This window comes from Bradyrhizobium sp. 44 (genome assembly GCF_023073095.1).
Taxonomy (GTDB): domain Bacteria; phylum Pseudomonadota; class Alphaproteobacteria; order Rhizobiales; family Xanthobacteraceae; genus Bradyrhizobium.
On sequence record NZ_JADPIY010000008.1, the window covers coordinates 457,764 to 570,349 of the forward strand.

At 64.5% G+C, this 112,586-nt stretch carries 105 protein-coding genes, 1 tRNA gene, 1 other RNA gene and 1 pseudogene (2 of these 108 cut by a window edge); 46 read left to right on the forward strand and 62 right to left on the reverse strand.

Going from position 1 to position 112,586, the window contains the following annotated elements:
- Window positions 1-713 carry the 5' portion of a peptidoglycan-binding protein gene (locus IVB41_RS04120; protein WP_247426989.1) on the reverse strand. The gene continues 676 nt to the left of window position 1, outside the view, so the window shows 713 of its 1,389 coding nt (coding positions 1-713); it begins with the start codon at window positions 711-713; its stop codon lies beyond the left edge, outside the window.
- Between the two features lie 251 nt (window positions 714-964).
- Between IVB41_RS04120 and IVB41_RS04125 the strand changes: the two genes are divergently transcribed.
- On the forward strand, window positions 965-1,339 hold the full coding sequence (locus tag IVB41_RS04125; protein WP_247426992.1) for a hypothetical protein: 375 nt from the start codon (window positions 965-967) through the stop codon (window positions 1,337-1,339).
- Between the two features lie 165 nt (window positions 1,340-1,504).
- Window positions 1,505-1,825, forward strand: coding sequence for a glycine zipper domain-containing protein (locus tag IVB41_RS04130; protein WP_247426996.1), 321 nt, complete (start codon window positions 1,505-1,507; stop codon window positions 1,823-1,825).
- On the opposite strand, the gene radC is transcribed toward IVB41_RS04130, so the two are convergent.
- From radC to IVB41_RS04145, 3 genes are all read right to left on the reverse strand, one after another.
- Window positions 1,822-2,535 carry a DNA repair protein RadC gene (gene radC / locus IVB41_RS04135; protein ID WP_247427001.1) on the reverse strand — a complete coding sequence of 238 codons (714 nt, stop codon included), beginning with the start codon at window positions 2,533-2,535 and terminating at the stop codon, window positions 1,822-1,824. The genes IVB41_RS04130 and radC overlap by 4 nt on opposite strands.
- 99 nt (window positions 2,536-2,634) lie before the next feature.
- On the reverse strand, window positions 2,635-3,453 hold the full coding sequence (gene map / locus IVB41_RS04140; protein ID WP_247427005.1) for a type I methionyl aminopeptidase: 819 nt from the start codon (window positions 3,451-3,453) through the stop codon (window positions 2,635-2,637).
- 128 nt (window positions 3,454-3,581) lie between these two features.
- The gene (locus IVB41_RS04145; protein WP_247427010.1) at window positions 3,582-4,892 is read right to left on the reverse strand and encodes a mechanosensitive ion channel family protein; all 1,311 of its coding nucleotides are present in this window, start codon (window positions 4,890-4,892) and stop codon (window positions 3,582-3,584) included.
- Between the two features lie 217 nt (window positions 4,893-5,109).
- On the opposite strand from IVB41_RS04145, the gene IVB41_RS04150 reads away from it, so the two are divergent.
- Complete coding sequence (locus IVB41_RS04150) at window positions 5,110-6,903, forward strand: potassium/proton antiporter (RefSeq protein WP_247427013.1); 1,794 nt, start codon at window positions 5,110-5,112, stop codon at window positions 6,901-6,903.
- Window positions 6,904-7,070: 167 nt separating this feature from the next.
- On the opposite strand, the gene IVB41_RS04155 is transcribed toward IVB41_RS04150, so the two are convergent.
- From IVB41_RS04155 to IVB41_RS04175, 5 genes are read right to left on the reverse strand one after another with little or no spacing between them, the layout of a single operon-like run.
- Complete coding sequence (locus tag IVB41_RS04155; protein ID WP_247427016.1) at window positions 7,071-7,982, reverse strand: polysaccharide deacetylase family protein; 912 nt, start codon at window positions 7,980-7,982, stop codon at window positions 7,071-7,073.
- A 3-nt stretch (window positions 7,983-7,985) separates the two neighbouring features.
- A complete protein-coding gene (locus IVB41_RS04160; RefSeq protein WP_027565849.1) occupies window positions 7,986-8,783 on the reverse strand; it encodes an ABC transporter permease in 798 nt (265 codons plus the stop codon).
- Complete coding sequence (locus tag IVB41_RS04165; RefSeq protein WP_247427019.1) at window positions 8,783-9,646, reverse strand: ABC transporter permease; 864 nt, start codon at window positions 9,644-9,646, stop codon at window positions 8,783-8,785. The genes IVB41_RS04160 and IVB41_RS04165 overlap by 1 nt, the downstream gene beginning before the upstream one ends.
- Window positions 9,643-10,722, reverse strand: coding sequence for an ABC transporter ATP-binding protein (locus IVB41_RS04170; RefSeq protein ID WP_027565847.1), 1,080 nt, complete (start codon window positions 10,720-10,722; stop codon window positions 9,643-9,645). The genes IVB41_RS04165 and IVB41_RS04170 overlap by 4 nt, the downstream gene beginning before the upstream one ends.
- The gene (locus IVB41_RS04175; protein ID WP_247357641.1) at window positions 10,719-11,753 is read right to left on the reverse strand and encodes an extracellular solute-binding protein; all 1,035 of its coding nucleotides are present in this window, start codon (window positions 11,751-11,753) and stop codon (window positions 10,719-10,721) included. Before IVB41_RS04175 ends, IVB41_RS04170 begins: the two co-directional genes overlap by 4 nt.
- A gap of 207 nt (window positions 11,754-11,960) precedes the next feature.
- Between IVB41_RS04175 and IVB41_RS04180 the strand changes: the two genes are divergently transcribed.
- Window positions 11,961-12,728, forward strand: coding sequence for a GntR family transcriptional regulator (locus tag IVB41_RS04180; protein WP_247427022.1), 768 nt, complete (start codon window positions 11,961-11,963; stop codon window positions 12,726-12,728).
- 180 nt (window positions 12,729-12,908) lie between these two features.
- Here the strand turns inward: IVB41_RS04180 and modC are convergent, their stop codons facing one another.
- The 4 genes from modC to mepA form a co-directional block, all read right to left on the reverse strand.
- On the reverse strand, window positions 12,909-13,571 hold the full coding sequence (modC, locus tag IVB41_RS04185; RefSeq protein WP_027565845.1) for a molybdenum ABC transporter ATP-binding protein: 663 nt from the start codon (window positions 13,569-13,571) through the stop codon (window positions 12,909-12,911).
- 2 nt (window positions 13,572-13,573) lie between these two features.
- Window positions 13,574-14,269: a molybdate ABC transporter permease subunit gene (gene modB, locus IVB41_RS04190; protein ID WP_027565844.1), complete on the reverse strand. Its 696-nt coding sequence runs from the start codon at window positions 14,267-14,269 to the stop codon at window positions 13,574-13,576.
- Between the two features lie 11 nt (window positions 14,270-14,280).
- A complete protein-coding gene (modA, locus tag IVB41_RS04195; protein ID WP_247427025.1) occupies window positions 14,281-15,063 on the reverse strand; it encodes a molybdate ABC transporter substrate-binding protein in 783 nt (260 codons plus the stop codon).
- A 256-nt stretch (window positions 15,064-15,319) separates the two neighbouring features.
- Entirely contained in the window at window positions 15,320-16,264 is a 945-nt protein-coding gene (gene mepA / locus IVB41_RS04200) for a penicillin-insensitive murein endopeptidase (protein WP_247427029.1), read from the reverse strand.
- Window positions 16,265-16,733: 469 nt separating this feature from the next.
- On the opposite strand from mepA, the pseudogene IVB41_RS04205 reads away from it, so the two are divergent.
- Window positions 16,734-18,895 (forward strand): annotated as a pseudogene (locus IVB41_RS04205) (EAL domain-containing protein).
- A 45-nt stretch (window positions 18,896-18,940) separates the two neighbouring features.
- On the opposite strand, the gene IVB41_RS04210 reads toward IVB41_RS04205, so the two are convergent.
- On the reverse strand, window positions 18,941-19,684 hold the full coding sequence (locus tag IVB41_RS04210) for a hypothetical protein (protein WP_247427032.1): 744 nt from the start codon (window positions 19,682-19,684) through the stop codon (window positions 18,941-18,943).
- 207 nt (window positions 19,685-19,891) lie between these two features.
- The gene (locus IVB41_RS04215) at window positions 19,892-21,046 is read right to left on the reverse strand and encodes an acyl-CoA dehydrogenase family protein (protein WP_247427035.1); all 1,155 of its coding nucleotides are present in this window, start codon (window positions 21,044-21,046) and stop codon (window positions 19,892-19,894) included.
- Between the two features lie 262 nt (window positions 21,047-21,308).
- Here IVB41_RS04215 and IVB41_RS04220 point away from each other — a divergent pair, with 262 nt between their 5' ends.
- On the forward strand, window positions 21,309-22,709 hold the full coding sequence (locus tag IVB41_RS04220; RefSeq protein WP_247428988.1) for a TAXI family TRAP transporter solute-binding subunit: 1,401 nt from the start codon (window positions 21,309-21,311) through the stop codon (window positions 22,707-22,709).
- A 47-nt stretch (window positions 22,710-22,756) separates the two neighbouring features.
- Here the strand turns inward: IVB41_RS04220 and IVB41_RS04225 are convergent, their stop codons facing one another.
- Together IVB41_RS04225 and IVB41_RS04230 are read right to left on the reverse strand one after the other, a co-directional pair.
- Window positions 22,757-23,218 carry a GNAT family N-acetyltransferase gene (locus tag IVB41_RS04225; RefSeq protein ID WP_247285395.1) on the reverse strand — a complete coding sequence of 154 codons (462 nt, stop codon included), beginning with the start codon at window positions 23,216-23,218 and terminating at the stop codon, window positions 22,757-22,759.
- Window positions 23,219-23,302: 84 nt separating this feature from the next.
- Window positions 23,303-23,764, reverse strand: coding sequence for a hypothetical protein (locus IVB41_RS04230; RefSeq protein WP_247427040.1), 462 nt, complete (start codon window positions 23,762-23,764; stop codon window positions 23,303-23,305).
- Between IVB41_RS04230 and IVB41_RS04235 the strand changes: the two genes are divergently transcribed.
- Both IVB41_RS04235 and IVB41_RS04240 read left to right on the forward strand, forming a co-directional pair.
- Window positions 23,763-23,936, forward strand: a complete 174-nt coding sequence (locus tag IVB41_RS04235) for a hypothetical protein (RefSeq protein ID WP_167552273.1) — start codon at window positions 23,763-23,765, stop codon at window positions 23,934-23,936. The genes IVB41_RS04230 and IVB41_RS04235 overlap by 2 nt on opposite strands.
- A gap of 14 nt (window positions 23,937-23,950) precedes the next feature.
- Window positions 23,951-24,160: a hypothetical protein gene (locus IVB41_RS04240; RefSeq protein WP_027565835.1), complete on the forward strand. Its 210-nt coding sequence runs from the start codon at window positions 23,951-23,953 to the stop codon at window positions 24,158-24,160.
- Window positions 24,161-24,180: 20 nt separating this feature from the next.
- On the opposite strand, the gene IVB41_RS04245 is transcribed toward IVB41_RS04240, so the two are convergent.
- Window positions 24,181-24,519 (reverse strand): response regulator, encoded by a 339-nt coding sequence (locus IVB41_RS04245; RefSeq protein WP_027565834.1) that lies wholly within the window; start codon window positions 24,517-24,519, stop codon window positions 24,181-24,183.
- Between the two features lie 167 nt (window positions 24,520-24,686).
- Between IVB41_RS04245 and IVB41_RS04250 the strand changes: the two genes are divergently transcribed.
- Window positions 24,687-25,460, forward strand: coding sequence for an SDR family NAD(P)-dependent oxidoreductase (locus IVB41_RS04250; protein WP_247427043.1), 774 nt, complete (start codon window positions 24,687-24,689; stop codon window positions 25,458-25,460).
- A 199-nt stretch (window positions 25,461-25,659) separates the two neighbouring features.
- Here IVB41_RS04250 and IVB41_RS04255 read toward each other — a convergent pair whose 3' ends face one another.
- Both IVB41_RS04255 and lepA read right to left on the reverse strand, forming a co-directional pair.
- Complete coding sequence (locus IVB41_RS04255; protein ID WP_027565832.1) at window positions 25,660-25,953, reverse strand: hypothetical protein; 294 nt, start codon at window positions 25,951-25,953, stop codon at window positions 25,660-25,662.
- Window positions 25,954-26,171: 218 nt separating this feature from the next.
- Entirely contained in the window at window positions 26,172-27,983 is a 1,812-nt protein-coding gene (gene lepA, locus IVB41_RS04260; RefSeq protein WP_018460061.1) for a translation elongation factor 4, read from the reverse strand.
- A gap of 126 nt (window positions 27,984-28,109) precedes the next feature.
- Here lepA and IVB41_RS04265 point away from each other — a divergent pair, with 126 nt between their 5' ends.
- Window positions 28,110-29,735 carry a glycosyltransferase family 39 protein gene (locus tag IVB41_RS04265; protein WP_247428991.1) on the forward strand — a complete coding sequence of 542 codons (1,626 nt, stop codon included), beginning with the start codon at window positions 28,110-28,112 and terminating at the stop codon, window positions 29,733-29,735.
- 15 nt (window positions 29,736-29,750) lie between these two features.
- Here the strand turns inward: IVB41_RS04265 and IVB41_RS04270 are convergent, their stop codons facing one another.
- From IVB41_RS04270 to IVB41_RS04290, 5 genes are all read right to left on the reverse strand, one after another.
- Entirely contained in the window at window positions 29,751-30,068 is a 318-nt protein-coding gene (locus IVB41_RS04270; protein ID WP_018460059.1) for an HPr family phosphocarrier protein, read from the reverse strand.
- Window positions 30,065-30,466 carry a PTS sugar transporter subunit IIA gene (locus IVB41_RS04275; RefSeq protein ID WP_007597752.1) on the reverse strand — a complete coding sequence of 134 codons (402 nt, stop codon included), beginning with the start codon at window positions 30,464-30,466 and terminating at the stop codon, window positions 30,065-30,067. Before IVB41_RS04275 ends, IVB41_RS04270 begins: the two co-directional genes overlap by 4 nt.
- A 133-nt stretch (window positions 30,467-30,599) precedes the next feature.
- A complete protein-coding gene (locus IVB41_RS04280; RefSeq protein WP_247427046.1) occupies window positions 30,600-31,124 on the reverse strand; it encodes an HPr kinase/phosphorylase in 525 nt (174 codons plus the stop codon).
- Window positions 31,121-32,926, reverse strand: coding sequence for a sensor histidine kinase (locus IVB41_RS04285; protein WP_247285400.1), 1,806 nt, complete (start codon window positions 32,924-32,926; stop codon window positions 31,121-31,123). The genes IVB41_RS04280 and IVB41_RS04285 overlap by 4 nt, the downstream gene beginning before the upstream one ends.
- A gap of 116 nt (window positions 32,927-33,042) precedes the next feature.
- Window positions 33,043-33,744 carry a response regulator transcription factor gene (locus tag IVB41_RS04290; RefSeq protein ID WP_007597749.1) on the reverse strand — a complete coding sequence of 234 codons (702 nt, stop codon included), beginning with the start codon at window positions 33,742-33,744 and terminating at the stop codon, window positions 33,043-33,045.
- A 241-nt stretch (window positions 33,745-33,985) separates the two neighbouring features.
- Here IVB41_RS04290 and IVB41_RS04295 point away from each other — a divergent pair, with 241 nt between their 5' ends.
- The 3 genes from IVB41_RS04295 to IVB41_RS04305 all read left to right on the forward strand — a co-directional run bounded on the left by IVB41_RS04295 (window position 33,986) and on the right by IVB41_RS04305 (window position 39,309).
- The gene (locus IVB41_RS04295; RefSeq protein WP_247427049.1) at window positions 33,986-34,735 is read left to right on the forward strand and encodes a HugZ family protein; all 750 of its coding nucleotides are present in this window, start codon (window positions 33,986-33,988) and stop codon (window positions 34,733-34,735) included.
- Between the two features lie 63 nt (window positions 34,736-34,798).
- Complete coding sequence (locus tag IVB41_RS04300) at window positions 34,799-37,393, forward strand: CHAT domain-containing tetratricopeptide repeat protein (RefSeq protein ID WP_247427052.1); 2,595 nt, start codon at window positions 34,799-34,801, stop codon at window positions 37,391-37,393.
- 299 nt (window positions 37,394-37,692) lie between these two features.
- Window positions 37,693-39,309, forward strand: coding sequence for a phosphoenolpyruvate carboxykinase (locus IVB41_RS04305; protein ID WP_247427054.1), 1,617 nt, complete (start codon window positions 37,693-37,695; stop codon window positions 39,307-39,309).
- Between the two features lie 165 nt (window positions 39,310-39,474).
- Here IVB41_RS04305 and IVB41_RS04310 read toward each other — a convergent pair whose 3' ends face one another.
- Both IVB41_RS04310 and IVB41_RS04315 read right to left on the reverse strand, forming a co-directional pair.
- Entirely contained in the window at window positions 39,475-40,290 is an 816-nt protein-coding gene (locus tag IVB41_RS04310) for an acyl-CoA thioesterase II (protein ID WP_247427057.1), read from the reverse strand.
- A 94-nt stretch (window positions 40,291-40,384) separates the two neighbouring features.
- On the reverse strand, window positions 40,385-42,901 hold the full coding sequence (locus tag IVB41_RS04315; RefSeq protein WP_247285407.1) for a glycogen/starch/alpha-glucan phosphorylase: 2,517 nt from the start codon (window positions 42,899-42,901) through the stop codon (window positions 40,385-40,387).
- Window positions 42,902-43,131: 230 nt separating this feature from the next.
- On the opposite strand from IVB41_RS04315, the gene IVB41_RS04320 reads away from it, so the two are divergent.
- The 3 genes from IVB41_RS04320 (at window position 43,132) to IVB41_RS04330 (ending at window position 44,190) form a co-directional block, all read left to right on the forward strand.
- Window positions 43,132-43,362, forward strand: a complete 231-nt coding sequence (locus tag IVB41_RS04320; RefSeq protein ID WP_247427060.1) for a hypothetical protein — start codon at window positions 43,132-43,134, stop codon at window positions 43,360-43,362.
- Between the two features lie 7 nt (window positions 43,363-43,369).
- Window positions 43,370-43,669 (forward strand): hypothetical protein, encoded by a 300-nt coding sequence (locus tag IVB41_RS04325; protein ID WP_247427082.1) that lies wholly within the window; start codon window positions 43,370-43,372, stop codon window positions 43,667-43,669.
- 89 nt (window positions 43,670-43,758) lie between these two features.
- Window positions 43,759-44,190: a hypothetical protein gene (locus IVB41_RS04330; RefSeq protein WP_247427085.1), complete on the forward strand. Its 432-nt coding sequence runs from the start codon at window positions 43,759-43,761 to the stop codon at window positions 44,188-44,190.
- A 153-nt stretch (window positions 44,191-44,343) separates the two neighbouring features.
- Here the strand turns inward: IVB41_RS04330 and IVB41_RS04335 are convergent, their stop codons facing one another.
- The gene (locus IVB41_RS04335; RefSeq protein WP_247285411.1) at window positions 44,344-45,147 is read right to left on the reverse strand and encodes a DUF2865 domain-containing protein; all 804 of its coding nucleotides are present in this window, start codon (window positions 45,145-45,147) and stop codon (window positions 44,344-44,346) included.
- A gap of 238 nt (window positions 45,148-45,385) precedes the next feature.
- Complete coding sequence (gene pyrE / locus IVB41_RS04340; RefSeq protein WP_247427090.1) at window positions 45,386-45,949, reverse strand: orotate phosphoribosyltransferase; 564 nt, start codon at window positions 45,947-45,949, stop codon at window positions 45,386-45,388.
- 174 nt (window positions 45,950-46,123) lie between these two features.
- Here pyrE and IVB41_RS04345 point away from each other — a divergent pair, with 174 nt between their 5' ends.
- Entirely contained in the window at window positions 46,124-46,750 is a 627-nt protein-coding gene (locus IVB41_RS04345; RefSeq protein ID WP_247428994.1) for a glutathione S-transferase family protein, read from the forward strand.
- Between the two features lie 46 nt (window positions 46,751-46,796).
- On the opposite strand, the gene IVB41_RS04350 is transcribed toward IVB41_RS04345, so the two are convergent.
- The 3 genes from IVB41_RS04350 to IVB41_RS04360 form a co-directional block, all read right to left on the reverse strand.
- The gene (locus IVB41_RS04350; protein ID WP_247427109.1) at window positions 46,797-47,432 is read right to left on the reverse strand and encodes a LysE family translocator; all 636 of its coding nucleotides are present in this window, start codon (window positions 47,430-47,432) and stop codon (window positions 46,797-46,799) included.
- 169 nt (window positions 47,433-47,601) lie between these two features.
- Window positions 47,602-50,682 (reverse strand): DNA polymerase I, encoded by a 3,081-nt coding sequence (gene polA / locus IVB41_RS04355; RefSeq protein WP_247427113.1) that lies wholly within the window; start codon window positions 50,680-50,682, stop codon window positions 47,602-47,604.
- Between the two features lie 209 nt (window positions 50,683-50,891).
- The gene (locus IVB41_RS04360; RefSeq protein ID WP_247427116.1) at window positions 50,892-51,959 is read right to left on the reverse strand and encodes an acyltransferase family protein; all 1,068 of its coding nucleotides are present in this window, start codon (window positions 51,957-51,959) and stop codon (window positions 50,892-50,894) included.
- 193 nt (window positions 51,960-52,152) lie between these two features.
- On the opposite strand from IVB41_RS04360, the gene IVB41_RS04365 reads away from it, so the two are divergent.
- The 4 genes from IVB41_RS04365 to IVB41_RS04380 all read left to right on the forward strand — a co-directional run bounded on the left by IVB41_RS04365 (window position 52,153) and on the right by IVB41_RS04380 (window position 58,394).
- Complete coding sequence (locus IVB41_RS04365; RefSeq protein ID WP_247427119.1) at window positions 52,153-53,469, forward strand: UDP-glucose/GDP-mannose dehydrogenase family protein; 1,317 nt, start codon at window positions 52,153-52,155, stop codon at window positions 53,467-53,469.
- 123 nt (window positions 53,470-53,592) lie between these two features.
- On the forward strand, window positions 53,593-56,070 hold the full coding sequence (gene hrpB, locus IVB41_RS04370) for an ATP-dependent helicase HrpB (RefSeq protein ID WP_247427137.1): 2,478 nt from the start codon (window positions 53,593-53,595) through the stop codon (window positions 56,068-56,070).
- 125 nt (window positions 56,071-56,195) lie between these two features.
- A complete protein-coding gene (locus IVB41_RS04375) occupies window positions 56,196-56,705 on the forward strand; it encodes a TIGR02281 family clan AA aspartic protease (RefSeq protein WP_247357668.1) in 510 nt (169 codons plus the stop codon).
- Between the two features lie 189 nt (window positions 56,706-56,894).
- Window positions 56,895-58,394 carry a phosphomannomutase/phosphoglucomutase gene (locus tag IVB41_RS04380; protein ID WP_247427140.1) on the forward strand — a complete coding sequence of 500 codons (1,500 nt, stop codon included), beginning with the start codon at window positions 56,895-56,897 and terminating at the stop codon, window positions 58,392-58,394.
- Window positions 58,395-58,537: 143 nt separating this feature from the next.
- On the opposite strand, the gene IVB41_RS04385 is transcribed toward IVB41_RS04380, so the two are convergent.
- The 9 genes from IVB41_RS04385 to IVB41_RS04425 all read right to left on the reverse strand — a co-directional run bounded on the left by IVB41_RS04385 (window position 58,538) and on the right by IVB41_RS04425 (window position 66,016).
- Complete coding sequence (locus tag IVB41_RS04385; protein ID WP_027565810.1) at window positions 58,538-59,047, reverse strand: Lrp/AsnC family transcriptional regulator; 510 nt, start codon at window positions 59,045-59,047, stop codon at window positions 58,538-58,540.
- Window positions 59,048-59,114: 67 nt separating this feature from the next.
- Window positions 59,115-60,068, reverse strand: a complete 954-nt coding sequence (locus IVB41_RS04390) for a sugar kinase (protein ID WP_247427144.1) — start codon at window positions 60,066-60,068, stop codon at window positions 59,115-59,117.
- 6 nt (window positions 60,069-60,074) lie between these two features.
- Window positions 60,075-61,013 carry an NAD(+) diphosphatase gene (gene nudC / locus IVB41_RS04395; RefSeq protein WP_027565808.1) on the reverse strand — a complete coding sequence of 313 codons (939 nt, stop codon included), beginning with the start codon at window positions 61,011-61,013 and terminating at the stop codon, window positions 60,075-60,077.
- A gap of 11 nt (window positions 61,014-61,024) precedes the next feature.
- Window positions 61,025-61,444 carry an HIT domain-containing protein gene (locus tag IVB41_RS04400; protein ID WP_027565807.1) on the reverse strand — a complete coding sequence of 140 codons (420 nt, stop codon included), beginning with the start codon at window positions 61,442-61,444 and terminating at the stop codon, window positions 61,025-61,027.
- 253 nt (window positions 61,445-61,697) lie between these two features.
- On the reverse strand, window positions 61,698-62,825 hold the full coding sequence (locus IVB41_RS04405; RefSeq protein WP_027565806.1) for a muconate cycloisomerase family protein: 1,128 nt from the start codon (window positions 62,823-62,825) through the stop codon (window positions 61,698-61,700).
- The gene (locus IVB41_RS04410; RefSeq protein ID WP_247427147.1) at window positions 62,822-63,577 is read right to left on the reverse strand and encodes an SDR family NAD(P)-dependent oxidoreductase; all 756 of its coding nucleotides are present in this window, start codon (window positions 63,575-63,577) and stop codon (window positions 62,822-62,824) included. The genes IVB41_RS04405 and IVB41_RS04410 overlap by 4 nt, the downstream gene beginning before the upstream one ends.
- Entirely contained in the window at window positions 63,577-64,371 is a 795-nt protein-coding gene (locus IVB41_RS04415; protein ID WP_276576668.1) for an amino acid ABC transporter ATP-binding protein, read from the reverse strand. Before IVB41_RS04415 ends, IVB41_RS04410 begins: the two co-directional genes overlap by 1 nt.
- On the reverse strand, window positions 64,368-65,030 hold the full coding sequence (locus IVB41_RS04420) for an amino acid ABC transporter permease (RefSeq protein WP_247285426.1): 663 nt from the start codon (window positions 65,028-65,030) through the stop codon (window positions 64,368-64,370). The genes IVB41_RS04415 and IVB41_RS04420 overlap by 4 nt, the downstream gene beginning before the upstream one ends.
- A 140-nt stretch (window positions 65,031-65,170) precedes the next feature.
- Complete coding sequence (locus IVB41_RS04425; protein WP_247427150.1) at window positions 65,171-66,016, reverse strand: transporter substrate-binding domain-containing protein; 846 nt, start codon at window positions 66,014-66,016, stop codon at window positions 65,171-65,173.
- A 193-nt stretch (window positions 66,017-66,209) separates the two neighbouring features.
- Between IVB41_RS04425 and ffs the strand changes: the two genes are divergently transcribed.
- The 5 genes from ffs (at window position 66,210) to IVB41_RS04450 (ending at window position 69,642) form a co-directional block, all read left to right on the forward strand.
- An RNA gene (gene ffs / locus IVB41_RS04430) (signal recognition particle sRNA small type) lies at window positions 66,210-66,306 on the forward strand.
- Between the two features lie 95 nt (window positions 66,307-66,401).
- Window positions 66,402-68,219 (forward strand): DNA polymerase III subunit gamma/tau, encoded by a 1,818-nt coding sequence (locus IVB41_RS04435; protein WP_247427154.1) that lies wholly within the window; start codon window positions 66,402-66,404, stop codon window positions 68,217-68,219.
- A 25-nt stretch (window positions 68,220-68,244) separates the two neighbouring features.
- Entirely contained in the window at window positions 68,245-68,574 is a 330-nt protein-coding gene (locus IVB41_RS04440) for a YbaB/EbfC family nucleoid-associated protein (RefSeq protein ID WP_007597704.1), read from the forward strand.
- 1 nt (window position 68,575) lies between these two features.
- A complete protein-coding gene (gene recR / locus IVB41_RS04445) occupies window positions 68,576-69,178 on the forward strand; it encodes a recombination mediator RecR (RefSeq protein WP_007604678.1) in 603 nt (200 codons plus the stop codon).
- Window positions 69,179-69,204: 26 nt separating this feature from the next.
- Window positions 69,205-69,642, forward strand: a complete 438-nt coding sequence (locus IVB41_RS04450) for a hypothetical protein (RefSeq protein WP_027565800.1) — start codon at window positions 69,205-69,207, stop codon at window positions 69,640-69,642.
- 129 nt (window positions 69,643-69,771) lie between these two features.
- On the opposite strand, the gene IVB41_RS04455 is transcribed toward IVB41_RS04450, so the two are convergent.
- Window positions 69,772-71,136, reverse strand: coding sequence for an AmpG family muropeptide MFS transporter (locus IVB41_RS04455; protein ID WP_247407228.1), 1,365 nt, complete (start codon window positions 71,134-71,136; stop codon window positions 69,772-69,774).
- A gap of 142 nt (window positions 71,137-71,278) precedes the next feature.
- Window positions 71,279-72,478 (reverse strand): DNA recombination protein RmuC, encoded by a 1,200-nt coding sequence (locus tag IVB41_RS04460; RefSeq protein WP_247357676.1) that lies wholly within the window; start codon window positions 72,476-72,478, stop codon window positions 71,279-71,281.
- 171 nt (window positions 72,479-72,649) lie between these two features.
- Here IVB41_RS04460 and def point away from each other — a divergent pair, with 171 nt between their 5' ends.
- The 3 genes from def to truA all read left to right on the forward strand — a co-directional run bounded on the left by def (window position 72,650) and on the right by truA (window position 75,090).
- Entirely contained in the window at window positions 72,650-73,174 is a 525-nt protein-coding gene (gene def, locus IVB41_RS04465; RefSeq protein ID WP_027565796.1) for a peptide deformylase, read from the forward strand.
- 134 nt (window positions 73,175-73,308) lie between these two features.
- Window positions 73,309-74,232, forward strand: coding sequence for a methionyl-tRNA formyltransferase (gene fmt, locus IVB41_RS04470; protein WP_247427158.1), 924 nt, complete (start codon window positions 73,309-73,311; stop codon window positions 74,230-74,232).
- Between the two features lie 120 nt (window positions 74,233-74,352).
- A complete protein-coding gene (gene truA, locus IVB41_RS04475) occupies window positions 74,353-75,090 on the forward strand; it encodes a tRNA pseudouridine(38-40) synthase TruA (RefSeq protein ID WP_247429001.1) in 738 nt (245 codons plus the stop codon).
- 164 nt (window positions 75,091-75,254) lie between these two features.
- Here the strand turns inward: truA and dapE are convergent, their stop codons facing one another.
- From dapE to rpmH, 11 genes are all read right to left on the reverse strand, one after another.
- The gene (gene dapE / locus IVB41_RS04480; RefSeq protein ID WP_247427161.1) at window positions 75,255-76,433 is read right to left on the reverse strand and encodes a succinyl-diaminopimelate desuccinylase; all 1,179 of its coding nucleotides are present in this window, start codon (window positions 76,431-76,433) and stop codon (window positions 75,255-75,257) included.
- Entirely contained in the window at window positions 76,430-77,083 is a 654-nt protein-coding gene (locus tag IVB41_RS04485) for a DUF805 domain-containing protein (protein WP_247427165.1), read from the reverse strand. Before IVB41_RS04485 ends, dapE begins: the two co-directional genes overlap by 4 nt.
- 233 nt (window positions 77,084-77,316) lie before the next feature.
- Window positions 77,317-78,162, reverse strand: a complete 846-nt coding sequence (dapD, locus tag IVB41_RS04490) for a 2,3,4,5-tetrahydropyridine-2,6-dicarboxylate N-succinyltransferase (RefSeq protein ID WP_247407202.1) — start codon at window positions 78,160-78,162, stop codon at window positions 77,317-77,319.
- Between the two features lie 181 nt (window positions 78,163-78,343).
- Window positions 78,344-79,069 carry a pyrimidine 5'-nucleotidase gene (locus IVB41_RS04495; protein WP_247427170.1) on the reverse strand — a complete coding sequence of 242 codons (726 nt, stop codon included), beginning with the start codon at window positions 79,067-79,069 and terminating at the stop codon, window positions 78,344-78,346.
- 193 nt (window positions 79,070-79,262) lie between these two features.
- Window positions 79,263-80,249 (reverse strand): DUF1036 domain-containing protein, encoded by a 987-nt coding sequence (locus tag IVB41_RS04500; protein WP_247429004.1) that lies wholly within the window; start codon window positions 80,247-80,249, stop codon window positions 79,263-79,265.
- A gap of 185 nt (window positions 80,250-80,434) precedes the next feature.
- Window positions 80,435-81,322: an acetylglutamate kinase gene (argB, locus tag IVB41_RS04505; RefSeq protein WP_007597683.1), complete on the reverse strand. Its 888-nt coding sequence runs from the start codon at window positions 81,320-81,322 to the stop codon at window positions 80,435-80,437.
- Window positions 81,323-81,404: 82 nt separating this feature from the next.
- Window positions 81,405-81,776: a DUF423 domain-containing protein gene (locus IVB41_RS04510; RefSeq protein WP_247429022.1), complete on the reverse strand. Its 372-nt coding sequence runs from the start codon at window positions 81,774-81,776 to the stop codon at window positions 81,405-81,407.
- Window positions 81,776-82,429: a ribosome biogenesis GTP-binding protein YihA/YsxC gene (gene yihA, locus IVB41_RS04515; protein WP_027565787.1), complete on the reverse strand. Its 654-nt coding sequence runs from the start codon at window positions 82,427-82,429 to the stop codon at window positions 81,776-81,778. Before yihA ends, IVB41_RS04510 begins: the two co-directional genes overlap by 1 nt.
- A gap of 112 nt (window positions 82,430-82,541) precedes the next feature.
- Complete coding sequence (yidC, locus tag IVB41_RS04520; RefSeq protein WP_247429025.1) at window positions 82,542-84,416, reverse strand: membrane protein insertase YidC; 1,875 nt, start codon at window positions 84,414-84,416, stop codon at window positions 82,542-82,544.
- A 13-nt stretch (window positions 84,417-84,429) separates the two neighbouring features.
- Window positions 84,430-84,858 carry a ribonuclease P protein component gene (rnpA, locus tag IVB41_RS04525; RefSeq protein WP_027565785.1) on the reverse strand — a complete coding sequence of 143 codons (429 nt, stop codon included), beginning with the start codon at window positions 84,856-84,858 and terminating at the stop codon, window positions 84,430-84,432.
- Between the two features lie 27 nt (window positions 84,859-84,885).
- Entirely contained in the window at window positions 84,886-85,020 is a 135-nt protein-coding gene (gene rpmH / locus IVB41_RS04530; protein ID WP_008542748.1) for a 50S ribosomal protein L34, read from the reverse strand.
- A 383-nt stretch (window positions 85,021-85,403) separates the two neighbouring features.
- On the opposite strand from rpmH, the gene IVB41_RS04535 reads away from it, so the two are divergent.
- Together IVB41_RS04535 and IVB41_RS04540 are read left to right on the forward strand one after the other, a co-directional pair.
- On the forward strand, window positions 85,404-86,903 hold the full coding sequence (locus IVB41_RS04535; protein WP_027565784.1) for an ATP-binding protein: 1,500 nt from the start codon (window positions 85,404-85,406) through the stop codon (window positions 86,901-86,903).
- Between the two features lie 161 nt (window positions 86,904-87,064).
- Window positions 87,065-87,141 (forward strand) — tRNA-Arg (locus IVB41_RS04540).
- Between the two features lie 52 nt (window positions 87,142-87,193).
- On the opposite strand, the gene IVB41_RS04545 is transcribed toward IVB41_RS04540, so the two are convergent.
- A complete protein-coding gene (locus IVB41_RS04545; protein ID WP_247427173.1) occupies window positions 87,194-87,415 on the reverse strand; it encodes a hypothetical protein in 222 nt (73 codons plus the stop codon).
- A gap of 343 nt (window positions 87,416-87,758) precedes the next feature.
- Window positions 87,759-87,983 (reverse strand): hypothetical protein, encoded by a 225-nt coding sequence (locus IVB41_RS04550; RefSeq protein WP_245287725.1) that lies wholly within the window; start codon window positions 87,981-87,983, stop codon window positions 87,759-87,761.
- Between the two features lie 228 nt (window positions 87,984-88,211).
- Here IVB41_RS04550 and IVB41_RS04555 point away from each other — a divergent pair, with 228 nt between their 5' ends.
- The 5 genes from IVB41_RS04555 (at window position 88,212) to IVB41_RS04575 (ending at window position 94,287) form a co-directional block, all read left to right on the forward strand.
- Window positions 88,212-88,697, forward strand: coding sequence for a hypothetical protein (locus tag IVB41_RS04555; protein WP_007597670.1), 486 nt, complete (start codon window positions 88,212-88,214; stop codon window positions 88,695-88,697).
- A gap of 196 nt (window positions 88,698-88,893) precedes the next feature.
- Window positions 88,894-89,052 (forward strand): hypothetical protein, encoded by a 159-nt coding sequence (locus IVB41_RS04560; RefSeq protein WP_197031098.1) that lies wholly within the window; start codon window positions 88,894-88,896, stop codon window positions 89,050-89,052.
- Window positions 89,053-89,321: 269 nt separating this feature from the next.
- Window positions 89,322-91,475 carry a GumC family protein gene (locus tag IVB41_RS04565; protein WP_027565782.1) on the forward strand — a complete coding sequence of 718 codons (2,154 nt, stop codon included), beginning with the start codon at window positions 89,322-89,324 and terminating at the stop codon, window positions 91,473-91,475.
- A 2-nt stretch (window positions 91,476-91,477) separates the two neighbouring features.
- Window positions 91,478-92,641, forward strand: coding sequence for a glycoside hydrolase family 5 protein (locus tag IVB41_RS04570; protein ID WP_027565781.1), 1,164 nt, complete (start codon window positions 91,478-91,480; stop codon window positions 92,639-92,641).
- Window positions 92,642-92,718: 77 nt separating this feature from the next.
- Complete coding sequence (locus IVB41_RS04575) at window positions 92,719-94,287, forward strand: hypothetical protein (protein WP_247407185.1); 1,569 nt, start codon at window positions 92,719-92,721, stop codon at window positions 94,285-94,287.
- Between the two features lie 45 nt (window positions 94,288-94,332).
- Here the strand turns inward: IVB41_RS04575 and IVB41_RS04580 are convergent, their stop codons facing one another.
- Complete coding sequence (locus IVB41_RS04580; RefSeq protein ID WP_247427176.1) at window positions 94,333-95,355, reverse strand: LLM class flavin-dependent oxidoreductase; 1,023 nt, start codon at window positions 95,353-95,355, stop codon at window positions 94,333-94,335.
- Window positions 95,356-95,764: 409 nt separating this feature from the next.
- Window positions 95,765-96,463, reverse strand: a complete 699-nt coding sequence (locus tag IVB41_RS04585) for an outer membrane protein (protein ID WP_247285619.1) — start codon at window positions 96,461-96,463, stop codon at window positions 95,765-95,767.
- Between the two features lie 356 nt (window positions 96,464-96,819).
- Here IVB41_RS04585 and IVB41_RS04590 point away from each other — a divergent pair, with 356 nt between their 5' ends.
- The 3 genes from IVB41_RS04590 to IVB41_RS04600 all read left to right on the forward strand — a co-directional run bounded on the left by IVB41_RS04590 (window position 96,820) and on the right by IVB41_RS04600 (window position 99,542).
- Window positions 96,820-96,993 (forward strand): AAA family ATPase, encoded by a 174-nt coding sequence (locus IVB41_RS04590; RefSeq protein ID WP_247427179.1) that lies wholly within the window; start codon window positions 96,820-96,822, stop codon window positions 96,991-96,993.
- Window positions 96,994-97,670: 677 nt separating this feature from the next.
- Entirely contained in the window at window positions 97,671-98,927 is a 1,257-nt protein-coding gene (locus tag IVB41_RS04595) for a serine hydrolase (RefSeq protein ID WP_247427182.1), read from the forward strand.
- A 207-nt stretch (window positions 98,928-99,134) separates the two neighbouring features.
- Window positions 99,135-99,542: a hypothetical protein gene (locus IVB41_RS04600; protein ID WP_247427185.1), complete on the forward strand. Its 408-nt coding sequence runs from the start codon at window positions 99,135-99,137 to the stop codon at window positions 99,540-99,542.
- Between the two features lie 505 nt (window positions 99,543-100,047).
- Here IVB41_RS04600 and IVB41_RS04605 read toward each other — a convergent pair.
- A complete protein-coding gene (locus IVB41_RS04605; protein ID WP_247427188.1) occupies window positions 100,048-102,069 on the reverse strand; it encodes a YgiQ family radical SAM protein in 2,022 nt (673 codons plus the stop codon).
- A 193-nt stretch (window positions 102,070-102,262) separates the two neighbouring features.
- Between IVB41_RS04605 and IVB41_RS04610 the strand changes: the two genes are divergently transcribed.
- Together IVB41_RS04610 and IVB41_RS04615 are read left to right on the forward strand one after the other, a co-directional pair.
- Window positions 102,263-102,448 carry a hypothetical protein gene (locus tag IVB41_RS04610; protein ID WP_035961037.1) on the forward strand — a complete coding sequence of 62 codons (186 nt, stop codon included), beginning with the start codon at window positions 102,263-102,265 and terminating at the stop codon, window positions 102,446-102,448.
- A gap of 153 nt (window positions 102,449-102,601) precedes the next feature.
- Window positions 102,602-102,766 carry a hypothetical protein gene (locus tag IVB41_RS04615; protein WP_197031097.1) on the forward strand — a complete coding sequence of 55 codons (165 nt, stop codon included), beginning with the start codon at window positions 102,602-102,604 and terminating at the stop codon, window positions 102,764-102,766.
- 6 nt (window positions 102,767-102,772) lie between these two features.
- Here the strand turns inward: IVB41_RS04615 and IVB41_RS04620 are convergent, their stop codons facing one another.
- Both IVB41_RS04620 and IVB41_RS04625 read right to left on the reverse strand, forming a co-directional pair.
- Entirely contained in the window at window positions 102,773-103,438 is a 666-nt protein-coding gene (locus IVB41_RS04620; protein WP_247427191.1) for a GntR family transcriptional regulator, read from the reverse strand.
- A gap of 8 nt (window positions 103,439-103,446) precedes the next feature.
- Window positions 103,447-104,859 carry an FAD-binding oxidoreductase gene (locus IVB41_RS04625; protein WP_247427193.1) on the reverse strand — a complete coding sequence of 471 codons (1,413 nt, stop codon included), beginning with the start codon at window positions 104,857-104,859 and terminating at the stop codon, window positions 103,447-103,449.
- Between the two features lie 118 nt (window positions 104,860-104,977).
- Here IVB41_RS04625 and IVB41_RS04630 point away from each other — a divergent pair, with 118 nt between their 5' ends.
- The 3 genes from IVB41_RS04630 (at window position 104,978) to IVB41_RS04640 (ending at window position 109,650) form a co-directional block, all read left to right on the forward strand.
- Entirely contained in the window at window positions 104,978-105,862 is an 885-nt protein-coding gene (locus IVB41_RS04630; protein WP_247427196.1) for a dihydrodipicolinate synthase family protein, read from the forward strand.
- A gap of 206 nt (window positions 105,863-106,068) precedes the next feature.
- Window positions 106,069-108,393, forward strand: a complete 2,325-nt coding sequence (locus IVB41_RS04635; RefSeq protein ID WP_247427199.1) for a TonB-dependent siderophore receptor — start codon at window positions 106,069-106,071, stop codon at window positions 108,391-108,393.
- Window positions 108,394-108,456: 63 nt separating this feature from the next.
- On the forward strand, window positions 108,457-109,650 hold the full coding sequence (locus IVB41_RS04640) for a PepSY domain-containing protein (protein WP_247427203.1): 1,194 nt from the start codon (window positions 108,457-108,459) through the stop codon (window positions 109,648-109,650).
- Between the two features lie 56 nt (window positions 109,651-109,706).
- Here the strand turns inward: IVB41_RS04640 and IVB41_RS04645 are convergent, their stop codons facing one another.
- Window positions 109,707-110,375 carry a hypothetical protein gene (locus IVB41_RS04645; RefSeq protein WP_247427206.1) on the reverse strand — a complete coding sequence of 223 codons (669 nt, stop codon included), beginning with the start codon at window positions 110,373-110,375 and terminating at the stop codon, window positions 109,707-109,709.
- 185 nt (window positions 110,376-110,560) lie between these two features.
- On the opposite strand from IVB41_RS04645, the gene IVB41_RS04650 reads away from it, so the two are divergent.
- Both IVB41_RS04650 and serA read left to right on the forward strand, forming a co-directional pair.
- On the forward strand, window positions 110,561-111,793 hold the full coding sequence (locus IVB41_RS04650) for a rhodanese-like domain-containing protein (RefSeq protein WP_247427209.1): 1,233 nt from the start codon (window positions 110,561-110,563) through the stop codon (window positions 111,791-111,793).
- A 98-nt stretch (window positions 111,794-111,891) separates the two neighbouring features.
- A protein-coding gene (gene serA, locus IVB41_RS04655) for a phosphoglycerate dehydrogenase (protein WP_247357694.1) crosses the window boundary here: on the forward strand, window positions 111,892-112,586 show its 5' portion. The gene runs 550 nt beyond the window's last position; the window shows 695 of its 1,245 coding nt (coding positions 1-695); the start codon lies at window positions 111,892-111,894; its stop codon lies off the right edge, out of view.

Consider the following 112,586-nt stretch of genomic DNA (forward strand, 5'->3'; position numbering starts at 1 on the left):
CTGGTCTTCGGTCCGCTGACGCCGTCCTCGGCGAGCGGCGGATTGGCGCCGAGCTTGTTGAGCGCCTGCTGCATGAGAACTATCGTCGACGCCGCGTCGTCCTCCGGTTCGGCGCGGCTCGCGAATTGCGGGCTGCCGTCGAGGGTGATCGAGGAATCCAGCGACATCATTGCATGCAGGATCACCGCGGTGCCGAGCTGGGAATCGACGTGACCCGAATCGAACACATGATCGCGGACGAATTTGCCGGCTCTTGCCTCGGGCGGGCCATACAGCGTCGAACCGCCATAGAGATAGGGCGAATTGCAGCCCTTGGCGTGATAGCCGAAGCCGTTGAACCCTTCGAGCCGGAACAGAATCCGCGCGATCGCCCAATCGTGAGCGCCGACGAAATTCTCGATCCTGAAGGCGTCCACGGCGCCGTCCACGAACGTGGCAAACGGACCGCGCCCCTTCGGAACGAGCGTCGTCACGCGATGAAGCGTTTCGCCGTTGCCGAGATAAGTGTCGAAATCGAAATTGGACTCGCGGTAGTGGCAGAGGGCAGCGAAATACCAGGGGACGCCGGTCAACCGCTCGATCTGCTGATAGGTCGCCTTGCCGTTGATGGCCTTGCGTGCGACCGCGTTCGCGTCGGAGAGGCGTGCAGGCCGGATCTCGAGATTGGCCCAATTCTGCTCGTATTCGCTTTTCAAACTCTCGAATGAAATCATTTTCCGCTCCCGCAATGAATGGATTTTGCAACCGCGCGTCAGTCGAAATGAACCAGGTGCCGTGATCAGGCGTGAGACCAGCGTGATCTCCCGCAAGTCTGGCAGGCCGCCGGGGCGCCGCGTGTGAAGTGGGTTACAACCTCGCCGAGAAAATGAGCGGCAGGACCGGGATCAGGGCGGCAGCCCGCGAGGGAACCGAAAGGGCCGCTGCTCGGTTAGCGACGCGAGACAGTCCGGCAACGGAGCCCTGCATGACCACGCGCGTCCTCGCGATCGGCATCGAACCCGGCAACGCGGACTACAGTGCATTCCCGCAGCTCACGCCGGCGCTCGTGCGCGACTATATCGATGCGCAACTGCTGCGCTTGCGCGATCTCGGTTACGAAGTCACGAGCTGCCTGATCGATCTCGATGCCGCGGCGGAAGCCGCCGTCACGGCAGCGCTGCGCGAGGAGAATTTCGACTGCATCGTGATCGGCGCGGGCCTGCGCGAGCCGAAGGAGCGCCTGCTGCTGTTCGAGAAGGTGCTCAACCTCGTCCACCGCCTAGCGCCCGACGCCGCGATCTGCTTCAACACCACGCCGGCCGACACCGCCGAGGCCGTGCAGCGCTGGGTCGATGCTTGAGATGAATGGGGAAAGCCCGCGCTGCACACGGGGCGTGGCCTGAGTCGCCTTCGAGCCGAGCCTCCGACGCCATCGCGAGAAAGTGCCGGGTCCCGGCATGGTGATTTGTCTGGTCCGAATCCGGCTGCGGCGCTATGACTCCTCTGACCACAGGGGAGGGCGAGCATGCTTCGAGGTCTTCGCATTGGAAGTTTCGCTATCGCGGCATGTCTGGCGGTTGTGACGGCGATGCCGGCTCATGAGGCGGCAGCGCAGGACGCCATTGGCGGTGCCATCCTCGGCGGCGTCGGTGGAGCGATCGTGGGGGGCGCTATCGGCGGAGGCCGTGGCGCGGCCATCGGCGCTGTCGTCGGTGCCGGCACGGGCGCTGCGATCGCCTCCGAGGGCGAACGCCGCCGCTCCGGCTATTACGCCTATCAGCGCGGCTGCTACATGCAGCGCCGGGACGGCTCCTACGTCCCGGTCGATCCGCGCTATTGCTACTAGATCAGCCGCATCCCGCGCAAACTCGCATGCCCGCTCTTGCCGACGATGATGTGGTCGTGCACCGCAATCCCGAGCGGCTTCGCGATGTCGATGATCGCCTTGGTCATCTGGATGTCGGCCTGTGAAGGGGCGGGATCGCCTGAGGGGTGGTTGTGCACCAGGATCAGCGCCGTCGCGGACAATTCCAGCGCGCGCTTGATCACCTCGCGCGGATAGACCGGGGTGTGATCGACGGTGCCGGTCTGCTGCACCTCGTCGGCGATGAGTTGGTTGCGCTTGTCGAGGAACAGGAGGCGAAACTGCTCCTTCTCGGCGAACGCCATGCTGGTGCGGCAATAGTCGATCACCTCGTTCCAGGACGACAGCGCGTTGCGGCTGTTGACCCCGCCCTTGGCGACGCGATGCGCCGCCGCCGCGAGCAGCTTGAGCTGATGGATCGCGGATTCGCCGATGCCGTCCACCTCGCGCAGGCGCGCCACCGGCGCATGCACGACCTCGGCAAACGAGCCAAAAATCTTGATCAGCGACTTCGCCAGCGGCTTGGTGTCACGCCGCGGCAGCGCCGGAAACAGCGCCATCTCCAGCAGCTCGTAGTCGCTGAGCGAGTCCGCACCGGCGCTGTAGAAGCGCTCGCGCAGCCGTTCGCGATGACCGAGATAGTGCGGCGCTTCTTCGGGCTTGCTCTTGTCGTGGTCGGGCTTGGCGGGCATCGGCCGCCAGCATTGCCGCGGATAACCGTTTTTGCAACCGTCAATTGCGCCGGCAAATCCGGTTCACGTCAGCCGGCGACCCGAAGGTCGGCCGCGCCCTCACCCAATCTGCTTCTCGCCGTGCCGCTCCGACAGCGTGAAGATCTCGACGCCTGTCGCGGTGACGCCGACGGAGTGCTCGAACTGCGCCGATAGCGAGCGGTCGCGGGTCACGGCGGTCCAGCCGTCGGAGAGGATCTTCACATGCGGCTTTCCGAGATTGATCATCGGCTCGATTGTGAAGAACATGCCGGGCTTGAGCTGCACGCCCTCGCCGGGCCGGCCGATATGGATGATGTTCGGCTCGTCGTGGAACATGCGCCCGAGGCCATGGCCACAGAAATCGCGCACCACGCTCATGGCCTGCGGCTCGACGAAACTCTGGATGGCATGGCCGATGTCGCCGGTGGTGGCGCCGGGCTTCACCGCGGCGATGCCGCGCATCATCGCCTCATAGGTCACCTCGATCAGCCGCTCGGCCTTGCGCGCGATCGGGCCGACTGCATACATCCGGCTGGAATCGCCGTACCAGCCGTCGACGATGAAGGTGACGTCGATGTTGACGATGTCGCCCTCTTTCAGCGGACGGTCGCCGGGCATGCCGTGGCAGACCACGTGGTTGAGCGAGGTGCAGGTCGAATAGCGGTAGCCGCGATACATCAGCGTCGCCGGATAGGCATTGTTGCTGAAGGCGAAGTCGCGGACGAACTGGTCGATGCGGTCGGTCGGAACGCCGGGCCCGATGATGTCGGTGAGCTCGTCCAGGCACTTCGCCACCAGCGCTCCCGCCTTGCGCATGCCGGCAAAGGCGCTTGGTCCATGCAGCTTGATCTGCCCGGTCTTGCGGAGCGAGGTATCGGTAGCTTCGACGTAGCTCATGCGGATGCGGTCTTCTCGGCACGGGGCCGGTATCGAGGTGGGCGCAAGGGTCTGATTTAAGCCCCTAATTTAATGATCGCGAGCCTTCATGCAAGCCAAGCTTGGCGGGCATGCGCCCCAAAACCGGTTCAATTCGGGACTTCTACGGTGGTTTCCACCGGCAGCGCACCGCCGCGGATGCGGATTTCGCGGACGGGGTAGGGAACCCGGATGCCCTCGCGCTTGAAGGCGTCCCACAGCGCCAGCATCACGTCGCTCTTGACGTTGTCCATGCCGTCGGGGTCGGCGATCCAGAAGGTCAGCGAGAACTTCATCCCGGCTTCGGCGAACTCGGTCAGGATGGAATTCGGCGGCTTGCCCTTCTGCGCGCGCGGATGCGCGGCCGCGGTCTCGGCGGCGAGCTTGCAGACCAGCCGCGGGTCCGCGTCGTAATTGGTGCCGAAGGCGATTTTCACCAGCGTGTTCTTGTCGGTGTAGGTCCAGTTGACGACCTTTTGCGTCACCAGATCCTCGTTCGGCACAAGGAATTCGCGGCCATCGCCGGCGGCGACGGAAATATAGCGCGTCTTCATCGCGCTGATCCGCCCGGTGTTGTCGCCGATGGTGACGAGATCGCCCGGCTTCACCGATTTGTCGGCGAGCAGGATGATCCCCGAGATGAAATTGGCGACGATCTTCTGCAGGCCGATACCGATGCCGACACCGACCGCGCCTGAGAACACCGCGAGCGCCGAGAGATCGATGCCGACCGTGCCGAGCGCGATCACGATCGCGACCGCAAGCAGGCCGATGCGGATGATCTTGACCAGCAGCACCTGCACCGACGGCGTCAGATCGGTGGTCGAGTTGATCCGGCTCTCGGCGAAATTGCTGGCGATGTTGGTGAGCCAGAGGGCGATGAGCAGCAGCGCGCCGGCCTTGATCACCAGCAGCGGCGTCAGCCGCAGGCCGCCGAGCACGATGGCGAAGGAGTCGAGCAGGTCGACCGTCGCATCGAGTTGGCCGAGGATCGAGAGCGCCGCGACGAACCAGGCCGTGATCGACACCAGCTTGACGATGAAGGCGTTGCGCAGCACCGAGGTCAAGAGCCGGATCGCGAGCCAGGCCAGGCCCAGCTTGGCGGCGACCATCAGGAGATAGCTGCGGCTCGGCCAGGTCGCGTGGTACATCACCACGCGCGAGACGATCACGAGCAGGGTGAACACGGCCGTCGAGGCGCTGGAGACCATCACCCGGACGAAGTGCCGGAGCGGCAGCGGCCAGCGCATCGCCAGCGAGGTCATGTCGACCCGGCTGCGAACGGCGGCTTCCGCGGCATAGGCGATGCCGGCCGCGGCCAGAATGAGCCCGAATTGCAGGTAGAACCAGGGCGAGGAGATTTCGGCCCCGACGCTGCGCGCGGTGGTCTGCACGAACTCCATGAAGTCTTTGAGGTCCATGTCAATCGGTCTCGTCGGGGAGCAGGCGGGAGGCATTGATTCGAGCGCGCCGGAGAATCCCACAAAGGGCGCGGCCGGACCACCGATACACCGCCAAGTAAAGTGCGTTAAGGCCGCAAAATGCGGGCAGATTGCCGCGAGCGGGAGAAAATGGGTTGGCGTGGGAGTCTGCCGACGATAAGGATGCAATTCCAGCGATTTCGTACCCGGAAGGTGGATGGCTTCCCTCGACAGTGTCAGCCTCGCCATATTGCTCGGCGCCGTCCTGGTGTTGGCCGGGATCCTGTCAAGCCTGCTTGCGCTGCGCTTCGGCGCGCCCCTTCTGCTCGTCTTCCTCGCGATCGGCATGCTCGCGGGCGATTCCGGTCCCGGACAGCTGCAGTTCGACGACGTCCGAACCACCTATCTGGTCGGCTCGGTCGCGCTCGCCCTGATCCTGTTCGACGGCGGCTTGCGGACCCGCTTTGCCAGCATCCGCACCGTGCTCGCGCCTTCCATGGTGCTCGCGACCGTCGGCGTGCTGCTGACCGCGCTGATCACGGCGCCGTTCGCGAAATATGCGCTCGACCTCAACTGGACGGAGTCGCTGCTGGTCGGCGCCGTGGTGGCCTCGACTGACGCGGCCGCAGTGTTCCTGCTGGTGCATACACAGGGCCTGCGCCTGCGCCCGCGCGTCGGCGCGACGCTGGAGGTGGAATCCGGCACCAACGATCCCTTCGCGATCTTCCTGACCCTGATGCTGGTCGAGTACATCTCGCTGGGAACAGGCACGGCCGCGCATGTGCTGATGGAGTTCGCCCAGGAGGCCGTGCTGGGCGCCGTCGTGGGGGTGATCGGCGGGCGTCTGGTCGTCATCGCGCTCAACAAGGTCGCGCTGCCGCAGGGCCTCCACGCGCCGTTTGTCACCACCGCCGCGCTCGTCATCTTCGGCGGCTCGCAGATCATGCACGCCTCAGGCTTCCTCGCGGTCTATCTCGCCGGCATCATCATCGGCAACCGCCCGACGCGCGCGCATAATTCGGTGGTGGCCTTCCTGGACGCCGCGACCTGGCTGGCCCAGATCGTGATGTTCGTGCTGCTCGGCCTGCTGGTCTCGCCGAGCCGGCTTGGCGGCAGCGTGCTGCCGGCGGTGGGGGTCGCATTCGTCCTGATGCTGGTGGCGCGGCCGATCGCGGTGTTCGTGTGCCTGGCGCCGTTCCGCTTCAACTGGCGCGAAAAGATCTTTATCGCCTGGACCGGCCTACGCGGCGCGGTCGCGATCTTCCTGGCCTCGATCCCGATGCTGGTCGGGCTGTCGAAGGCCTATCTCTATTTCGACGTCGCCTTCGTCGTCGTCATCATCTCGCTCCTGCTGCAGGGCTGGACCCTGGGGCCGGCCGCGCGCAAGCTCCATGTTGCGCTCCCGCGCGCCGAACGCGGCCCGCGCCGTGTCGAACTGGATCTGCCTGGGCAGCTCGAGCAGCAGCTCGTCGGCTATCCGGTGCGGTCCAAGAGCCTGTATTTCCGCCGCGGCCTGATCCCGTCCTGGTCGAAGCCGACGCTCGTGATCCGCAAGGAGAACATTTTGACGCCGGCGGAAGCCGAGCCGATCGCGCCCGGCGATTACATCTATCTGCTGGCGCCGCCGGAAAAGGCCGAATCGCTCGACCGCTTCTTCGTCGACATGCAGCCGAGCTCGGCGCCGGACCCGCATCTGCTGGGCGACTTCATGGTCTCCGGCGAGCACACGCTCGCCGAGCTCGCGGAGATCTACGGCGTGGAGGCCGGCGAAGACGAGAGCAAGCTGACTTTGGCCGATTATTTCGACGTCCATCTCGACCGCGCACCGAAAGAGGGCGCCGAGCTTGTGTTGGATCCGATCGTGCTCGTGGCGCGCTCGATCTCCGGTGGGCGCGTCAACGTCGTCGGCCTGCGCCTGCCGGAAGACGAGGAAACGCCCGCGCCGTTGACCCGCAGGCAGGCCCTGCGGCGCAAGCTGGCGGAGCTGTGGACGTCGGTGGCGGGGGTTTAGGGCCCGCGAGAGTGAGAGCTGCCACCATACCCTCACTGTCATCGCCCGCGAAGGCGGGCGATCCAGTATTCCAGAGACAGTCGTGATAGAGCCGAGACGCCGCGGCGTACTGGACGCCCCGCCTGCGCGGGGCATGACACCTTCCGTGTGGCGAAGGCCGCCGCAGATCACACCCCCGCCGGCACCACCTGCATCCAATGCCGCGCGATCGCCGCGCGCGGCGCGATCCACGCGGCGCCGCTTCCGGTGATGTGTGCGAGGATCCGCTCCAGCGCACCGATGCGGCCGGGGCGGCCGATCATGCGCAAATGCAATCCGACTGACATCATCTTCGGCGCTGCCTCGCCCTCGCGCCTGAGCCATTCGAAGGCGTCAATGACATAGTCGGCGAAGTCGTCTCCGCTGAAACGCGCGGCGTTGTAATACTGCATGTCGTTGGTGTCGAAAGCGTAGGGCAGCACCAGATGCTGTTGGCCTGCAACCTCCCTGTAATAGGGCAGGTCGTCATTATAGGCGTCGCTGTCGTAGAGGAACCCGCCGTCCTCGACCAGCAGGCGCCGCGTGTTCGGTGAGGTCGCCGAGCGTGTGTGCCATCCGACCGGGCGCTGCCCGGTGGCGCGTTCGATCGTCGCCACCGTCTTCGCGATGACCTCGCGTTCGCTCGCTTCGTCCATGTCGGCGTGGCTCTGCCAGCGCCAGCCATGGGCCGAGACCTCGTGGCCGCGGGCAATGGCATCGCGCGCCAGCTCCGGCGAGCGTTCGACCGCGCGGCCACAGGAGCTTACCGTCGCCTTGACGCCGTAGGCGTCGAACAGGTCCATGATGCGCCACCATGCGGCGCGCGTGCCGTATTCGAAATGACTGTCGATGCAGGAATCCGGGCCGTCGAGCTTGTGGACCACTTCGTAGATCGCCTCGTTGTCCGCATCGCCATCCTTGACGGAAAACTCCGAACCCTCCTCGAAATTCACCACCAGCGACACCGCGACGCGCGCGCCGTTCGGCCAATGCGGATTGGGCGGCTTGCCGCGATAGCCGACGAAGTCGCGTTGTGAGACGGGTTGATTTATTTCGCTCATGGATCAGTCCGAGGTTCCGGCCATGCGATGCAGGCCGACGACGCGGTCGCTGACGAACAGCAGGATCACCGTGCCTAGGAGGATGAGGGTGGAGAGCGCAGCTAACGTCGGATCGGGCGCTTCCTCGATATATTGCAGCATGCGGATCGGCAGCGTCTTGGTGCGGACGTCGGCGAGGAAGATCGACACCGGATAATTGTCGAACGAGGCCAGGAACGAGAAGATCCCGGCGATCAGGAATGAGGGCGCCAAGGCCGGCACCATCACCCGCAGCACGCTGCCGGGATAGGTGCAGCCGAGCGTGCGCGCCGCCTCGATCAGCGTGAAGTCGAATCGCGAAAGACCCGCGATCATCGTGCGCGCGACGTAGGGCAGCGTGATGACGAGATGCGCGACCAGCAGGGTCGCCCAGGGCGCGGTGAACCCGACTGCGCGAAAGCCCTGCAGCAGCGCGATGCCGAGCACGAGGCCCGGCATCATCAGCGGCGACACCAGCGCGGTGGCGAAGATGTTTGCGCCCGGCAGCTTTCCGCGCGCGATCGCGATCGCGGCGAACGTGCCTGAGATCAGCGAGATTACGGTCGACAGCAGCGCGATCTGAAGCGACAGCAGCAGCGACGGCCAGAAGCCGTCGAGCCGGCCGATCTTGCCGTACCAGCGCGTCGATGCACCCGTGAGCGGCAGGTCGAACACCGGCGTCGGCGAGAAGCTTGCCGCCGCGATCACCAGCAGCGGCGCGATCAGGAACAAGGCCAGCGCGACGGCCATCATCCAGCAGACGGCGATTGCGGCGCGCGCCATCACTTCGGCTCCCGCGATAGTCGCGCGCTCAGCGTCACGACGGCAATCGCAATCGCCAGCAGCACGACGCCGGCGGCGGCGCCGAAGCCGGGCTCGCGCGCCAGCAGATAGGCTTTTGCAATGGCGGTCGCGAGCGTCGGATATTTCTCGCCGATCAGCAGCGTCGGCACCACATAGGCGGAAACCGAGAGCGAGAACACCAGCGCCACGCCGGCGATGATGCCGGGCAAGGTCAGCGGCAGGATGACGCGGACAAACGTCACGACCGGCGAGGCGCCGAGCGTGGCGGCGGCTTCGGCGTAGCGGGAATCGAGCTGGGCTACGATCGCGTAGATCGGCAGGATCATGAAGGGCAGGAAGATGTTGACGGCGCCGACGATCAGCGCGGTCTCGGTGAAAATCATGCGGATCGGATCTTCGATGATGCCGAGTGCCATCAGCGTCTCGTTGACGATGCCGTCGCTGCGCAACAGGATGGTCCAGGCGAACGCCTTGACGATGACACTGGCCGCCAGCGGCAGGAACAGCGTCGCCAGCAGCACGGAGCGCAAGGCGCCGCGGGCGCGCGCCAGCGCGAAGGCGGCGGGATAGCTGATCAGGAAGGCGATCAGCGTCGTCAGCAGCCCGAGCCGCAAGGAATTCCAGACCACGCCGAGATAATAGGGAGTGCCGAGCAGGCGCTTATAGTTCGCGAAGGTCAGTCCGTTGGCATCGACGATGCTGACGCCCAGCAGCAGCACCAGCGGCAGCGCGAACACCCCGGCGATGATGACGAAGGACGGCAGCACGAATCCGATCGCGGCGAGCCGCTCGCGATCGACCGAAGGCGCGGCCACTGGCGCCGGAAGGGCCGCCTCGGTCATGCCTGCGCCTCCATCGGAAATGCAAAGGTCTCGGTCACCGGCCAGCTCAGGCGGATCTCGTCATGCACGACAGGGATCGCGCCGTCGCGCCCGGAGAGCTCGGCGAGCAGGCTTTCACCGGCCCCGGCATCGACGTCGACCAGTGTGCGTGAGCCCTGGAACACCACGGAGCGGACCCGGCCGGCGGCCGTATTCGCTTCGCTTTGCTCGCCGATCCGCAACTGCTCGGGGCGTGCTGCGACGATGACAGGCGAACCCGCCTGGAAATTGCCGAGCGCCGACAAGCGGCCGACCCTGGTCTCGACCTCGACCTTGCCGTTGCCGGCCGCCAGCACCGTGCCGGCAATCCGCGTCGAGAGCCCAACAAAGTTGAGTGCGAACAGGCTTGCGGGCCGCAGATACAGCTCGCGCGGCTCGGCGAGCTGCTCGATGCGTCCCTTGTTCATGACCGCGACGCGGTCGGACATGGTCAGCGCCTCGTCCTGGTCGTGCGTCACGAAGATCGCGGTTGCCTTCACGTCCTGGAGCAGGCGGCGCAGCTCGACCTGCATCTCCTCGCGCAATTTCCGATCGAGCGCGGACAGCGCCTCGTCGAACAGCAGCACGTCAGGCTCGACCGCGATGGCGCGTGCCAGGGCCACGCGCTGCTGCTGGCCGCCGGACAGCGCCGAGATGCGCCGGCCGGCGAGGTGGCCGAGCTTGACCAGCGACAGCGCGCGCTCCACCGCGGCGTCGATCTCGCGCCTGGCCGCGCCGCGCACCTTGAGCCCGAATGCGATATTGCCGGCGACGGTGAGATGCGGAAACAGCGCATAGCTCTGGAACACCACGCCGACATTGCGCTTGTGCGGCGGCACGTGGGTAACGTCGCGCCCGGCGAGTTCGACCTTGCCGGTGTCGGGTTGCGCCAGGCCGGCAATGGCACGGAGCAGCGTGGTCTTGCCGCAGCCGGACGGGCCGAGCAGCGTCACCAGCTCGCCGCGGCGGATGGTCAGGTCGATGTGGTCGAGGACCGTCGTGGGTCCGTATGTCTTGGAGACGCCGCGAACGACGAGATGCGGGGCGGCTTCGCTCATGTCATCTCCTTGCTCCAGCGGTCGACCCAGGAGGCGCGGTTCTTGGCGACGAACGCCCAGTCCGGCGCGAACAGCGAGGCTGGGTCCGGGAAGCCCGCCGGCGTGGGCGTGCCCTTGTTGGTCGGGGCGACGAAGGCCTTGTCGGCGAGGATGATCTGCGCTTCCGGGCTGAGGAAGAAGTCGATCACGGCATCGGCGAGATCGCCGGCCGGTGCGCCGTTCACCTTCGCTATTCCCGACGGCATCGCAAAGCCGCCGTCCTGCGGCACGGCGAGATCGACCGGCGACCCTTCCGCCTTGCGGATCAGCGTGTAGGCCGAGAACTGGCCGCCGATCATCCACGCCTCGCCCTGCTCCATCAGATTGATGGCCTGCGGCGCGTTGGTGTAGACGTTCAAGAGGTTCGCCTTCAGCTCCTTCGCCTTCTTGAAGGCGGCGTCGATCTCGTACTGCGCCTCCTTGTAGGGCTTGCCGGTCTCGAGATGGGCGGCGGCGAGCAGCGTCCAGAAACCTTCGGTGTTCGACAGCGACGGCACGATCACCCTGGAGGCATATTTCGTATCCCAGAGGTCGGACCAATTGCCAGGCGCCGTCTTCATGCGTTTGGTCGAATAGGCGATGCCGGCCCAGGGCCGCTGATAGTTCGCCCATAGTCCGTCCTGATGCACCGCGCCGTCGACCAGCTTGCCGAGGTTGGCGATGGACGATGCCGACATTTTGGTGATCAGGCCGTCGCTGGCTGCCGGCAGCATCACCGGATCGTCCATGATGACGACGGAGATCTTCGGCGCGGCCTTGTCGGCCTGCATCTTCTGGAGATTGGTCAGCGAGTTTGTGCCCTCGTAGAGCACCTTGCAGTCGAGCTTCTTCTCCAGCACGGGAAACAAATCGGCATTGAAATATTTCGCGGCGCCCGCGGGGCCGCCGATGACGATCTCCCTGGGCGCGGCGCGCAGCCGCGCCGGAGCGGCGATGATCGCGGCCAAGGCCGCGCCGGAGGTCAAAACGCTGCGTCGGGAGGGGGTGTGCATGGGCATGTCCCGTTTGTTGTGCGTAAAGCTTGCAGCGGAGACGCAGCAAGCGCCATGCCAAATGTGCACATTTTCATAATTGCGATTTGTATCAGTCAGTTAGCTGGATGATGGTTTTGGCGCCTGCGCGGCGCCTGCATGCCGGCGCAGCAAATGTGCACATTTTTTGGAGGTGACGCTGCGCATCCTTTGGGCCTAGCTACCGCCATGACGACGCAGCGCGGGCGAGACGGCAAAGAAAGCGGCAAGAGAAGCGGCAAAGGGCTCGGCAAGGCCAATCCGGCGGAGGACGAGGCGGTCTATCAGGCCATCCTGCACGCGCTGCTGGAGGGCAAGCTGAAGGCCGGGGCGAAGCTGGCCGAGCCGCCGCTCGCCGAGATATTTGGCGTCTCGCGCGAGCGCATCCGCAAGGTGCTGCATCGGCTCGGCGCCGAGCGGCGGCTGGAGATGATCCCCAACCGCGGCGCTCGCGTGCCGCGCCCGACGCTCGACGACGTCCGCAGCGTCTACGAGGCGCATCGCGTGCTCGAGGCCGGCGTGCTGACGCAGCTCGTGCGTCATGTCGACGACGCCCTGATCGAGCGGCTGACGGCGCATCTCGCCGAGGAGCGCGCCGCGGCAACGCGCGGTGACCGCGCCGCGTCGGTGCGGCTGTCGGGCGCGTTCCACGTTCATCTGGTGGAGGCGCTCGGCAATGCAGAGCTCTCGCGCTTCCTCGCCGATCTGCTCAGCCGCTCCTCGGTGATGGTCTCGGTCTACGAACCCGCCACCGATTCGATCTGTGCGGTGGACGAGCACGGTGCCATCGTCGAAGCGCTGCGTGCCCGCGACGTCGCGCGTGCGATTGCGGTGTCGCGCGAGCATTTCCTGCATGTCGAGAGCCGCCTGCATCTGGATGACGATGCGGCGCCGGTGAGTGAGGATTTGAAGAGCGTGTTTGGCGCGGTGAAGCCGAAGCGGCGGAAGGCGCGTTAGCCCCACTGTCTCCCCAACGTCGTCCCGGCGAAGGCCGGGACCCATAACCACAGGAAGTTATTTGGCGAAGACCGCCTGCTATTCTTCGCCGGTACTCCCACTGCCGCCTACCGATAAAGCACGCGGTATGGGTCCCGGCCTTCGCCGGGACGACGGCGGTGGGTGCGACGGCCAGTATGGCTACGTCAGCACCTTCACCCCGCCGAACGACGTCACCCGGCCCTGCTTCAGCATCACGATCTGCGTCGCGAGCTGGCGCAACTCGGCGACGTCGTGGCTGACATAGACCATGGGGACATTAGCCTCGTCGCGCAGCCGCACCAGATAGGGCAGGATCTCCAGCTTGCGGCCCTCGTCGAGCGCGCCGAGGGGCTCGTCGAGCAGCAGCAGGCGCGGCCTTGACAGCAGCGCGCGGCCGAGCGCGACGCGCTGGCGCTCGCCGCCAGAAAGTTTTCCGGGGCGGCGGCCCTGCAGCGCGCCGATGTCGAGCAGCTCGATGACGCGCTTGTGCTGCGCCGGATCGGGCGCGAGGCCGTTCATCCGCCTGCCATAGTCGAGATTTTGAGCGACGTTGAGATGCGGAAACAGCCGCGCATCCTGGAACACATAGCCGATGCGGCGGCGCCAGGTCGGCACATGAATGCCGGCCGCGCTGTCGTCGACCGTCTCGCCGTCGATCACGATGGTGCCGCGGTCGGGCCGCAGCAGCCCCGCGATCATGTTGACCAGCGAGGTCTTGCCGGCTCCCGACGCTCCGAACAGGCCGATGACGCGGCCTTCGCTTTCGAAGGATGCGGACAGCGAGAATTCGCCGAGCTGCTTTTCGATGTCGACGCGCAGCATGGTCAATTCCCGTGCAAGCGCGCGGTGGCGCGGCGGGCGAACCATTCGGCCGCGATCAGCGCGCCGAGCGCCAGCACGATCGAGACGATCACGAGCCGTCCCGCGGCGGCGTCACCGTCCGGGGTCTGGATCAGCGAATAGATCGCGGACGAAATCGTCTGGGTCTCTCCGGGAATGTTGGAGACGAAGGTGATGGTGGCGCCGAATTCGCCGATCGCTTTCGCAAAGCCGAGCACCATGCCGGCGAGCACGCCGGGCAGCGCCAAGGGCAGCGTCACCGTGAAGAACACTTTGAAAGGAGTGGCGCCGAGCGTCTCGGCGGCCTGCTCGAGCCGGCGGTCGATCGCCTCGATCGACAACCGCATCGGGCGCACCAGCAGCGGAAACGCCATCAGGCCGCAGGCAAGCGCAGCACCGGTCCAGCGGAAGGCGAAGACGATGCCGAGAGTATCGGCCAGAAAACCGCCGACGAGGCCGCGGCGGCCGAAGGTCAGCAGCAGCAGATAACCGGTGACGACAGGCGGCAGCACCAGCGGCAGATGCACCAGCGCATCGAGCACCGACTTGCCCCAGAAATCACGCCGCGCGAGCAGCCACGCCAGCGCAATGCCGAACGGCGTTGCCACCAGGGTCGCGATGACGGCGACCCTGAGCGAGAGCAGGATCGCCGTCCATTCGGCGGGAGAGATGTCGAGCATCAAATCGCAAATCAAGTGGAGGGGCTGATCAGGAACTTGAAACCGTATTTTTCCAGAATGGTCTTGGCGGCGGTCGAGCGCAGGAAGGTGAGATAGTCGCTGGTCTCGCCCTTTGCTGTCGTGGTCGCCGCGACGGGATAGATGATCGCGGGATGCGAATCCGCCGGGAAGGTGCCGACGATCTTCACGCCGGGCTCGACCTTGGCATCGGTGGAATAGACGATGCCGAGATTGGCCTCGCCACGCGCGACCAGCGTCAGCGCGGCCCGCACGCTCTCGGCCATGGCGAATTTCGGCTCCGCAGCCTGCCAGGCTCCGAGGCTCGTCAGCGCCGCCTTGGCATACTTCCCAACCGGCACGGATTTGACGTCGCCGGTCGCGATCCTGCCGTCGCCGGCGAGCTTTGCGAGGTCAAAACCCTGCGCGATGGGCACGTTGTCGAGCCTGGAATCCTTCGGCGCGATCAGCACGATGCTGTTGCCGAGCAGATTGACCCGGGTCGGCTCGTTGATGGTCTTCTTGGAGATCGCATAGTCCATCCAGTCGGTGTCGGCGGAGACGAACACATCGGCCGGCGCGCCCTGCTCGATCTGCCTGGCGAGCACCGAGCTTGCGGCATAGCTGACGCTGAACTTGACGCCGGTCCTGGCGGTGTAGGCGGCGTCGACCTCGTCGAGCGCGTTCTTCATCGAGGCTGCCGCGAACACGGTGATGGTCTTGTCTTCGGCTCCAGCAGGCGAAAGGCTCGCGGCCAGAAGGAACATAGCCGAAAGCAGCACGGAAAGGCGGGACATCGGAAGCGCTCCATGCGCGCGTTCAGGGCACGCAAGGCGGCGCGCGCAAGACGGCGTTGGTTGAATTAGGCTTGCGACCGGCGGAAGCGCTGTTCCGGCAAGCCCGACGGACTTACGGTCCGGCAAGCGATCGCTGGGTCATCATAACAGGGTGGCCGAACAGGTCAAAGGCGACGGTTCGCATGGCGCCAACCAGGAATTCGTCATCCCGGCCTAGTGCGCAATTGCGCACTAGGCCGGGATGACCGCGGAGGCTTTACCGTTTCGCGTCGCCCGCGTGCAGCACGGCCTTGCACGCCGCCGGCATCTGCGCCAGCGTCATCGGCGGCTTCGGCTTCGGGGGCTCCGGTGGGGGTTTGGGGTGCAGCACGCCGTCGCTGAACCAATAGGCGAGATCGGAGGGCTTGCAGCCTTCGTCCTCGGATTGCGACGGCTGGCCCTCGCAGTCGCTCGCGCCTGCCGGACAGTGCATGCGGATGTGGAAGTGATAGTCGTGGCCCCACCACGGCCGGATCTTCGACAGCCAGGAACGGTCACCCTTGGCCTCGCGGCACAGCGCCTTCTTGATCGCGGCATTGACGAAGATGCGCTGCACCGCCGGCTCCTGCGCCGCGTCGCGCAGCACCAGCACATGGCCCGGCGTGAACACCTTCGGATCGATGTCGAGCCGGTCCGGGCGGACCATCATCACCGCCGACATGTCCTCGCGCTCCTCGCGCGAGAGCCGATGGTCAGGCATCGGCGTCAGCCAGATGTCGGCATCGAGGCCGATCTGGTGGCTGGCATGGCCGGACAGCGCCGGCCCGCCGCGCGGCTGGGCGATGTCGCCGACCAGGATGCCCGGCCATCCCGCGTCCTTGTGCGCCCTGGCGGCAAGCCGCTTGATCAGCGCGATCATCGCGGGGTGACCATAGCTGCGGTTGCGCGACAACCGCATCACCTGCCAATTGTCGCCGTTGAGCGGCATCTGCTCGGCGCCGCCGATGCAGCCCTTCACATAGGAGCCGATGACGTGCGCCGGTCCCTTCGACGGCAGCAGCTTGCGCGCGAACAGTTCCTTGGCGCCAATACTGGGATCGTTCGGATTGGCGAGCGGCGGCAGCGGCTTTGGGTTGACGCTGCCCTTGTCCTGGGCCAGCGCGTCGCTGGCGGCCAGGAGCGTCATGACGAGCAGGAGAGGGGCGAAGCGGCGGGGACTCATGTTGACATTCTTATAGCCCAACACCGCGTCAGGGTTAAGAAACAGTCCCTCGGCTGAAATATCGTCTCGAAGTCGTAGTTCCCGGTGCGTCGGCCGGCCGATTTTTAACAATGCGATAACCCTCTCATGCATTGACCAAAATTCGTGCGCAGGACGCGTACTCACCCCCTTCTGCATGCAAGCGCGCGCGATCCCGGAAATGATTCAAGGCAGCGCGCAATTTTGCGCCATCTCGTTCTCCGATGACGACAATGCGATGCGCCTGGAGCGCCCATCGGCACTGCCGCGCCTTGCAAACGGGCAATGGGGGCTGTTTTTTCGAGACTGCCAGACCGTGCGTCCCCTCGCCATGCCACCCAAGATTACCTTTCTTTCAGACACTTGCCCCAAGAGTTGCGGTCGCTGGGCGCGACTGGGACGAGTGAAGTTGAGTTTGGGGTTTCGAAAGCCAAAAAAGCGAAAGGGAAGCGTGCTTGGCAGGTCCGGCCTGCACCCGCGCAAGCCGCGCTTTGCGCGCGCCCCTCATCCTCCGTCCGAACGCGACGAAGGTCTGCGCGGCCGCGCCGAGGCCGCGATCGCGGAAGCGCGCAAATCCCATGAGCGCCTGCGCCAGGCCATCGAGATCCTGCCGCAAGGCATCGTGTTTCTCGATGCCGAGGGCCGCTATGTCCTCTGGAACAAGCAATACGCGGAAATCTACAGCAAGACCGCCGATCTGTTCGAGGAAGGCGCGCGCCTCGAGGATACGCTGCGCATCGGTGTCGCCCGCGGCGACTATCCAGAGGCTGCCGGCCACGAGGAAGAATGGATCGCCGAGCGGCTGCAAAGCTCTATCAGCCCGGCGCGCGCCACGAGCAGAAGCTGGCGGACGGCCGCGTCATCCTGATCGACGAGCGGCTGACCGACGACGGCGGCGTCGTCGGCCTGCGCGTCGACATCACCGAGTTGAAGCAGCGCGAGGCCTCGTTCCGCCTGCTGTTCGACGGCAATCCCGTCCCCATGATCGTTTGCGCACTCGACGACGAGCGCATCCTCGGCGTCAACGATGCCGCTGTCGCCCATTACGGCTACAGCCGCGCCGAGTTCGAGCTGCTGACGATCCGTTCCCTTCAGGCTTTCGACAGCGAGCCGCCCTGGACCCCCGATTCGGCCGGCGAGGAGCAGGCCGGACGCACCTGGAAGCACGTCAAGGCCGACGGCGCCCTGATCGACCTAGCGATCTATTCGCGCGAACTGACTTATGCCGAGCGGCCCGCGGTACTGCTCGCGTTGATGGACATCACCGAGCGCAAGCGCGCCGAGGCGAGGCTCGCCTTCATGGCCCAGCATGACGGGCTGACCGGTCTGCCAAACCGCAATCTGCTGCGCCAGCAGATCGACGAGATGCTGCTGCATACGAGGCGCAGCACCGACAAGGTCGCGCTGCTGATGCTGGGGCTCGACAATTTCAAGGCGGTCAACGACACGCTGGGACACGCGATCGGGGACAAGCTGCTGCGCGGTGTCGGCAAGCGGTTGCGTTCGACCTTGCGCGAGGAGGACGCGTTGGCGCGGCTGAACTCGGACGAGTTCGCAATCGTGCAGAGCGGCCTGACGCGTCCCGAGGATGCGGTGCTGCTGGCCAAGCGCCTGCTGGAAGCCATCGCCGATCCCTATCTGCTCGACGGCCATTCCGTGGTGATCGGCGCCTCCATCGGCATCGCGATGGCGCCGGGCGACGGCGACGATTCCGAAAAGCTGCTCAAGAGCGCCGACATGGCGCTGTCGCGCGCCAAGCTGGATGCGCGCGGCTCGTTCGCGTTCTTCGAGGCGGCGCTCGATGCGAAAGCGCAGACCCGCCGCAAGATCGAGGTCGAGCTGCGCGATGCCATCCAGAACGACGTGCTGCGGCCGTACTACCAGCCGCTGATCGACCTCCAGAGCGGCCGCATCACCGGCTTCGAGGCGCTGGTGCGCTGGCCGCATGCCGAGCGCGGCATGGTCTCGCCGGCCGAGTTCATTCCGGTCGCGGAAGAAACCGGGCTGATCAATCCGCTCGGCGGCCTGATGCTGCGCCGGGCCTGTCACGATGCCGCGACCTGGCCGGACGACGTCCGCGTCGCCGTCAACCTGTCGCCGCTCCAGTTCCGCAGCGGCAATCTGCTTTCGGTGGTGACGGATGCGCTGAAGCATTCCGGCCTGCCGCCGCGGCGGCTCGAGCTCGAGATCACGGAGACGCTGCTGCTGGAGAAAAGCGCCCAGGTGCTGGCGACGTTGCACGCGTTGCGCGCGCTCGGCGTGCGCATCTCGATGGACGATTTCGGCACCGGCTACTCCAGCCTGAGCTATCTGCGCAGCTTCCCGTTCGACAAGATCAAGATCGACCAGTCCTTCGTGCGCGATCTCGGCGCCAATCGCGAGGCCCAGGCGATCATTCGCTCCATCGTCAGCCTCGGCAAAGGCCTCGGCGTCACCATCACCGCCGAGGGCGTCGAGACCGAAGCCGAGCTGAGCTGTCTGCGCACTGAGGGCTGCGACGAAGGCCAGGGTTTTCTGTTCAGCAAGGCCCGGCCGAATATCGAGATTATCAGTCTGCTCGCCGCGCAACGGGGCATCGATGGTGCCGAGGAGGACGCCGCAATGGTGGCCTAGGCCGGGGGATGCCAGCTTGCATCTTGAGTTGGGCGCAGTTGAAATTCAGTGGCCGACAAGTGTTACGGCCTCGGCCGGAGCGGTTTCATGGGACCGCACGAATACGAAGCGGGATGCCGCGGGGATCTGAGCATCGGCGCTGCCATCCTGGCCGATGAGAATGAGTCCCGCTCCGCCATTGGCTACATTCAAGATAATGGGGGCGCCCTGCCAGGTCCTGATTGGCTCCATTCCGATGATAAGAAATTCGCCGATCGGCTGGTCGAAATATTGAAGCCTCAGTTGTGGTCCGACTTCTGCAGCCGCGAGGCCGAAACCCAAGCGTTTGGCGCGCGCATAGATGTCCGCCAGCAACGCAGTGTCGGTCCGAAAGCCCAGTTCGGCCGCCGACACCGCAAAAAGCTCCACGCTTGTTGTCGTGGCGCTGACGGTAAACGTCGGTCGCGCGAGAATTTCGCCGGCCGAGTTTCCGATGCCGCAGCCTGCCGCATCCAACGCGTTACTGAGGGCGAAGAAGTTTGCAAACGTCCCGATCCTGATCGTCTTCCACGCCGGGACATCGACGGCGGATCTGATTGGGATTTGCGGCCCGTCAGAGCGCGCTTGCTTGAGCTTCAGGTGGTTCCGCAGGACGTCTCGCGCCGAGCATTGAGCCACGGCCTCGCTCGCGAACAGGACAGTGCATGCGATGCAGAGGATGGCAACAATGAAAATGCTACGTTGGTGCCATCCCGGCGAATGATGCCGTATGGAATGGCAACTGACTTTCTTGCCAGCTGTTCGGCCCATAATGGACCTCTCTTGCGCAAAGGCAGCGCGCTAGAAACAATTCAGAATTATCACTTCCAAATGGTCGGCGCGGTCACAGCGGAAAAGCTGTTGTTTTTGTAGCTATAGAAATTGGTCCGGCAAGATCTGCAAAGGTTCAGCGGCGAAGACGCCGGATGGCGAACTTAATATGGGGCAGCGTGGGTGCACTGTCGCAACGGGTCCACGTCAGCGGTCTCCGGAAAGGATCATCTTACCGACGTCTTCGTAATGCGTATCGCGCGCCTGGATCTGCTGGGCGATGGCGTGCGTGTCGCGGAATCGGCGTTCGAACGGATTGCTGCGGAATACGGCCGTGGCGCCGGCCATGTGATAGGCGCTGTCGACCACCCTGGCCGACTGGTGAATGGTCCAGGTCGCGGCGAGGCGAACCGAGCTCCGATGCGCCGCGCTGAATTCGCCGGTCGCGCAGAGATCGCGCCACATCGCGCTTGCCGTCGCATAGAGATAGGCGCGTGCGGCCCGCAGGTCGCCCTCGGTGCGGCCGATCAGGCCCTGGACCGCCCCGTTGTCGCGCATGGCACTGGCCGCCAGCGACTGATGCTTGCCGCGCGCCAGCGCGATCGCGGCATCGAGCGTGGCGCGCGCCACGCCGAGCGACACCGCGGCAAAGCCGAGGCTGAAGGTCGAGCCGGTGCCGATCCTGTAGAGCGGCCCCTTCTCGCGTCGCGCGGACGGGACGTCACGAAACGCGGTGAAGCGCTCGGGGATGAAGAGGTCGGCGACTTCGTAGGAATCGGTGCCGGTGCCGGCGAGCCCGATCGCCTGCCAGACGTCGTGCAGCACGGCGCTCGCGACCGGAAACAGGATGGTGCGCACCTCCGCCGAGCCGTCGGCATTCTTGCGCGGCGTGCCGTCGGCGCCGACGATGCGGACATGTGCCCCGAGCCAGCTCGCCTGCCGCGAGCCCGAGGCAAAATCCCAGCGCGCCGTGACGCGATAACCGCCCTCGACGATGCGCGCCTCGTGCGCGATCGCGCCCCAGGCGAGGATGCCCGGCGCCGTGTTGAAGATCTCCTGCGCGGTGTCGTGGTCGAGCGAGGCCGCGATCATCGCGCAGACGCTGCATTGGCCGAGGCACCACGCGGTCGAGGCATCCGCCTTCGCGATCTCCTCCAGCATCTGCATGAAGGCTTCCGGCGGCGCTTCGCCGCCGCCAAGACTTTGCGGCAGCAGCGCGTGATAGAGCCCGTTCTCGATCAGCGCGCCGACGACGGCCGGTGTCAGCCGCCGCGTCCGCTCGATCTCGTCGGCTTCGCGCGCGATCAGCGGGGCGATGGCGCGGGCGCGTTCGCCCAGATCGACGCCGGAGGGAGCGTTCATTCGCGTTTCCTCGCCCATTCTGCCGTGAGCGGTCAATCGCGCGATGGTGATCTATTTGGCGAGGAGGATCAAGTGGTGCGGCCCGTCATTCCGGGAATCGCCAGGCGTGGAATGCGGAATCCAGAGCGAATGGTGCAAGATCGAAAGCTTACGCCGGCCACCGAGAAACCAGTGGCGCTTCTCGGACATTATCGTCTTCCAGAAGACCATGGTATGCTTCCAAAGCAGGCAGCGATTTTTGACCTCCAACCGGCAGCGCCAAATGTCCTCGTCTGAGCCCCCGATGATACGCAGTGACGCAGCCCGCCGAGGGCGGAGACAGACGAAGACCCTGCTGCTGATTTTGGCCGTCGGATTTCTCGTTTTCGGAGCCGCTGCGGGTACATTGTATTACGCGCTGCGGCCGATAACTCTCCGGATTGCCGTCGGACCGCCGGGAAGCAACGATCACAAGGTGATCGAGGCGATGACCGAGGCCTTTGCCAGTGAAAGCAGGACTGTAAAGCTGTCTCCGATCGTGACCGCCGGGGCGGCCGAAGCTCTCGCTCTGCTCGGTGCCGGCAAGGCCGACCTTGCGGTCGGTCGCGGCGATCTGGAAATGCCGGCAGACGCGCAAACAGTCGTCATCTTGCGCAAGAATTTCGTCGTGCTGTGGTCTTCTTCGGGAGTTGCGGGCAAGAGCTCCAAGCGGAAGCCGGCGCCGAAAATCAAGGAAGTCGCCGATCTCGCTGGGCGCAGGGTGGGAGTGATCGGCGCGACCCCGGCGAACGCCGCGTTGCTGAGAGTCATCCTGAGCGCCGCCGGTGTGGCGCCGGACAAGGTCACGGTCACTCAATTCGGCACCGGCCAGCTTGAGGAGCTGGCGCGCGACCCGAGCCTCGACGCATTCATGGCGGTCGGTCCGCTCGACAGCAAGATAACCGCCGACGCCGTTGCCGCGACCGCCCGGACGCGTGGCGAGCCGAAATTTCTCGCGATCGACGCATCGGAAGCCATCGCCTTGAAGCATCCGCGTTATGAATCGGAGGAAATTCCTCCAAGCATTTTCAATGCGAATCCCGCCTGGCCCGATGACAAGGTGGAGACTGTCAGTGTCAGTCATTTGATCGTCGCACGGAATGCCTTGTCCGAAACGACAGTGGCGGCGTTTTACCGCCAGCAATTCGCCCTCCGGCAGGCGATTGCGAGGCAGGTGCCTGGCGCTGCGCAAATCACCAAGCCGGACACCGAGAAAGAAGCCGAGCTGCCGGTACACCGGGGAGCGGCGGCCGTGATCGACGGCACTGAGCGCACCTTCCTCGACAGATACGGCGACTACTTCTGGTTGGCGCTCCTGCTTCTCTCCGGCATTGGTTCGGCCGGCGCCTGGCTGCGTCAATATCTCAATCGGGACGAAAGGGACGAGAACACCGGCCATCGCAACAGAATTCTGGCCCTGGTTTCCAGGGTGCGCACCGCGGAGTTCGACCACGAACTGCTTGCTATGCAGCAGGAGGTCGACGCCATCATCGAGGAAACGCTTGGCTGCTACGATGACGGCGCCATCGAGGAGGAGGAGCTGGCAGCCTTTGGCCTAGTGCTCGAACTGTTCGATCATGCCCTCAGCGAGAGGCGCGCAGCGTTGCAAACGGCTCCTTCGAACGTGCTCGCCGCGCGGCGGTAGCGATACGATAAGCCCGCTGGCCGCTGAATCCTGGAGAACAGCCAAACCTAGATCGGGTCCTTTAGCAGGCGCTCCATGATGATCGTGCGTTCGTCACCATGATAGCTGTCGTGCACTGCCTTGAACCCGAGCCGCGCGTAGAAAGTCTCGGCCGTGACGGAAGAAGGGACGGTCAGCGAAGCGACGTTTCGTGCGCGCGCCGTGCGCTCGATCTCGGCCATCAGCAACTTGCCGATGCCCCCGCACTGAACATCGGGAGCCACGAAGACCGTGCGGACCACGTTTCCGTCGAGGCTTGCTGTTCCAACTATGCGGCTGCGGATCGTGGCGACAAACACGGTGCGTTGTCCGATCAGCCGCCGCACGGCATCGGGACTGAAACTATGCGCGATCCTTTCGATGATCTCGTCCGCATAGTCCTTCGCGTTCGTTTCCCGCAGCGCCCGCAAGATGATAGCACTGATCCCATCGGCATCATTCGCGAGTGCGGGCCGGATTGTGCATTCCATGGGGCGCTCCAACCGTCGCTGTAGGTCCGCGGCCGTAAACAGCCAATGCCGTTCGGCCGTCCTGCCATGCCTCGCAACTGCAAGCTATTGCAGTCCCAGACCGCTGCAGTACCACGCCATATCTTCGTGTCTCCAGCCGCGCTTGACGCCTGACTCCTTGCATTCGTTGTAGGTCTTGAAGTTCGCTCCGTTTCGGCAGCCTGACGGGTAGCTCCCAAAGCCGCCACCCGAGGTGGAACATGCGACCGAGCTGGCCGCCGTGGTCGGGGCGGCCATCGCTTTGGGAGCTGCGTTCGCTGATGTGATCGACAGAATCATCAAGCCCCCCAGCGCAAAAAACGAAGCTTTCATTGCCTTCTCCTGATTGGCGGATGCCTGATACGATCTAAGGATGTGTTGTAGCAGCAAATGCAACCTGAATGAAAGAGCCCGCGCGGCAGGCGCTTTCTGGTTTTTTCCGTTCGACAGCAAACCGCGACTGCGTTGTTCCTCGAAAGGAACGGTCGGGAGCTCAAGGCGTTTGAGGTAGCGAAAGGACACTTCCATGACCGAAAAATTCGATCCGGCACCGCCGGACAAGAACGCGGAAGATCTCAAGCGTGGCATCCGACGCGACAAGGCCAAGGACGACGAGTTGGACAAGGGCTTGAAGGACAGTTTCCCGGCGTCGGACCCGGTGAGCAGCACCCAGGCGTCCAAGGCAACACCGGACGCATGAAGGAGGGATAGACTATGGGCCTCGCAGCCTATGATATTGTTGGCAGGGACGGTGCCTGGCACGTCGACCACGATGGCGAAGTCCGGAACACTTACCAGACCAAGGAAGCCGCTTTCGAGGCGGCCGTTGCGGCGGCATCGCTCGCCATGCGGCAGGGGCACTCCGTCCGGCTGACGGTGCCGGAGAGCGAGAACGCCGTCGGCGCAGAAAATTCGGGCGGATGACCTTCGAGGGCATTCTGATTCTACACGGCCGCCAGCAAATGGGCGGGCGCGAACGGCTTGTGCAAAAAGGTCGTGTTGGGCGGGAGGGGCGCCATCACCGTCCCGGACATCAGCACGATGTTGAGCCCGGGATGCGCACTGCGAGCGTACTCCGCGAGCTCGAGCCCGGTCATTCTCCCAGCGAGGTTGTGATCAGTGATGAGCGCCCGTAGCTCATTGCCAGTAGACGCCACGATTAGCTCCGCCGCTTCTGCGGTGGCACATTCGACGACTTCGAACCCTTCGTCCTTAAGAAGGTCGGATAGAACTTCGCGCTGGAGCGAGTCGTCCTCGACCAGCAGCATGACGAAATTCGACATGCGGTCATTCCCAACTTATCGGATGTTAATGCGCTTCTTCGAGGATTGTTCGGTTGTGATGTCTTCGTTCGGCGCTCCCGTTCGCCACGGCATGATCAGTCGAACATGTTGCATTCTCGTTGAGGTTTCGACGGAGGCGCCGAAGCGGGGATCGAACAGGAGTGGCCATGACAATCGTCTTCATCACGGGCAGCACGGACGGTTTGGGGCGCGCAGCTGCCCAGTCTCTCCTCGAACAGGGCCACCAAGTCGTCCTGCACGCGCGATCGGCGGAACGTGCGGCGGCAATCGCCGGGCTTGAATCGCATTCCGCACGGGTCGTGATCGGCGATCTCAAGAGCGTCGCCCAGACGAGGCACGTGGCAGACCAGGTCAACGCAATCGGACGAATGGACGCGGTCATCCACAACGCCGGGGTCTATACCGAGCGCAGCCGCGGCCCAACGCCCGAAGGCCACGCCACCACCCTGGCGGTCAACACGCTCGCGCCCTATTTGCTCACCGCCCTGATGAAACGCCCCGATCGGCTGGTGTATCTCAGCAGCGGACTCCATCGCGGCGGAGAGGGATCGTTGGGCGATCTCGACTGGGCGAGGCGAACCTGGGATCCAGCCAAGGCGTACGCGGAGAGCAAGCTGCACATGGTCGCACTGGCCTTTGCCCTGGCGCGGCGTTGGCCGCAGGTGCTGAGCAACGCCGTCGATCCCGGCTGGGTCCGCACCAAAATGGGCGGTGCCGGAGCGCCGGTCGGCGTGGCCACTGGACAACGGACGCAGACCTGGCTCGCGGTGAGCGATGATCCCGCCGCCCTGGTCAGCGGTCGTTACTGGCATGACCTCCGGCAACAAGAGCCGGCGCACGAAGCGACCGATCCCGATTTTCAGGAGAGACTTCTCGACAGGCTGGGCGAGTTGACGGGGGTGACGCTGCCTCCAGCGTAGAAGCAATTCGTCTGAAGCTCGTAGGATGGGTAGAGCGGAAGCGAAACCCATCAAACTTCTAGACTGCGTTCGTCGGCGATGGGTTTCGCAAGAGCTCAACCCATCCTACGAGCTGATCGGGCGTTGGTCCGAATGACCGGAATGTGCACCGATGCCTTGTCGATCCGGTGTTTCCTCCGAAGACCTCGCGTGAGGTCCGTCAGACGTCCGTCATCGGAAGCACTTCCAGCTTCGCTGCTGATTTTTCCAACAAGGAGGCCTGACCCGTCCGCCGAGGGTCATTCCGATAGTTTTGAAAGTCTGCATCGGATGCGAAGCTGACGATGTGCATCTCGATGGTGCCATCAGGATTTCGAAGCCGCCGCTGCAGACGTCCGTTGAACTCGGGCAAGAGCGGCAGAACCGCATCCTCGTAGGCTCGAAAGTCCGCGACCCCCTCTGCCGGTATTCTGGCCATGAGTACGAGCGTGATTGGGTTGGTTTGATGGGACATCGCCGCCTGTCGATCGCACCGTTGCCATGGTGCCATCATGCGCCTGTTTTGCCCGACGGGTCAAATCCGATTCGTAAAATCGAAAGTTCAAAAAAAGCCCAATGTCAACAACGTGCCGGCTACTGTGCGTGGGGTTGTTTTCGCGTTTTTTAATTGTCCGGCCCCAAAATACTTCGCCGGCCTGCCTAATCCTGCCCGAGATGGCCCGGGCGCTGGCCTCAGCTGTCCACCTTCAGCGCGGCGATGAAGGCTTCCTGCGGGATGTCGACCTTGCCGAACTGCCGCATCTTCTTCTTGCCTTCCTTCTGCTTCTCCAGAAGTTTGCGCTTACGAGTGATGTCGCCGCCGTAGCACTTTGCGGTGACGTCCTTGCGCAGCGCGCGCACCGTCTCGCGCGCGATCACCTTGCCGCCGATCGCTGCCTGGATCGGGATCTGGAACATGTGCGGCGGGATCAAATCCTTCATCTTCTCGACCATGGCGCGGCCGCGGCCTTCGGCGCGGGTGCGATGCACCAGCATCGAGAGTGCGTCGACCGGCTCGTTGTTGACGAGGATCTGCATCTTCACCAGATCGGCCGGCTTGTAGTCGGTGAGATGATAGTCGAACGAGGCATAGCCCTTGGAGACCGACTTCAAGCGGTCGTAGAAGTCGAACACGACCTCGTTGAGCGGCAGATCGTATTTCACCATGGCGCGGGAGCCGACATAGGTCAGCTCCTTCTGCGAGCCGCGGCGGTCCTGGCACAGCTTCAGCACGCTGCCGAGATATTCGTCGGGGGTGAGGATCGTGGCCTCGATCCAGGGCTCCTGGATCTCCGCAATCTTGACCACGTCCGGCATGTCGACAGGATTGTGAATCGAGATTTCCTGCCCGTCGGTCAGGCTCATCTTGTAGATCACGCTCGGCGCGGTCGCGATCAGGTTGAGATCGAATTCCCGCGACAGACGCTCCTGGATGATCTCCAGATGCAACAGCCCGAGGAAGCCGCAGCGGAAGCCGAAGCCGAGTGCGGCCGAGGTCTCCATCTCGTAGGAGAAGCTCGCATCGTTGAGGCGCAGCTTGCCCATCGCCGCGCGCAAGGTCTCGAAGTCATCGGCGTCGGCGGGGAACAGGCCGCAGAACACCACGGGTATGGCCGGCTTGAAGCCCGCCAACATCTCGGTGACAGGCTTCTTGTCGTCGGTGATGGTGTCGCCGACGCGGGTGTCGGCCACTTCCTTGATCGCGGCGGTGATGAAGCCGATCTCGCCCGGGCCGAGCTCGTCGACCTGCGTCATCTTCGGGGTGAAGAAGCCGACGCGCTCGATGTCATAGGCCGCGCCCGTGCCCATCATGCGGACCCGGCTGCCCTTCTTCATGACGCCGTCGACGACGCGGATCAGCACCACCACGCCGAGATAGACGTCGTACCAGCTGTCGACCAGCAACGCCTTCAGCGTCGCCTCGCGGTCGCCCTTCGGCGGCGGCAGGCGGGTGACGATCGCCTCCAGCACATCGGGCACGCCGAGGCCGGTCTTGGCCGAGATCATCACGGACTCGGAGGCGTCGATGCCGATGACGTCCTCGATCTGCTGCTTGACCTTCTCCGGCTCTGCGGCGGGAAGGTCGACCTTGTTCAGGACCGGAACGATCTCATGCCCCGCATCGAGCGCGTGGTAGACGTTGGCGAGCGTCTGTGCCTCCACGCCCTGACTGGCGTCGACCACCAGCAGGGAACCCTCGCAGGCCGCCAGCGACCGCGAGACTTCGTAGGCGAAGTCGACATGGCCGGGCGTGTCCATCAGGTTGAAGATGTAATCCTTGCCGTCCTTGGCGCGGTAGGCGAGGCGCACCGTCTGCGCCTTGATGGTGATGCCGCGCTCGCGCTCGATGTCCATGGAATCGAGCACCTGCTCCTTGCCCGCCATTTCCCGGTCGGTGAGGCCGCCGGTCATCTGGATCAGGCGGTCGGCCAGCGTCGATTTGCCATGGTCGATATGGGCGACGATGGAGAAATTGCGGATGTTGGAAATGGGGACGGTCGTCATGGGCGCGGGATACCACTCACACCCCCGTGCGGCAACCATATTGCTGTAATTTCAGGGCCTTTGTTCACGCCAAGCTGATTCCACGAAGGCCCGAAACGCGCTACGCAACGCCTGATGTCCAGGCCCATGTCCACGACCTCGATCCCGTCTGCCCGAGCCCGCGCGAAGACCCGGGTGAGCTATGCCCGCTTTCGGGCCTGGCTGGTTGCCAGCGCGACCCGCCCAGAGGCACGCCTGTGGCTGGTGATCCAGCTCGCGATCCTGCATGCGGTGCTCTGGACCTTCATCCTGATCAATCTGAAGGCAGCGCAGGACGTTCACATGGACGTCGCGGAAGCCTGGGGCTGGGGCCAGAAATTCCTCTGGGGCTATGGCAAGCACCCGCCGCTGTCGGGCTGGGTCGCCGGCCTCTGGTTCACAGTGTTCCCGCCGACGGACTGGGCGACCTATGCGCTCGCGATGGCGACCGTCAGCACCGGTATGGTGATCTGCTGGCTCATCGCGCTGCGCGTCGTGGATGCGCGGCGCGCGTTCCTGGTCGTGGTGATGGTCGCGCTCTACCCGATCTTCAATTTCAAGGGCTTCAAGTACAATCCCGACCTGCTCCAGCTCGTCACTTTGCCGCTCCTCGTGCTCGCGTATCTCAATGCGTTCGAGAAGCGGAGCTGGCAATCCGGAGTCCTGCTCGGCCTTGCCGGCGCGCTGGCGCTGATGACCAAATATTGGGTGCTGACCATGATCGGCGCCATCGGGCTTGCCGCGCTGATCCATCCGGAGCGAATGAGGTTCTTGTCGTCACCGGCGCCATGGGCTGCGATCGCGACGATGGTGGTGGCGATGATTCCGCACATCGTCTGGCTGGCGGACGCGCAGTTCGTGCCGCTGACCTATGCCGGCGATACCTACAGCCTCGAGGACAGCGGCCAGGTGCATCAGCTCGTGGCCGGCTATGTCCTGCATAATGTCGCGCTGCTGGCATTGCCGGTGGCGCTGGCCGCGCTGGCGATGGCGCTGGTGCCGCCTTGGTTCAGGTTGCTGCTGCGTGCGCCGTTGCGCATCGTCACGCGGGCCTGGGCCCGCGGCGCGAATGCGAGCGTGAACCTTTCGCAGGCGCGCAACGTCTGGCTCATTCAGATCATCGTCGCGGTCGGTCCCGCACTCGGCGCGCTGGCTTTCAGCATCTACATGAAGACCGATTGGGGCATCTCGCTGTTCTTCCTTGTGCCGCTCGCGCTGGTCGCGATCCCGGCGTTGCGGGTGCAGAGTGCTGCGCTGTTCAACATTGTCGCGATCTGGCTCGTGCTCAGCGTCGCTACGCTCGCTGCCTCGCCCTGGATCGCCGCGCGCGAGATGGCGGCCAATGCCGGCAATACGGCGACCTATGGCGCGCGCTCGGATCTCGCGCGCGAGCTGACGCAGGCCTGGCACGCGCGCTTCGCCTCGCGCTGGGCGGTCGTCGCCGGCACCATGGAGTCGATCCAGCCGATGGTGTTCTACAGCCCGGATCATCCGGCCGCGTTCACGCCGCTCGAAGCCTGGGGCTCCGGGTTGATTTCGCCCGATGACGTCAAGAGATACGGCTTCATCGGCGTGTTCGACCCGGCCGATGGCCGCCTGCCGGCGTTCGAGAAATGGGTGTCCGAAGTTGCGCCGAACGCCGAGCGCATCGTGATGACGACGCGCCGTTTCACCCACGGCAAGGCCGGTCCGTCGATGAGCTGGAACATCTACATCGCGCCGCCGGGGAAGTGATCGAGGCGACGCCGCCTAAATCCCTTCCTCGTTGAATTTGCTTTCAACGAGCTCGGTGATCGCCGCCAGCGCGGCTTCGGCATCATCGCCGGAAGCGGCGACCGTGATGGTGGTGCCGGGACCGGCGGCGAGCATCATCAGGCCCATGATCGAGGTGCCGCCGACGGTTTCGCCGCCGCGCGTCACCCAGACCTGCGCGCTGAAGCGCTCCACGGCCTGGACGAATTTGGCGGAGGCCCGCGCGTGCAGGCCGCGCTTGTTGATGATCAGGAGGTCCTTGGAGATCGCGCCCGCGGGCACGCCCGTCCCGGCTTGCGGCGCCTCGTCGCTCATTTGCCGGCGAGGACGCGGCTGGCGATGGTGACGTATTTGCGGCCGGCTTCCTGGGCCATCGCGATCGCGTCCGGGAGCGGACGCTCCTCGCGCACCTTGGCGAGCTTCACCAGCATGGGAAGGTTGATGCCCGCGAGCACTTCGACCTTCGGCCGGCTCATGCAGGATATTGCCAGGTTGGACGGCGTGCCGCCGAACATGTCGGTGAGGATCGCGACGCCGTCGCCGGAATCGACGCGGTTAACCGCCTCGATAATGTCGCTTCGACAGAGATCGGAATCATCTTCGGCGCCGATCGTGATCGCTTCGATTTGCTTTTGTGGGCCCATGACATGTTCAAGCGCTGCCTTGAATTCGTCGGCAAGGCGCCCGTGGGTCACAAGTACTAGACCAATCATCGGAAAACTCCTCGCGGGCGCTTTTGGTGCACCGCACGAACGCGCCACTTTGACCATCCAGAGCCCCTGCGCAAGAGGGGATGTTGCGTATCTCCCTGAATCTAGACGGATGGATAAGGGGAGCTGCGCCGGTCTATTCGGTCGCGAGTGTGCGGTTCATATGGTTACCATTTCCCTTCAAACAATCGGCTGAAGGGTTAACGGAAGATGAACTCTTGGTAGTGGTCAAGGCCGCGACAACCAGAGGAAGGGGCGAATAGTCGCGGCCGATCGGGATTCGCGGTATTTCGACACCTAAAATGGCTGTTTTCAGGGATTCGGCCGGCGGCAGCCGCTCCGCATCCGCGGCGTCCAGATCGACCACGAGGCCGACGGTCGCATGCTCCACAAAGTCGCAGCGCCGGATTCCGAGCCCCCGGATCTCGATCAGGCCGGCCAGGACCGGAGCGGGGCGGACCTCAATTTCGCGGCCGAGTGTCGCCAGATGGACACGGTCATCACCGACCAGAACGGCCCTTTCGAGCACGCCGCTACGTCCCGCCATAATTAAATCGAAGGCAAGGCGCGACTTGCCGGAGCCCGAGGGCCCGCGGATCAGCACCGCCAGATCTCCAACCTTGACCGCCGAGGCGTGAATGCTGGGGCCGCCGTCGCTCATAGCGCCGGCAGCCTCACCACGAAGCGCGCGCCGACAACACTAGGCGCTCCGTCCTCGTCCGCCGGGCCGGGACGGTTCTCCGCCCAGATGCGTCCGCCATGCGCGTCGACGATCTGCTTGGAGATCGACAGGCCGAGGCCGGAGTTCTGGCCAAAGCCCTGGTGAGGGCGGTCGGTGTAGAAGCGCTCGAAGATGCGCTCCAGCGCGTCATCGCGGATTCCGGGGCCGTCGTCGTCGACCACGATCTCGATCTCGCCGCGCACGCGGCGGCAGGTGAGGCGCACCTTGTTGCCGGGCTCGGAGAAGGACTGTGCGTTCGAGAGCAGGTTGGAGACGATCTGTCCGAGCCGCGAATCGTGGCCCGTCACGGCGAAATTGTCGGTCGGGCCGCGGCCCTCGAAACGCATTTCGACCGCGACGTCATGGCCGAGCTTGGTTTCATTGGCGACGGACACGAGCGTGGTCAGCAGGCGGCGCAGATCGACCGGGATCGCATCCTGGCGCTGCAGTTCGGCATCGAGACGGCTGGCGTCGGAGATGTCCGAGATCAGCCGGTCGAGCCGCTTGACGTCATGCTCGATCACCTCGAGCAGGCGCGCGCGGCTGTTCTCGTTGCGCGCCAGCGGCAACGTCTCGACCGCGGAGCGCAACGAAGTCAAGGGGTTCTTCAATTCGTGCGCGACGTCGGCGGCGAACATCTCGATCGCTTCGATGCGGCTGTACAGTGCACTGGTCATGTCGCGCAGCGCACCGGAGAGATGGCCAATCTCGTCGCGACGACGGGTGAAGTCGGGAATCTCGACCCGGGTCCTGATCCGGCGGCGGATCAGTTCGGCGCTGTCGGCGAGCCGGCGGACCGGACCTGCGATCGTGCTGGCGAGCAGCAGCGACAGCATGATCATCACCGCGGCGGCGACGCCGCCCACCTTGAGGATCGCGAGGCGCTCCGCGGTGACCATCTGGTCGATGTCGTCGCCCTGCGTCGACAGCATCAGCGCGCCGTGGATGGCGCGCGAGCGCAACACGGGGACCGCGACCGAGACGATCACCTCGCCGCGCGCATTGACCCGCACCATCGAGCGCTTCTGGCCCTGCAGCGCGTCGCCGACCTCCGCATAGCCATTGCCGTTCTCGGGGCCGAGCTCGCGATAGAGCGGCAGGTCGCCGCGATTGAGCCAGGTGCGGACCGCGACCATGCCGCGTTCGACCATGCCCGGCTTCTCGGCGGCGACCGACGGCAGGGGGAAGCGCACCACGGTATCGAGGCTGCGGCTGTCGACCAGCAGGCTGCCGTTCGGGTCGTAGATACGGGCGCGCGTCTTGGTCGGCGAGATCAGCGTGCGCAGCACCGGCGCCACGCGCTCCGGATTGATCGGGAAATCCAGCGGGGAATACTCGTCCGAGCCGCCATAGGTCTCGCCCGGCTTGAGGTCGAGCAACCGGTCGGGGTCGATGGTGATGGCGTTGGTCTGCACCGTCGCGGAGGCTGCGATCGCGCCGGCGATGATCTCCGCCTGCACCAGCAGGCTCTGCGCGCGCGCGTCGATCAGACCGGCGCGGAATTGCGACAGATAGAGGATGCTCGCCACCAGCGCGACGAGGCCGGCGAGGTTGAGCGAGACGATGCGGCGGGTCAGGCTCGAAAAGGACAGCGCGAAGAAGAACTGCCCGGCGCGCTTCAGCCAGTTCAGCGGACGCCAGCCCTGCACGGCCGGCTTGTCCTCGGCCAATTGATCCGGAGCGCCGTGGGCGGTGACGTCCTCGGCGTTCTGGTTCTCGTCAGGCTGCGTTCGGTCAAGCAATGCTCACGCCCGCGTTAGGACAGCTCGTGCGAAGGTCCCCGCATCCTAGAGCCATCCCGGTCCCGATGGAATCAGAACCGGCGATGCTCTCGGTCTTTCGTGGAGGCGCGCGCGCCTCAGGCTTCCTTGAAGCGGTAGCCGACGCCGTAGAGCGTCTCGATCATCTCGAACTCGTTGTCGACCACCTTGAACTTCTTGCGCAGCCGCTTGATGTGGCTGTCGATGGTGCGGTCGTCGACATAGACCTGGTCGTCATAGGCGGCGTCCATCAGCGCGTTGCGGCTCTTCACCACGCCGGGCCGGGTCGCGAGCGCCTGCAGGATCAGGAATTCGGTGACGGTCAGCGTCACCGGCTCGTTCTTCCAGGTGCAGGTGTGCCGTTCAGGATCCATGCGCAGCAGGCCGCGGTCGAGCGCCTTGGCGTCGTTCTCCTTCGGCGTGACGGTCGGGTCCTTCGGCGCCGAACGGCGCAGCACCGCCTTGACGCGCTCGACCAGCAGGCGCTGCGAGAACGGTTTGCGGATGAAGTCGTCGGCGCCCATCTTGAGGCCGAACAGCTCGTCGATCTCTTCGTCCTTGGAGGTCAGGAAGATCACGGGCAGGTCGGATTTCTGGCGCAGCCGGCGCAACGTCTCCATGCCGTCCATGCGAGGCATCTTGATGTCGAGGATGGCAAGATCGGGTTGGGTGGTGCGGAAACCGTCGAGCGCGGAGGCGCCATCGGTGTAGGTCATGATGCGGTAGCCTTCGGCCTCCAGCGCGATCGAGACGGATGTGAGAATGTTGCGGTCGTCGTCGACCAAAGCGATTGTGGGCATGAGCCTCTGCTTTCTGCTTTCCGTTTGGGTCGTGGCTTGAAACGGCGAGCAATCCACTGATGCGCCGCATACATGGGTGCCGATGTTGGCATTCGAACCTTGTCACCGAGCAATGCAAGCTAGGCTGAAGTGTGACCAAGTTCCACGAAACACGGCAGATTCGCCGCATCTCGACCCATAACCGGGCCCCGGTTTACCCGAAAAAAGGCCCTCCATGCAACCACCTGACCCGAGAAAGCCGATGCAACCGACCCCCGATTTCGACCCCGGAAGGCTCGCCAAATCGCTGCTGCGGCGGTCACGGCAGGGGGCCCTGGCGACATTGATGGCCGGCAGCGGCGATCCCTATTGCTCCCTGGTCAATCTGGCCAGCCATCCGGATGGCTCTCCGATCCTGCTGATCTCGGCATTGGCGGTGCACACCAGGAACATCCTGGCCGACAGCCGGGTGTCCCTGATGCTGGACGAGCGGGCGGCGGGCGATCCGCTGGAAGGCGCCCGGATCATGCTGTCCGGCCATGCCGAGTCGGCCGATACGGACAAGGATCTGCTCCGGCGACGGTATCTCAATGCTCATCCCTCAGCGGAAACCTTTGTTTCCTTTAAGGATTTCTCCTTCTTTCGGATTCGGCCCACGGGAACTCATCTGGTCGCCGGCTTCGGTCGGATCGTCGACTTCAAGCCGGAGCAATTCCTGACCGACCTCACGGGGGCCGAGGACTTGCTGGCGGCGGAGGAGGGCGCGGTGGAGCACATGAATGCCGACCACCGCGACGCCATGGGCCTCTATGCAACAAAACTGCTCGGTGCTGCCGCGGGCGACTGGCGCTGCACCGGCTGCGATCCGGAGGGCCTCGACATGCAGGACGGCCAGACCGTCTTGCGGCTGGACTTCCCGGAGCGCGTCGCTGATGGCACGGCGCTGCGCAAGATGCTGATTCGCCTCGCCGGCGAAGCGCGCACCAGGATGGACCAGAGCGCAACACATTGAACGCTGCTGCCCATCGCCGCGACCCAAGTTCGTTACCGGTCAGAAGGCGGCGGCGAGAGCGTCATGGCAGAATGGAATAAACTGACGCTGGTTGCGGGTTTGACGCTCGCGATCACTGCATCGCTTATCACGCCAAGCCTTGCCCAGAAAGGTCTCGCCGCGGAGAGCGCGCGGATCAACGCACTGATGAGCGCCGGCAGATATTCGGAAGCCCTGCCTGTGGCGCAAGGTATGGTCGCGAACCTGGAGAAGAGCGACACAGGTCGCGAACTCGCCGCCGCGCTGAACAACCTCGGCCAGATTCATGCCGGTCAGGGCCACGACGATCTGGCTGAGCCGCTCTACAAGCGCGCCATCATGCTGATGGAAAAGTCGCTCGGTCTCGAAACCCCGTTGATCGGAGCCGAACTGAGCAACCTCGCCGCGCTCTACCAGCGGCAGAGCCGCTTTGCCGAGGCCGAACCTCTATTCAAGCGCGCGCTCGCCGTTCGCGAGAAGGGATTGTCGCGCGAGCATCCCGATGTCGGCCAGTCGCTCAATAATCTCGCCACGCTCTATGTGAAGCAGCAGCACTATGCCGAAGCCGAGCCGCTGTTTCAGCGCGCGCTCACGATCTACCAGAAGGCCGGCGGACCCGAGCATCCGGCGGTGGCCACCGTCCTGAACAATCTCGGCCAGGTCTATCGCGATCTCAACCGCGATACGGACGCGGAAGCGCCGATCAAGCGCTCGCTCGCGATCCGGGAGAAGGTGCTCGGACCGGATCATCCCGACGTTGCCCGCTCGCTGAACAATCTCGCCGGCCTCTACGAGCACCAGCAACGCTACGGCGACGCCGAGCCGCTCTATCGCCGCGCGCTGCTCATCCGCGAAAATGCGCTTGGGCCCGATCATCCTGACGTCATGACCTCGACCAGCAATCTCGCTTATTTCCTCTACGTGGCCGGGCGCACCGCGGACGCATTGCCGTTCGCGGAAAAGACGCTTCGGAGCGATCGCGCCCAGCTGCGCGTCGTGTTGCCGGTCCTGTTTGCCGCGCGCCAACAGGATCTGCTGCCCGGCGACAAGGCGCTGGACGAGGCCCTCGCCGCGATCCAGCGCGGCACACAATCGTCCGCGGCGTCCGCCGTGAACAAGCTCGCGGTGCGGCTTGCCGCCGGCAGCGACCGCCTCGCCGAGCTGGTGCGCCGGGACCAGGATCTCGCGGCTGAGTCCGAGGCACTCGACAAGGCGATCGTCACGGCGGTGTCGAAGCAATCCGCGCAGCGCGATCTCGCAACCGAGCAGCGCAGCCGCGCGCGGATTGCAACGATTGCCAACGAGCGTACGGGCTTGCAGAAGACGCTCGCGGTCGAGTTTCCCGACTACGCGTCGCTCTCCAATCCTCTGCCGTTGACGGCAAAGGACATCCAGCTGCTGCTGTCGGCCGACGAGGCGATGGTGCTCTACTCCGTCGTCGACAAGCAGAGCTATGTCATCGCGATCACGCGCGAGGGCGTCGACTGGAAGGCTATTCCACTCGGCGCGGATGCGCTGACGCAGAAGGTGACGGCATTCCGCAAGGGACTCGACGTCGGCAAAGCGCGCGATGCCTCCGGCAAATCCGGATTGTTCGATCTCGCGCTCGCCAACGAACTCCATGTCGCGCTGCTCGGTCCGGTCGAGGCGTTGACAAAGGACAGGCGCAGCCTGCTGGTGGTACCGTCGGCTGCGCTGACCGCATTGCCCTTTCATCTGCTCGTCACCGAGAAGCCGCAGGCTGCGATCCCGGACACGCTCGAAGGCTATCGCGGCGCCGCCTGGCTGCTGCGGCGTCAGGCCGTCTCGGTGCTGCCGTCGGTTGTCAGTCTGAAATCGCTGCGCGCCTTCGCGCGTCGGGACCAAAGCGTGAAGCCGATGACCGGCTTCGGCGATCCCGTGTTCAGTCCTGCACTGGAAGCGCCCGCCGAGCGGCGCGCCGCGAACGGCAAGGTCGCCGCGCGCAGCATCGCGACCATTGCCTACAGCGATTTCTGGCGCGGTGCCGGCGTCGATCGCGCGCGGCTTGCGCAGGCGCTGCCGCAACTGCCCGACACCGCCGATGAGTTGAACGCGGTGGCCAGGGATGTCGGGGCTGCCGAGGCCGATATTCATCTCGGCCGCGACGCCAGCGAGACGACGCTCAAGCGTGCAGCGCTTGCTCAATACGGCATCATCTACTTTGCAACCCACGGCCTCGTTGCCGGCGACATCAAGGGACTGGGTGAGCCCTCGCTCGCACTCTCCATTCCCGATCAGCCCACGGAGTTCGACGACGGTCTGCTCACCGCAAGTGAAGTCGCTCAGCTCAAGCTCAATGCGGATTGGGTTGTGCTGTCGGCATGCAACACCATCGCGGGCGACAAGCCCGGCGCCGAGGCCCTGTCGGGACTGGCGCGCTCGTTCTTCTACGCCGGCGCGCGCGCGCTGCTGGTCTCGCACTGGGCCGTGGATTCGGAAGCTGCCACACGTCTGACCACGATGACTTTCGAGCTGCTCAAAAACGAACCAAAAATCGGCCGTGCCGAAGCCTTGCGCCGCGCAATGTTAACCTATGTTGACGACACCTCGTCACCGCGCAACGCCTATCCTGCGATGTGGGGGCCCTTCGCGCTCATCGGCGAAGGCGCGGTACGATAGGGTGGACTGCGGTTGTCCTTCAGTTGTCTTCGACATTGTGCGTCGCAATAACCTCAGGAAACGCCGAAACGCCGATTTGGTTGCGCGATCATTGTCGATTTTTTGATGCGCCTGCTCAGAGCTGACATGCGCGACGTTTGGCGCGGTCCTTGAATAAACCAAATCCTAAGGGATCAGCTTGGCAACGCCAGCGTTCATCAGTATTAGGTCGTTCCAACCGAGGCCGGACGGCCTGTAATCACGGTGACCGCGGCAGCGCCAAGCATGATCGCGCTGAGTGGGTTCTAGGAGGATTTTTCGTGCAAGAGACGGGCGTGCGCAACGGTGCCTTCGGCGCCGACAAATTCGGCTTAAAGAATCTCAAGCAGGTTCACTGGAACCTCGGTGCGCCGCAACTCTATCAATACTCGCTCTCCGCGGGCGAGGCGGTGCTGTCGGCCGATGGCGCGCTCTGCGCCGACACCGGCGAGTTCACCGGCCGCAGCCCCAAGGACAAGTTCACGGTGCGTGACGCCACCACCGACAAGAAGATGTGGTGGGCCGGCAACCAGTCGATCACCGCAGAACAGTTCGAGACGCTCTACCAGGACTTCCTCAAGCACGCCGAAGGCAAGTCGCTGTTCGCGCAGGACCTCTACGGCGGCGCCGATCCGGCTTATCGCATCAAGACCCGCGTCTTCACCGAGCTCGCCTGGCACTCGCTGTTCATCCGCACGCTGCTGATCCGCCCCGAGGCGGTCGAGCTCTCGGCGTTCGTGCCCGAGCTCACCATCATCGACATGCCGAGCTTCCGCGCCGATCCGAAGCGCCATGGCTGCAAGTCGGAGAACGTCGTCGCGATCGATTTCGCCCGCAAGATCGTGCTGATCGCCGGCTCCTACTACGCCGGCGAGATGAAGAAGTCGGTCTTCACCACGCTGAACTACTATCTGCCCGAGCGCGGCGTGATGCCGATGCATTGCTCGGCCAATGTCGGCGCCAAGGGTGATGCCGCGATCTTCTTCGGCCTGTCCGGCACCGGCAAGACCACGCTGTCAGCCGATCCGAACCGCACGCTGATCGGCGATGACGAGCACGGCTGGGGCCCGAACGGCGTCTTTAACTTCGAAGGCGGCTGCTACGCCAAGTGCATCAAGCTGTCGCAGGAAGCCGAGCCCGAGATTCATGCCGCCTCGACCCGCTTCGGCGCGGTGCTCGAGAATTGCGTGCTCGACGAAGACACCCGCGTGGTCGATTTCGACGACGGCTCCAAGACCGAGAACACGCGCTCGGCCTATCCGCTCGAATTCATCCCGAACGCCTCCCGCACCGGCCGCGCCCCGCAGCCGAAGAACGTGGTGATGCTCGCCGCCGACGCCTTTGGCGTGCTGCCGCCGATCGCCAAGCTCTCGCCGGCGCAGGCGATGTATCACTTCCTGTCGGGCTACACCGCCAAGGTCGCGGGCACCGAGCGCGGTCTCGGCAATGAGCCGCAGCCGGAATTCTCGACCTGCTTCGGTTCGCCCTTCCTGCCGCTCGATCCCTCGGTCTACGGCAACATGCTGCGCGACCTGATCGCCCAGCACAATGTCGACTGCTGGTTGGTCAACACCGGCTGGACCGGCGGCAAGTACGGCACCGGCTCGCGCATGCCGATCAAGGTGACGCGCGCGCTGCTGACCGCTGCGCTCGACGGCTCGCTTCGCAACGTCGAATTCCGCACCGACAAATATTTCGGCTTCGCGGTCCCGACCGCGCTGCCGGGCGTGCCTAGCGAGATCCTCAACCCGGTCAACACCTGGAAGGACAAGGACGAGTTCGACAAGACCGCCCGCGCGCTCGTCGGCATGTTCCAGAAGAACTTTGCCAAGTTCGAAGCCCAGGTCGACGCCGAGGTCCGCGCCGCTGCACCGGACGTGAAGCTCGCGGCGGAGTAAGCTTGCGTCGTTTGAAATTCGAAAGGGCGGCCGCGAGGCCGCCCTTTTGCTTTTTGAGATGTCTCTCCACCGTCATTGCGAGCGCAGCGAAGCAATCCAGAATCCCTCCGCGGAAACAGTCTGGATTGCTTCGCTGCGCTCGCAATGACGAACTTGCGGAAGCAGCTACACCTTGAAATAGGCGATCTGCGTGCTCGTCGCGAGCAGTCTTCCGTTCGGCGACCACAGCTCGGCGTTCTGGTCGGCGTAGCTCTTGTGCATGATCTTCGAATCGGCGGTCGCCAGCACGCGGGTGATGTCCTCGGCGGCGAGCTCTTCGCTGTCGGTGTGGAAATACGTCGTCAGCGACACCGTGCCGAACGGCACCAGCTCGCGCCGTGCGTGGAAGATGCGGCCGAAGAAAGCGTCCGACATCGACATCAGCGACGGCATGTCGAGCTTGCGCGGCTCGCGATCGCTGATCCAGAGCTTTGAGTAAGTGCTGGCGAGCTCGGGCTTGGGCGGGCCGATCCGCATCTCGCCCTCGACGAAGCGGAATTCGTACTGGTTGGCCCAGGACGCCGCGATCTTCGGGAACGGCATCGTCTCTTCGAACGGCTTTGCATCGGGACATTGCGCCACCCTGTGCTCCCAGGACGGCCGGCGTTCGGCGAATACGGCGGTGGCGAGCGTTGCGACCTCGCCGCCGCCTTGCGACAGTTCGACGCTCCAGTGCTGGCTGGAGCGATTGGCCTTCACCAGCCGCACGTCCAGATCGAACGGCCCCTTCGCGATCGGCGCGCAGTAATTGACGGTGAGCGCCAGCGGGTCGCCGGCACGTTCCGGATGCTCGATCAGCGCACGCAGGATAGTCGCGGCCGTAACGCCGCCGAACGGGCCGACAAAGGCCCAATAGTCGTCGCTGGTGTGCCCCTGCCAGCTGGAGTCACCGGCGGTGACGCGGGTGGCGTCGTCGAAAGGGTGCGGGAGCTTGGCGTGCATTGTTCGATCCGGCGTTCAATGACGGACGTCATATCACGTCCGCCGCCGGCTTGTGCAATTACCTCGTGAGTAACCGATTTCACGTCGCGGAAATTCAGCCCGCGACGTCGCGCAAGGTCGGCAGCAACGGCGTGGTCGGGTTGACCGGCACGTTCCAGATCTCCTCGGCGTATTCGCGAATGGTGCGGTCGGAGGAGAACCACGCCATGCGCGCGACATTGAGGATCGAGGCGCGGGTCCAGGCCGGCGCCACCTGCCAGCGCGCATCGACGCTGCGCTGCGCCTCGTAATAGGAATCGAAGTCGGCGCTGACCATGTAGTGGTCGAGATAGCGGAGCGCGTGCGCGATCGATTCGAAGCGGCCGGGATCGCCGGGCGAGAATTCGCCGGCGCCGATCGCGTTGATGGCGCGCTGGAGCTTCGGCGAATTGCGGATCACGTCGGAGGCGTCCAGCCCCTGCTTGCGCCGGATCATCACATCGCCGGCTTCCATGCCGAAGATCGCGATGTTCTCCGCGCCGACATGGTCGCGGATCTCGATGTTGGCGCCGTCGAGCGTGCCGATCGTGAGGGCGCCGTTCAGCGACAGTTTCATGTTGCCGGTGCCGGAGGCTTCCATGCCGGCCGTCGAGATCTGCTCGGACAGGTCGGCGGCGGGAATGATCACCTCGGCGAGGCTGACATTGTAGTCGGGCAGGAAGACGACCTTGAGCTTGCCGCCGATCGCGGGATCGTTGTTGACGACTTCCGCGACGTCGTTGATCAGCTTGATGATCAACTTGGCGTAGCGGTAGCTCGCCGCCGCCTTGCCCGCGAAGATCTTCACCCGCGGCACCCAGTTGCCGTTGGGATCGTCCTTGATCGCCTGGTACAGCGCGACGGTTTCGATGACGTTGAGAAGCTGGCGCTTGTATTCGTGGATGCGCTTGATCTGCACGTCGAACAGCGCGGTCGGATCGACCTTGATGCCGAGCCGCTCGCCGATCAGGCGCGCCAGCGCCGTCTTGTTGTGAAGCTTGACTGCGCGGAACCTCTTCTGGAATTCGACGTCGCTGGCGCGGGCCTCGATCAGGCTGAGCTGCGTCGGATCATCGAGCACGGCGTCGCCGCAGGTCTCGCGCAACAGATCGGTCAGCTTCGGGTTCGCCAGCATCAGCCAACGGCGGAAGGTGATGCCGTTGGTCTTGTTGGTGATGCGGCCGGGGTAGAGATGGTTGAGGTCGTGGAACACGGTCTCGCGCATCAGGTCCGAATGCATCGCGGAGACGCCGTTGATGCGGTGGGAGCCGACGAAGGCGAGCTGGCCCATGCGCACGCGCCGGCCACTCCGCTCGTCGATCAGAGAGACCGAGGCGCGGAAGTCGATGTCGCCGGGGGCGCGCGCCTCTGCGAGCGCAAGGTGCTGCACGTTGATGCGGTAGATGATCTCGAGATGCCGGGGCAACAGCCGTTCGAACAGCTCGACCGGCCAGGTCTCCAGCGCCTCGGGCAGCAGCGTGTGGTTGGTGTAGGACAGCGTGGCGACCGTGATCTTCCAGGCCTCGTCCCAGCGGAAATTGTGATCGTCGATCAGGATCCGCATCAGCTCGGTGACGGCCAGGCTCGGATGGGTGTCGTTGAGCTGCACCGCGACCTTGCTCGACAGGCTGCGGAGCTGGCCGTCGGACGCAAGGTGCCGCTTGATCAGGTCCTGCAGCGAAGCCGAGACAAAGAAATATTCCTGGCGCAGGCGCAACTCGCGGCCCGCCGGGCTCTCGTCGTTCGGGTAGAGGAATTTACAAATGGCTTCCGCGCGCGACTGCTCGGCGCTGGCGCTGACATAGTCGCCGGTGTTGAAGGCGTCGAGCTTCAACGGATCGGGCGAGCGCGCCGACCACAGCCGCAGCGCGTTGACGTGCTGGCCGCGCCAGCCGACGATCGGCGTGTCATAGGCCATCGCCTGCACGGTCTCGGACGGATGCCAGATCGCGCGATCGCGGCCCTTGTCTTCGACATGCTCGACACCGCCGCCGAAGCGAATGTCATAGATCACTTCGGGCCGCTGCAATTCCCAGGGGTTGCCGAAGCCGAGCCATTCGTCCGGATATTCCTGCTGCCAGCCCTGATTGATGATCTGACGGAACAGGCCGTAATCATAACGGATGCCGTAGCCGATCGCGGGGATCGACAGCGTCGCCATGCTTTCCATGAAGCAGGCGGCGAGACGGCCGAGGCCGCCATTGCCGAGCGCCGCGTCCGGCTCGCATTTGCGCAGCTCAGGCAAGGAAACGCCGAGATCGCCGAGCGCGACTTCGAATATCTTCAGCAGCCCCATATTGTTCAGCGCGTCGCTGAAGAGGCGGCCAATCAGGAATTCGAGCGAGAGATAATAGACGCGCTTGCGCCCCGCATCGTAGCTGTGTTTCTCGGCCGTGAGCCAGCGATGCACGATGCGGTCGCGCAGCGCCAGCGCGGCGGCCTGATACCAGTCGTGCTTGGTCGCCATGCCCGCATCCTTGCCGATGGCAAGGCGCAGCTTCGCCAGTATCGCACCCTTGATCTCAGCCAGCGCGAGTTCGTCGATGGGCTGGTTGGGGGCGGGAAAATTGGGCTGGAACGATGAATCTTGCAAAGTCGTCACTTCCTGGTCGCGAGAACACTACTGACCCTACGCATCTTGCCTCTGTACCGGAACCATTGCTGGTGCGACCGTGCACTGCGTTGGCGTAAAATTATGCAAGGAACGGGCCGATTTGGGAACCCGGACGCATACGGGGAAACGTGGATTTGGTGCTAGAATGGCGGCCAATTCAGCCATCAGTGTGGAGGAGGCGCCCCATGAACTCTCCGATGAAAGCTCTGATGAGACGGCTGATCGAAATCGCCGCCGCCACCTTCCTCGTCGTCTGCATCACCGCGTCCAGCGCCGCCTTCGCCGCCGGCAAGACGGGCCGCAGCGCCGACGGCCTAAGCTGCGCCGTCACTCTTCCGCAAAACGCCACGCCCGCCGCCCGCTGCGCCGCCATCAAGCGCCAATGCGGCGGCAAGTTTTATGCAAGCGCGTGCGGGGATAGGTTGATGTCGGCGATGTGAGGCTGGGTTGGCATCGCCGTTCCACGAAATCTGGGAAGTAATCAACGAAAGCGGTCAGGTGCTGCCCTCGCTTGTACTTGCCGGTCCTGACGGCGACGATATTCGGAAGCATCTGTACGATAAAGCGGCGAAGGTCGATCAAGCAGCTCCGCGATGCGTCCTTCGCTTCGAAGCACAAAGCCACGATGAGGCGATGCAGCTCTATTACCGCCACTATGGCTGGGGGCAGTACACTTCTGAATTTGTCGGTGATCGGAAGCCCTATCCTGATGAATGGGCACAACGGCAACGCCTCGGAACAAATTAAGAACACTTTAGCAAGTCTTTGATATATCATTGTGATTCGGCGCGTTGCCGACACAATATCTAGCGTCTGCCAGACTTCGCGAGGACTACATGTCCACCATTGCCTTCGATCAATTTGCCCTCACCAGGATCGCCGATTTCGCGCGCTCGCTGTCGCGGCTGCATCAGGCGGCGCGGCGCTACGCGGTCGACGACGACCAGTTCGACCGCGAGTTCAACGCGGTGTGCCAGTCGATCTGGGGCTACACCATCGACGATGTCAGCGACGATCTGTTCTCGGCCGAGGACCATCTGTTCTTGGACACGCTGGACGAAGCGCATGCGCGCATCTTCGCCGCCGAGCAGGGGTATGACCTCATCGACGATCAGGGCATGCTCACTGATTGGTGGGGTTTTTGCTGGATGATCCTGGCCGAGAAGCGCGGCCTGCTCACGGCAGACAACCGCGCCGCCGCGCGCGCGGCGATCGAGGAGAAATATCTGGCGGCGCCGAATGTGATCGGCGTGATCATCGGACGGTGATCCACCATCCTCCGTCATTGCGAGGAGCTCTTGCGACGAAGCAATCCAGAGTACCTCCTCGGAGGCAGACTGGATTGCTTCGCTTCCGCCTTCGCGCTTCGAGCTTCGGCGGACAAGTCGCTCGCAATGACGGCTTGGCTATAGACGACCGCGCTAATCCAGCCCCGCCCGCTTCGCCGGCTTCTGCGTCTTCGGCACCGTCACGTCGGGCAGCGTCTCGCGCACGATCTCCGCGGCGGGGCCATCCGCCGCCACCGTCTCGGCGCGCACCGGCGCCACCTTCATCTCGCCGAGCCGTGCGCGGACCTGCGCAGTGAGACCGGGATAAGAGGCGACCGGGGTGAAGTCCGCGGCCTGGTCGTTGCCGACGCGGATGCCGGTATAGGCGACGAGGCCGTCGCTGGTGGCGATCACGTCGCCGGGCTTGAGCGACGAGTCCAGCGCCAGATCGACCGGAGCGAGGCCGACCGGCTCGCGACCGTTGCAGGTGCAGTCGGCGCGCAGCGCCTTGCGATAGGCGAACGCATTCTCGCTATCGGCATAGCGCTCGCCGGTCTGCGACGCCGCGCCGTCGATCGAGGAGCCGAAATAGATCTTGGTCGCGCTTGCAGGACAGAAGGCCTGACACATCTGCGCGGGCGAGGTGAGGCCGCGCATCAGCGGAAAATATTTGCCGTCGCAGCTGCGCACGCAGAACGCCGGTCCCGAGCCGCCGGCCGCGGCCGCACGTGTCGGCGGCACGTATGGCGGGCTTGCGGCATTCTGCTGGCCGGTGAAGGGATCGGCGTAGGAGGTCGCCTGTTGCGGCACCTCACGCTGCGGCCGCTGCTGCTGCATTCCGCCGAAGAAGAAGTCGAAGAGGCCTTCGGCCGAAACGGGGGCCGGAGCCGCAAGCAGCGGTGCTGCCAATGTGGCGGCTGCGAGTATCGCGCGACGCCACCGGCGTGCATGGGACATGACTGTACGCAAACGCTTACTCCACCCGACGCTACCCAACCGGCCGGGACCATCAGGTCTCAGCACATGATTCACCATAAGGCGGGATGGTAAATGAGCGGTTGAGGGGAGCGGTGTCGCCGGACGAGGTGGACCTCGTCATGGCCGGGCTTGTCCCGGCCATCCACGATCTCTGGTGCGGCAAAGACGTGGATGCCCGGGTCAAGCCCGGGCACGACGGCGGAGAAAGTCTAGCCGCTCAAGCCTTCAAGAACTCCGACGCCTTGTACAGCGAGCGGAATGGCAGGTTGGCCGCGCCAAAGGTGTCGTCGGCGCCTTCCTCGCGGTCGACCATGGTCAGCACCAGCACCACTTCGGCGCCGGTCTCGCGTACCGCTTCCACCGCCTTCATCGCCGAGCCGCCGGTGGTGGTGACATCCTCGACGATCACGACGCGCTTGCCCTCCAGCGTTTCGCCCCTGGGCAGCCCCTCGATCGCGAGCTTCGCGCCATGCTCCTTCGGCTTCTTGCGCACGAAGAAGGCCGCGATGGGATGGCCCTTGATCCAGGATATCTGCGCCAGCGCGCCGGCCAGCGGCACCGCGCCCATCTCGAGCCCGCCGATGAAATCGAGCTGGTCGTCCTTCAGCGCCTCATAGGTCAGCTCGGCGAGCAGCGTCGCACCTTCCGGGTCAAGCATGGTCGGCTTGAGGTTGAAGTAGAAGTCGCTCTTGCGGCCCGACGCGAGCGTCACCTCGCCGCGGCCGAAAGAGCGCCGGCGGATGATCTCGAACAGGCGGGCGCGGGAGGCTGATTTAGACACGGCGGGCCCTCGGGAGCGTTTTTGGAGGTGGCGGAATTTATCCGCGACGGCCCCGACATTCCAGAGGGGGCTTCCCCCGTCAACAGGGATCGGCCATCCCGGGCCGCCGGTTGTGGGGGTGCAACCTTCTGGAGTAGGTGGATGCCGGATATCTCGGGCAAGGAAACGCGACAAATGACCGTCGAGCTGCACACCTGGAACACGCCGAACGGCCGCAAGATCTCGGTCGCGCTGGAGGAAATGGGGCTGCCCTACAAGGTGATCCCGGTGAATATCAGCAAGGGCGAGCAGATGGCCCCGGATTTCCTGAAGCTCTCACCCAACAACAAGATTCCCGCGATCCTCGACCCCGAGGGGCCGGACGGCAAGCCCGTCAGCATCTTCGAGTCGGGTGCGATCCTGCTGTATCTCGGCGAAAAGACCGGCAAATTCCTGCCGAAATCGCTTTCGGGCCGCATCCCCGTCTACGAATGGCTGATTTGGCAGATGGGCGGCTTCGGGCCGATGCCGGGTCAGGTGCACCATTTCATCGCGCTCGAGAACGAGCAGGAGCGCGCCTACGGCCTCAAGCGCTACATGGCGGAGACGCGACGGCTCTACGGCGTCCTCGACCGCCGGCTGGAGGCCCGCGATTTCGTCGCCGGCGAGCTTTCAGTTGCCGATTTTGCCATCCTGGGCTGGGCCTGGCGTCACCCTCGCCACAAGGTTGACCTGGCCGACTTCCCCCACGTCAAGCGCTGGTACGAGGCCCTGATGGCCCGTCCGGCGGTGAAGCGGGGCATGGAGGCGAAGCTGGATTGAGGGTGGCTCTTCTCCCTCTCCCCGTTCTTACGGGGAGAGGTGAAAATCACACCTTCCGCGCTTCGACCGCCATCCGCACCGCAAGCCCGGCCAGCACCGTGCCCATCAGCCAGCGCTGGACCAGCATCCAGCTTGGCCGGTTTGCGAGAAACAGCGCGATCGATCCTGCCGCGAGCGCGATCATGGCATTCACGCTGACGCTGATCGCGATCTGGATCGCGCCGAGCACCACCGACTGCGCCAGCACGCTGCCGGCGGCGGGGTCGATGAACTGCGGCAGCAGCGCGAGGTAAAGCATCGCGATCTTCGGGTTGAGCAGATTGGTGACAAACCCCATTGCGAACAGTTTGCGCGGGCTGTCGATCGCAAGCTGCTTGACCTGGAATGGCGAGCGACCGCCCGGCTTGACCGCCTGCCAGGCCAGCCACAGCAAATAGCCGGCGCCGGCAAAGCGCAACGCGTCATAGGCAAAGGGAACGGCGAGCAGCAGCGCCGTGATGCCGAATGCGGCGCACAGCATGTAGAACACGAAGCCGAGCGCCACGCCGCCGAGCGAGACGATGCCCGCAGCTGGCCCTTGCGTGATCGAACGTGAGATCAGGTAGATCATGTTCGGCCCGGGCGTGAGCACGAGGCCGAGGCAGACGAGAGCGAAGCCGAGCAGGGCGGAGGTGTGGGGCATGGCTGAACCGGTGCGGGAGACGGCACGATTTTAATGTGCGGGCGATCGCGCCGCCATCGCGCAATTGCTCGGAGGACAATTCAGCTTGTGCGTGTCCCTCCAGCGTCGTCCCGGCCTAGTGCGCAATTGCGCACGGGGGGCCGGGACGACACGAAGCGAAGACGTAGCTTCAATGCGCCTCGTCCCAATTGTTGGCTGCGCGTGCATCGACATGTAGCGGCACTGAGAGCAGCACGGCCGGGAACGGCGCGTCCTGCATCACGTGCTGCACGACGGGGAGCGTGGCCTCGACCTCCGCGTCCGGCACCTCGAAGATCAGTTCGTCATGTACCTGGAGCAGCATCTGCGCCGAGAGCTTCTTCTCGGCCAGTGCAGCCTCCATCCGCGTCATAGCGCGGCGGATGATGTCGGCGGCGGTGCCCTGGAGCCGGGCGTTGATCGCGGCGCGCTCGTTGAAGGCGCGCACCGAGGCGTTCGAAGCCTTGATGTCGGGATAGTACATCTTCCGTCCGAACAGCGTCGTGACATAGCCGTGGTTCCGGCAGAAGTCGCGCGTCTCGTCCATGTAGGCGCGGATGCCGGGGAAGCGCTCGAAGTATTTCTTGATGTAGGCGGAGGCCTCTTCGCGCGCGATGCCGAGCTGGTTGGCGAGGCCGAATGCCGAAATGCCGTAGATGATGCCGAAATTGATCGCCTTGGCGCGGCGCCTGATTTCGCTCGGCATGCCCTTGATCGGCACGCCGAACATTTCCGATGCCGTCATGGCGTGAATGTCGAGACCGTCGCGGAACGCCTGCTGCAGCACGGGAATGTCGGCGATCTCGGCGAGCAGCCGCAGCTCGATCTGCGAATAGTCGGCGGAGACCAATTTGTGCCCCGGCGTTGCGATGAAGGCGCGGCGGATTTTTCGGCCGTCCTCGGTGCGCACCGGAATGTTCTGCAGATTTGGCTCGTTCGACGACAGCCGGCCGGTCGTGGTCGCGGCCAGCGCGTAGGTCGTGTGGACGCGGTGGGTCTGGGCATTCACGTAGGTCGGCAGCGCGTCGGTGTAGGTCGATTTCAGTTTGGAGACCTGGCGCCACTCCAGGATCTTCTTCGGGAGGTCGTGGCCCTGCTCGGCGAGCTCGTCGAGCACCTGAGCGGTGGTCGACCACGCGCCGGTCTTGGTCTTGGTGCCGCCGGACAGTCCCATCTTGCCGAACAGGATGTCGCCGATCTGCTTCGGGCTGCCGACATTGACCGGCTCGCCCGCGATCTGCTGGATCTCGGCTTCGACGCGGGCCGCGGTCTGAGCGAAGTCGCCGGAGAGACGCGACAGCACCTGGCGGTCGATCGAGATGCCGCGCCGCTCCATGCGCGCGAGCACCGATACCAGGGGCCGTTCCAGCGTCTCGTAGACCGTCGTCATGTGCTCGGCGACAAGGCGCGGCTTCAGCACGCGCCAGACGCGCAAGGTGATATCGGCACCTTCCGCCGACAGCGCCGCGGCCTTGTCGATCGGCACCTGGTCGAACGTGATCTTGCCCTTGCCGCTGCCGAGCAGCTCGTTTTCCTTGAGCATGGCGTGGCCGAACCAGCGCTCGGACAGCTGCTCGATCGCGTGCGAGCCGCGACCGGCATCAAGCACGTAGGAGATCAGCTGCGCGTCGTCGGTGTTGCGCAGTGTGATGCCGTGCTGCGCCAGCATCACCGCGGTGAATTTGACGTCGAAGCCGATCTTGAGAATGCCTGGTGATTCCAGTACCGGCCGCAGCGCCTCTATCGCCTCGGCATGCTTGACCTGGTCGGGCGCGAGGCCCGCGTCGAACAGGCCGGCGCCGCCGCCGGACTGCTTGTGCGCCAGCGGCACGTAGCAGGCCTCGTTCGGCGCCAGCGCCAGCGCGATACCGCAGAGATCGGCCTGCATCGGATCGATCGAGTTTGCCCGGATCTCGACCGCGACATGGCCGGCATCATGGATGCGCGCGATGAACGCGTTCAGTTCCGGGGGCGTCTTGACGGCCTGGTACTTGCTGCGGTCGACCGGGAGCTTCCGCAAAGCCTCTTCGCGCGCGGCGGCGAGAGAGATCGGCGCGCCCTTCGGGCTCGCGGCCTTGTCCTCCTTGGTCGCCGATGCATTGCGCTGGCCCACTGGCACTTGCGCCGGCGCGCCGGTTCCCGGGGCCGGCACGACGTCCGAAGGCGGCAGCGGCGAGAAGACGCTGGCGCCGCTGGAATAGCCTGGATCGGCATCGACGTTGGCCGGATCGATCTGCGAGAACTCGGCGACGCGGCGCGTCAGCGTGGAAAATTCCATCGCCTTCAGGAACGCGATCAGCTTGCGCGCATCGGGCTCGTGGACGGCGAGATCGTCCAGCGGGACGTCGAGGTCGACCTTGTCGTCGAGCAATACGAGCTGCCGCGAGATGCGCGCCTTCTCGGCGTTCTCGATCAGCGCCTCGCGCCGCTTCGGCTGTTTGATTTCGGTGGCGCGGAACAGCAATTGCTCGAGATCGCCATATTCGACGATCAGCTGCGCCGCGGTCTTGATGCCGATGCCGGGTACGCCAGGAACGTTGTCGGTGGAATCGCCGGCCAGGGCCTGCACTTCCACCACCTTCTCCGGCGGCACGCCAAACTTCTCGATCACCTCGGGGATGCCGATGCGGCGGTCCTTCATGGTGTCGTACATGGTGACGCAATCGGTGACGAGCTGCATCAGGTCCTTGTCGGAGGACACGATCGTCGCGCTCGCGCCGCGCTCGCAGGCTTGCCGCACATAGGTCGCAATCAGATCGTCGGCCTCGAAGCCGACCTGTTCCAGGCAAGGCAGGTCGAAGGCGCGTACCGCTTCGCGGATCAGCGCGAATTGCGGGATCAAATCGTCCGGGGCCGGCTGCCGGTGTGCCTTGTACTCAGGATAGATCTTGTTGCGGAACGTGATTTCCGACTTGTCGAAGATGATCGCCAGATGCGTCGGCCGGTTGTCCTCCGGCATCTCGCGCAAAAGCTTCCACAGCATGTTGCAGAAGCCGAGCACGGCATTGACCTGCAAGCCGTCGGACTTGCGGTTCATCGGCGGCAGCGCATGGTAGGCGCGGAAGATGTAGCCGGAACCGTCGACCAGGAAGACATGGTCGCCCTTGCCGGCCGCCTTCGCGGCGACGGGCTTGGCAGCAGCTGTCGCGGCAGCGGGCTTGGTTTCGGCGGCCTTGGGCGCGGCAGCCTTGGTGTCAGCTTGGGCGGTGGTCTTCGGGGAGCTCTTGGGCATGGCCGCAATGTATGAATTTTTGCGGGATTTGACAGCCTCGGGAGGTGGATTTTTGGCTTGCTGGAGCCGCTATCCCCACTGTCATTTCCCGCATCCCCCGCTGTCATTCCCCGCGAAGGCGGGGAATCCAGTACGCTGCGACTTATCCGTATACGACTGCTGCGTCTGGAATACTGGATCCCCGCCTTCGCGGGGATGACAGCAGAGTATCACTCCGCCGCCTGCAATCGCGGCCCTGTTTTCTTCGGCGCGATCCAGAACGCATCAGGCCGCTCGAACAGGAAATTGCCGCCTAGGCGCAGTGCGATCTGCCAGACCGCGAGCGAGCCGATCACGCCGGCGATGGTCACGATCAACGACACCGCACCGATGTCGGGAATGATGCCCGTGCGCAAGAGCAGCGTTCGTGTCGCCGCCATCGGCAGGAAGAAGGCGAGATAGATCACGATCGAATGCTCGCCGCAGAAGCGGAAGACGTTCAGCCATTGCACGCGCGCGAGCAGCGTGCCCATCGTGATGATGGCGCAGGCGCCGGCGAAGCCGAGCGCGAGCGATACGATTTTCCATTCGCTGGCGCCGAGCATAACCAGACCGCCATTGACCAGCGTCCACGTCGCGAGCGCTGCCAGCGCCCACGCAGGATGATTGCGCGCGCGGTCCGACAGCGCGAACACGTAGGGCGCGAACAGATAACCCGAATAGAAATAGACGAAACGCGCGCAGAACTCGTCGATCGCGGTCCAGCCCGTTGCGACACGCGCCGTCTCCAGTGCGGCCGCGATGAGCCAGATCGCGGGCGGCGGGACTAGCCGTGTCAGTTTTGTGACGACGAAGAAGATAGGCAGAAGGTAGATGAACCACAGCGTGCCGAACGGCTCGACGAAGGATTCCAGATAGAGCAAGCCGGCGTCGCGCCAGCTCGTTTCCGCCGCGAATGCGGGGGCCTTGAAGCCGAACTGGATTGTCACCCAGACGACATAGAAATAGGCGAAATGCACCACCTTGCGGTCGAGATAGGTTCGCCAATCCCGGTCGATCACCAGTGGCAGGAACAGGCCCGAAATCAGGAAGAAATCCGGCATCCGGAACGGTTTTGCGAAGGCCACCAAAACATGCATGAAGCCGGTCTCACCGGCGGCGAGCTCGACCCCCAGCACCGAATGCATCATCACGACCATGACGATGCAGATGCCCTTGGCGTAATCGATCCAATCGACACGCGCAGCAGCCGGGGCCTTGAGTCCCCCGCTCGCAGCGATTGTGCCTGCTAGTGCCATAGTGTCTCTTTTCGAGGCGTGTTCCGCCAGGATCTGTGTGAACGCGGAGCAGTTTGGCGCCTTGCGGCTTACGATTTCTTAACCGGTACAATTGCCGTGCCGTTTTTTGCACGCGGGCTGTTCCCTAACCTCGGGAAAATGCTAAACCGCCTTGGAATTGGGGTTTTGTTAACCAAGCCAAACAGGGTTTTTCATGCGCATTGCTATGATCGGCACGGGCTATGTGGGACTGGTGTCCGGGGCCTGCTTTGCGGATTTCGGTCACGACGTCATCTGCGTCGACAAGGACGAGAAGAAGATCGCTGCCCTTCATCGCGGCGAGATCCCGATCTACGAGCCCGGGCTCGACGAGCTCGTGGCGACGAACGTCAAGGCCAAGCGGCTGGAGTTCACCACCGATTTGTCCAAGCCGGTCGCGGATGCCGATGCTGTCTTCATCGCGGTCGGCACGCCGTCGCGCCGCGGTGACGGCCACGCCGATCTGTCCTATGTCTATGCCGCCGCGAAAGAGATCGCGCAGTCGCTGTCCGGCTTCACCGTCGTCGTGACCAAGTCGACCGTTCCGGTCGGCACCGGCGACGAGGTCGAGCGCATCATCCGCGAGACCAATCACAAGGCGGACGTCGTCGTCGCCTCGAACCCCGAATTCCTGCGCGAGGGCGCGGCGATCCGCGACTTCAAATTCCCGGACCGCATCGTCGTCGGCACCGCCGACGAGCGCGGCCGCAGGGTGATGAGCGACATCTATCGGCCGCTGTCGCTGAACCAGGCGCCGCTGATGTTCACGGAACGCCGCACCGCCGAGATGATCAAATACGCCGCCAACGCCTTCCTCGCGACCAAGATCACCTTCATCAACGAGATCGCGGACCTCTCCGAAAAGGCCGGCGCCAACGTGCAGGAGGTCGCCCGCGGCATTGGCCTGGACAACCGCATCGGCACCAAATTCCTGCATGCCGGTCCCGGCTTCGGCGGCTCGTGCTTCCCGAAGGACACCAAGGCTCTGATCAAGATCGCGCAGGACTACGATGTGTCCTTGCGCATCGTCGAATCCGTGCTGGCGGTCAACGAGAACCGCAAGCGGGCGATGGCGCGAAAAGTGAGCCAGGCGCTCGGCGGCTCGCTGCGCGGCAAGACCATCGCGGTGCTCGGCCTCACCTTCAAGCCGGATACCGACGACATGCGCGACGCGCCGTCGATCCCGTTGATCACCGGCCTGATCGACATGGGTGCGAAGGTGAAGGCCTTCGATCCCGTCGGCATGGAGCAGGCGAAGAGTGAGCTGCCCAGCATCACTTATTGCGAGGATGCCTATTCCTGCGCGGAAGGCGCCGATGCGATCGTGATCGTCACCGAGTGGGTGCAGTTCCGGGCGCTCGATCTCGATCGGCTGAAGGCGACCATGGCGCAGCCCGTCATCGTCGACCTCCGCAACATCTACCGCCCCGAAGAAATGGCTGCCGCCGGCTTCGTCTATGAGAGCATTGGACGACCGCCGGTGCAGGGCTGATAGCGGCAAATGATTGTCATACCCCGCGAAGGCGGGGTATCCAGTAATCCGCAATCTTCGTAATAACCGGGATTCGAGTTTACTGGATCACCCGCATGCGCGGGTGATGACGGAAGCGAGCTTTTGCCCCGCAGTTTCGACACGCCCCTCCCGATCGATGCCGTGCTCGACGAGCTCTCGCGCACGCTGGAGGCGCATCATGCCGCCGTGCTGGTGGCGCCGCCGGGCGCCGGCAAGACCACGCGCGTGCCACTGGCGCTGCTCGATGCCCCTTGGGTCAAAGGCAAGAAGATCATCGTGCTGGAGCCGCGGCGCATCGCGGCGCGCGCCAGCGCCGACCGCATGGCCAAATCACTGGGCGAACGCGCTGGCGAGACTGTCGGCTATCGCGTCCGCTTCGGCTCGAAGATCTCGCGCGCGACCCGCATCGAGGTGGTGACGGAGGGCATCTTCACCCGCCGGATCCTCGACGATCCCGAGCTGTCGGGCATCGCCGCCGTCCTGTTCGACGAATTCCACGAGCGTTCGCTCGATGCCGACATGGGCCTCGCGCTCGCGCGCGATGCGCAAACCGGCCTGCGCGAAGATTTGCGCATCCTCGTGATGTCGGCCACGCTCGATGGCGCCCGCGTCGCAAAATTGCTCGGCGAAGCGCCCGTCGTCGAAAGCGAGGGCCGCGCCTTTCCGGTCGAGACGCGCTATCTCGGCCGCAAGGCGGACGCGCCGGTGGAGCGGCAGATGGCGGATGCGATCGCCTCGGCCCTGCGTGCCGATGCCGGCTCGGTGCTGGCGTTCCTGCCGGGCGCCGCTGAAATCCGCCGCACCCAGAATCTCCTCGGCGAGCGCGTGCAGGATTCCAGCATCGAAATCGTGCCGCTGTTCGGGGCGCTCGACGCCGCCGTGCAGGACCGTGCCATCTCGCCGGCGCCCAAAGGCATGCGCAAGGTGGTGCTGGCGACCTCGATCGCGGAGACCTCGCTGACCATCGAGGGCGTGCGCATCGTGGTCGATTCCGGTCTTGCCCGCGTGCCGCGCTACGAGCCCGACATCGGCCTGACCCGGCTCGAGACCGTGCGCGTCTCGCGCGCGGCGGCGGACCAGCGCCGCGGCCGCGCCGGCCGCACCGAGCCCGGTGTCTGCTACCGGCTCTGGGACGAACCTCAGACAGCCTCGCTCGCGCCCTACACCCAGCCCGAGATCCTCAGCGCCGATCTGTCCTCGCTGGTGCTCGATCTCGCGCAATGGGGCGTCGCCGACCCTGCCGCGCTGTCGTTTCTCGACCCGCCGCCGCAGCCGGCCTGGAAGGAAGCAAAAAGCCTGCTCTCCGAGCTCAATGCGCTTGATGGCGATGGCCGCATCACTGCGGAGGGCAAGAGCCTGCGCGCGCTGGCGCTGCCGCCGCGGCTCGCGCGCATGATCGTGGATTCGCATCGTGCCGGCGAGGGCGAAGCCGCCGCCGAGATCGCCGCCATCATCACCGAGCGCGGGCTCGGCGGCGACAGTGTCGATCTCGAGCACCGGCGGGATCAGTTCCGCCGCGACCGTTCCGCGCGAGCCGCAAGCGCGCGCGACCTCGCGCGGCGCTGGGCCTCGCAGGTGGCGGCGTCAGAGAAGATGGCGACCGGCGAAGGTGATCTCTCGACCGGCCTGATGCTGGCCTACGCCTTCCCGGATCGCGTCGCGCGCAACCGCGGCAATGGCAGCTTCGTGCTCGCCAACGGTCGAGGCGCTGCGGTGGATCAGACCTCGTCGCTCGCGCGCGCGCCCTATATCGCGATCGGCGAGATGACCGGCACGGCGGCGAGCGGGCGCATTCTGCTCGCAGCGCAAATCTCGCAGGACGAGATCGAGCAGCATTTCGCCGAGCATATCGAATCCGTCGAGGAGATCTCGTTCGATCGCGGCGCGATGGCGCTGCGGGCGCGGCGTAAGCGCGCGCTGCACGCGATCACGCTCTCGGAGGCGACACTTGCCGTGTCGCCCTCGGAGGACACTGCGCGCATCTTCGCAGACGGGCTGATCGCCGCTGGCCTCGACCGGCTGCCCTGGTCGAAGTTAGCCAAACAATGGCGCGACCGCGTGATGTTCTTGCGCAAGGCCGAGGGCGACAGCTGGCCAGATCTGTCGGACGATGGGTTGATCGCGCGGCGCGACGATTGGCTGGTGCTGGCGCTCTACGACAAGATCGCGCTGAAGGATATCTCCGCCGGCGATCTCTCCGACGCGTTGATGGCGTTGTTGCCGTGGGAGATGCGCGCGCGGCTCGACCGCGAGGCGCCGACGCATTTCGAGGCGCCGACAGGCAGCGTGCTCGCGATCGACTATGAAGCCGAGCAGGGGCCGACCATCGCGGTGCGGCTCCAGGAATTGTTCGGCCTCAACACCCATCCCTCGATCGCCGCCGGCAAGGTGCCGCTGGTGCTGGAGCTGCTGTCACCGGCGCAGCGCCCGGTGCAGGTGACGCGCGATCTCCCCGGTTTCTGGCGCGGCAGCTACAGTGCAGTGCGCTCCGATTTGCGCGGCCGCTACCCGCGCCATCCCTGGCCGGAAGATCCGGCGAATGCGCTGCCGACCCGCCGGGTCAAGCCGCGCGGGACGTGAGCGTTACGAACACGCATTAACCGTCTGCTCATCCTTTTCGTCAAAATAGCACAGCTCTGGCCGCAGCGTCGCTCGCGGAGTGGCCTGCCGCGTGGTGAAATCGAGCTTCGGCTTCGAGTGGTGTGATGCGTAACATAATGATCTTCGCGGCGATCATGATCGGCCTCGGCACCTTCATGGCGCAGATGGCGGACAGGATGAGCTCCGCTTCGGCGACGTCGGTGCCGCGTACGGTAGCAGTCGCGTCCACCGCGCCGGCCGGCGGCCGCAGCCTCAACATCCCCCGCGACGGCCGCGGCCACTTCCAGACCGAGGGCCGGATCGAAGGCCAGCGCATCGGCTTCATGGTCGACACCGGCGCCTCCGTGGTTGCGCTGAACGAGACCTCGGCCGCCCGTTTCGGCCTGCGTCCCTCGCGCGGCGATTACAATGCCACCGTCTCCACCGCCAACGGCACCATCAAGGCCGCGCGCACCCGCATCGCCATGCTCGATGTCGGCGGCCTAATCGTGCGCGACGTCGATGCCATGGTGCTGCCCGACGAGGCGCTGTCCGAGAACCTGCTCGGCCTCTCCTTCCTCTCCCGCCTCAAGCGCTTCGAATACGCCAACGGTCAGATGGTGCTGGAGCAGTAAGGGTCTCCCAATGGCTCCAGCGATCACATATTTCAAGTAAATCTCTATTCCGGCCGCTCTCGCGGCCAGATTTCCCCGTTACCAAACTGCCGCAATTATCATCCATAAGCTGCCATTCCCGCCTTCCGCTGCGGCCCGGCATTCGCTAAGGCTGCATTAAATCTGGCTCTTTTTCACGAGACCGTCTCAATGTTCCCCAAGCCGAAATCCGTGTTGCTGCCCAACACCTATGCCTTCGAATCCGAGCCGATGGTGAAGGCCACGGGCTTTCGCGAATACGACGCGCGCTGGCTGTTCCAGAAGGAAATCAACCTGATGGGAATCCAGGCGCTCGGCATGGGGCTGGGCGCGCTGATCGCGGAGCTCGGCGTCAGCCAGGAGATCGTCACCGGTCATGATTTCCGCGGCTATTCGGCCTCGATCAAATATGCGCTGATTTCCGGCCTGATGGCAGCAGGCTGCAAGGTGCACGACATCGGGCTGGCGGTGACGCCGATGGCCTATTTCGCCCAGTTCGACCTCGACGTGCCCTGCTGCGCCATGGTTACGGCCTCGCACAACGACAATGGCTGGACCGGCGTGAAGATGGGCGCCAACCGCCCGCTGACCTTCGGCCCCGACGAGATGACGCGGTTGAAGGAGATCGTGCTGGGCGCCGAGTTCAAGAACAAGGCCGGCGGCTCCTATCAATTCCACGAGAATTATCCGGCGCGCTACATCGCCGATCTCACCAGCCGTCCGAAGCTCAAGCGCAAGCTCAAGGTCGTCGCGGCCTGCGGCAACGGCACCGCCGGCGCATTCGCGCCGCAGGTGCTGGAGGCGATCGGCTGCGAGGTAATCCCGCTCGACACTGAGCTCGACCACACCTTCCCGAAATACAACCCGAACCCCGAAGACATGGAGATGCTGCACGCGATCCGCGACGCGGTGCTGCAGCACAGGGCCGATGTGGGTCTCGGCTTCGACGGTGACGGCGATCGCTGCGGCGTGGTCGACAACACCGGCGAGGAGATCTTTGCCGACAAGGTCGGCGTGATGCTGGCGCGCGACATGTCCGCGATCCACAAGGATGCGCAGTTCATCGTCGACGTGAAGTCGACCGGCCTGTTCATCACCGATCCGGTACTGCAGAAGCAGGGTGCAAAAACCACCTACTGGAAGACTGGCCATTCCTACATGAAGCGCCGCACCCATGAGACGGGCGCCCTCGCCGGCTTCGAGAAGTCCGGCCACTTCTTCTTCAACAAGCCGTATGGACGCGGCTATGACGACGGTCTGGTGTCGGCGCTTGCGATCTGCGACATGCTCGATCGCGCCCCCGGCAAGTCGATGGCCGATCTCAAGAACGCGCTGCCGAAGACCTGGTCGTCGCCGACCATGTCGCCGCATTGCGCCGACGAGGTCAAATACGGCGTGATCGACAAGGTGGTGAAGCACTTCGAGGGCTTGCAGGCCAAGGGCGCCAAGATCGGCGGCCAGTCGATCCGCGATCTCGTCACAGTCAACGGCGTCCGCGTCACGGTCGAGGACGGCAGCTGGGGCCTGGTGCGTGCCTCCTCCAACAAGCCCGAACTCGTCGTCGTGGTCGAGAGCCCGGTCTCCGAGCAGCGCATGCACGACATGTTCGAGATGGTGAACAGCGTGCTGCGCACCCATCCCGAAGTCGGCGAGTACAATCAGAAGATCTGAGGCGCGAGGCTAGCCTCACTTGCTGTCATGCCCGGCTTGACCGGGGCATCCAGTACGCCGTGGCTTATCCGTATCCATCGTCGTCTCTGGAATACTGGATCGCCCGGTCAAGCCGGGCGATGACAGTTTGCGTGTGGTGAGCCCTACGCCGCCACCACCGCCGGGATCGGCAGCGCGGTGACCGACTTGATCTTCTCCATCGCGAAGCGTGAGGTGACGTTCTTCAGCGGCACGGCGCTGATCAGCTTTTTGTAGAACACGTCATACGCCTGCATGTCCGCGACGACGACGCGCAGCATGTAGTCGACGTCGCCGGCCATGCGATAGAACTCCATCACCTCCGGCATGGCGCTGACGGCGTCGGCGAACTTCTTGAGCCAGGCGTCGGAATGGTCGGAGCTCTCGACCGACACGAACACGGAGATGCCGAGCCCGATCTTATTCTGGTCGACCAGCGCCACCCGCTTGGTGATCACGCCGTCGGCCTCCAGGCGCTGGATGCGCTTCCAGCAGGGGGTCGAGGACAGGCCGACGCGGTCGCCGATCTCGGCGACGGAGAGGGAGGCATCATCCTGCAGCACCATCAGAATCTTACGGTCGATGGCGTCGAGGCGGCGGCTGGTCTCGGGGAGCGGGATGGCGAGATCGGTCATTTGAAGAACTTTGTTCCATATCGATGGTCGATTTCCCTGATATAGAGAAAATCTTTCTATAGCAAGTCTATAATCTCGGCATCCGCTCAAGCGTCGCCGCCGGCGACATGTTCAAAAACTCTTCGACTTCAATACGTTGCGGGGCAGCCAGGCCACCGCCGTGGCGGGTGCATTTCAGCGCCGCGGCGGCCGCGGCGAATTGCAGCGCCTGCCGCACGCCGCCGCCTTCGGCGAGGCGAAGCGTGAAGGCGCCATGGAAGACGTCGCCGGCGCCGAGCGTATCGACGGCCTGAACCGGGAAGGCCGGCGTCTGCTCCAGTTCGCCGCTCTCGTTCAGCCAGATCGTGCCGCGCGGGCCGCGGGTCGCGGCGAGGAAGGCGGGCGTGAGCGCGGCCAGGCGCTGCAACGCCTCGCCGTCGTCGGCGATGCCGGCGGTCTCCTGCACCTGTTCGCTGGCGAACAGCAGGTGCGAGGCGGCCGTGAGCGGGCCGTCCTGCAACGACATCGCGCGATCGACGCCGACGATGACGGCAATGCCGCGCCGGCGTGCCTCAGTGCAGAGATCCGTGCAGAACGATGCGCAGCGGCTCTCGACGAGGACCGCCTGACAATCGGCGAGCAGCTTGTCGGCGTCCGGCAGCTGCACGGTGGATAACGCGGGATCGCGATAGATGGTGAGCGTTCGTTCGCCCGAGGGCTCGATCATGATCGCCGACACCGGCGTCTTGAGCCCCGGCATGCGGACGATGTGCGTGGTCTCGATAGCCTCAGCTTCCATCCGCTCGAGAATGAAGCCGCTCGACGTCTCCTGCGCATCGCCCATCGGACCTGCGAACGAGACGCGGCCGCCGAGCCGCGCGATGGCGATCGCGGCATTGAGCGCATTGCCGCCGCAGATCTCCGCGAGATGGCTGGCATTCGCCTTGCTGCCGCGCGCGGGCACGGCCTCGACACGAAAGGTCAGGTCGCGCACGGGAATGCCGATGCAGAGGATGCGCGGCGCGATCACAGAGTGCGCCATCGGCGGTCAGCTCTTGTCGTGCACCCAGCGGCCGAGCAGGTGATGCGCAATCGCAAACGGGTGCGGGCCGGCGAGCCCGTCGGGATGCGTTCGCGTCAGCATCAGAGCGGCCTCCTCACGCGTGAACCAGCGCGCATCCTCCAGCTCGGAGTGATCGACGACGATGTCCTCGCTCACGGCCCGCGCGCTGCAGCCGATCATCAGCGACGACGGATAGGGCCAGGGCTGGGTCATATAATATTGTACGTCGGTGCAGCGAATCCCGGATTCTTCGAGGATCTCGCGGCGCACCGCGTCCTCGATGGTTTCGGCCGCCTCGACGAAGCCGGCGAGACACGAATACATCCCCGGCGGAAACTGCTTCTGGCGGCCGAGCAGGCATTTGTCGCCGGCGGCGACGTGCATGATCACGACAGGGTCGGTGCGCGGGAAATGCTCGGCCTTGCAACTGGGGCACTCCCGCTTCCAGCCGCCTTCCTTCATCCCGGTACGCGTGCCGCAATTGGCGCAATAGCCGTGGCGCTGATGCCAGCTCACCATCGACTTCGCCATCGCGATCGCCGACAGCTCCTGCGGCGGCACCGCGCCCTGCATCGCCATGCCGCGCAGCTCACTGAGGGCGTAGTCTTCACGCCCGATCAGCTTCTCGGACGCGGCCTGCGACAGGCCCATCCCGAATATCGCGGCGCCGTCGCGCAAGCCTAAGAAGATCGTGCCGGGATTGGCGCCGCATTTCAGCGCCTCGTCGATTCCGAGCAGCGCGCGCACTTTTTCGCCCTCGCGCTTCACCAGCAGCGAGTCGCGGTAGACCACATAGGCGCGCGAGGCCGGCTTCTGCTCCAGCGCGAACAGCTTTTCGTCATCGCGGCGCAGATGCGCGGCACGGTCGAGAATGTTGGTGACGAAGGCCGGCTGCCCCAGCGGAAACGAGTCGAATGCTGACATGTCTTGTTCTTTCAACCCAACCAGATTTTGCGGCGAAGCGCGCTGATGAAAGTCTGCACCTCTGTGGCGTCGTGCGCCAAGGGCTGCATCACGCCCCAGACCGGCCGCGGCCAGGCGGCGTCACTGGTGCGGCGCGCGATGATGTGCACGTGAAGCTGCGGCACGAGGTTGCCGAGTGCCGCGATGTTGAGTTTGTCGCATCTGGTGATCTCCTTCAGCGCACGCGAGACGCGGGAGATCTCCGTCATCAATTGCGCCTGCTGCACCTCGTCGAGATCAATGATCTCGACCGCATCCGCGCGTCGCGGCACCAGCAGCAGCCACGGATAATGCGCGTCCTTGATGACCAATACCTTGGACAGCGGCAAATCGCCGATGTCGATGGTGTCCTCTTTCAGACGGGAGTGCAGCGACCAGGCGGGTTCGGACATATGCGTATCCAGATTGCCCGATGGGGTCGGGCGCGTTTGGCCGGACCATACGATACGGAGTTTGATTGGGGAAGGATGAGCCTCCGCAGGGGCCGCATGCACCCTTGTCGTCCCGGTGAAGGCCGGGACCCATACCGCGAGGTCTATCGTTTGCGGTTGGTGCTAATCCCGAACGACCAATCTTCACAAAACATCCCCCTGTGGTTATGGGTCCCGGCCTTCGCCGGGACGACAGCGAATGTGTGGCGACGTCTTACCCCTCCGCAAGCATGCGCGCATTGGCGCGGACCGAGGCTTCGCTGACGCGAATGCCGAGGCCGGGGCCGTCCGGCACCACGACGTGGCCGCCGCGATTGGCGACGCGCTCTTCCAGCACGTCCTCGGTCAGCACGTGGTGCGGCATGTAGAATTCGCAGCCGAGCGAGATTCCCGGCGTCGCCGCGATCAGCTGCGTCCCGGCGGCGAGCCCGATGCCGCCCTCCCACAGCGTGCCGCCATAGCCCGGCAGGCCGGCGATGTCGGCGATCGCCATGATCGCCTGCGCCTCGAATAGGCCGCCGGCCTTCATCAGCTTGATCGAGACGGCATCTGCCGCCTCGCGGCGCACCACCTCCATCATGTCGCGGCGGTCGAAGCAGCTTTCGTCCGCGAGCACCGGCGTTTCCAGCGCCGCGGTGAGCTGCGCCATCACGTCGAGAAATTTGCGCGGCACCGGCTGCTCGATGAAAGTCGGCGCGAACTGCTCGACGTCGCGCAGGATCTTGATGGCGCCGAACGGCGCCAGCGCCTGGTTGTAGTCGACGCGAAGGTCGACCTTGTCGCCGAACTCCTTGCGGATCGCCGCGAGATGATCGAGGTCCTCGCGATGCGGCTTCACGCCGGTCTTGACCTTGTAGATGACATTGCCGTCCGGAATCATCTTCCGCATGCGTTCGAGATCGGCGGCGAAATCGGGATCGGCGATCGAGAACGACAGCGGGATCGTGTCGCGCACGCGGCCGCCGAGCAGGTCGGCGACCGACAATCCCGACGACTTGCCGACGATGTCGAGCAGCGCCATTTCGATCGCGACCTTGGCTTCGGCATGTCCGACCAGCGCGCGATCGAGCTCGGCCATCAGCGCGCGGATGCGGCGCACCGGTTTGCCGAGCACGATTGGCCGCAAATAGATGTCGAGCGCGGAGAAGGCCGCTTCCGGCGTTCCCGTGAACACTTCCCACGGTGCCGCCTCGCCCCAGCCGATCACGCCGTCGCTCGACGTCAGTTCGAGCAGCACGCGCTTCACCGTGCCCTTGACATTGCCGACGCCTTGCAGGCGCGCCATCTTGATCGGGCTTTCGATCAGGAACAGCCTGATGCGTTCGACGGTTGCTTCGGTCATGTCAGGCCTCCATTGACGTGCCAGACTTGGCCGGTGACGTAGGATGCTTTCGGGGAGGCCAGGAAAGCGATGATCTCGGCGACCTCTTCCGGCCGCCCGCGGCGACCCATCGGGATCAGCGCCTCGGTCGCGGCGATCTGTTCGGGTGACAGCCGGCTTTCGCTGGGCCTGTCCTTGACGACAAGGCCCGGCGCGACGGCGTTGACGGTGATGCCCTCCTTGGCGAGTTCGACTGCGGTGAGGCGCACCAGCGCTTCGAGCGCGGAGCGGCTCGCGGCCGTCGCTGCGAAGGGCGCGAACTCCGGCCGGATCGCGTGCGCAACGAACGACGACACTGCCACGATCCGCGAATCCTGCTCCGCACGGAGCAGCGGGAGCGCCGCGTCCACCAACCGTGTGAACGCCAGCGCCGATTCGTCCATCGCCTTGCGGAACTGATCCGCCGGCGTACCGATCGCGCTGCCGCGGCGGGCATGGCCGCCGACCAGGATCAATCCATCGAGTCGGCCGAAGGCGCTTTGTGTAGCGGCGATGGCGTCGGTGACCGCGGCCTCCTCGGCGAGGTCGCCGAGGCATTTCGCGACGATCGCGCCTTGCGCTTCGGCTTCCGCCGCGGTGGCGTCGAGGCCGGCTGCGTTGGAGCGCGTGTGCAGCAGCAGCGCGGTGCCGGGCCCCGCGAGCAGTTTTGCAGTGGCGCGGCCGATGCCGCTGGCGGCGCCGGTGATGAGATAGACGCGATTGATTTCGGACATCACGATGCTGCGTTGGCCGGCGGCAATGCGCCGGTTCGGTGGAAATGGCTGAGGAAGGCGCGCGTCGCGGCTTCCTGCGGATGATCGATGACCTGCCGCGCCGGGCCCTCCTCGACCACGAGGCCGTCGCGCATGAAGATCAGACGGCCGGCGACTTCGCGGGCAAAGGTGATCTCGTGGGTCACGATCACCATGGTCATGCCCTCCGACGCCAGCTGCTGAATCACGGCGAGCACCTCGCCGACAAGCTCGGGATCGAGCGCGGAGGTGGCCTCGTCGAACAGCATCACGTCCGGCTCCATGGCGAGCGCCCGCGCAATCGCGACGCGCTGCTTCTGTCCGCCGGAGAGCGTTGCCGGATATTGGTCGGCCTTCTCTGCAAGGCCCACTTTCGCGAGTTGGGCCCGCGCCAGCTTCTCCGCGTCAGCCCTCACCATGCGCCGCACGGTGACCGGTCCCTCCATCACGTTCTGGAGCGTCGTCATGTGCGGGAACAGATTGAAATGCTGAAACACCATGCCGGTGGTGGCGCGGAATTTTGCCAGCGTCTTCACATCGGGGAGCTTTGTGCCTTCTCCGAAAGCAAAGCGCGTGTCGCCGACGCGAACGCTGCCGCCGTCGGGCGTCACCAGGAGGTTGATACAGCGGAGCAGCGTCGACTTGCCGGAGCCGGACGGGCCGATCAGCGCCACGACACCGCCCTTGGCGACGTCCAGGCTGATGCTCTTCAAAACCTCGTTGCTGCCAAAGCTTTTACGCAAGCCACGGATCTCGATTTTCGACATCTCGCTCATTCGCCGACCGCCAGTCGCTTCTCGCCGCGCCGGACCATGATGGTCAGGGGAATCAGGATGGCCGCATACGCGACCGCGACGGCGGTGTAGGTTTCCAGCGGACGGTAGCTGTCATGGGCGGCGACCTGGCTCTGATAGACCAGGTCAGGCACCGCCAGCACCGAGACCAGCGAGGTGTTCTTGAACTGGATGATCGACTGGTTCATCAGTGCCGGGATCATGCGCTTGATCGCCTGCGGCAGCACGATGCGCCGCATGCTCTGTCCCGGAGTCATGCCGAGCGCGGCGCCGGCTTCGGACTGGCCGCGGTCGATCGAGATGATGCCGCCGCGGATGATCTCCGAATAGAACGAGCCGCCATAGAGCGAGAGCGCGAGCGCCGAGGCGGTGATCGGCGTCATCTCGACACCGGCCAGGATCGGCAGCGCGTAATAGAACCAGATCAGCTGCACCAGGATCGGCGTGCAGCGGAACGCCTCGATGAAGGTGAGCGCGATCAGGCGCACCGCGCGAAAGCGCGACAGGGTGCCGAACGCGCCGAACAGGCCGAAGACGAGCCCGAGCACCACGATGACCACGGTGAAACCGACGGTGACGCCGAGCCCGTTGAGAAAGAGCCAGCGATAGCTCCAGAGGATGCCGAAGTCCCACTGATACATGCGTGCTTAACTCATACCCGAAACTTGTCGTCATGCCCGGGCTTGTCCCGGGCATCCACGTTCTTGGTGGCGCGGGTCAGACGTGGATGGCCGGGACAAGCCCGGCCATGACGTGCGGAGCCTCAGGCGCTCATCACACCTTACAACGATACGCCCGGCGGGATGTCCGCCTCGGTCACGCCCACCAGCTCCATGTTGGTGATGATCGCGTTCCGGATGAAGCCGAGGCCCTTGTTGAAGTCGATCCAGGTGTTGACGTAGTCGCGCCAGGTCTTGTCGGTCTCGCGGCGGAAGCCGGCGTTCGACGTGGTGGCGAAGATCGGCGTCGGCAGCACGAACTGGCCGAGCGAGGGATTCTTCTTCAACACCGTCAGCGACAGCATGGTGATCAGGCACTGTGCGTCGACGCGGCCGGTCTGGAGCGCGGCGGTGGCGTCGTCGGCGGACTTCAGCCGCGAGATCTGCGCCTTCGGCGTCAGGCGGCTGACGACCTGGTCGTGCGAGGAGCCCTGGTCGACCGCGATCTTGACGTCGGGCGAGTTCAGCTCGGCCCAGCTCTTCGGCTTGAAGTCCTTCTTGCAGAGGATGCCGAAGGCGTTGTTGAAGACCGGCACCGAGAAGTCGACCACCAGCGCGCGCTTCGGGGTCGGGTTGAGGCCGAAGAAGATGTCGATCTTGTTGGACTGCAGGTCGAGCACCGAATTGCCCCAAGTGGTCTCGGTGATCTCGAACTCGGCCTCCATGTCCTCGGCAAGCGCCTTGGCGATGTCGACGTAAAATCCCTTCCACTGGCCGGTCGAAAGATCCTTCATGTAATAGGGCGCGCCGCCGCCGACCGCGCCGATCCGCATCTTCTTGGTGCGGCGGATGCGGGCGAAGGTCGATTCGTTGGTATCGGCGGTCTGCGCCACGGCCGGGGAGGCCAGCGTCGCCGCAGCCATCGCGCCAAGTCCGACAATCGAAGCAACATCACGACGTGTAACCATTGGGATCAATCGCTTTTCTGTTGGAAGGAGTTCCGGCAGCGTTCTTACCAAGGCGCCTCCGGCAGTGAAAGCACAGCCTATCGGCTGGGCAGGCCGGGAATTGCCCGGATGCTGGGCAAACCACCATGAAGCCCAGCCTGTTCAAGCGGATACCCGCTTGCTTTCCGGTCCTTTTGGCCCCAAATAGGGACCGGGAGATTGGCGGTGGACGAGCCACTCGCCAACCGGGTCAGGTCCGGAAGGAAGCAGCCCTAACGAGGTCCGGATCGGGTCGCTCGTCAGTCTCCTACCTGTTTTTCCGAGCGAATTGCGCCGGCGGCTCGGGCCGCCAGCGCGCTCCTTTCCGCAAAAGCCGGCCGAAAGACACTTCATTGCGGATCGACCGATGACCGACGCTGGCGCCCCTCCCAACCCTGACAGCGCCGGCCAGGCCAGCACGCCCTACCGGGTGCTGGCGCGGAAATACCGTCCCTCCAGCTTCGACGATCTGATCGGCCAGGAGGCCGTGGTCCGCACCGTCTCCAATGCGTTCGAGACTGGCCGCATTCCGCAGGCCTGGATTCTCACCGGCGTTCGCGGGGTCGGCAAGACCACCACCGCGCGCATCCTTGCCCGTGCGCTCAACTACGAGATGCCGGATGGCTCGGTGAAGGGCCCGACGGTCCAGATGCCGACGCTCGGCGTGCATTGCCAGGCGATCATGGAAAGCCGGCACATGGACGTGCTGGAGATGGACGCGGCCTCGCATACCGGCGTCGACGACGTCCGTCAGATCAATGACAGCGTCCGCTACGCGCCGGCCAGCGCCCGCTACAAGGTCTACATCATCGACGAAGTCCACATGCTGTCGACGGCGGCGTTCAACGCCTTCCTGAAGACGCTGGAGGAACCGCCGGAGCACGCCAAGTTCGTGTTCGCCACGACGGAGATCCGCAAGGTTCCGGTGACCGTGCTGTCGCGCTGCCAGCGTTTTGACCTGCGCCGCGTCGAGGCCGACGTCCTGATGAAGCATCTCGCCAGCATCGCGGCCAAGGAAAACGTCGAGATCGAGCCTGAAGCACTCGGCATCATCGCGCGCGCCGCCGAAGGCTCGGTGCGCGATTCGCTCTCGCTGCTCGATCAGGCCATCGCGCATGCGGCAGGCACCGTGAAGGCCGATGCCGTCAGGCAGATGCTGGGGCTCGCCGACCGCACCCGTGTCATCGATCTTTTCGATTCTCTGGCGCGTGGCGACATCGCGTCCGCGTTCAGGGAGTTCCGCGACCAGTACGACGTCGGCGCCGATCCGATCGTGGTGCTCTCGGATCTTGCCGAGTTCGTCAATTTCGTCACCCGCGTGAAGATCGTGCCGGCGACCGCCGACAACGTCGCCTATGGCGAGACCGAGCGCGTACGCGCACGGGATTTCGCCTCGAAGATCTCGATGCGCGTGCTGTCGCGGATGTGGCAGATGCTGCTCAAGGGCATCACCGAGGTGCAGGCCGCGACGCGGCCCGCGGCAGCCGCCGAGATGGTGCTGGTGCGCATCGCCTATGTTGCCGACCTGCCGACGCCGGACGAAGCGATCAAGATGCTGGAGCAGAACGGCGGCGGTTCGCCGGTCGTGAGCGGCGGCAGTGCCGCGCGCAACGCGCCGGCGGGGCCGGTGGCGTCCGCAGCGCCAGTTCGCATGCCGACATCGTCACCGTCCTCGTTCGGCGGCGGCGGTGCCCGTCCGCAGATGGCAACGCCCGCGCCGGATCCGCAAGCTGCCGCGCCCGTGTTGCGCGTCACGAGCTTCACCCAGCTCGTTGCGCTGGCCGGGCAGAAGCGCGACCTCCTCACCAAGGGCGCGCTCGAAGGCGACATGCGCCTCGTTCGTTTCGAGGAGGGCCGGCTGGAAGTTGCGCTCGAGCCCAACGCCTCCAAGACCATGATTTCCGATCTCGCGCGCAAATTCGAGCTCTGGACCGGGCGCCGTTGGACCGTGATCGTCTCCAACGAGCCGGGCCAGCCGACGCTGCGCTCGGTGAGCCAGGCGGCCAAGCAGGAACATGCGCGCACCGCCGAGGCCGATCCGCGCGTGCGCGAGGTGCTGTCGCGTTTTCCGGGCGCGAAGGTCGTCGAGGTCCGCAGGCTTGCCCCCGAGGCGCCGGAATCCGATATTAACGCCGACTACGGCAGTGACGATCCGCCCGACGGTTCCGACGGCGACGATCTCTAGAGCCAATTTTCCAAGGACAGCACCGATGGTCGATATTTTCGGCATGATGAAGCAGGCGCAGCAGCTGCAATCCAAGATGCAGGAGATGCAGGACCAGCTCGCCAACGTCGAGGTCGAGGGCATCTCCGGCGGCGGTCTCGTCGCTGTGCGCATGACCGCGAAGATGGACGTCAAGGGCGTCAAGATCGATCCTTCGCTGATGAAGGCGGAAGAGCGCGAGGTGCTCGAGGATCTGCTTGTCACCGCGTTCGGCGAGGCCCGCCGCAAGGCGGAAGCCGCCATGCAGGAGAAGATGCAGTCGCTCACCGGCGGGCTCGGCTTGCCGCCGGGGCTGTCGGGGCTGTTCGGCCAGTAATATGGGCGCTGTTGCGGGTCCTGAGATCGAGCGGCTGGTCCAGCTTCTCGCGCGGCTGCCGGGCCTCGGCCCGCGCTCGGCGCGGCGCGCGGCGCTGCATCTGATCAAGAAGCGCGAAGCGCTGATGATGCCGCTGTCCTCGGCCATGCAGGTCGCGCTTGAGAAGGTCCAGGTCTGCAAGACCTGCGGCAACATCGACACGCAAAGTCCCTGCACAGTCTGCACCGATCCGCGGCGCGATCCCTCGATCATCGTCGTCGTCGCCGATGTTGCCGATCTCTGGGCGCTGGAGCGGGCCAATGCCACTCAAGGGCGTTATCACGTGCTGGGCGCGACATTGTCGCCGCTCGACGGCGTCGGCCCGCAGGACCTCACCATCGAGGCGCTGGTCGCGCGCGCGCATGAGGCACAGGTGCATGAGGTCATTCTGGCGCTGAATGCCACCGTCGACGGCCAGACCACGGCACACTACATCACCGACCTGCTTCAGGACGCCAACGTAAAAGTAACCCGGCTCGCCCATGGTGTGCCGGTCGGCGGCGAGCTTGATTATCTCGATGAAGGTACGCTATCGGCCGCGATGCGGCAGCGCACCCTGTTCTAGACATCCAGACTTACGGAACGGACGACATGACGAAACTTTTCGCCACACGATGGGCTTTGGTTGCGACGATGGCGATGCTGGCGACGCCGGCTATCTCCGCGCAGCAGGACGACGGGGCTCCGCCGCCGTCGAAGCCCGGCAAGCCGATCAACGCCGGCGAGGTGCTCTCGGGCGAGCTGAACACGATGAAAGTGCGCGACGTCAAGAACGTCGGCAAGCGGGTTGCGACCTACCAGATCACCTCCGAGCCGCGCCGGCTGCCGCCACCGAACGGGTTGTGCAATCTCGAGACCGGCCCCGAAACCTTCCAGCTCGTTCCCAGCGGCGATGCGCAGGCCGCACAGCTGAAGACGTTCGCCGGCAAGGAGATCTCGGTCAAGGTCGACGAAGTCGCCTGCGCCAGCGACCCCGGCCAGATGAGCGAGGCCGTGATCACGAAGTGGAGCCTGATCAAGAAGCAGTAGAGGCGATTCGCTCTGCTCTCTCCGTCGTCATTGCGAGGAGCACTTGCGACGAAGCAATCCAGACCGTCTCCGCGGCGGCAGTCTGGATTGCTTCGCTTCGCTCGCAATGACGAAGGTGAGAGAGCCGGTCTAAACCCTCACCGGCCCCAGCGCATCAAAATGCCCGCGCTTCTGCAGCCAGGCCAGCAGCACCAGGCTTGGGATCGCCACCAGCATGCAGATCACGAAGAACAGCGGCCAGCCAGTCGTATCAGCCACGAAGCCGGCGCCTGACGAGAGATAGGTCCGCCCTACCGCGGCAAGAGCGGTGAGCAGCGCATATTGCGTCGCCGTGTGCAGCGGGTTCTGGCAGAGCGCCGAAAGATAGGCGACGAAGATCACCGTGCCGATCGCGCTGGTGAAGTTCTCACAAGTGATGGCGAAGGCGAGCGCCCATTGGCTGGTGCCGACGAAGGCCAGCCAGGAGAAGGAGAGATTCGCGAGCGCCTGCACCACGCCGCCGATCCAGAGGCTGGTCGCAAGCGAATAGCGCCGTGCGACGAAGCCGCCGGCAAAGCCGCCGATCAGCGTCGCAGCAAGGCCCACGCCCTTCACGATCGCCGCATAGTCGTTGCGGGAGAAGCCGAGGTCGATCACGAACGGCGCGGTCATCGTGCCGGAGAAGGCGTCGGTGAACTTGAACAGCACGACGAAGGCGAGTGCCGCAAGCGCGTCCTTGCGCGTCAGGAATTCCGAGAAGGCTCCGACCGCCGCGTGCAGCACGCGCGCGAACGCGGTTTGCGTCTGCGTCGCGGCTTCCGCCCGCACCGACTGCTCGGGCTCGGTCGCGACCAGCGCCGTGATCGTCCCGATCAGCACCATCGCCGCCATCACCACATAGCCCCACATCCAGGCGGACGTGCGGGTGATGCCGGTGCTCTCGAAGCCCGAGACGATGAACAGCGCGCCGGCGGTCGAGACCAGCATGCCGATGCGATAGGCCGCGACATAGGACGCCATGCCGGCAGCCTGCTCGCTTTCCGGCAGGCTCTCGACACGGAAGGCGTCGACCACGATGTCCTGCGTCGACGAGGCCGTCGCCACCAGCAATGCGCCGAGCGCGACGTAGAACGGCGAGCGCGCGGGATCGGTCAGCGCCAGCAGCAGGATGGCGACGATCAGCAGCAATTGCGAGAACAGCAGCCAGCCGCGCCGCCGCCCGAACGCGCGCGTGAACAGCGGCACATGCATCGCATCCACCAGCGGCGCCCACAGGAATTTCAGCGTGTAGGGCGTGCCGACCAGCGCAAACAGCCCGATGGTCTTGAGATCGACGCCCGATTCCCGCATCCACACCAGCAGCGTCGAGCCCGACAGCGCCAACGGCAGCCCGGACGAGAAGCCGAGGAACAGCACGATCAGCACCCGCGGCTGCAGGTAAACGGCAAGGCTGTCACGCCAGGAGGTGGGGGCCGTGCCGGGGCCGGCAGGCGAGGTCGCGTCGGGTGCGGTCATGGGGTGGTGTTAGCAGATTCTGGCGGCGCTGCCTCGGCCGCAAAACTCGTCATGCCCGGGCTTGTCCCGGGCATCCACGTTCTCGGTGTCGCTGAAAAAGGTCGTGGATGGCCGGGACAAGCCCGGCCATGACGACACGGGCTCATTCCCCCGCCTGGAGCTTCCGCGGGAACAGTTCGGCAGCGCCGGTCGCTACGAGATGCGGCGCTTCCGGCGCATCGCTCTTGCTGAAATCGAGCTCCTCGATGCGCCCGGCGCGTTTCTCGATCTTGTCGGCGGAGATCAGCACCTGCCGCACGTCCTCGTTCGCGTCGGCAAAATGCTTCTGGAGCTTCAGCACGCGATCGCGCAGGCGGCCGAGGTCGTCGCCGAGCTTGATCACCTCGGTGCGGATCTGGTCGGCGGCGTCGCGCATGCGCGCGTCCTTCATGATCTGCTGCATCACCTGGATCGCCAGCATCAAAAGCGACGGCGACACCAGCACGACACGGGCGCGATACGCCTTCTGGATGACGTCGTCGAAACCGTCGTGGATCTCGGCGTAGACCGATTCCGACGGCACGAACATCAGCGCCATGTCCTGGGTCTCGCCGGCGACGAGATATTTCTCGGCGATGTCGCTGACATGCTTCATGACGTCGCCGCGCAGCCGCTGCGTGGCGATGCGCTTCTCCTCGTCGGTGCGCGCGTCATGCAGCGCGGTCATCGCTTCCAGCGGAAACTTCGCGTCGATGCAGAGTGGCCGCTGGTCGGGCAGGAACACGACGCAGTCCGGACGCTTGCCGGTCGAGAGCGTGAACTGGAACTCGTAGGCGCCCTTCGGCAGACCATCCTGGACGATCGCTTCCATCCGCGCCTGACCGAAGGCGCCGCGCGACTGCTTGTTGGCGAGCACATCGCGCAGGGTCGTCACCTGCGTGGTGAGGTCGGTGAGGTTCTTGTGCGCGCTGTCGATGATGCCGAGCCGCTCGTGCAGCGCGCGCAGGCTCTCCATGGTGTTGCGGGTGGTGTGCTCCATGGACTGGCCGACGCGGTGGGTCACCGAATCCAGCCGCTCGTTGACCGCGCGTGCCATGTCGGCCTGGCGGCCGGCCAGCGTCTGGGTCATGGCGTCGACCCGCCCCGAAGCCTCGCTCTGGGCATGCAGCATCTGGCTGATGCGCTCCTCGAGTTCGTCGGCGCGGATGGCGTTGGCCATCGCGAGTTCCGCCCCGCGCCGCCCGGAGCGCGCGATCACGACGGCGATCACCACCATCAGGATGAGGACCAGGGCACCGAAGCCGATCAGCGCGTCCACGGTGCGCACCGGCCAGTCGCCGAGCATGAAAATGATCTCGTTCATGCCCCTGCTTTTAGCCGATTCGCTCGGCGGCACGAACGAATAGCGAACATTTAGTATAAATGCCCCGTTAATTTTTATGGTTAACGAAACCCGAAGTTTTATGGTTAGCGGAGGGTTAACGGGGTTCCCGGCCGCATTGACCGCATCGAACGCGCGGCTTAAATCGCGGCCATGGCCCTCAGAGAAATCATCATACTGCCCGACAAGCAGCTGCGTCTGGTCTCCAAGCCGATCGAGAAGGTCACGCCGGAGATACGAAAGCTTGCCGACGACATGTTCGAGACCATGTACGACGCGCCCGGCATCGGGCTCGCGGCGATTCAGATCGCGCGGCCGTTGCGGCTGATCACCATGGACCTCGCCAAGCCCGACCAGGACGGCGAGACCAAGCCCGAGCCGCGCGTCTTCATCAATCCGGAAATCATCGCCTCCTCGGAGGACCTGTCGGTCTACGAGGAAGGCTGCCTCTCGATCCCCGAATATTACGAGGAGGTCGAGCGTCCCGCGAAGGTGCGGGTGCGCTACACCGATCTCGACGGCAAGGTGCACGAGGAGGACGCCGAAGGCCTCTACGCCACCTGCATCCAGCACGAGATCGACCATCTCAACGGCGTGCTGTTTGTCGACTATCTGTCAAAACTCAAGCGCGACCGCGTGCTGAAGAAGTTCGAGAAAGCCGCCAAGCGCGCGGAGTGAGCCGGGTTCTCTCTCGTCGTCATGGCCGGGCTTGACCCGGCCATCCACGCCTTGCTTGCTTTGTCGCCAAGACCGTGGATGCCCGGGACAAGCTCGGGCATGACGGAGAAACAAGCCTTACCGAGCGCCGCCACATGCCCCTCCGCCTGATCTTCATGGGCACGCCCGATTTCTCCGTGCCGACGCTGCTCGAGCTCGTCGCGCACGGCCACGAGATCGCGGCCGTGTATACGCGCGCGCCCAAGCCCGGCGGCCGGCGTGGCCTGCAATTGCAGCCGACCCCGGTGGAAGAGGCCGCGCGAAAGCTTGGCGTGCCGGTGCTGACGCCGAAGACGTTGAAAACGCCGGAGGCGCTGGAAGAATTCCGCGCCTTCGACGCCGATGCCGCCGTCGTCGTCGCCTATGGCATGATCCTGCCGCAGGCGATCCTCGATGCGCCAAAGCTCGGCTGCTACAATCTGCACGCCTCGCTGCTGCCACGCTGGCGCGGTGCGGCTCCCATCAACCGCGCGATCATGGCCGGCGATGCCGAGAGCGGCGTGATGGTGATGAAGATGGATGTCGGCCTGGACACCGGTGACGTCGCCATGGCCGAGCGTCTCGCGATCACGGACAATATGACGGCGCTCGATCTGCACGATCGTCTGTCCCGGCTCGGTGCCGATCTGATGGTGCGCGCCATGGCCGCGCTCGACCGCGGCGGGCTCCAGCTCAAAAAGCAGAGCGAGGACGGCGTCACCTATGCCGCCAAGATCGACAAAGCCGAAGCGCGGATCGACTGGACCAGGCCCGCGCGGGAGGTGCTGCGTCATATCCACGGACTGTCGCCGTTTCCCGGCGCCTGGGCCGAGCTTGAGAATGCGCGGGTCAAGATCCTGCGTTGCGAGCTGGCGAAAGGCGCGGGCGCACCCGGTGAGGTGCTCGACGATCACCTCACCATCGCCTGCGGCGAGGGTGCAATCCGTCTGATCGAGCTCCAGCGCGAAGGCAAGGCACGCATGCAGGCCGCGGATTTCCTGCGCGGCGTGCCGTTGAAGACTGGCGCCAAATTCACCTGACGCTGTCATACCCCGCGAAGGCGGGGTATCCAGTACGCCGAGGCTTCTCGGTCGGACGGATAGGCTGCGGAGTACTGGATCGCCCGGTCGAGCCGGGCGATGACAGCGAAACTGGACAAGATGCCCCGCTACAAGCTCATCATTGAATATGACGGCGCACCGTTCTTCGGCTGGCAGGTGCAGGAGACGCTGCCCTCGGTGCAAGGCGCGCTGGAAGCGGCGGTGAAGGCGATGACCGGCGCGGATGCGCGCGTGCACGGCGCCGGGCGCACCGATGCCGGCGTGCACGCGCGCGGCCAGGTCGCGCATGTCGACATCGAGAAACAGTTTCCACCCGGCCGTTTTCGCGACGGGCTCAATGCGCATTTGCGCCCGCATCCGATCGCCGTGCTCGAGGCGGACGTCGTGCCTCATAGTTTCGAAGCGCGCTTCTCGGCCGTGAAGCGCCACTACCGCTACCGCATCGTCAACACCCGCGCCAATCTCGCGCTCGATGCCGGCCACGCCTGGCGCGTGCCGCGTCGGCTCGATGCCGAGGCCATGCATGCGGCGGCACAGCGCCTGCTCGGCAAGCACGATTTCACCACCTTTCGCGACACCGAGTGTCAGGCCAAATCGCCGGACAAGACGCTCGATCAGCTCGACGTGCTGCGCGACGGGCGCGAGATCATTATTCTCACCTCGGCGCGCTCGTTTCTGCACAGTCAGGTGCGCTCCATGGTGGGGTCGCTGATGTGGGTCGGTGAGGGCCGCTGGACCGCCGACGATCTCTCCGCAGCGCTCGCCGCCCGCAACCGCGCCGCCTGCGGCATCGTCGCTCCGCCGGACGGGCTGTATCTGATGCAGGTAGATTATTAGAGCGCGAGGCTGGAAACTCTCGCCACGCCCACCACTGTCATTCCCCGCGAAAGCGGGGAATCCAGTACGCCGCGGCCCCTCGGATCAATCACTGCTGTCTCGAATTACTGGATCGCCCGGTCAAGCCGGGCGATGACAGCGGAGTTTGGGCAGGCAATCGCGCCCTACCCAAAATACCTCGCCAAAATCCCGCGATACACCTTGGTTAGCTGCTCCAGATCCTGAACCGGCACGCGTTCGTCGACCTGGTGCATGGTCTGGCCGACCAGGCCGAATTCGATCACCGGGCAATAGCTCGAGATGAAGCGCGCATCCGAGGTGCCGCCTGAGGTCGACAGCTCCGGCTTGCGGCCCGTCACCTCCTCGATCGCGGACACCGCGAGTTCGGTGAATGGTCCGGGCTTGGTCACGAACACGTTCGAGTTTGAGGGCTCCCAGACGATGCGGGCGCGGATGCGGTTGCCGCAGGCTTTTGTCAGCCGCGTCTCGACCAGTTCGCGCAGGCTCGCCTGGGTGTGGTTGTCGTTGTAGCGGATGTTGAATTTTGCGCGGGCTTGTCCCGGGATGACGTTGTTGGCGGTGTTGCCGACGTCGACCGAGGTGAATTCGAGATTGGAGGCCTGGAACTGCGCGCTGCCATGGTCGAGCGGCTCGTCGGAGATGGCCACGATCAGCCGCGAGATATCAGGCACCGGATTGGCGGCGCGGTGCGGATAGGCGACATGGCCCTGCACCCCGTCGACATACAGCGTGCCGGATTGCGAGCCGCGGCGGCCGACCTTGATGGTGTCGCCGAGCGTCTCGACATTCGAGGGCTCGCCGAGCACGCAATGGTCGAATTTCTCGCCGCGCTCCGCCGCCCACTTCAGCAGCTTGATGGTACCGTTGATGGAGACGTCTTCCTCGTCGCCGGTGATCAGGAACGAGATCGAACCCGAGCCCGATTTTTGGCCGTCGCTGCGCGGCTTGCCGTCGTTCGCGGCGAGATGCTCCAGCACCGCGGCGACCGAGCAGGCGATGCCGCCCTTCATGTCGACCGCGCCGCGGCCATGCAGAAAGCCGTCTTTCACCTCGCCCGAGAACGCGCCGACGCTCCAGGCGCTCTCGTCGCCAGGCGGCACCACGTCGGTGTGGCCGGCAAAGGTGATGTGCGGCCCGTCAGCGCCGATCCGCGCATAGAGGTTGTCGACGTCGGCGGTGCCGGGCTCGCTGAAGGTCACGCGGTGGCATGTGAAGCCTGCCGCATTGAGGGCTTGTTCGAGCACGCCCAGCGCACCGGCATCGGCCGGGGTTACCGAGGGGCAGCGGATGAGATCGCGGGCAATCGAGAGAGCATCGGTCATGCGCCCCGCTTAACATGCATGCCGCCGGGTGGGCTAGCACTGGGCGGGACAAATTCGATCTCGCTCTGCTGGTCCCAGCTTTTCGCCGCAGGCGGGGCGGGCGCCGAGTCATCTTCAACGTCGGCCAGTGGATCGGGGCCGAACCGGTTGTCCCCGGAGGTGCCGGGCACAATGAACATTTCCACGAGGCCCCAAAACCACGGAATGTGCACGGCCCAGGCGAGGGCAAGAGCCCAGTTTGATTGGGTCGGCAGCAGGTCCGAGAACTGGTCGAACAACGCGGGCACGACGAAGAACGGAACCAGCCACCAGCCGCTCCGGTCGCGATCGTGCAGCCGCTTGGTCGCGGTCGCGAGATAGATCCACAGGAATAGCGAGCTGCCGAGCACCTTGAGGATGAGGGTCGCGCGATCGGCCGTTGCCAGCAGACGATAGGCCCTGGGATCGACCACGTTGAAGATGTCGTCGACACCGAAATCGAAGTCGAGCTTGAAGTTGAAGGCGAAAGTTGCGGCCCCATTCAGCACCTTGATGGCCTGGTCGATCATCCCGAGCATGCAGGCCAGCACCATGACGATCAGCAGCGCCTGCCACAGCAAGGCGCGGTTGATGCGGCCGTCGAAGCGGAAGAGATACCAGGTCCAGTCCATGCCAAAGGCTCCGGGCGGGAGAGGTCGCCCGGATGTTGGTCGCGGTGGGGGGAGGGTGGGTTCGACGGAGCTGCCAGACCCGTCATCCTGAGGTGCGAGGCCTGCGGTGCAGAGCACCGCAGGGGGAGCCTCGAAGGATGAGCGGCCACGATTCAGCCGGCAGCCGGGCCGTCGCCCTTCGAGGCTCGCCGAAGAGGCGAGCACCTCAGGGTGACGGTGAGAGAGTTAGACTCTCAATCCCGCAGCAGCTCGTTGATGCTGGTCTTGGAGCGCGTGCGCTCGTCGACGCGCTTGACGATGACGGCGCAGGCGGTGCTGGGGCCGATCTGGCCGTTCTTCATGGGCTTGCCGGGCAGCGCGCCGGGAACGACGACCGAATACTCGGGCACTTCGCCGATAAAGATCTCGCCGGTGTCGCGGTCGACGATCTTGGTCGACGCACCCAGGAACACGCCCATCGACAGCACCGCGCCCTTGCGCACGATCACGCCTTCGGCGACCTCGGAGCGCGCGCCGATGAAGCAATCGTCCTCGATGATGACAGGCTCGGCCTGCAGCGGCTCGAGCACACCGCCGATGCCGACGCCGCCGGAGATGTGCACGCGCTTGCCGATCTGCGCACAGGAGCCGACGGTGGACCAGGTGTCGATCATGGTGGATTCATCGACATAGGCGCCGAGATTGACGAAGGACGGCATCAGCACGACGTTGCGGGCGATGAAGGCCGAGCGGCGCACGATGGAGCCGGGGACGGCGCGGAAACCGGCGTCGCGAAAGCGGTTCTCACCCCAGCCGTCGAACTTCGAGGGCACCTTGTCCCACCAGGCCGCCTTGCCGGGGCCGCCGGGAATGGCGCCCATGTCGTTGAGGCGGAACGAGAGCAGCACCGCCTTCTTCAGCCACTGATTGACCTTCCACTTGCCGTCGGCCCCGCGCTCGGCAACGCGGGCCTCGCCCTTGTCCAGAATCTCCAGCGCGTGATCCACGGCGTCGCGGACCTCGCCCCTGGTCGAGGTCGAGACGCCGTCGCGCGCGTCGAAGGCGCCGTTGATGGTGGATTCGAGGGCGGACAGGGACATCGGGATTTCCTCTCGGGAAGGCTAGGATTTGTAACGGATTGGAGCGCTTTTTCGGGATTTGGCGGGGAGGAGTCAAGGCATACTCAGTGTCGTCCCGGCGAAGGCCGGGACCCATACCCACAGGGTCAAGTTTGGCGAAGACTCGGAGTTACCAGTTGCGCGCTACAACCGCGTGTTGGGGTTATGGGTCCTGGCCTTCGCCGGGACGACGTGGCGAGAGAGAGGACAGCCTGCCCAAAAACCCCGCCAGATCGTCGGTGACGTGGTCGACATGGGCGGCGCCCCGGCCTTCCAGCTCCCAGTCCTCGCGCACGACCTCTTTCGTCCCGTCCGGTATCACCAGCACGGTGGTCATGCCGAGCTCGTGCGGAACGGTGAGGTTGCGGGCGAGGTCCTCGAACATCGCGGCGCGGGTCGGATCGACCGAATGGTCGGCGAGAAACTTGCGGTAGGTCTGCGGCGCCGGCTTCGGCTCGAAGTCGGCGGCGATGATGTCGAACACGCCGTCGAAATGCGTGGCAAAGCCGAGCCGCGCCAGCACCGCATCGACATGATCGACCGAACCGTTGGTCAGGATCAGCTTTCGTCCCGGCAGTTTTGCGATGGCCTCGCCCAGCGCCGGGTTCGGCTCCAGCGGCGAGTGGTCGATCTTGTGGACGTAGGCGAGATAGTCGTCGGCGCGGACGCCATGCAGGGTCATCATGCCGCGCATGGTGGTGCCGAAGCGCTGGTAATAATCCTTCTGGATCTTGCGCGCTTCCACCGGTGTCAGGTTCAGCCAGTTGCAAACGAACTCGGTAATCCGCGCATCGACCTGCTGCCATAGATTGACGTGGTGCGGATAGAGCGTGTTGTCGAGGTCGAACACCCAGGTGTCGACATGGCCGAAGGCGCGGGGTGAGGTCATTGCGGCTCTCTATTCGCTATCGGAGAGGGCCCCGAACGTTCCGCCGTCGTCCCGGCGAAGGCCGGGACCCATACCGCGTGATCTATCAAGGGCGCACGCTGATCGTCGTTCTTCGTAAAGCCCAATCCTGGGGTTATGCGTCCCGGCCTTCGCCGGGACGACGATGGTGTTTGTTGCGTCATCCCAAAAGTAATCACGGCATCGCAAACCGCAGCGTCTTGCCGCCGCTCGACATGTCCACCGCGCCAAATCCCGTGGCCGCGAAACCGCGCGCGCCGCAGTCGGTCTGCTCGTTGGTTTCGAACTTGGTCTCGCGCGTGCAAAGCTGCTTGTCGCCGCCCCAGTTCAGCGGCTTGTCCTTCAGCTTGACGATGCGGTTGTCGGCGTCGATGGCTTCCGCGAAGCTGAAGATCTGCTTCGGCTGGCCGCTCACATCAGGGTGCAGGCAGGTCTTGGGGTCGATGCGATACCAGCCGCGGCTCGTCACCGACTTGCCGTCGTCGGTGGCGACCGCAGCCATCACCTTGTGCGTGGTGTCGTTGCACCAGGTGAGGCCGGTCGCAGACGGCGTCTGCACGGCATCGACCATGGTCTTGAAGAAGTTCGGCGACGACAGGATGTCGGACGACAATCCGCGGCTCTTCAGGAAGGCAGCCAGCGCGCCTTGGGTCTTCGGCCCGTCGACGCCGTCGATCGGCGCGGCGTCGTAGCCTGCGATCACCAAAAGCCGCTGGATGCCGGCGAGGCGGGCCTGCTCGTCGTCATATTCGGAGTCCTCGGCGAGATAGGCGACGAAATTGCCGTCCGCGCCTTGCGTCGGCGTGATCTGGGTGAAGGCGGCCTGGGTCTGGCCGCTGCGGCACTGCCGCGCAGCCGCGATGACGAAATTGTCCTGCGCGACGCACAGCGTGTCGTTGCCGTTCTGCGGGATCGGCGAGGCGCCGTAGACGCCGAGCGCGCGGGCGTTGAGCAGGATGCGGTCGGCGGAGAGCGTGCCCTGCACCACCACGCGGCAGGTGGCGGGGTCGATCCTGAACCAGCCGCGCGTGGCGGTCGCCGCCTTGTCGTCGATGCCGATCGCGGCCTCGACGACATAGGACATGCGATTGCAGATCTTGAGGTCGGCGAAGGCGGGCGCGGAGGAGAAGACGAACGAGACGGCTGCGGCGGGGAGCGTCATCAGGAAGCGGGTGAGAGTGGAGCGTCGATGCCGCCTCGCGCTCCGCTCGTCATGCCCGGGCTTGTCCCGGGCATCCACGTTCTTGGCGCGGGACGAAAGATCGTGGATGGCCGGGACATCTTCGCGAAGACGCGCTTCGCGCTGTTGCCCGGCCATGACGGCTTTCATGCGTGGCGCCTCTCGCATCACTTGTGGATCAGCGTTCCCGTGCCGGTGTTGGTGAAGAGCTCGAGCAGCACCGCGTGCTGCATCTTGCCGTCGATGATGACGACACCCTCGACGCCCTGTTCGAGCGCGTAGATGCAGGTCTCGACCTTCGGGATCATGCCGCCGGAAATGGTGCCGTCGGCGATCAGCTTTCGCGCGTCCTTCACCGAGAGCTGCGGGATCAGCTTCTTGGACTTGTCGAGCACGCCCGGCACGTCGGTGAGCAGCAGCAGCCGCTTTGCCTTCAGCGCGCCCGCCACGGCGCCGGCGAAAGTGTCGGCGTTGACGTTCAGCGTCTGGCCCTCTTTCGAGGTCGCGAGCGGCGCGAGCACGGGGATCAGCTCGTAGCCGATCAGCTGGTTGAGCAGCGTGAGATCGACTTTCTCGGGATCGCCGACGAAGCCGAGATCGACCGCCTTCTCGATGTGCGAGTCCGGATCCATGATGGTGCGCGTCGTCTTGGACGCCTTCACCATATTGGCGTCCTTGCCTGATAGCCCCACCGCCTTGCCGCCGGCCTCGTTGATGTAGCCGACGATCTGCTTGTTGACGGAGCCGGCGAGCACCATCTCGACGATCTCGATGGTGGCGGCGTCGGTGATGCGCAGGCCGGCTGCGAATTCCGAGACGATGCCGAGGCGCTTGAGCATGGTCGCGATCTGCGGGCCGCCGCCATGCACCACCACCGGATTGATCGCGGTCTGCTCGAGCAGCACGATGTCGCGGGCAAAATTCTTCGCGGTCTCCTCGTCGCCCATGGCATGGCCGCCATACTTGATGACGATGGTTTCCTCGTCATACTGCTGCATGTGCGGCAGCGCTTCGGACAGGATGCGGGCCTGGTCGAGCGGGGAAATTTCGGTCATGAGGCGGATCTCGCTGGCGGGATACTCGGGCCGCGTTCTATCCGATTGGCGGGCGGGGCGCAAAGTGGTCTTCGTCCCCGGGCTACGGACTGCGCTTCACTACCACCGCCGCGAGCGTCACCGCCAGCCAGCTCAGAATCATCACCGATCCACCGGTCGGCGCCGCATAGGGAAACAGCGAATGGCCGGCAAATTGCCGCAAGGTCAGATCGCCCGCGAACAGCGCCGCGCCGGCTGCGAAGCCGGACGCGGCGACGATGCCAATTCCGCCGTGCAGAAGGCCGCGGCCGAGCAGGGCGACGGCCGCGAGTATGGCCGTTGCATGAAACAGCAGCATGGCGCTTGCGGCGGCGAGCCGGCTCGCATCGCCGCCATGCGCGGAAGCGGCGGCCAGCGCGACGCCGGCAGCGCCCATCAGACCGGCAAGCCCGATCAGCAGCCGGAATGCCGCCATCACGAGGTCCGCTCTTCCAGCAGCTTTGCGATCGCGGCGCGCAGCTCGGCCATGCCGGTCGCGCTGCGCGACGAGGTCGCGAGCACGTTCGGGAACGCGGCCGGACGCTTGGCGAGCGCGGCCTCGGTCTCGACGATGCGCGATTGGAGCTCGGTGGCCTTGATCTGGTCGGCCTTGGTCAGCACGAGCTGGTAGCTGACCGCGGAGCGATCGAGAGTCTTCAGGACTTCGAGATCGACGTCCTTGAGGCCGTGCCGCGCGTCGACCAGCACGTAGACGCGCGCGAGGCTGGCGCGTCCGAGCAGGAATTTGTGGATCAGCTCGGTCCAGGACGCGACCTGACTCTTCGGGGCCTTGGCATAGCCGTAGCCGGGCATGTCGACGAGGCGCAGCTCGCCTTTCCCGGGGACCTCGAAGAAGATCAGCTCCTGGGTGCGGCCCGGTGTGTGCGAGGTGCGCGCGAGCGCGTTGCGGCCGGTCAGCGCGTTGATCAGGCTGGACTTGCCGACATTGGAGCGGCCGGCAAAGGCGATCTCCAGCCCCGCCATCGGCGGCAGCGTTTCAGTCGAGGGCGAAGCCCAGATGAACTGCCAGTCGCGCGTGAACAGCTTTCGCCCGACCTCGATCAGCTTCGCATCTTTGTCGTCGGTCATGCGAAAGCTTTCTGTCTGTCCGCGTCATTGCGAGCGAAGCGAAGCAATCCAGAAATGCATCCGCGGAGGGACTCTGGATTGCTCGTCGCTTCGCTCCTCGCAATGACGACCGCTACGTCGCCTTCTTCGCGAACGTCGCCTTGAGATTGTCGAACAGCTCCACCTTCACGCCGTTGCGGCGCATGATGAAGCTCTGCTGCAGCACCGAGAGCGTGTTGTTCCAGGCCCAGTAGATCACGAGGCCCGCCGGGAAGCCCGCCAGCATGAAGGTGAAGATCAGCGGCATCCAGTTGAAGATCATCTGCTGCGTCGGATCCGGCGGCGTCGGGTTCAGCTTCATCTGGAACCACATCGTGATGCCCATGATGATCGGCCAGATGCCGAGCGCGAGGTAGTGGCCGAACAGCGGGATCGTGGTCGGGTCGAACGGGATCAGCCCGAACAGGTTGAACAGATTGGTCGGGTCCGGCGCGGACAGATCCTTGATCCAGCCGAAGAACGGCGCGTGCCGCATCTCGATGGTGACGAACAGCACCTTGTAGAGCGAGAAGAACACCGGGATCTGGATCACCACCGGAAGACAGCCGGCGACCGGATTGATCTTCTCCTTGCGGTAGATTTCCATCATCTCCTGCTGCTGCTTCACCTTGTCGTCGGGGAAGCGCTCCTTCAGAGCCTGAAGCTGCGGCTGGACCGACTTCATCTTCGCCATCGAGGCGTAGGACTTGTTCGCCAAGGGGAAGAACAACAGCTTCACGATCACGGTCACGAGCAGGATCGAGATGCCGAAATTGCCGAAGAAGCGGTAGAAGAAGTCGAGGCCGAGGAACATCGGCTTGGTGATGAAGTAGAACCAGCCCCAGTCGATCAACAGGTCGAAATGGTTGAGGCCGAGCTCCTTGTTGTAGCCGCCATGGCCGGCGAGCGGGAAGTTGATGCCGACCACGCCGGCTTCCTTGGTGCCCGCGAACAGCCGCGCGTTCGTTGTCGTCGTGCCGCCGATCGGGACCGTCTGCTCGCTTTGCAGATAGTCGGTCTGGTATCGGATCTGGGTGCCGGGTTCGGCGACGAAACGGGCCTTGAGCGTTGCCGACGTGTCGGGAAGGAGCGCTGACGCCCAATATTTGTCGGTGATACCGAGCCAGGCATTGGTGACGTTGTTGAATTCGAACCCGTGTCCGCCGTTGCCGATCGCGGGTGCTTCGCCGACAGCCTTATAGGCCTTCTCCTGCAAGCCCTGCTCGCCCAGGTAACCGATCAGGCCTTCATGCAGGATGTAGTAGCCCGAGACCTGCGGCGTGCCGTGGCGCGAGATCAGTGCGAAGGGAAAGAGTTTGACCGGCGCGTTGCCGACATTGGTCACCTCGTCCTTGATGCTGAAGAGGTAGTGGTCGTCGATCGTGACGGTGCGGCGGAAGGTGAGGCCTTCGCCATTGTCGTATTTCAGCATGACCGGCGTGGACGGCGTCAGGCTGTTGGTGCCCTCCTGCTGCCAATCGGTGGTCCGGTCGGGCACCTTTGTGCCAGCCGTTCCGGCTACCCAGCCAAATTCGGCGTAATAGGGCTCCGCGGTGCCCGACGGCGAATAGAGAATGATCGGCGGCGACTTCGGGTCGACCGTTTCGCGATACTGCACCAGCGCAAGATCGTCGATGCGCGCGCCCTTCAAGGCAATGCTGCCGGTCAAGCGGGGCGTATCGATCTTGACACGCGGAGAGGCGGCAATCGCCGCCTCGCGGCTGACGGTCGGCTGGGCCGGTTGATTGGCGATCTGGGGAGCGGAGGGCGCGCCTGCGCTGCCGGGCTGCGGCGTGGCGCTCGGCGTCCCGGAAGCCGTCGGCTGCGGCGTGGTCTTATGCAGCTCGGCCTGCGTCTGTTGCAGGGCGCGTTGCTTCTCCATCGCCGGCATGTTGTAGAAATATTGCCAGGCGATCAGCACGAAGCCCGACAGAATGACGGCGAGGATGGTATTGCGGTTGTCAGTCATCATTCTCTCGTCATCAATCCGGTTTGCGGCTGGTCGCAGGAGCGGGGCCGGGCTTTGAGCCGTCGGTTCTTGAGTTGGTTTTTGGGCCGCGTCCCTTGTGCGTATGCCGCGCGGGCTTCGCGAACGCCATGCGCAGATCGTCGAGCATAGTGGCGAAGCCGCGCGAGAGCGCGTCCCTTCGGCCGACCAGCACATAATCATGATGGGGCTGCATCGACATCGGATCGAGCCGCTTCACCAGTTCGCGAAGCCGGCGCCGGATGCGATTGCGCTCGGGGGCGTTGCCGTTCTTTTTGGTGACGGTGAAGCCGATCCGGATCGGGCCGCGATCGTCGTGGTCAAGGCTTTGGCGGTCAAGGCGTTGCAGGACGAACGCAGGACTATTCACCCGCGCGCCATTGGCAACGGCGAGGAAATCCGCCCGCTGCCTCAGCCGATCCATGATGAAATCCCAAAAAGGGGGTCCGGCTCAGGCGCTCAGACGCTTGCGGCCGCGGGCGCGGCGGGCGGCGAGCACCTTTCGGCCGCCGGCCGTGGCGAGACGGGCACGGAAGCCGTGACGGCGCTTGCGCACCAGTTTGCTGGGTTGATAAGTCCGCTTCACGGGTTTTTCTCCGCTGACCGGGCAATTTGCCTGTAGAATTGATGATAAAGTCCGGAAGATGCTGCCCAAAACGGGCCTTTTTCGGCCCCAAGAGAGCCGCTCCCGGCGGTCACACCGGGTCATCGCGGACAATTGGCCGGCTTATAAGCGAGCGCCTTCTTTTCGTCAACGCCGCACAAGCGCTCAATTCCAGCGAATATCGCTGTTTGTGCGGGGTTTTTAACCCTTGAGGTGGCGACTCGCCAAATCTGCGCTTACATCCGACCTTGGCAGATTGACGATCTGTAATTTGACCGCGCTGGGGGCGGGCCGCATCTTGATACGCGCCAAGACCCTTCACCCGGCGACATCTTTAATCCGGTAAAGGCAGCGAGGGCGATTTCGTGGCAGCGACAGACCTCCAGCCGATCCAGGATGGGGATCAGCGGGACCCGCCGACGGCGCTGCCGCGGGGGACGCGCGGGCTTGGGCTGTCCGGCAAGCTGCTGCTGCTCACCGTCCCCTTGGTGATGATCGCGGCCATTCTGCTCTACGTGCCCGCCATCGCCAATTTCTGGGTCAACCGGCTCAACGACCGCGTCGCGGCGGCCAACACGGCGGCGCTGGTGCTCGATGCCGCGCCGCTCGGCATGGTCCCCGATTCGCTGTCGCGCCAGATCCTGAAGAGCATCAATGCCCGCGCCGTCGCCATCAAGATGGGCCAGCAGCGCCGTCTGCTCGCCAGCGACAATCTGCCCGCGGCGATCGAGCACGACATCGACCTGCGCGACATGACGGCGTGGGAGGCGATCACCGGCTCGTTCCGGATGATGCTGGAGACCGGCAACCAGGCCATCCGGATCGTCGGGCCGGGCGTCGGCAACGCCCAGTTCATGGAGATCGTCACGGACGAGCTGCCGCTGCGGCAGTCGATGTACCGCTTCTCGCGCAACGTCGTGGTGGTCGCGCTCATCATCGCGGTGCTGACCGCGGGCCTCGTCTATCTCGCCATGCATTATCTCTTCGTGCGCCCGATGCGGCGGCTGACCGCGAGCTTGGTCGGCTTCCACGAAAATCCCGAGAGTTCGGCGGGGATCATCGTGCCGAGCCAGCGCAGCGACGAGATCGGGGTCGCCGAGCGCGAATTGTCGGACATGCAACGCGACCTGATGTCGATGCTGCATCAGAAGAGCCGACTCGCCGCCCTCGGCCTCGCAGTGTCCAAGATCAATCACGATCTGCGCAATCTGCTGGCCTCGGCGCAACTCCTGTCGGACCAGCTCGCCAGCGTGCCGGATCCGCGGGTGCAGCGCTTTGCGCCAAAGCTCGTGCGCTCGCTCGAGCGCGCCATCGCCTTCTGCCAGTCGACATTGTCCTATGGCCGCGCCCAGGAAGCCGCGCCCGACCGGCGCATGATCATGATCGAGCCGGTGGTGCTGGAGGTGCGCGAGACCGCCGGCCTTGCCTCCGACGCGTCGATCTCCTGGGTCGCCGCAATCGAGCGCGGGCTCGCGGTCGACGCCGATCCCGACCAGCTGTTTCGCGTGCTGCTCAACCTCGTCCGCAACGCCGCCCAGGCGCTGGAAAGCCATGCCTCGGCCGAGGGCGGCGCGCAGCAGATCCGGATCACGGGAAAACGCGAGGGCGCGGTCGCCATCCTCGAGGTCTCCGATACCGGCCCCGGCGTGCCCCAGAGGACCCGCGATCACCTGTTCGAGGCGTTCCAGACCTCCGGCCGCCCCGGCGGCAGCGGCCTCGGCCTTGCCATCGCCGCCGAGCTGGTCCGCGCCCATGGCGGCGACATCCATCTGGTTGAAGGCACCATCGGCGCCACCTTCCGGATCGTCATCCCCGACCGCCCCGTGGAACTGCTCTCCGTCCGTAACGAGCGGGCGCGGGCATAGTCGGCTCGCGGTTGAGTGCGGAAACTCTCATTTCCCAGCAAAATCTCCCCAATCCGGACCTTGCCAATCGGGGCAAGAGCGGTTAGTCAGAGCGCTCTTTCGCACCCCTCCGACTTGCCGGGGGCTGCCTGCGGGCCACGCCCGCACTGTCAGCGAAAAACGCGCCCGTAGCTCAGCTGGATAGAGCATCAGACTACGAATCTGAGGGTCGGACGTTCGAATCGTTCCGGGCGCGCCATTTCGGTACCGACTGTCGCCTGGTCACGCGGACCGAAGCCATCCTTCCGCGGTCAAGCTTCCAGCTCGGCGAAATAAGCCTCGTTCAGATCCTGCTCGGACCTCGTATCGAGGTCGCCGCCGCCCGACCTGAGTCCGCGCATCCGGTCGTTCAAGTATCCGACCAGCACCGAGCCGATCGCATGGATGGCTTCGTGACGATCGAGCCCTTCAGACATCAGTCGCTGCGCCGTGCCTCGCACCGGTAGTTCGGCATCAGCAAGCTGGTTCTCCATGATGGCGTGAATAACGGCGTGCAATGTCGCTCGCGGGAGGCGGATCCGCGCGCGCCGATGATACTCCGTCACACAATCGATACGTTCTTGTTCGTCCAGCGCGAGCCACTGCTCCGGGTCCGCTCCGTGAATGGATCATAGGCTCGGATCTCTTCATTCCCTTGGTCGCGTACTGATCGGGCGAAGACGAATGCGATTTCCGAAAACCTAGGGCTACATTCCGCAGATCAGTCTCTATCCAATCGGCCGGCGCGCCGACGATGCCCTGCTCGCACCGCTCACCGAAGCCGCTGCAACTCGCTGCACTGCTTCCAGGATTCCGCGTGCCGTAACAAAGCCCGCTTTAGCGCCGCGCAACATCACGCGCCGCAGGATCCGAACCAAGCCCCCTGCTCGCCAGCAAACGGTTGAACTGATCGGCTGAAAAAAGCTGCCCGTCCGGAGCCGTGATCGAAACCACAAAACCATTCACCGCGTGCTTGCGGGCCAGGATCACCGCAACGATCGCGCTGTCACGGAAATCCACGGTGCGGCAGTCGTCTCTAATAGCTTCGATGATAAATGTCATTTGGTCCATGACCACAATTGGCACGCGCCAATTGCGCGCCCGGCAACTCAACCTCGTATCGGTGAAAATGATATTGCCGACAAGCCAGCTATTGACCCGATGGAACCGCGACCATACCCATATTGGGGGAAACAGCAGACCGGTCCTGCCTCACGCGCGGTGCGCCACGGATACATAGAACCGGCTTGTGGGCGTCGAACCGGACATCCGTAGAAGCGGGCACTGGCCATGGTTGGTACGACTGAAGGCGAGGACATCGCGGCGGATTTGATCCGAACCGTCTCCCGCCACTCGTTGGCCTACATGCTGTGCGCAGCCAGCGAAATGTTCCGCCACTACGATTTCGATCCGCTGGACTTGATGATCATTCATGCGGTCTTGAACGCCAACGTTCTCAAGATCATGAAGAACCCCGAACTGGACCGGCAATTTGGCAGTATCCAGGCGGTTGAGCCGGATAAGATCAAGCAGGGCGTTTCCCGTGCCGCCCTGTCCCGCTTTTTCGGTCTGCCGATCGAAACCGTCCGGCGGCGCGCCGATCGCTTGAAGAAGCAAGGCATTTTCCGCGAGACCGACCAGGGACTGATCGTAACCGAAGCCAACCAGTTCAAGTTCGGCAACAATCACGAGCTGCAGAGAACCAACATGCTCCTGGTGCGGAAATTCCTCCGTGACCTGACCGAAGCGGGCGTTGAGCTTCCCGGCGGGATTTGACGGCCGGATCCAGCGTTTGTTTGCCCGGGGTATCGCGGCGCAAAGGCGAGACGATCCGGTGGGATTCTTCTTCGCACGTCGCCGCCGTGTGAGCTTCAGCACGCAACATCACCTGTAATCTGCTTCACACGCAAATGCGCCCAATGACGCTAGACAAAACAGGTCGCGCCTCCGCGCGGCCTGTTCGGAGCTTGCAATGATGGCCGCACTGGCAAAGGCGATATCCCGCGCGACGAGAACCAACGTCGATGTCGAAACTCTGAAAGTTGTCGTGATTTTCTCGGGCGCGGGTTTGCTGCTCTCTCTAGCGGCCGCAATGATCTACGGACAGGCTGCCAGCGCCGCCTTGTTTTGAGATCCGGCGCAGAACAATCCGGTGCGCCCGGTCGCCGAAGCGCAGGAAAGTCTTTCGCAAGCGTCCGCGCCAACCCATAGCGGACTTTATGCATTCGGTGTGGCGGTATCCGGACGCGCGGAACCCCTCTCCGCGCAGGGCTGTGGGTCGTCTCCTTAACGATCCGTTTACAGAGCTTCGCGGCAACCGTAACCGCGGGTTAACCATGGATATTTACGGTGTAGCAAGTCTCTAGGCTGTGCCTGTTAGTTGATTTCGAGTCCAACCCCATGGCGTTCGGTAGAAGCGCATCTCCGCGAAGCATCGCCCCGACGGAGCCCGCGGCTTCGTGGGAAGCGCCGCGGGCTGCGGCGGCGACGCCCGACAACACCGCCCCCGCGCTGATCAAGGGATCGCTGACCCTGCCCGGCGCGTTCGCTTTCCTGCGCGAGAACGGCCGGCGCATCCTGATGCTCGCGCTGGCACTGTTCGCGCTCGGCGTCGCCGTGCTGATGGTGCTGCCGGTCCGGTATGCCGCGACGGCGCTCGTCGTGGTCGATCCCCGCGAGCTGCGCGTGACCACGGACCAGGACGTGTTGCCTGGCATCGGCCAGGACGCCGCTGCGCTTCAGAGCCAGATCGAGATCGCCAAGTCGGACGGCTTTCTCCGGCCCCTCATCGAGAAGCTCAAGATCGCCGACGACGAGGATATCGCAGGGGGTCATACCGACATGACGCGGTTGCTCGAAAAGCTCCGCAACCGTCTCGATATCTCGCGTCGCGGCCTGACTTACGTCATCGCCATCTCGTTCACCTCGAACAGTGCGGAGCGGGCGGCGTATTATGCCAATGCCATCGCAGAGGCGTTCGTCGCGACCCAGAGCCGCGTCCGCAGCGATGCGACGGACGTGGCGGCCGACTGGCTCAAGGACCGGCTGAAGGAGCTGAACGAGCGCCTGCGCGTCTCGGAAGATGCCGTTGCAGCCTTCCGGCTCGAGCACAAGATCCTCAATGCCGGCAAGGATTCCACCACCCAGCAATTGCGGGTGACTGACCTGAACCAGCAGGTCTCCGCGGCTCGCGCGCGCACCGAGGAAGCCAAGGCGCGTTACGACCAGGTGCAGCGCGATCTCAAGGCCAATGTCGAAGGTCCGGTGAAGCAGGATCTCCTGAGCATGCTGCGCGCGCAGCGCTCGACCCTGAACGACCAGATCGCACAGAAGAAGGCGGTGTACGGCGAGCGCCATCCTGATCTTGCGATCTCCTACAGCCAGTTGGCTGACATCAACAGGCAGATCGAGGTCGAGCGGAAGAAGAACATCGACACCGCGAAGTCCGAATACGAGGCCCAGCTCGAGCAGCAGGCCGCGCTGGAAAAGCAGCTCAAGGCGGTCGAGACGCAGATGTTGGTGGACGGCCAGGCGCTCGTGAAGCTGCAGGAACTGCAGCGCGATGCCGACGCCAACAAGAACATCTACGAGCAGTTTTTGTCGCGGTTCAAGACGACCAACGAGCAGCGTCAGCTTCAGAGCTCGCAGACCAAGATCGCCTCGCCCGCGATCCCGCCGCTGCGCTCGACGCGTCCGCCGCTCGCCCTGTTGCTCGCCGCGCTCGCAATCGGCTCGCTGCTGACGTCAACCGCTACGGTTGCGGCCATGACGGGCATGTCCGACAAGTCCGATCCGGCCGAGGCTCCGGCTCGAACGCACGTGCATGCGGAGGCGAGGGAGACGCCCAAGCGGCAAGCCCAGCGTCCGGCTCCGGCCGTGCAGCAATCCGAGGCGATGCCGAACCTTCCGGTCTGGTCCCGCATTCCCGAACTGGCGTCGGGAGCGGCGCCCAACACTGTCTGGCAACGACCGATTGCCGCCACAGCCGAGCTCGATCTCGGCGCTTATTTGCGTCCGCTGCTCGAGCGTATCGATCGTGCCCCGGTGCGTGGTTGCAAGGTCGCCCTCGTGCTGTCGGTCGGCAAGAGCGCCGGCGGCAACACCGTTGCGCGCTCGCTCAACCGCGCGGCCGTCAATCGCGGCATGATGAGCGTGCTGATCCGGCTGCAGCCGGAATTCGCGGGCGCCCAGCCGCCGGTGACTGAATGGCAGGACGGCTCCACCACGGCAGGACTCCAGTCGATCGACGAGCTGCTGAGCGCCGGCAGGAAGGCCGATGCGCGGCCGGAGGACGATATTCGCTCGGAGTTCGACCTGATCATCATCCATGCGAACAATCTTGCCTTGCAGCCAGATGCGATCGCGCTCGCCGCGCACGCGGACCTGATCATCCCGGTGGTGCGCGCCGGCGAGCTCGGTTCGGCGGCGATGCGACGGGTGACCGCCGCGCTGTCGAAGTACGACACCGTGTCGACCGGTTTCGTCGTCAATCACGCACCCGCGGGCTCTGCCGCGCCTCACCCTGACGGCGGCGCGCTTAGCAGGGCGGTTTGACAATGGCGACGCCGTGCCGTCGTCTGCTCCTTGCCGCGATCTTGCTGTCCACGATCTTGCTACCAACGTCGCTCGCCTCCGCGGCATCGGCCGAAACTTGCGTGCCTGTCCCGCAGACCGTCGCGCGCGACAGGCTCGCCGCGCTGTCGCGCGGGTTCAATGCCGACGGCTGGATCAACGGCGAAAAATCCGCGCCTCCAACTCGCGAGTTGCTGCAGCAACTTCGCAAGGCCGGGATGAGTCATGTGCGCTTGCCGGTGTCGGCCGAGCGGGTGATGCTTCGTTTCGCCTCGAAGGCGGAACGCGATGAGACGCTGCGGGCGCTCGACAAGGCATTGAAGCTGCTCATCTCGCTCGGCTATTCAATTTCCGTCGATCTTCATCCCGGCGATCGTTTCAATCGCCTGCACAAGGACGACGCGGACGCGTCGCTGCGCGAGCTGGAGGATGCGTGGGGCACGCTCGCTCAGGTCATTCAATCTTTTCCGGCCGACCGCGTCTTCGCCGAGCTGCTCAATGAGCCCGACATCGAAGCCGACAGATGGCAGAAGCAGGTCGAAACGCTCGCCGCCTTCGTTCGCCAATTGCTTCCCGCGACCACGCTGATCGTCGGCCCGGTCGACTGGCAACGCGCGGACTCGCTGCCGCGGTTTCGCCCGTTGCCGGATCCAAACGTCGTCTACGCCATCCATTTCTACGATCCCATGGTGTTCACACACCAGGGCTATTGGGACGTGCAGGATCCACTGCACGACATCACGGATCTGCCTTATCCGATCAACGCGGGCGATCCCGGGGTTCAGGCGCTCCGCCGGGATTTGCAGGACAGAGGCGCGACGAAGGCGCTCGGCATGCTCGACACGGCGATTGCCGCCGCCAGGGACAAGCCGGATGTCAGCCGCTGGCTCGAGCCCGCGGTCGCGTGGCAGCAGCAATTTTCGCGGCCGATCATCATCAACGAATTCGGCGTGTTGAAAGCCGCGGCACCCCGGGACAGCCGCGTGCGCTGGCTCGCGGCCGTGACCGCATATGCGCGGGCGCATTGCTGGGGCTGGGCGCATTGGGAGCTGGCGCAGGGATTCGGCCTGCTCGAAAACGGCACGGGCAAGCCCGATCCCGACGTCATGCGCGCGCTGCTCGGCGCGACCAAGCCCGGCCGGCGCTAAACCCGTGCGCCATCGTTAACGAATCCTTGCGCTTCCTGCCGCTATCGTTGCCGCCGCGCTGTGCCAAAGGACGAGTCATGAGTGGCGGGACCTCACCGCATCTTCAAGCCGTGCAGGGGGGCTGTCGCGAGCCTTCACGTTCGCCTTGGCGCGAGCTGATCCCGACGCTCTGCATCGCCATCGCAGTCATCGGCTTTGTGCCGGTCCTGCACGTGGCGAGCCCGGTCCTGTCTCTGACGGTCGAAGTTCTCGTCGCCGTCGCCATCGTGGTTGCGGTTCCTACCTACGCGCCGGCCATCGCGATCTTTGTGCTGTTCTTCCAGAACCTGTTCGTCTCGATCCTGTCGCCGCTGATTTCGGCGCCGTCCGACCTGGACTTCATCAAAGGCTATAATTTTCTCGTCTGCTCCGTGATGTGGCTGACGACATTTGGGCTCTACGTCGCCGGCCAAAGGAACCGCTCGACTGAGATCAACCAGATCATGCGCTGGGGCGTCGTGACCCTCGCGGTGGTGTCGTTGTATTTCGCGATCGGCTTCGTGCAGGATGGCCAGGCGGCGACGGTCTATCTGCGCAACATCGTGCTGCCGCTGTTCCTGTTTCAGCTCTCGCTGCTGACGGCGGCGACCTATGAGGTTCGCGCCACGCCGTTCCTGGTGACGCTTGGAGCCATTCTGATCCTGTGCGGATACGTCGAGTTTGCGTTTCGGGATTTCTGGCTGGCCATCACCAACGGCTACACGTTCTGGGGTTTCGACGAGCTCAAGGCGGCCCGCTCCGGCGTTTGGGAAGCCGAGATGCGCGCCACCGGCAATGTGCCGGTCGATCTGAAGGATCGTTTCAGCTTCGACTTTCTCAATACGCCCCTGCTCGAAGGGTTCGGCCTGTCGAAGATCCTCCGTATCCACGGACCGAATATGCATCCGATCAGCTTCGCGTACGGGATCGGTTTTTTCGGGCTTTTCCTGTTTTCGGTAGGGCGTCCGTTTCTGGCCCTCGTGGCGTTGCCGCTGCTGATCGTTTGCAGCGTGAAGGGGGCGCTCATCGTGGTGGTGTTCGTCGCCACGGCCTGGATATCGACCCGTCTGCTCGGCGCCGTGGTGACGCTATGGCTCGGCTTCGTGGCCTTGATCATGTTTGCAATTGTCGCGATCCGCGTTGGCTTGCAGATCGGCGACTATCACGTTCTTGGCCTCATGGGAGGCTTGAACGGATTTCTCGAAAGGCCGTTTGGGCGCGGCTTGGGAGTTGGCGGAAATCTATCGGACGACTATTTCTCGATTGACTGGAGCGCCGCGCAGGCTGCCGGAACGACCAACGGCGCCGTCGAGAGTGCGATCGGCGTCCTGCTGTACCAGATGGGCATCGCAGCCCTCGTTCCGTTGGCGTTTCATTTCGCGGTGGCGCTGAAGGCCTGGCGTCTTTATGCATTCTCCGGATATTTGACGCAGGGGCTCGCGGGCTTCGGCGTCATGGTCGTACTGCTGAATGGATTGTTTCAGGAAGAGGCCTTGTTCGCGCCGCTGGCGCTTGGGCTCATGCTCTCGCTCACGGGCCTCGTGATCGGCAGCCACATCAGGATGCAGACGGTCTCCGTCCCGGAGGCCGAGCCAGAGCGGCTGACGCACTATCAGGCCGCGACGTAGCCTTTAAGAGACGTAACCTTCAAAAATTGTGTGGCGGTCCAGGCGTCACCGCCACCCAAGCGCAGGCGCCACGTGCGTGAGGATCGCCTCGATGGCGTGCGCGCAATAGTCGACACCAAGCTGGTTCGGGATCGTCAACAGCAACGTGTCGGCCTCGGCGATCGCCTCGTCCGCTCGGAGCTGCTCGATCAGCACATCCGGCTCCGCCGCATAGGATCGGCCGAAGATCGCGCGGGTGCTTGGGTCGATGAAGCCGACCTGGTCTTCGCTCCCGCGTTCGCCGCCGAAATAGGCCCGGTCGCGGTCGTCGATCAGCGCGAAGATGCTGCGGCTGACCGACACGCGGGGCTCGCGGGGGTGGCCGGCTTCCTTCCACGCAGCGCGATAGTTACGGATCTGAGCGGCCTGCTGCACATGGAAGGCTTCGCCGGTCTCGTCGTTCTTCAGGGTCGAACTTTGCAAATTCATGCCGTGCTTGGCGGCCCAGACCGCCGTGGCGTTCGAGCCGGCACCCCACCAGATCCGTTCGCGCAGGCTTTCCGCATGCGGTTCGAGCCGCAGGAGGCCCGGTGGATTTGGGAACATCGGCTGGGGGTTGGGCTGTGCAAAACCTTCGCCGCGCAAGATGTCGAGAAAGACCTCGGCATGACGCCGGCCCATGTCGGCGTCGCTCTCGCCCTCGGCCGGCTGGTAGCCGAAATAGCGCCAGCCATCGATCACCTGCTCGGGCGAGCCGCGGCTGATGCCGAGCTGGAGGCGCCCGCCGGCGATGAGGTCGGCGGAGCCAGCGTCCTCCGCCATGTACAGCGGATTCTCGTAGCGCATGTCGATCACGGCCGTACCGATCTCGATCTTGCTGGTCCTGGCGCCGACCGCGGCGAGCAGCGGAAAGGGCGAGGCAAGCTGCCGCGCGAAATGGTGCACCCGGAAATAGGCGCCGTCGGCGCCGAGCTCTTCGGCCGCAACCGCAAGCTCGATCGATTGCAGCAGCGTGTCCGCGGCGGAGCGGGTCTGCGACTGCGGCGAGGGCGTCCAGTGCCCGAAGGAGAGGAATCCGATCTTTTTCATGGAAGCAAGATATGGGTGATGGGCGGAGTTTGCGACATCTCGGCCGTAGGAAAGATGGCAAACATGGGAAAGGCGTGTGCTCGTAGGTGATGCCGCCCGGGGGGAAGCACACCTAAGCGGACAGAGCTGCAAGCGCGCCTTTTGACCCGGAGCTGAAATTGAGCGCATTGCCCGGTGGTTGCTGTCGTGAGCAACCGAAGGTATTTTGGTCGCCTCTCAGCAGAGGCCTCACCTTGTTCAGGCTCGGTAATCTTCCTCCACAGGAGTGGAGGTCCGATCATGAGCTGACATTACGTAGTTTCTGGAGAGCTTCGTAAAAAACGCAAGCCGCCAACTCGCGCCAGCCATTCCGTCTTAGCAGAAAGGGCCAGCCCGTATGGCTGGCCCTTTAAGTATATTACGTAAGGCGTCAGTAACGAGAAGCCGACGCGGCGCCCCAATTAAACCGGTAGTTCAGGCCGGCCTTGATGGTGTGCTCGTCATTGCGGAAGCCGACGGCGGTAACAACACCGCCGGCGCTGGTGAAGAGAGCGTTCCGCGTGCCGAAGTCGTAGTACTGGTATTCGACCTTGCCCGACCAGTTCTGGGCGAACATGTATTCGAGACCACCGCCCACGGTGTAGCCGTCGCGACCACCGCCGTTGTTGGTGAAGGTGCCGCCGCCGAAACCGTTCGTAAGGCGGGAGTCAGCCCAGGCGTAACCGCCTTTGACGTACAGCAGCGCCGGACCCCAGGTGTAGCCGAGGCGACCGGTGACCGAACCGAGCCCACGGTTGACGAAGGGATTGTTGTTGGTGTCGAGGAAGCTGTAGTTCGCTTCAATGCCCAGCACCCAGTTCGGCGAGAACTGATGGTCGTAACCGACCTGCGCGCCGCCCATGAACACACCATCGTTGCTGCTGGTGCCGGTGAAGCCGGGGGCCAGAATGTTGTTGCTGCCGCCGAATGCGCCGCCGACGTGACCGCCGATGTAAAAGCCGGTCCAGTTGTAAATCGGCGAGGCCGCCATCGGTGGGGCTTTGGTGTAAGGACGCGCGGCCATATCAGCTGCCGATGCTGTACCCGCTAGGGCGGCAAAAGCGACAGTAGCGAGAAGGAACTTTTTCATTTCGAGTCTCTCAGGTTTAAAGAATGTGTGCCAAACGCTAACTCAACTCACCGAATTTGCTGTAGCGCGCGAGACACACGTCGCCGATCTACGTGTGGAACGCTCTGGTCATTTGTTAATTAAGGAACCGTGTTGACCCGGAACCGGGCGTCTGAGCTACGAGTTCCGCGGTTCCGCCATCGCGAAGCACTTATTATTGTGCATTCCAAAGCCCCGGCATGATCCAGAACTTTTTTGTGCCGTTCATACTGGAAGCTCATCGACCCGGGATGTCGCAGCTAGTCCGCTAGCTGACCTGCCGCACGCGCCCGGGGGAGGACCGCCGGTGACCATTGAATGCCGGCCGATGATGTCGCATGACAAGCCGTCCATCTGTGCTGATAGTCTTTGGCGGCCTTCCCGGCACGGGCAAGACAACGCTTTCTCGGGAGCTGACCAGACGTCTCGCGGCCACGTACCTTCGTATCGATGCCGTTGAGCAGACGCTACGGACCGCAGGTCATACGGTCGGGCCATGGGCTATGTGGTAGCCACCGCACTCGCGGCTGAAAATCTCGAGCTTGGTCGTGTCGTTGTCGTAGACTGCGTAAATCCAGTCTTGGCAAGCCGCGTCGGATGGCGACAGATCGCCGCCCAGAAGTTGGCATGCGTCGTTGAGATTGAAGTGGTTTGCTGCGACCTGATCTTGCATCGACAACGAGTGGAAACACGCACCTCAGACATCAGCGGTCTCAAGCAGCCAACGTGGGCTGAGGTAGTGAGCCGAGACTATGAACCGTGGGATCGAGGACACCTGGTGCTCGATACGGCCGTTAGCTCGCTCGATCACCTGCTCGAAGAAGCGGAGACGTATGTTCGCGCCCAGACTGGTTAGTCTCCTCTTGGCCCACAGCTGACCTGCCGCGAGCAGCCGGTGCAGCTCCGCTTGTGACCGACTTTTGCAACAAAATCGACCCAAATCGGACCTCGCTCAAAAGCTGTAGGCCATTGACACAGCACGCTGCTTGCCTCAATGTTACGCGCCGTAGCATTCGCGGTGAGGAGCAGTTGGCCCCTCTCCAGCGATTTCAAGGTCGGATGGGCCAAGTTTGCGAAGGCGCGATTTTATCGCTCTTGCAAGCGGCGCAGCGGTAGCTTGGAACAATGAGCAATGAGAAGGCCTTTAAAGTCCGATACCAGCGCCGGGAATGCACTCTCGCGACGCTCTATGCTGACCGGACTTGCGGCAACCTGCGTTGCGGCGCCGGCGAAATGGAGTTGGGCTGCCGAAATCGGTGGTGGTCCGTCCTTTTTCGCCGATGGCCCGGACGCCGAACTTTACGGCGCGGCCGAGAACTACCCGATCAAGGACCGGTGGAGGATCTTCCAGCCCGGCAATCCGGCCTCGCCAAAATACCGCGTCGGCGCATTCAGTCATTACGATGAGATATTCCCGACACGCCATGTCGATCGCGCGGCCACATCCTGGCCATTCAAGCGAACGCCGGCGGATGTCAGCTACCAGTACAAGGGAAACCGCGCTTCGCTTGCGGATTATCTGTCGCGCAATCCGGTGACGGGCCTGTTGATCGCTAAGGACGACCGGATTCTGGTTGAGTGCTATCAGTACGGCCGCACCGATCGAGACCGGCTGATATCGCAGTCGATGGCAAAATCTATCACTGGCATGCTGGTAGGGATCGCGACCGCGGAAGGCGCGATCAAGTCGATCGACGATGCTGCGGAGACCTATGTTCCCGGCTTGAAGGGCACGGAATACGGTGCAACGCCGATCCGCGCGCTGCTGCACATGTCGTCTGGCGTGAAGTTCGGTGAAGAGAACGATGAAGCGAAAGGCAGCGGAGACGACCTCGATCGCCTGTGGGGCGACATGGTGCGCAAACACTGGTTTTCCCAAAAAGGCACCGTTGCCAGCATCGCGCAATTCAACCAACGGATCGCGCCGCCGGGGACGCGATTCCATTACGCCAGTATCGAGACGGACGTGCTTGGTCTCGTGCTGCATTACGCGACCGGTCAATCAATGTGCGGCTATCTCCAGGAAAAAATTTGGCAGCCGATCGGCACGGAAGCGGATGCCAAATGGCTGATTGATGCGGATGGCCGTGAGGTAGCGCACGGGTTCTTCAATGCGGTACTGCGCGATTACGCGCGGCTCGCCCGTCTGCTGGCCCACAACGGAGCGTGGGAAGGCAAACAGATAATACCGGCACAGTGGATGATTGATGCGACCACGGTGCTTGCGTCCGAGACGTATCTGGCAAAAGCCGAGGGAGGGTTCGGGTACGGCTATCAGGTCTACCTGTTTCCCGGCAGCAGACGGCAATTCGCGCTCTTGGGGCACCTCGGGCAGCGCATCCTCGTTGATCCGCCCTCGAAGCTGGTCATGGTGCAGACCGCCGTCGATGAAAAGTCCCCCGAAATCTGGCGTCTGTGGTCGGCCGTGGTCGCGCAGTTCGGGTGACGCCACCTTTTCTCCCAGGGGAAGAGAGGTCCACTCCGCCCTCGACGTCGGAATAGAAAGCCCAATGAGCTGCGAGGTCTGCTTCTGGCCATTGCGACAATCTTGACCCAGCGCCTTGTTGTCGGCATGACGCAACTTTCAAACCGAAAAGGTCTCCAATTGTTTCCTGATTCCACTATCAAATGGCGGCCCACCCTTCGATAATCGATGGCATCGAACGCCCACCTTTTGTTTTCGATCAAGGGCCTTTGGCGCGGCGTTCTCTATCTCATCGTGGTGGCACCGAACCCCGGCCTTCGCGCTTACGGCATCGAAATGTCCTGCGAGATCTATTCGGGCATCGAAGAAATGATCTATTCGGTCGCTGATCACGGGGACAAAACAACTGGCCGCTACGACGGCGGAGTCTACATTAAAGAAGCTGAGAACTCGGCATTGCTGAAAGCCTACGCTGCGACCGATCCGGTCGGTCGGAAGCCGCGGCACTTCTCCTTTGTCGGAGGCGACTACTGCTACGAGGTGCTTGGCTTCTCCGAACCCATCATACGAGCGTTTAGCAGCCCCGAAGAGGCATATGCTTGGGGACCTTCTAGGTCCGACGAGAAAGTAAACTAGGTCAGCAGCAACGCAGAGCCAGCACTTCCGCTGCTGGCCCGAAGCTGACTCACAAAGCCGGACTGGCCATGTCCGGTTTCGCGGACAGAGCGGACACCGGCTACCCCGCGAGCTAACGCGTTTACGACTACGCTCCCCAGCGCATCCGGGCGCGCACCGAGTCTGCTGTGTTGAATGGATTCAAGTCTGAGGACGATTGTTTCGAGCCTGCGCGCGAGGTGGTGTGAAGCTCGAGGATATCGATACGGAGTAGCGGTTGGGGCTCGCCCTGTCACGCGTGCCGCGACAATTGCATCGTGCGCCTGTTTTGCCCGACGAGTCAATATTTCGCCAAAACCTAATTTTCGTTTTTTTGTTATCTCGCCCGCCGGATTCAACGGATTCGCAAAGCACCTAAGTCATTGATCCCGCTCATGCCGGCTACTGTGCATGGGGTTGTTTTCGAGGTTTTTGTTTTGAGAGCACGACAGTGCGAGGATGAACCGGACCTGGCCCGGCTCGCCCGCTACTTCATCACCCGCAGATTCTTGGTCGTGAACCGCTGGGTCTTGCCGTCTGGACGAACCGGTCGCCGCGTGCCGGCGGCCTTGCCGGTGCCGGGTGGCTGGTGCGCAGGGACCAGCTGGTCGGGGCGCGAGCCGATCAGGTCGGCGCGGCCCATCTCTTTCAGGGCTTCACGCAGCACCGGCCAGTTGTCGGGATCGTGGTAGCGCAGGAAGGCCTTGTGCAGGCGGCGCTGCCGCAGGCCCTTGATGGCCTCGACCTTGTCGCTGCCGCCGCGCCGCACGCCGCGCAGCGGGTTGACGCCGGTGTGGTACATCGCCGTTGCGGTCGCCATCGGCGAGGGCAGGAAGGTCTGCACTTGATCCGCGCGGTAGCGGTTCTTCTTCAGCCAGAGCGCGAGGTTCATCATGTCCTCGTCGGTCGTGCCCGGATGCGCCGCGATGAAATACGGGATCAGATAATATTTCTTGCCGGCCTGTTCGGCCGCGGCATCGAACATGCGCTTGAACTGGTTGTAGGCGCCGATGCCGGGCTTCATCATCTTGTCGAGCGGCCCGCGCTCGGTATGTTCGGGCGCGATCTTCAGATAGCCGCCGACGTGATGGGTGACGAGCTCCTTGATGTATTCGGGGCTTTCGACCGCGAGGTCGTAGCGCACGCCGGAAGCCACCATCACCTTCTTGATGCCCTTGGTCTCGCGCACCTTGCGATAGAGCCGGATCAGATCGTCATGCGAGGTGTTGAGGTTCGGGCAGATCTCCGGGAAGACGCAGGAGGGCCGCCGGCACGCCGCCTCGACCTTGGGATCCTTGCATGCCATCCGGTACATGTTGGCGGTGGGACCGCCGATGTCGGAGATCACGCCGGTGAAGCCGGGCGTCTTGTCGCGGATCTTCTCGATCTCGCGCAGGATCGAGCCCTCGGAGCGGTTCTGAATGATGCGGCCCTCGTGCTCGGTGATCGAGCAGAAGGTGCAGCCGCCGAAACAGCCGCGCATGATCGTCACCGAGAATTTGATCATGTCCCAGGCGGGGATTTTGGCTTCGCCATAGGACGGATGCGGGGCGCGCGCGTAGGGAAGATCGTAGACTGCGTCCATCTCCTCGCTGGTCAGCGGGATCGGCGGCGGGTTGAGCCAGAGATCGCGATCGCCGTGGCGCTGCACCAGCGGCCGCGCATTGCCGGGATTGCTCTCCCGGTGCAGCACGCGTGACGCGCGGGCATAGGCCTCCTTGTCCTGCTCGACCTGCTCCAAAGCCGGCAGCCGGATCACGGTCAGGCCTTTCGTCCGCGAAGCGCCCTCGTCGGCGGAGTCGATATCGTCGGCGTGCAGCTCGACGTAGTCCTCAGGGACCCGGCGGAACAGCGCGACGCCCCTGATGTCGTCGAGTTCGCGCGGCGCCTGGCCGGCGGCAAGACGGTTCGCCACTTCGACGACGGCGCGCTCGGCATTGCCGTAGAGCAGCAGGTCCGCCTTGGCGTCGGCCAGCACCGAACGGCGCACCTTGTCGGACCAGTAATCGTAATGCGCGATCCGGCGCAGCGAGGCCTCGATGCCGCCGAGCACGACCGGGACACCCTTGAACGCCTCGCGGCAACGCTGCGCGTAGACCACGGTGCAGCGGTCCGGCCGCTTGCCGCCTTCGCCGCCCGCAGTATAGGCATCGTCATGGCGCAGGCGGCGGTCCGCGGTGTAGCGGTTCACCATCGAATCCATGTTGCCGCCGGTGACGCCGAAGAAGACTTTTGGCTTGCCCAATGCCTTGAACGGCTCGGCCGAATGCCAGTCCGGCTGCGAGATGATGCCGACGCGAAAACCCTGCGCCTCCAGCAGGCGGCCGATGATGGCCATGCCGAAGCTGGGATGGTCGACATAGGCATCGCCCGTCACCAGCACGATGTCGCAGGCGTCCCAGCCGAGCGCATCCATCTCGGCGCGGCTCATCGGGAGGAATGGCGCCGGCTTGTGCGGGCGTGCCTGCGCCATCAGGGGCTTTTCGGCGGCGATGATCTGGATGTCCATGGCGCCTACGCATAGGACTCCGAGACGGCGAATACAACCGACAGGCGCGTGAAAGATGCGGTTCCGTGGCCGGCGGCCCGGGCGTGCGAACCCGTTAACCGTTCGCGAGCGCCGCCATCAGCTGTGTGACGCCGTCCACATACCGCCCAGCCTGCACCGCGTCATGCTCTGCCTCGTTTCAAGGGAGAGATCGATGTTTGTGGTCGACATGCTGCTGATCCTGGCGATGATGTTTTTCCTGTTCCTGCCGATCACCGATCGCAGGACAGTGCGGATGAGACTCTGCATGCTGTGCGCGCTGCTGGCGCTGTTCTCGGTCTCCGTCACCCGTACCCAGATCGCACCGGTGCAACTCGCGGGCGTAGGCTCGACCCATTAAGCGCGCCAGCGGATCCATGTTCTCGGATCACGCGCAGGAACCAACTGCCCTCACGAACATTCTGATGCAGGGTTTGCGCCGGCCCGGCTGGCGCGCGCTCGCGCCCGGGGTTTAATATCGCCCCGATGTTCGCCTTTGGCGGATGGGGGAGCCGTGAGTACAGTCATAGAGAACTTGCTGTTGCGAAAGCAGAAGCTCGTTGAGCAGCTCGAGAAGGCGCCCACGGTCGAGGACCGCGACAAAATCGAACACCAGCTCGAACAGATCAACACCGCGCTGGATTTTCTGGACAGGCCCGGCACGAAAAATGCGCGGTAGCAGCGCTCAATCCACCTGCAGCGCTTTTGCGTAGACCACGCCCGAATTGGTGACGTGCGTGGTCATCAGCGTCGCGAAGGCGGCGAACCCGCCGCGGGCGAACAGATCGAGCAGCTTGCGATGCTCGTCGAAGGACGTGCGTGTGCGCACGTCGATCGGCGAAGTCAAATTGGTGCGCAGTGCTGCGACGCGGCTGGATGCGAGCTGATAGGATTCGGCGAGATAGCGGTTGCCGCAATGGGCGAACAGCGCCTCGTGGAAGGCGGCATCGGCGCGCCCGTAGGCGATATTGTCCCGGGCTTCAATCGCCGGCTCCATCGTCGCGATCGCCTCGCTCATCGTCGCGATCGCACCGGCGCGATCATGGTGGAAGGCGAGCTCGGCGGCCTTGGGCTCCAGCGCGTTTCGGAACGTGCAGAGCGCGGTGATGTCTTCGGCGCTTGGCGTAAAGACAAAACTGCCGACCTGCGGGCGGATCACCACGAGGCCCTGCGCCTGCAACTGACCCATCGCCTCGCGCACCGGGGTGCGGCTGACGCCGAAGGAATTTGCCACCATCTCCTCCGAGATGGCTGCACCCAGTGCGAACTCGCCGTCGATGATGGCCTGGCGCAGCCGCTGCACGACCCGTTGCGACAGCGATTTCGGTGCATCGAGCTTCAGCGATCGCATCGGCTCTCTCAGATCACCTTGCCTGGGTTGAGCAGATGATCGGGATCGAGCGCGGCCTTCAGCGTCCGCATCAGCGCGATCTCGACCTCGCTGCGGGCATGACCCAGCCACTTCTTCTTCAGCGTGCCGATGCCGTGCTCGGCGGAGACGCTGCCGCCCATCTCACGCACGAGACCGTAGATGATCGCGTCCATCGCTTCCTTCGGCTGCTGCTCGACGGCAAGGCCAGTCACCCAGGAGACGAGATGCAGATTGCCGTCGCCGATATGGCCGTAATAGACGCTCTCGCATCCCTCGATGCCCTTTGCGAGCGCCGCCTTGCAGCGCGTGACGAACTCGTCCATCCGCGCCACGGCAAGGCCGATGTCGTAGGAGATGTGCGGCCCCAGCACCTGGCCGAACTCGGCACAGATGTCGCGCACGCGCCAGAAGCTTTGCGTCTGCGCCAGCGATTGCGCCACGGCGGCGTCGGCGAGCAACCCGCGCTCCATCAGCTCTTCGAGCCAGCTTTGGAAGCGCGGCGCATCGAGGCTCTCGTCGGTGCCCTGCGCTTCGACCAGCACGTAGAGGCCGTGGCCTGCCGCGACCGGCGGCTTGACGCCGGCGCGAGTCGTGATCACGTCCCAGTAATCCGGCCACATCACCTCGAACGCCGACAGCAGCGGGCCGAGCCCGCTTCGCGCGGCGCCGAGCAGCGCGATCACCGCGGCATAGTCCTCGAGCGCGCAGAGCGCGGCCATGGTCGAGCGCGGTTTTGGAAACAGCCGCAGCACCACGCGGGTGATGATGCCGAGCGTGCCCTCCGAGCCGATGAACAGATGCTTCAGGTCATAGCCAGCATTGTTCTTCATCAGCTTGTTGAGGCTGGTGATGATGGTGCCGTCGGGCAGCACGACTTCGAGCCCGAGCACCAGCTCGCGCGTCATGCCGTAGCGGATCACGCGGTTGCCGCCGGCATTGGTCGAGAGGTTGCCGCCGATCGCGCAGGAGCCGCGCGAGCCGAGGTCGAGCGGAAAGAAGAAGCCGGCCTCGTCGGCCGCCATCTGGATCGTCTGAAGCGGCGTACCTGCTTTCACCGTCATCGTCATCGAGGCATGATCGATCTCCTCGATGCCGCTCATGCGCTCCAGCGAGATCGCGACCCAGCCTGCTTCAGGCGATGCGCCGCGGCACAGCCCGGTCAATCCGCCCTGCGGCACGAACGGCAGATGCGCCTGCCGGCAGGTCAGAATCGCGTCGGCCACGCCTTGCGCGTCGACCGGGCGGATCACCGCTAGCGGCGTTTGCGGCAGGCTCGCGCTCCAGTCGTTGCAATTGCGCGCGGGCACGTCGGTGCCGACAAGCACAGCAGCCGCGCCGAGCCTGTCGCGCAGGGCGCCGAGCAGTTGGTCGGGCCGCTCGATGGGGGTCACCATGTTCATGCGAGACCTCCTCGGAATCTGGCTGCGTGTTATGTCCGCCATGACGGCGGAAAGGGTTTGCGCGTTTGTTGTATGTAAGGTACAAGGTGGAAAGTAAAGCAAAAACAAGGCTAGTGTGATGACCGAGGCAATTCGCGGGTTCTGGGTGGCGTCGGCGACGCCGCTGGCGACGGACGGCAGCGTGGACTCCGCAAAGCTCGCCGCCCACGCCAAGCAACTCTTCGCCAAGGGCGTCGACGGTGTCGTGCTGTTCGGCACCACCGGCGAGGGCACCTCGTTCAATGTCGCCGAACGGGTCGCGACCATCGAAGCCGTGCTCAAGGCCGGCGTCGCGCCGGACCGCATTGGAATCGGCGGGGGCTTCCCCGCGATCAGCGACAGCATCGCTCTGACGCGCGCCGTGCTCGGTCTCGGCCTGCGTCACGTGCTGTATCTGCCGCCTTACTTCGATCGCAGCGTCACCCCTGAAGGCGTCGAGGATGCCTTTGCGGCAATTCTTGACGGCGTCGCCGACGATCGCCTGCGTGCCTACCTCTATCATATCCCGCAGATCTCGGGTGTCGCGATCCCGACCGGCGTCGCCGCGAATTTGCGCAAGCGCTACGGCAAGGTCGTTGCGGGCCTGAAAGACTCCAGCGGCGACTTCAAGCAGTTCCAGGCGTTCCGTGCCGCCGCTCCCGAGCTCGCCATTACCGTCGGCAACGAAGTTGACATCGCCCGCGCGATCGCCGCAGGCGGTGCCGGCACCATCTGCGGCATGGCCAACATCGCGCCGGAGCTGGTCAAGGCGATGATCGACGGCAAGGATGTCGAAGCACGCATGCAGGCTGCCGTGGACATCGTGGTGAAATCACCATCCTTCCTCACGACGTTGAAAGCCATCCTCGCGGCACAGACGGGCGATGCGAGCTGGCTGCGCGTGCGGCCGCCGCTGCGGGCCTTGTCCGACGGCACCGCGCTCAAGCGGAAGCTCGACGAGCTGATGGCTCCCGCGATCGCGTGAGAACGCGCAAAACCGTGACACGTTGCCGCGAATTCGCGCGCTGCGTGTCGCGCACGGTGTGAAATCAATCGACGATTGCCGAATAGCGGGATCGGAATCTAGAACCATTCAACACTAGAGCGATTCAAGGCCGCCTACGGTTCTCTTCGCGTACCACGACTGTTAGACGCGCCAGCTTCTGCGTCTGACCTGGAAGTGAATCGAAAGTGCGTGTCTATCTGGACGGCCAGCGCGTCAGCGGCCGTCGAACGCCTGCCGGCGACAGCCGCGCGGCTCTTCTCATCGGAGCGGCCGTGCTGCTCGCCGAATTTCTCTCCAGCACGGCGAGCGCGCAGGCCCAATCGGCGCTGCCGCCGGTGACGGTGGAAGCGCCGGCGCCGCGGCCGAAAGCGGCGCGCGCATCGGAGCAGTCCCCACGCCGCGCTCAGACCGCCGCGCGCCAACGCAACGCCGCCGCGACACCCGCAGTGCCGACGCCATCGGAACGCGCCGCGGCTGATGTCGCCGCGCAACAAGCCGCAAAGCTCGGCTACCGCGCGATGCCGAGCGCGACGACGCTGCGCAGCGGGGCCTCTCCGCTCGACACCTCGCAATCCGTTAACGTCGTGCCCGCGCAGGTGTTGAAGGACCAACTGCCACGCAATATCGACGACGCGCTGGTCAACATCAGCGGGATCACCCAGACCAACACGCTCGCCGGCACCCAGGATGCCGTGATCCGCCGTGGCTTCGGCGACAACCGCGACGGCTCGATCATGCGCAACGGCATGCCGCTGGTGCAGGGGCGCAGCCTGAACGCCGCGGTCGAAAGCGTTGAGGTGCTGAAGGGGCCAGCATCGTTACTTTACGGCATCATGGACCCCGGCGGCATCGTCAACACCATCAGCAAGCGTCCCGAGCTCTACCAGCACGGTTCGGTCACGCTGCTCGGCTCGACATTCGCGAACAATCGCAACGGCGCCGACGGCACGCTCGACATCACCGGTCCGATCGGCGACCAAGGCCTTGCCTATCGGTTCGTCGGTTACGGCGTCAGCGAGGACTATTGGCGCAATTTCGGCCGCCACAGGGAAATGCTGGTGAACCCGTCGCTGGCCTGGTACGGCGACACCACGACGGTCCAGCTCACCTATGAGCACCGCGAATTCATCTACCCATTCGACCGCGGCACTGCCTTCGTCAAGGGCGCTCCGCTGGCGATCCCGAAGACGCGCCGGCTCGACGAGCCCTTCAACAACATGTGGGGCATCTCGGACCTGGTGCAGGCCTCGGTCGAGCAGAAGCTCGACGACAATTGGAAGGTCACGGCGGCCTACAGCTACAACACCGAGACGTTCAGTGCCAACCAACTTCGCATCACCGGCGTCAACGCGACGACTGGCGTCGAGACCCGCAGCAACGACGGCACGCGTAACTCGCTGAGCAACGCCAGCTACGGCACCTCCTATCTGCAGGGTGATGTCTGGGTCGGCGGCTTCCGAAACGAGATCTTGTTCGGAGGCGAGGCGCTCTATCGCACGATCGACCGCCACGATTTGATTCGGCAGGCGACGGCGAGCTTCAATTTCTACAACCCGATCTACGGGCTGGTCGTGCCGGGCACGACCGTTTCGCCAGTGGACAGCGAGCAGACGGACAAACTCGGCACCCGCGGCTTCTTCGCCCAGGACACCTTCCATCTGACCAACTGGCTGTCCGTGGTCGGAGGCGTGCGCTGGATGGAATACGAGCAGTTCGCGGGAAAAGGCCGGCCGAACTTCATCACAAACACCAATTTGGCGGGTGACAAGGTGCTGCCGCTAGGCGGCGTCATCTTCAAGCTGAACGATCAGCTCTCCTATTACGTGAGCTATACGCAGTCGCTGAAGCCGACATCGGTCATCGCGGCGTTCACCACCGGCTTTGTCGTCGACTCCACCATCGCGCCTGAAGAAGGAACGCAATGGGAGACCGGTCTGAAGTTCGATGTCAACAAGCGGCTGTCGGGCACCCTGGCCGTCTACGACATCCAGAAGAAGAATGTGCTGGTGCTGGATGACATCGGCGGAGGCAAGTCGGCGGCGCGTGCCTCCGGCGCAGCCAGGTCGCGCGGCGTCGAATTGGACGTGACCGGCAAACTAGCCGATCAATGGAGCCTGATCGGAAGTTATGGGTATACCGATGCCCGGCTGATCAATGATCCCGCTGTCGGTAAGGCCAAGCTCCTGAACGCCGCCATGAACACGGCTTCGCTCTATCTCGTCTACGATTTCGGCGATGCGCTGCCCGGACGTCTGCGGCTTGGCGGTGGCGCGCACTACGTCGGCGACCGGCCGGGCGACGCCGCCAACACGTTCTTCATGCCGGCCTATACCGTCGCGGACATCTTTGCGACCTACGACACCAAGGTCGACAATCTGCCGGTGACCTATCAGTTCAACGTCAAGAACCTGTTCGACAAGGTCTATTATACGTCCACCACCGGGAACGCCTTAAACGTCGCGATCGGCGACGCACGCCGGGTATCTCTGTCGGCGACGGTGAAGTTCTAGCGATGACAGTGTGGCGCGAGGAAGCCGATTTCCCGGTCGTGCAGACCAGAAGGACCCGCGCCGATGCGTGAGTGCTGGCGCGCGATCAAGGCCGCCCTCCACCAGGTCCATTCCATCGCCGGCCTCGTGCTCGCGCTGCTGCTTGCTGTGATCGCGTTGAGCGGCGCGATCATGAGTTTTGAGGATGAGATCGTCGATCATCTCAACGCCGGCATCATGCAGGTCGCGCCGCGCCAGTCACCGGCGCTGATGCCGGACGAACTGGTTGCGCGCCTGACTGCGGCGCAGGATGTCGGCAAAGTCTCCGCCGTGACGCTAGCAAGTGATCCGTCCGCCGCGGTGCATGTGCGCTTCGCCCGCGACGAACGAGGCGCGCGGCCGTCCTCGCTCTATGTCGATCCCTATGACGCGCGCGTGTTGGGCGCACCTCGCGGCGAAGAGTTTTTCGCGACCGTGCGCAAGCTGCATCGCTGGCTGTTGATTCCCGGCGACGCCAAGGGCTGGGGGCGTCAGATCACGGGCGTGGCCGCGCTCGGCTTGATCGTGATGCTCATCTCGGGCCTCGTGCTGCGCTGGCCGCGGCGTGCAGGCAGCGCGAAGATGTGGCTGAAGCCCAATCTCGGCCTCAGCGGACGCGGCCTCCATCGCTCGCTGCACGCGGTGATCGGCACCTGGGTCCTGCCGGTCTATCTGGTGATGACGCTGACCGGGCTGTGGTACTCGTTCGACTGGTACAAGGACGGTGCCGTCTGGTTGCTGTCGCGCCCGCAGGCCGCCTCGGCGAAGATGCAGCCGAAGATGCCTGCAAAGGCGTCGCGTGGCGCCGGCGCCAGCGAGACGGCACAGCCGATCGGCTTTGATCGCGCGTGGGGCGCCTTCCTGCACGAAGAGGGCAGCCGCTTCTCCAAGGCGTTGCTGACGTTGCCCGCCGCTCCGGGCACGGTGATCCGGATCCGCTCCTGGGGGAAAGACTCGACCCTCGACACCACCCGCGACGAATTCCGCGTCGATGCCGTTACCGGCCAATTCGTTTCTGCGGAACGCTACGCCGACAAGGCGTTCGGTGAGAAGATCATTGCGAATGTGCTCGACATCCACCGCGGTGCGATTCTGGGTTGGCCCGGCAAACTTGCGTTCTTGATCGCGGCCGCGCTGATGCCGCTGTTCGTGGTCACCGGCATTTTGCTTTATCTGTCGCGCCGCAAGCTGCGGCGGCCGGACCAGTCACCGCTCGGGCAGCTCGTGCCGGGCGAGTGAACGGGGGACTGCTTCGACAGGGCTTGGTGTTGCCCGGGTGAGCCGCCGTCGTCGTATCACTTCGCCTGCATGCGCCGTTCGTCGAGGACGATGTCGTTGTTGATGGCGTAGACGAAGCAGCCGCCATCCCGGCCGTTCCGCGCGGGATCGCTGTTACATTTCGCAAGCGCGGAGGTCTGGGCGTCTTTAAGGCTGGGGTCCCCTGCCGAGATGAACAGCTTACCCCAGGGATGGATCGCGATCGCCTTGGGCTCCATGGCCTTGTCGTAGTTCTGCACGTCAGGGCGCTGTCGCGTGATCCGCCGGATGATTGGAATCTGCGACAAGTCGTACTTGCCTGCATAATGCAGCCGCGGCATGTCTCTCGACGCGAGCTCGCCTTCAGCGACGATTTCCTCGTTGACCGCCAGCAGGGCGCATGGCTTGCCGTAGCGAAGCTGACAGGATTCCAGTGCACGGTCTCCCGTCGCCGAAGCGTCGTCCTGTTCGCAGATCCGAAGGTAGCTCGCATTGACGAGCTCCACGGCCTGTCCCTTGTTGGGTTTGCAGGCGAGATAGTCCTTGATCAGCGTGTCGCGAAGCGTTGGGTGTACGGCCGGCGTCGCTGCGGCCATGATCGAGGCCATTGCCCGCTCGAATTGCGATTTGCGTTCGGCATTGGTGAGCGCGGCCATCGCGACGCCCGGAAGCGCCAGAAACACCACCAGGAATTTTAGCACTTTCATATTGCGCCCCCCCCAGACGATTCGGAACTTTAGCCCTCAAGCGCGGCATACGAAACGATTTTCAGCCGGGGACCACGGTGGGCGCGCCCGCCGGTCGGAGCCATACCCCCCGGATCGGGCTGGCCAACCGGCCGGCAATCATTCAAGAACCAGTCCCGTTCAAGTCTCCCAAGGTTGCCTGTCTCATGAAGCCTTCGACCGTCACACCCGCCGATATCCGCCGGGCACTGCTGCTCCGCGAGGAGATCGCTCTGCTCGATCTCAGGCACGAGGCTGGTTTCGCGACGGGACATCCGCTGTTTGCTGCCAACATGGCCGCGGACCGGATCGGGATCGAAGCCGAGGTGCGGCTGCCGCGCAAGGACGTGGCGATCGTGCTCTATGATGACGGCGAGGGCCTCGTCACTGCCGGCGCCGAGCGGTTGGCCGCGCTCGGCTATACCAATGTCCGCGCGCTCGATGGCGGGCTGAAGGCCTGGCGCGACGCCGGCTATCAAATCTTCGAGGACGTCAACTCCTACTCAAAAGCCTTTGGCGAGCTGGTCGAATCGCGCCGGCACACCCCGTCGTTCAGTGCCGACGAGGTGGCAAAACTCATCGCGGACAAGGCCAACATCGCGATCCTCGACGTTCGCCGCTTCGACGAGTATGCCACCATGAACATCCCGGGCTCGGTCAGCGTGCCCGGCGCGGAGCTGGTGCTGCGGGCAGGGCAGGCGGCACCCGATGTCGACACCACCATCATCTTGAATTGCGCCGGCCGCACCCGCTCGATCATCGGCACCCAATCGCTGATCAATGCCGGCGTGCCGAACAAGGTTCGGGCGCTGCGCAACGGCACCATCGGCTGGACGCTGGCGCGGCATACGCTCGGCCACGGTGCCGACCGGCGTGGCGCGATCGGGCCGTTCGAGGGCGGCCCGGCCAATGCGCGCGACGTCGCCTATCGCGCCGGTGTGCGCCACATCGGTGCGAGCGAGATGGCTGGGCTTGTCGCGCAGACCGATCGCACGCTCTATCGCTTCGACGTGCGTGACGCCGAGGAATATGCCGCCGGCCATCTCCCGGGGTTTCGTCACTATCCCGGCGGACAGCTGGTCCAGGAAACCGATATGGCCGCACCGGTGCGCGGCGCGCGCATCGCGCTGACCGACGACAAGGGCGTCCGCGCCGACATGACGGCGTCCTGGCTCGCGCAGATGGGCTGGGAGGTCTATGTGCGGGAAGGTGGCTATGACGGCGCGCTCGAAATCGGTCCGCCGCACGTCCTGCCCAAGCCCGACCCCGCCCACCGTTACCGCCGCCCCTATGAAGGCACCGGTGTCGACGAGCGTGCGATGCAGGCCTATCTCGACTGGGAGTATGGCCTGGTCGAACAATTGCGTCTGGACGGCACGCACGGGTTTTACGTGATCTGACGAGCGCCCGCCATCTTCTCCCCGTATCCGAACCCTATTGTGCTGCGCATCCCCCGCGGTCTATGAGCTGCGGCGAAGCTGTGACCCACGGAGATTTCATGTCAGTCCCAGGCCAAAGCCCTGAGCGGAGCGCGAAGGCGCTGCTGCTTGAAGGCGTCAACGACAGCGCCGTGGACCTGTTCAGAACGGCGGGTTTCACCAATGTCGAGCGCCTGACCAAGGCGCTGGACGGCGAGGATTTGCGGCGGGCGCTCAAGGGCGTGTCATTGCTCGGCATCCGCTCGCGCACCCAGATCACCGATCAGGTGCTGGAAGCGGCCGACCAGCTTCTCGCCGTCGGCTGCTTCAGCGTCGGCACCAACCAGGTCGATCTGCTGGCGGCGCGCAAGCGCGGCATTCCGGTGTTCAACGCGCCGTTCTCCAACACGCGCAGCGTCGCCGAGCTCGTGATCGGTGAGATCGTGATGCTGCTGCGGCGCATCTTCCCGCGCTCGGTGTCGGCCCATGAGGGCGGCTGGGACAAGTCGGCGACCGGCAGCCGCGAGGTACGCGGCCGTACCCTCGGCATCATCGGCTACGGCAATATCGGCTCGCAGCTCTCGACCCTGGCGGAGGCGATCGGCATGCGCGTGATCTATTTCGACCGCACCGACAAGCTCCGCCACGGCAACACCGAGCCGGTCGAGAAGCTGGAGGAACTGCTGGCGCAGAGCGACGTCGTCAGCCTGCATGTGCCGGAAACGCCGGAGACCGCCGGGATGATCGGCGAGAAGGAGCTGCGGGCGATGAAGCC

Bases quoted from the DNA above. Each gene is read 5' to 3' on its own strand.
- IVB41_RS04420 (WP_247285426.1), bottom strand. From the start codon at position 65,030: ATGTATCAGTGGGACTTCGGCATCCTCTGGAGCTATCGCTGGCTCTTT.
- IVB41_RS04495 (WP_247427170.1), bottom strand. From the start codon at position 79,069: ATGACCTCACCCCGCGCCTTCGGCCATGTCGACACCTGGGTGTTCGAC.
- modB (WP_027565844.1), bottom strand. From the start codon at position 14,269: ATGCTCGACATCTCTCCCGCCGAATGGACGGCGATCCTGCTCTCGCTC.
- IVB41_RS04645 (WP_247427206.1), bottom strand. From the start codon at position 110,375: ATGAAAGTGCTAAAATTCCTGGTGGTGTTTCTGGCGCTTCCGGGCGTC.
- IVB41_RS04440 (WP_007597704.1), top strand. From the start codon at position 68,245: ATGGTCGATATTTTCGGCATGATGAAGCAGGCGCAGCAGCTGCAATCC.
- IVB41_RS04560 (WP_197031098.1), top strand. From the start codon at position 88,894: ATGATGGCCGCACTGGCAAAGGCGATATCCCGCGCGACGAGAACCAAC.
- lepA (WP_018460061.1), bottom strand. From the start codon at position 27,983: ATGACGACCGTCCCCATTTCCAACATCCGCAATTTCTCCATCGTCGCC.
- IVB41_RS04240 (WP_027565835.1), top strand. From the start codon at position 23,951: ATGGGCCTCGCAGCCTATGATATTGTTGGCAGGGACGGTGCCTGGCAC.
- IVB41_RS04320 (WP_247427060.1), top strand. From the start codon at position 43,132: ATGAGACGGCTGATCGAAATCGCCGCCGCCACCTTCCTCGTCGTCTGC.
- IVB41_RS04460 (WP_247357676.1), bottom strand. From the start codon at position 72,478: ATGAACGAGATCATTTTCATGCTCGGCGACTGGCCGGTGCGCACCGTG.
- IVB41_RS04335 (WP_247285411.1), bottom strand. From the start codon at position 45,147: ATGTCCCATGCACGCCGGTGGCGTCGCGCGATACTCGCAGCCGCCACA.
- IVB41_RS04425 (WP_247427150.1), bottom strand. From the start codon at position 66,016: ATGGTTACACGTCGTGATGTTGCTTCGATTGTCGGACTTGGCGCGATG.
- IVB41_RS04210 (WP_247427032.1), bottom strand. From the start codon at position 19,684: ATGGGCCGAACAGCTGGCAAGAAAGTCAGTTGCCATTCCATACGGCAT.
- IVB41_RS04385 (WP_027565810.1), bottom strand. From the start codon at position 59,047: ATGACCGATCTCGCCATCCCGCTCCCCGAGACCAGCCGCCGCCTCGAC.
- IVB41_RS04545 (WP_247427173.1), bottom strand. From the start codon at position 87,415: ATGGAGAACCAGCTTGCTGATGCCGAACTACCGGTGCGAGGCACGGCG.
- IVB41_RS04640 (WP_247427203.1), top strand. From the start codon at position 108,457: ATGCGTGAGTGCTGGCGCGCGATCAAGGCCGCCCTCCACCAGGTCCAT.
- IVB41_RS04570 (WP_027565781.1), top strand. From the start codon at position 91,478: ATGGCGACGCCGTGCCGTCGTCTGCTCCTTGCCGCGATCTTGCTGTCC.
- IVB41_RS04365 (WP_247427119.1), top strand. From the start codon at position 52,153: ATGCGCATTGCTATGATCGGCACGGGCTATGTGGGACTGGTGTCCGGG.
- IVB41_RS04550 (WP_245287725.1), bottom strand. From the start codon at position 87,983: ATGACATTTATCATCGAAGCTATTAGAGACGACTGCCGCACCGTGGAT.
- IVB41_RS04165 (WP_247427019.1), bottom strand. From the start codon at position 9,646: ATGACCGAGGCGGCCCTTCCGGCGCCAGTGGCCGCGCCTTCGGTCGAT.
- IVB41_RS04500 (WP_247429004.1), bottom strand. From the start codon at position 80,249: ATGACGCTCCCCGCCGCAGCCGTCTCGTTCGTCTTCTCCTCCGCGCCC.
- IVB41_RS04160 (WP_027565849.1), bottom strand. From the start codon at position 8,783: ATGGCGCGCGCCGCAATCGCCGTCTGCTGGATGATGGCCGTCGCGCTG.
- IVB41_RS04180 (WP_247427022.1), top strand. From the start codon at position 11,961: ATGACGACGCAGCGCGGGCGAGACGGCAAAGAAAGCGGCAAGAGAAGC.
- IVB41_RS04435 (WP_247427154.1), top strand. From the start codon at position 66,402: ATGACCGACGCTGGCGCCCCTCCCAACCCTGACAGCGCCGGCCAGGCC.
- IVB41_RS04565 (WP_027565782.1), top strand. From the start codon at position 89,322: ATGGCGTTCGGTAGAAGCGCATCTCCGCGAAGCATCGCCCCGACGGAG.
- IVB41_RS04625 (WP_247427193.1), bottom strand. From the start codon at position 104,859: ATGAACATGGTGACCCCCATCGAGCGGCCCGACCAACTGCTCGGCGCC.
- IVB41_RS04610 (WP_035961037.1), top strand. From the start codon at position 102,263: ATGTTTGTGGTCGACATGCTGCTGATCCTGGCGATGATGTTTTTCCTG.
- IVB41_RS04410 (WP_247427147.1), bottom strand. From the start codon at position 63,577: ATGTCCGAAATCAATCGCGTCTATCTCATCACCGGCGCCGCCAGCGGC.
- IVB41_RS04510 (WP_247429022.1), bottom strand. From the start codon at position 81,776: ATGGCGGCATTCCGGCTGCTGATCGGGCTTGCCGGTCTGATGGGCGCT.
- IVB41_RS04270 (WP_018460059.1), bottom strand. From the start codon at position 30,068: ATGAGCGACGAGGCGCCGCAAGCCGGGACGGGCGTGCCCGCGGGCGCG.
- IVB41_RS04310 (WP_247427057.1), bottom strand. From the start codon at position 40,290: ATGCACGCCAAGCTCCCGCACCCTTTCGACGACGCCACCCGCGTCACC.
- yihA (WP_027565787.1), bottom strand. From the start codon at position 82,429: ATGACCGACGACAAAGATGCGAAGCTGATCGAGGTCGGGCGAAAGCTG.
- IVB41_RS04170 (WP_027565847.1), bottom strand. From the start codon at position 10,722: ATGAGCGAAGCCGCCCCGCATCTCGTCGTTCGCGGCGTCTCCAAGACA.
- IVB41_RS04130 (WP_247426996.1), top strand. From the start codon at position 1,505: ATGCTTCGAGGTCTTCGCATTGGAAGTTTCGCTATCGCGGCATGTCTG.
- polA (WP_247427113.1), bottom strand. From the start codon at position 50,682: ATGCCCAAGAGCTCCCCGAAGACCACCGCCCAAGCTGACACCAAGGCT.
- IVB41_RS04295 (WP_247427049.1), top strand. From the start codon at position 33,986: ATGCAACCGACCCCCGATTTCGACCCCGGAAGGCTCGCCAAATCGCTG.
- rnpA (WP_027565785.1), bottom strand. From the start codon at position 84,858: ATGGATCGGCTGAGGCAGCGGGCGGATTTCCTCGCCGTTGCCAATGGC.
- truA (WP_247429001.1), top strand. From the start codon at position 74,353: ATGCCCCGCTACAAGCTCATCATTGAATATGACGGCGCACCGTTCTTC.
- IVB41_RS04350 (WP_247427109.1), bottom strand. From the start codon at position 47,432: ATGCCCCACACCTCCGCCCTGCTCGGCTTCGCTCTCGTCTGCCTCGGC.
- IVB41_RS04630 (WP_247427196.1), top strand. From the start codon at position 104,978: ATGACCGAGGCAATTCGCGGGTTCTGGGTGGCGTCGGCGACGCCGCTG.
- IVB41_RS04595 (WP_247427182.1), top strand. From the start codon at position 97,671: ATGCTGACCGGACTTGCGGCAACCTGCGTTGCGGCGCCGGCGAAATGG.
- IVB41_RS04405 (WP_027565806.1), bottom strand. From the start codon at position 62,825: ATGACCGAAGCAACCGTCGAACGCATCAGGCTGTTCCTGATCGAAAGC.
- IVB41_RS04375 (WP_247357668.1), top strand. From the start codon at position 56,196: ATGCGTAACATAATGATCTTCGCGGCGATCATGATCGGCCTCGGCACC.
- IVB41_RS04360 (WP_247427116.1), bottom strand. From the start codon at position 51,959: ATGGCACTAGCAGGCACAATCGCTGCGAGCGGGGGACTCAAGGCCCCG.
- modC (WP_027565845.1), bottom strand. From the start codon at position 13,571: ATGCTGCGCGTCGACATCGAAAAGCAGCTCGGCGAATTCTCGCTGTCC.
- IVB41_RS04235 (WP_167552273.1), top strand. From the start codon at position 23,763: ATGACCGAAAAATTCGATCCGGCACCGCCGGACAAGAACGCGGAAGAT.
- IVB41_RS04555 (WP_007597670.1), top strand. From the start codon at position 88,212: ATGGTTGGTACGACTGAAGGCGAGGACATCGCGGCGGATTTGATCCGA.
- IVB41_RS04155 (WP_247427016.1), bottom strand. From the start codon at position 7,982: ATGAGCGAAATAAATCAACCCGTCTCACAACGCGACTTCGTCGGCTAT.
- IVB41_RS04300 (WP_247427052.1), top strand. From the start codon at position 34,799: ATGGCAGAATGGAATAAACTGACGCTGGTTGCGGGTTTGACGCTCGCG.
- IVB41_RS04590 (WP_247427179.1), top strand. From the start codon at position 96,820: ATGACAAGCCGTCCATCTGTGCTGATAGTCTTTGGCGGCCTTCCCGGC.
- IVB41_RS04390 (WP_247427144.1), bottom strand. From the start codon at position 60,068: ATGGCGCACTCTGTGATCGCGCCGCGCATCCTCTGCATCGGCATTCCC.
- IVB41_RS04575 (WP_247407185.1), top strand. From the start codon at position 92,719: ATGAGTGGCGGGACCTCACCGCATCTTCAAGCCGTGCAGGGGGGCTGT.
- recR (WP_007604678.1), top strand. From the start codon at position 68,576: ATGGGCGCTGTTGCGGGTCCTGAGATCGAGCGGCTGGTCCAGCTTCTC.
- IVB41_RS04455 (WP_247407228.1), bottom strand. From the start codon at position 71,136: ATGACCGCACCCGACGCGACCTCGCCTGCCGGCCCCGGCACGGCCCCC.
- nudC (WP_027565808.1), bottom strand. From the start codon at position 61,013: ATGTCAGCATTCGACTCGTTTCCGCTGGGGCAGCCGGCCTTCGTCACC.
- IVB41_RS04330 (WP_247427085.1), top strand. From the start codon at position 43,759: ATGTCCACCATTGCCTTCGATCAATTTGCCCTCACCAGGATCGCCGAT.
- dapE (WP_247427161.1), bottom strand. From the start codon at position 76,433: ATGACCGATGCTCTCTCGATTGCCCGCGATCTCATCCGCTGCCCCTCG.
- IVB41_RS04585 (WP_247285619.1), bottom strand. From the start codon at position 96,463: ATGAAAAAGTTCCTTCTCGCTACTGTCGCTTTTGCCGCCCTAGCGGGT.
- IVB41_RS04620 (WP_247427191.1), bottom strand. From the start codon at position 103,438: ATGCGATCGCTGAAGCTCGATGCACCGAAATCGCTGTCGCAACGGGTC.
- IVB41_RS04145 (WP_247427010.1), bottom strand. From the start codon at position 4,892: ATGGACCTCAAAGACTTCATGGAGTTCGTGCAGACCACCGCGCGCAGC.
- IVB41_RS04345 (WP_247428994.1), top strand. From the start codon at position 46,124: ATGACCGTCGAGCTGCACACCTGGAACACGCCGAACGGCCGCAAGATC.
- radC (WP_247427001.1), bottom strand. From the start codon at position 2,535: ATGCCCGCCAAGCCCGACCACGACAAGAGCAAGCCCGAAGAAGCGCCG.
- IVB41_RS04215 (WP_247427035.1), bottom strand. From the start codon at position 21,046: ATGAACGCTCCCTCCGGCGTCGATCTGGGCGAACGCGCCCGCGCCATC.
- IVB41_RS04400 (WP_027565807.1), bottom strand. From the start codon at position 61,444: ATGTCCGAACCCGCCTGGTCGCTGCACTCCCGTCTGAAAGAGGACACC.
- map (WP_247427005.1), bottom strand. From the start codon at position 3,453: ATGAGCTACGTCGAAGCTACCGATACCTCGCTCCGCAAGACCGGGCAG.
- IVB41_RS04600 (WP_247427185.1), top strand. From the start codon at position 99,135: ATGGCATCGAACGCCCACCTTTTGTTTTCGATCAAGGGCCTTTGGCGC.
- IVB41_RS04255 (WP_027565832.1), bottom strand. From the start codon at position 25,953: ATGTCCCATCAAACCAACCCAATCACGCTCGTACTCATGGCCAGAATA.
- argB (WP_007597683.1), bottom strand. From the start codon at position 81,322: ATGACCGAAATTTCCCCGCTCGACCAGGCCCGCATCCTGTCCGAAGCG.
- IVB41_RS04220 (WP_247428988.1), top strand. From the start codon at position 21,309: ATGTCCTCGTCTGAGCCCCCGATGATACGCAGTGACGCAGCCCGCCGA.
- IVB41_RS04265 (WP_247428991.1), top strand. From the start codon at position 28,110: ATGTCCACGACCTCGATCCCGTCTGCCCGAGCCCGCGCGAAGACCCGG.
- IVB41_RS04175 (WP_247357641.1), bottom strand. From the start codon at position 11,753: ATGCACACCCCCTCCCGACGCAGCGTTTTGACCTCCGGCGCGGCCTTG.
- IVB41_RS04225 (WP_247285395.1), bottom strand. From the start codon at position 23,218: ATGGAATGCACAATCCGGCCCGCACTCGCGAATGATGCCGATGGGATC.
- IVB41_RS04250 (WP_247427043.1), top strand. From the start codon at position 24,687: ATGACAATCGTCTTCATCACGGGCAGCACGGACGGTTTGGGGCGCGCA.
- dapD (WP_247407202.1), bottom strand. From the start codon at position 78,162: ATGTCCCTGTCCGCCCTCGAATCCACCATCAACGGCGCCTTCGACGCG.
- def (WP_027565796.1), top strand. From the start codon at position 72,650: ATGGCCCTCAGAGAAATCATCATACTGCCCGACAAGCAGCTGCGTCTG.
- yidC (WP_247429025.1), bottom strand. From the start codon at position 84,416: ATGACTGACAACCGCAATACCATCCTCGCCGTCATTCTGTCGGGCTTC.
- IVB41_RS04245 (WP_027565834.1), bottom strand. From the start codon at position 24,519: ATGTCGAATTTCGTCATGCTGCTGGTCGAGGACGACTCGCTCCAGCGC.
- IVB41_RS04150 (WP_247427013.1), top strand. From the start codon at position 5,110: ATGGCTTCCCTCGACAGTGTCAGCCTCGCCATATTGCTCGGCGCCGTC.
- IVB41_RS04580 (WP_247427176.1), bottom strand. From the start codon at position 95,355: ATGAAAAAGATCGGATTCCTCTCCTTCGGGCACTGGACGCCCTCGCCG.
- IVB41_RS04605 (WP_247427188.1), bottom strand. From the start codon at position 102,069: ATGGACATCCAGATCATCGCCGCCGAAAAGCCCCTGATGGCGCAGGCA.
- IVB41_RS04415 (WP_276576668.1), bottom strand. From the start codon at position 64,371: ATGAGCGAGATGTCGAAAATCGAGATCCGTGGCTTGCGTAAAAGCTTT.
- modA (WP_247427025.1), bottom strand. From the start codon at position 15,063: ATGTCCCGCCTTTCCGTGCTGCTTTCGGCTATGTTCCTTCTGGCCGCG.
- IVB41_RS04450 (WP_027565800.1), top strand. From the start codon at position 69,205: ATGACGAAACTTTTCGCCACACGATGGGCTTTGGTTGCGACGATGGCG.
- fmt (WP_247427158.1), top strand. From the start codon at position 73,309: ATGCCCCTCCGCCTGATCTTCATGGGCACGCCCGATTTCTCCGTGCCG.
- IVB41_RS04485 (WP_247427165.1), bottom strand. From the start codon at position 77,083: ATGGACTGGACCTGGTATCTCTTCCGCTTCGACGGCCGCATCAACCGC.
- IVB41_RS04650 (WP_247427209.1), top strand. From the start codon at position 110,561: ATGAAGCCTTCGACCGTCACACCCGCCGATATCCGCCGGGCACTGCTG.
- mepA (WP_247427029.1), bottom strand. From the start codon at position 16,264: ATGAGTCCCCGCCGCTTCGCCCCTCTCCTGCTCGTCATGACGCTCCTG.
- IVB41_RS04230 (WP_247427040.1), bottom strand. From the start codon at position 23,764: ATGGAAGTGTCCTTTCGCTACCTCAAACGCCTTGAGCTCCCGACCGTT.
- IVB41_RS04125 (WP_247426992.1), top strand. From the start codon at position 965: ATGACCACGCGCGTCCTCGCGATCGGCATCGAACCCGGCAACGCGGAC.
- IVB41_RS04280 (WP_247427046.1), bottom strand. From the start codon at position 31,124: ATGAGCGACGGCGGCCCCAGCATTCACGCCTCGGCGGTCAAGGTTGGA.
- IVB41_RS04290 (WP_007597749.1), bottom strand. From the start codon at position 33,744: ATGCCCACAATCGCTTTGGTCGACGACGACCGCAACATTCTCACATCC.
- IVB41_RS04275 (WP_007597752.1), bottom strand. From the start codon at position 30,466: ATGATTGGTCTAGTACTTGTGACCCACGGGCGCCTTGCCGACGAATTC.
- IVB41_RS04380 (WP_247427140.1), top strand. From the start codon at position 56,895: ATGTTCCCCAAGCCGAAATCCGTGTTGCTGCCCAACACCTATGCCTTC.